The sequence below is a fragment of the Ruminococcus sp. 8Y-12 genome (assembly GCF_058119865.1).
Genome location: NZ_CM176623.1, coordinates 980,411 through 1,095,753 on the forward strand (window position 1 = coordinate 980,411; position 115,343 = coordinate 1,095,753).

Here is a 115,343-nt window from a genome sequence, read left to right on the forward strand (position 1 = left end):
ATAATGGACATATTATCGAACATCATTGATAAATGGGAGGAGATCCTTCAGATGGTCAAGCTTGAGCACGATCTGTCGGATGTCTCCTTTGACACTTGGCTAAAGCCGTTGGAGGTACATAATTACGAGGAAAGTGAAAATCGTGTCTACATCTTAGTTCCATCCGGCCAGATGGGGCTTAATTATGTCTCCAAAAAATATACCCTACCTATAAAAGTGGCACTGGGAGAAATCATGGGGCTAAACTGTGAGATTGAATATATCCTGCCGGAACAGGCCAAGGAGCACGCACCGAAGCCGGCGCCCAAAACTGCCCCCTCTGTTTCCAATGATATTATTGAAAAATCCAACCTGAACCCTAAATATACATTTGATACCTTTGTGGTGGGAGGAAACAACAATTTTGCACACGCCGCATCCCTGGCTGTTGCGGAGTCTCCGGGGGAGATTTACAATCCTCTTTTTATTTACGGAGGAGTGGGACTTGGAAAGACCCATCTTATGCATTCCATCGCACACTTTATATTAGAAAGAAATCCATCCACAAAAGTGCTGTACGTGACCAGTGAATCCTTCACCAATGAGCTGATTGAAGCCATCCGAAATGGAAATAATACGGCTATGACCAAATTTCGGGAAAAATATCGGAATATTGATGTGCTTCTTATTGATGATATTCAGTTCATTATAGGAAAAGAGTCTACCCAGGAAGAATTCTTCCACACCTTCAATGACCTGCACGGCGCTAAAAAGCAGATCATTATCTCCTCGGACAAGCCGCCCAAAGAGATTCAGACTCTGGAGGGCCGTCTGCGCTCCCGCTTTGAGTGGGGGCTGATCGCAGACATTTCCTCCCCTGACTATGAAACCAGGATGGCAATTCTCCGTAAAAAGGAAGAGATGGATGGTTACAGCATTGATGATGAAGTCATCAAATACATTGCCACAAATATCAAATCCAATATCCGTGAGCTGGAGGGTGCGCTGAATAAGCTGATGGCTTTCAGCAATCTGGAAAAGCGAGAGATCAATGTAGCTCTGGCGGAGGAAGCTTTAAAGGACATTATCTCCCCGGATGAAAAACGGGTGGTAACTCCGGAACTTATAATATCCATTGTTGCGGAGCATTTTCACATTTCAGAGACAGATATCAAGGGCACGAAACGGAATTCTGAGATCGTATTTCCACGGCAGATCGCCATGTACCTCTGCCGAGAGATGACCAATACTCCCTTAAAGTCCGTTGGAAAGTATCTGGGAGGGAAAGACCACTCTACTATTATCAACGGGTGTAAAAAAATTGTGTCGGAGATGGAATCCTCCGAGTCCGTCCGCAATACCATTGAGGTCATTAAGAAGAAAATCAGTCCAAGCTGATCCTTCCTCTCAGGCATCTTGGACTACATGAAACTCTATAAGATGAAATATCCACAGGTTCATGTTCATAGAGCATGGAAAATGTGTTTATAATTTGTGAATCGATTTTAAGGTGTTGATAAGCCATGCGTTTTCCAACCCCTTAAAATTTTTTCTCACACACTTAGAAATGGGCTTATCCCCATATTTTATGCCGTTTGGAGGAGTTATACACAAATCAACATCCCCTACGGCGGATACTACGGATTTTCTTTACATTTTATCTTTTAGCAAAACCAAAAGGAGTTATCAACAAATGAAAATTATCTGTTCCAAGAGCAATCTTTTAAAAAGCGTAAACATTGTAATGAAAGCAGTACCCGGAAAAACTACCATGCCTATCCTGGAGTGTATCCTCATGGATGCCTCCTCCAATGAGATAAAATTTACAACCAATGACATGGAGTTAGGTATTGAGACAAAGGTGGAAGGCGAGATTCTGGAAAAGGGTATCATTGCCATTGATGCTAAGATCTTTTCTGAAATTGTTCGAAAACTTCCTGATAATGATGTTACCATAACCACGGATGAAAAGATGCAGGCAGTCATCACCTGTGAAAAAGCAAAGTTTAATATCTCAGGGCAATCCGGGGAGGATTTTTCCTATCTTCCCTATGTGGAGAAGAATGATTCTATTACATTGTCACAGTTTACCTTAAAGGAAGTGGTTCGCCAGACCATTTTTTCCATTGCTGCCAATGAGAACAATAAAATGATGACAGGTGAATTGTTTGAAGTAGACGGAAATATTTTGAAAGTGGTTTCCTTGGACGGACACCGTATTTCTATACGAAAAATTGAATTGAAAGATTCTTATCCTCATAAGAAAGTTGTCGTTCCTGGAAAGACACTCATTGAGGTAAGCAAAATTCTTTCCGGCGAGACTGAGGATGAAATCAGCATATTCTTCACAGAAAACCATATTGTGTTTGAATTTGCAAATACAGTGGTTGTTTCCAGACTTATTGAAGGAGAATACTTCCGCATTGACCAGATGCTCTCCAGTGATTATGAGACAAAGGTGGAAATTAATAAAAGAGAGTTTTTGGACTGTATTGACCGCGCAACTCTTTTGGTGAAAGAGGGGGACAAAAAGCCCATCATTATTGCCATCGGGGAGGGGAGCATGGAGCTGAAGATCAATTCTCAGATCGGTTCCATGAATGAGCAGATTGATATTTCGAAAGAGGGAAAGGATATCCTCATAGGGTTTAATCCTAAGTTTTTGATTGACGCCCTGCGGGTCATTGATGATGAGACGATCACGATTTATCTGGTAAACCCCAAGGCTCCCTGCTTCATAAGGGATGAGAACCAGTCCTACATTTATCTGATACTTCCGGTAAATTTTACGGCGTAAGTGATATCACATTTTAATAGATGAGATCACTGCAATATGTGACTTTAAGTGATCTTTTCGGCAGCTCGCACTGTCAGGAGGGAAAGATGGAGAAAATTAAACTGAGAGACGAATACATTAAGCTGGGACAAGCTTTGAAAGCCGCGGGGCTGGTTGGCTCTGGAGTGGAAGCCAAGATGGTCATACAGGATGGCCTGGTAAAGGTCAACGGACAGGTGGAAACCCAGAGGGGGAAAAAGCTCCATGGCGGTGACCAGGTGACTTTTGGGGACGAGACCATTCAGATTACGGAATAGCGGTGCCGGGATGATTATTGAGTCGATTAAGCTGGACAATTTCAGAAACTACCAGACTCTGAAGCTGAAGTTTGACAATGGAACCAATATTTTTTATGGAGACAATGCCCAGGGAAAGACAAATATCCTGGAGGCCATTTACCTCTGCGGGACTACCAAATCCCACAAGGGGAGCAAGGACCGGGAGATTATAAGGTTTCATCAGGAGGAGTCCCATATACGTATGAGGCTGGTTAAGAATGACAGCCCCTACAAGATTGACATGCATTTAAAAAAGAACAGAACAAAAGGGATTGCCATAAACGGTGTTCCCATCCGCAAGGCCAGCGAGCTGTTTGGAATCGCCAATTTTGTGTTTTTTTCCCCGGAGGATTTGAATATCATTAAGAATGGGCCTGGGGAGCGGAGGCGTTTTATGGATTTGGAGCTCTGCCAATTAAGCCGTATCTATCTCCACAATCTCTCCAACTACAACAAAGTGGTGAATCAGAGGAATAAACTGCTCAAGGACATTGCTTTTCACCCGGAATACGGGGATGTTCTGGATGTATGGGATGAGCAGATGGTGTCCTATGGAAAAAAGATCATTGAGGAGCGGGAGAACTTTGTGTCCCGTCTGGGCCTCATTGTGGCAGAGATACATAGCAGGCTCACGGGCGGAAGGGAAGAGATTTCCATCCGCTATGAGAAGAATGTGGATGCCGCCTCCTTTGAGGAAGCTTTGAAGAGAGGCAGGGAGAAGGATCTGCGGTTTAAGATGACAGTGACGGGGCCTCACAGGGATGACCTGCAGTTTCTGGTGAAAGAGGTAGATATACGTAAATATGGCTCCCAGGGCCAGCAGAGGACGGCTGCACTGTCCCTGAAGCTGGCGGAGATTGAGCTGGTGAAGCAGGAAATCAGGGATACACCCGTGCTTTTACTTGATGATGTGCTGTCTGAACTGGACAGTAACAGGCAACACTATTTACTGGATAGTATACACGATATACAGACTCTCATCACATGCACAGGTCTGGACGATTTTGTGGAAAATAAGTTTCAGATCAACAAGGTATTTCATGTGGTGGAGGGAACGGTTTCATAGATTTTTGTATGTAGCTGTCAGGATATTGAGCAGTTACGATGGATATTAGTTTACGGCAGGCCTGCCGTTTGGGGCTTGTGTAGGAAAACAGGAGGTAACTATGGGTACAGAACAAACACAGGAGTATGGTGCAGATCAAATACAGATTTTGGAAGGACTAGAGGCGGTCAGAAAGAGGCCTGGAATGTACATTGGCAGCACATCTGTCAGAGGTCTTCATCACTTAGTGTATGAGATCGTGGACAATGCGGTGGACGAGGCGCTGGCGGGTTTTTGCGATACGATCCGGGTGTCGATCAACCAGGACAATTCCATCACTGTTATTGACAACGGGCGTGGCATTCCTGTGGGGATCAACCACAAGTCCGGGCTGCCTGCCGTGGAGGTGGTATTTACCATTCTGCATGCCGGGGGCAAGTTCGGCGGCGGGGGATACAAGGTATCCGGAGGACTCCACGGGGTAGGTGCATCTGTAGTAAACGCTCTCTCCGAGTGGCTGGAGGTTACAATTTACAGTGAGGGTAAGATCTACCGCCAGAGATACGAGAGGGGACAGGTTGTCTATAAGCTGAAGGTGATCGGAGACTGTCCTGAGGATAAGACTGGAACCATGGTTACCTTTCTGCCCGACAAAGAGATATTTGAGGAGACGGTATTTGAATATGATACCCTGAAGCAGAGACTGAGAGAGATGGCGTTTCTGACAAAAAATATAAGGATTATTCTAAGAGATGAGCGTCCGGAGGAGCCTGTGGAGAAGATTTTCCACTATGAGGGCGGAATAAAGGAGTTTGTGAATTACCTGAACAGGGGAAAGACGCCCATTTATCCGGAAGTGGTGTACTGCGAGGGGACAAAGGACAATGTCTATGTGGAAGTGGCCATGCAGCACAATGACGGGTACAATGAGGGGGCTTACAGTTTTGTGAACAACATCACAACCCCGGAGGGCGGAACACATCTGACTGGTTTTAAGAACGCTCTCACTAAGACCTTTAATGCTTATGCAAAGGCGAATAAGCTGATCAAGGATACGGAGAGCCTGTCCGGTGAGGATATCCGGGAGGGGCTCACTGCCATTATCAGCGTGAAAATAGAGGACCCCCAGTTTGAGGGACAGACGAAGCAGAAGCTGGGAAACAGTGAGGCCAGGGGAGCGGTGGACAGCGTGGTGTCGGAACAGCTGGGTATCTTTCTGGAACAGCATCCCCAGGTGGCTAAGGTAATCCTGGAAAAGTCTATCATGGCCCAGAGGGCCAGGGACGCGGCCAGGAAAGCCAGGGATCTGACAAGAAGGAAGTCTGCCCTGGACGGACTTTCCCTGCCGGGGAAGCTTGCGGACTGTTCGGATAAGGACCCTAAAAACTGTGAGATCTATATTGTGGAGGGAGATTCCGCCGGAGGTTCCGCTAAGACGGCCAGGAGCAGGGCTACTCAGGCGATCCTTCCTCTGAGAGGGAAGATCCTGAATGTGGAGAAGGCCAGGCTGGACAGAATCTACGGCAACGCGGAGATCAAGGCTATGATCACAGCGTTCGGTACAGGCATTCACGAGGATTTTGACCTCTCCAAGCTGCGCTACCACAAGATCATAATTATGACCGATGCAGATGTGGACGGCGCTCATATCAGTACGTTATTATTAACCTTTCTCTATCGTTTTATGCCGGATCTGATCCGGGAGGGGCATGTTTATCTGGCACAGCCGCCTCTGTACAAACTGGAAAAGAACAAGAAGGTCTGGTATGCCTACAGCGATGAGGAGCTGAACAACATTCTTGCGGAGGTGGGGCGCGATCAGAACAATAAGATACAGCGCTACAAAGGATTGGGAGAGATGGACGCGGAGCAGCTTTGGGAGACCACTATGGACCCTGAGAAACGGGTGCTTCTGCGGGTGACCATGGAGGATGACGCGGCATCGGAGCTGGATCTGACCTTTACGACTCTGATGGGCGATCAGGTGGAGCCCAGGCGTGAGTTTATTGAGGAGAATGCAAGATTTGTAGAGAATCTGGATATTTAGGAGGAGAAGTCGTTGGAAGACAATATTTTTGATAAAGTACATGAGGTTGACCTAAAGAAAACCATGGAAAAATCCTACATCGACTATGCCATGAGCGTAATTGCTTCCAGGGCACTTCCTGATGTAAGAGACGGTCTGAAGCCAGTGCAGAGAAGGGTGCTGTACTCCATGATCGAGCTGAACAACGGGCCGGATAAGCCCCACCGAAAATGTGCGCGTATCGTGGGTGATACCATGGGTAAATACCACCCCCACGGTGACAGCTCCATCTACGGGGCGCTGGTGAATATGGCCCAGGAGTGGTCCACCAGATATCCTCTGGTGGACGGACACGGCAACTTTGGTTCCGTGGACGGTGACGGGGCTGCAGCTATGCGTTACACGGAGGCGCGCCTGAGTAAGATCTCCATGGAGATGCTGGCGGACATCAATAAAAATACCGTGGACTTTGTGCCCAACTTTGATGAGACGGAGAAGGAACCCTCGGTGCTTCCCTCCAGATTTCCAAATCTGCTGGTAAACGGTACCACCGGTATTGCAGTGGGTATGGCTACCAATATTCCACCCCACAATTTAAGAGAGATCATAAGCGCAGTTGTGAAGATGATTGATAACCGCATCTTAGAGGACCGGGATACGGATATCGAGGAATTGCTGGAGATCGTCAAGGGACCAGACTTCCCTACAGGGGCTCAGATACTGGGAACCAGGGGCATCAATGAGGCTTACCGCACCGGACGGGGCAAGATCAGAGTGCGCGCAGTGACGGAGATCGAGGCAATGGCAAACGGCAAGAGCCGGATCATTGTCACAGAGCTTCCCTACATGGTGAACAAGGCCAGGCTGATTGAAAAGATGGCCGAGCTGGTGAGGGATAGGAAGATTGACGGAATCACAGCGATCACAGATGAGTCCAGCCGTGAGGGAATGCGCATCAATATTGAGCTGCGCAGGGATGTAAATGCGAATGTAGTATTGAACCAGCTTTATAAGCATACACAATTGCAGGACACGTTTGGCGTAATTATGCTGGGATTGGTAAACAATGAACCCAAGATTCTAAGCCTTTTGGAGATGCTGCACTATTACATCAAGCATCAGGAAGAGGTTGTGACCAGGAGGACCCAGTATGAGCTGAATAAGGCGGAGGAGCGGGCCCACATCTTACAGGGACTGCTGATTGCCCTGGATAACATTGATGAGGTGATCCGGATTATCCGCGCGTCCAAGACCACTCAGCTTGCGAAAGAGGGATTGATGGAACGGTTCCAGCTCTCAGAAGCCCAGGCTCAGGCCATTGTGGACATGAGGCTGAGGGCACTCACAGGATTAGAGCGGGAGAAGCTGGAGAATGAATACAAAGAGCTGATGGAAAAGATCAAAGAGTTAAAGGCGATTCTGGCTGACAGAAAGCTGCTTCTGGGTGTGATCAGGGAAGAGATCTCTGTGATCGGAGAGAAGTACGGGGATGACAGAAGGACCTCCATCGGATTTGATGAGTTTGATATCTCCATGGAGGATCTGATTCCAAAGGAAAATGTCGTGATTGCCATGACAAAGCTGGGCTATATCAAGCGTATGACCATTGACAATTTCAAGAGCCAGAACAGGGGCGGCAAGGGAATCAAGGGGATGCAGACTCTGGAGGATGATTATATTGAGGATCTGCTCATGACAAACACCCACCACTACCTGATGTTCTTTACCAATACGGGAAAGGTGTACCGGCTGAAGGGATATGAGATCCCGGAGTCCAGCAGAACCGCCAGGGGGACGGCTATCATCAACCTGCTTCAGCTGGCGCCGGAGGAGCGGATTACAGCCATGATCCCTATCAAGGAGTACAAGGAGGGCAGATACCTCTTTATGGCGACCCGGAACGGGATTGTGAAGAAGACGCCCATAACCGACTATGCCAATGTGCGCAAGACCGGTCTGGCTGCCATCACTCTGAGGGAGGATGATGAACTGATTGAGGTGAAGACCACAAACAGTAAGAAGGATATCTTCCTGGTAACCAAGTACGGACAGTGCATCCGTTTCCACGAGACGGATGTGAGAAGTACCGGACGTGTCTCCATGGGCGTGATTGGAATGAATCTGACCCACGGGGATGAGGTGATCGGAATGCAGTTGGATACCCAGGGTGAGTACCTGCTCATTGTTTCAGGAAATGGAATGGGTAAACTCACCCGCACAGAGGAATTTACTGCTCAGAACCGGGGCGGTAAAGGTGTGAAGTGCTACAAAATCATTGAGAAGACAGGAAATGTCATTGGTGTAAAAGCGGTGAATATGGATGATGAGGTAATGATGATCAGCACAGAGGGGATTGTGATTCGCATGATGTGCAGTGATATCTCCGTACTGGGGCGTGTGACCTCAGGAGTGAAGCTTATGAACCTGGATAAGGACATCTCCGTAGCCAGCATCGCTAAGGTAAGGGAATCCTCCAATAAGACAGAGGAGGACATGCTCAAGTCCCTGGAGAAGGATCTGGAGGAAGACGCAGATAAGACAGAAGAGGTTTCAGAGGGAAGTTCTGAGGAAATAAAAGAATAGCTAAGAGAGTGCAATCAGGCCTCGGAGGACCGGAAATGATGGGGAAACCTAAATGATTTCCGGCCTGCCGGGGCATACTTGAAACATTAAGAAGTTACTGCACAGAACGTGACAAGTAATTTGGAGTGAACAGTAACAGAAAGAAACTGGGGAATACAAATATGGGTATACGCAGAATTTTGGCTGTATGGACTGCAAAATTAGTAAAGGTGGCCTGCCAGGCCGCGGGAAAACAGGGAGTTACCCTTGCAGGGCAGATTGCCCTGAGAATTGATCCCAATATATTGCGTGAGCTGTCCTCACAGGTAAGGGAGAAGATCTTTGTCACCTGCGGGACAAACGGGAAGACAACCACTAATAACTTACTCTGTTCCGCCATAGAGGCGGAGGGAAAAAAGGTAGTCTGCAATCAGACAGGCTCAAATATGTTAAACGGTGTGGTATCGGCCTTTGTGTTGTCCGCAAGCCTTTTAGGGAGGCTGGATGCGGACTATGCCTGCATTGAGATCGATGAGGCCTCAACTGTGCGTATCTTCCCGCATTTCAAACCGGACTACATGGTGCTGACCAATCTGTTCCGGGATCAGTTGGACCGGTATGGAGAGATCGATATTACAATGAATCTGCTGAAAAAGGCCATGGGTATGGCTCCTAAAATGAAACTGGTGGTAAACGGGGATGATCCATTGTCCGCGTTTTTGGCCATGGACAGCGGAAATGAGTATGTGACTTTTGGCATCCGTGATCCCTACTTTAAGCAGGAGGAGTCCAGGGAGATCCGGGAGGGCCAGTTCTGTAAACAGTGCGGGGAAAAGTTGGATTATGCTTTTTACCACTACAGCCAGCTTGGGGATTATCACTGCCCTAAGTGCGGCTTTGAGCGTCCCACACTGGATTTTGGTGCAGAAAACATCAAGGCGGGTGGAAAACTGTCCTTTGATGTGGATAACATTCCGATTTCCGCCAACTACCGTGGATTTTATAATATCTATAACATTCTGGCAGCCTATGCTGCAGGAAAGAGCGCGGGGATTTCCATGAGTAACTATAATCAGGTGCTGGCTGACTATAACCCGCAGAACGGGCGTATGGAGTCCTTCCAGGTGGGGGATACGGAGATTATCCTGAATCTTGCCAAGAATCCGGCAGGATTTAACCAGAATATCTCAGCTGTCATGGAGGATAACCGGGAAAAGGACGTGATTGTGCTGATCAATGACAATAGCCAGGATGGCACAGACATCTCTTGGCTCTGGGATGTGGATTTTGACCGCTTCCGGGACATGAACGCTTCCTCCATCACGGTCAGCGGTATCCGCTGTCAGGACATGAGGCTGAGACTTAAGTACGTGGATATCCCCTCCACTTTGGAGCCGGATGTGGAGAAGGCCATCCGGGACCGTATCCGTGACGGAGTGGGGAATCTCTATGTGCTGGTGAACTATACAGCGCTTTACAGCACCCACAATATTTTGAAAAAGATAGAGGGGGAACAGGCATGAGCAGTGAGAGAAAGATTACCATAGGTCATCTCTATCCCGACCTCCTGAATCTCTACGGGGACAGGGGAAACATACAGTGTATGATGAAAAGATGCCAGTGGAGAGGAATCGGCGCAAAAACCATTGAGTTTAAGCTGGAGGATGAGATTGATTTCTCCCAGCTGGACATCGTGCTTCTGGGAGGCGGTTCGGACCGGGAGCAGATGCTGGTCTGTAATCGTCTTCAGGAGATTCAGCCGCAGTTCAAAGAATATGTGGAGGATTGGGGTGTGGTGCTGGCTGTGTGCGGAGGGTATCAGCTTTTGGGCAGTTACTATCAAACAGACCAGGGAAAGATACATGGACTGGATTTGGTGGATCTTTACACAGAGCAGAAGACTGGCAGGTTAATCGACAATATTGTACTTCAGAGTGAGCTGTTTGAAATGCCTGTTGTGGGATTTGAAAATCATGGAGGTCGAACGTACATTGGCGATAATAAACCCTTTGGGCGCGTGCTCTACGGTTCCGGGAATGATGGGGAATCGGGATATGAGGGAGTGGTGTACAAAAATGTCTTAGGCACTTACCTGCACGGTCCTCTGCTTCCAAAGAATCCTCAGGTGTGCGATTATCTGATCAAGAAAGCCCTGGAGCGCAGGTATGGAGAGACGGTGACGCTGGAGCCGTTGGATGATAGGGAGGAAAGGGAGGCAAATGCCTATATCGTAAACCGCTTTGTTAAAAAGTAACAGTTCAGACGGGTCAAGTTGGTTATTGGATTAGGCGGACGCTTCCACCGGCGCAGGTCTATGCTTCAGGGACGCGTGCAACATTCCGATGAACTCTCTGCTAACTACAACTAGGTCGCTCAGGAAAGCTTTCGCGTCCAAGTTTCCGTAACCAGAGGATTTCATCTACATTAAAAACGCACGCCAATTGTCCCCGAAGCATAGCCCTGCGCCGGTGGAAGCTGTTTCTATTAGGCGGAAGATCGTGCTACCCAGACGATTTTTAAACAAGCTTTAGAGAAGTTCTCGGTTGCAGAACACAGTCACCCGGGCGTTGACAGCTTTCTAAGCAAACAATTTACGTGCGTCTTTAGTTCCCCAGAGCGTTGCATGTGTTTGCGTGAGAACTGCCAACGCCCGGGTGACGTCCTGGTGGCAACGCACCTTCCCCATCTGAACTGTTACGTTAAAAAGTAGTCAAAACTGACTTTTTTCCTTTGGCGTATTGACATAAATTTCAATCACGGATATAATAATCTCGTCATGCGATATGAGTATTAACAGAATGTCCATGCAAATATTTTATCTGACCACCCCGAAACAGGGGTAAAGGCCATACGGACAGCCGGGTCAACTGCCGATTGGCGGCGAGCCGCCATTATTGATACGAAATGTAATAAGAATCTGCAAATGGCAGAGTCTTTACATTGGGGAATCGTACCCGTTTATAAGTTGGTTATTATATAACCAAAGTGCAATGAGGCACAACATCAACTTGTAAAAAGATCAATAAGAGTGGTAAAAGTAAGTATTTGCTAAATAGACTCTAAGAATCTCTCATTTATTGCAGACATATGGAAATAAACATGGAATATAACCGTCTTGCCGGAATATAAGTGATGATAGATGATCTTACAGGGGTGTGCGCTTTGCACACCCCTGTTTGTTTTTACATAAAAAGTCCTGTGACTCTCTATGCAAGAACAAACACTCCGCGAGGACCGCACTGCGGCGGAAATTTCCGTTCGCGGGATTCTTTTTTAGAAAACCGGCTGCCGGTAAAATGCCCCAGCCAAGGAGGAGATGTTCCATATGGGAGAAAAACTAAAACTGTATGGCTTTAATAACTTGACAAAATCGCTCAGTTTTAACATTTATGATGTATGTTATGCCAAGTCAGCCAGGGAGCAGAGGGATTACATTGCTTATATTGATGAACAGTACAATTCGGAACGGCTGACAAATATTCTAACCACGCTGACGGATATGGTGGGGGCCAAGGTGCTGAATATTGCCAGACAGGACTATGATCCACAGGGTGCTTCTGTAACCCTGCTTATTGCGGAGGAGATCTTGAGCCGGTCCGGGGAGACGCAGGTTGCCCATTTAGATAAGAGTCATGTGACAGTACATACCTACCCGGAATACCATCCGGAGACCTGCATTGCCACTTTCCGGGTGGATATTGATGTGGCCACCTGCGGAGAGATTACCCCTCTATCCACGCTGGATTATCTGATCGGTTCCTTTGATTCAGATATCATTACCATGGATTACCGGGTGAGGGGATTTACACATGATGTGACAGGAAAAAAACTGTTTTTAGACCACAAAATCACATCGATCCAGGACTATATCTCCACAGAGATACGCAGAAGATATGATGCGGTGGATATCAATGTGTATGAGGCAAATCTTTTTCACACAAAGATGATGGTCAAGGAGATTGAGCTTCAAAACTATTTGTTTAAGACAGATGTGTATGAATTGCCGCCCAGGGTCAGGCTGGAAATCATGAACAGCCTGCGACGGGAGATGATTGAAATCTTCAGCGGCAGAAATATCTACCTGGAATGAGAGGGGGATGCGGGATGGATTTTTCACAGGAGAGAGCGCCTATTTATGAGGCACTCCAGGAATTTAGAAAAAAACGGATTGTTCCCTTTGACGTTCCGGGACATAAGAGAGGGCGGGGAAACCCGGAACTGGCCGCCTTTTTGGGGGAGGGGTGTGTTGGTCTGGATGTGAACTCCATGAAGCCTCTGGACAATCTATGTCATCCCATCTCCGTCATTAGAGAGGCAGAGGAACTGGCCGCCGAAGCCTTTGGCGCAGCAAACAGTTTCCTCATGGTGGGTGGAACCACCTCCGCTGTGCAGGCTATGGTGCTCTCCGTAGTCAAGAGGGGAGAGAAGATCATACTGCCCAGGAATGTCCACAGGAGTGTAATGGGCGCTCTGGTGCTGTGCGGCGCCATCCCGGTTTATGTAGACCCTCTCTGTGACAACCGCCTTGGGATTCCACTGGGAATGCGTCTGGAGGATGTAAGGCGTGCCATGGATGAGAATCCGGATGCCAGGGCGATCCTGGTTAACAATCCCACCTACTATGGAGTCTGCTCAGATATACGCAGTATTGTTACAATGGCACACAGCAGGGGAATGCTCTGTCTGGCGGATGAGGCCCACGGTACCCATTTTTATTTTGGAAAGGGCCTGCCTGTGTCAGCTATGGATGCAGGAGCGGATATGGCATCGGTTTCCATGCACAAATCAGGGGGAAGCCTGACCCAGAGTTCCCTGCTATTGACAGGACCTGGGGTATCCCAGGGACATGTGCGCCAGATCATCAATCTGACTCAGACTACCAGCGCATCCTATCTTTTGCTCTCCAGCCTGGATATATCCAGGAGAAACCTGGCTCTTAGGGGCGAGGAGACCTTCCGTCAGGTGGTAAATATGGCGGAATACGCCAGAAATGAGATCAACCGCATCGGAGGATACTATGCCTTTTCAAGGGAAATGATCAATGATGAGAGTATCTTTGACTTTGATGTGACAAAGTTGTCTGTGCACACCCTGGATGTGGGGCTTGCGGGAATCGAAGTGTACGATCTCTTGAGAGATGAGTATGATATCCAGATCGAGTTTGGGGATCTGGGGAACATACTAGCCTACATATCCATAGGGGACCGGATGAGAGATATTGAGCGCCTTGTGAGCGCGTTGTCAGAGATTAGACGGCGTTTTGGCAGACAGCAGAGCGGACTGATGAGGCAGGAGTATATTGAGCCCCAGGTGGCGGCATCTCCTCAGCAGGCATTTTATGCAGACCGGGAATCTCTTCCCCTGGAACAGACAGAGAGCAGAGTCAGTGCGGAGTTCGTCATGTGCTATCCACCGGGGATTCCCATACTGGCTCCAGGGGAGCGTATCACTAACCGCATACTGGAGTATATCACCTATGCAAAAGAAAAGGGGTGCAGCCTGACGGGGTGTGAGGATCCCCATATCCGCTGTTTAAATGTTCTGAAAGGAGGAGTTTAGACTATGGAATTTTGGTTTTCAGAAGATCACACGCCAAACGCCAGGTTTTCCATCCGTGTAAACCGGCAGTTGTACAGTGGGCAGAGCCAATTTCAACGGATTGATGTCTTTGAGTCACCGGAATTTGGCCGGTTTCTGACCCTGGACGGATATATGATGCTTACAGAAAAAGATGAGTTCATTTACCATGAGATGATTACCCATGTGCCCATGGCCGTTCACCCAAGGGTTCGAAGAGTTCTGGTGATCGGGGCAGGGGACGGGGGCGTGATCCGTGAGTTGGTGAGATATCCTGAGATTGAACACATTGACATGGTTGAGATTGATCCTCTGGTTGTGGAGGTGTGCCGGACCTATCTGCCCCAGACAGCCTGCAGACTGGATGATTCCAGGGTTGAGATTCACTATGAGGACGGCCTCAGATTTGTGCGGTTCCATGAGAATGAATATGACCTCATCATTGTGGACTCCACGGACCCCTTTGGACCAGGGGAGGGACTATTTACTAAGGAATTTTATGGAAATTGTTTCAAGGCTTTAAAGGAGGACGGAATCCTGATCAACCAGCACGAGAGTCCCTTTTACCCAGAGGATGCAGCGGCCTGTCAGAGGGCACACAAAAATATCGTGGAATCCTTCCCAATAAGTCGTGTTTACCAGGCCCATATTCCCACCTACCCCTCGGGTCATTGGCTCTTTGGGTTTGCTTCCAAAAAATATCACCCCTTAAAAAACCTGGATGACACGCGCTGGAATATGAGAGGCTTGTCCTGCCGCTACTATACCACCACCCTGCACAAGGGGGCGTTCTATATTCCAGCTTACGTGGAGGAGATGCTGAAAAATGTTGAATAGAAATGTGGAAACCTTCCTGGCCTGCGACCGGGAATTTGACAATGCGGATACAGTGCTGTTTGGGGCCCCCTTTGACTCCACGACTTCATTCCGCCCGGGAACCCGCTTCGGCCCTGGTGCCATCAGAAGGGAATCTTATGGGCTGGAAACCTACAGTCCTTATCTGGACCTGGATCTGGAAGATATGTCTGTGATGGACAGCGGGGATATTGAGCTGTGTATCGGAAGCGCTGAGAGAGCGCTGGAACAGATTGAGGAGAGGACAGATAAGATACTGGCAGCGGGAAAGAGGCCGTTTATGCTGGGAGGAGAACATCTGGTGACTCTGGGGGCTGTGAGATCCATTGTAAATAGATATCCGGACGTGCACATCATTCATTTTGACGCCCATGCAGATCTGAGAGAGGATTATCTGGGAGTGAGACTGTCCCACGCCTGTGTGCTGCGCAGGTGCTGGGAGTTGACTGGGGACGGACGTATCCATCAGTTTGGCATCCGTTCCGGGGACCGGGAGGAGTTCAAGTGGGGAAAGGAACATGTGGAAACCCGGCTGTTTGATTTTGAGGGGCTAACTGAAAAACTGCGAAGCCTGAAGGGTGAGCCGGTATATTTTACCCTGGACTTGGATGTCCTGGACCCCAGTGTCTTTCCGGGAACCGGCACGCCGGAACCGGGAGGCGTATCCTTTGATGAGTTGAGGAGGGCGGCTGTGCTTGTGTGCCGGAATGCCCGGATTGTAGGATGTGATGTAAATGAACTGTGCCCCCACTATGATCAGAGTGGCGTGTCCACTGCTGTGGCCTGTAAGATTGTGAGGGAAATGCTTCTGGCTATGGGAAAAAAGGTTTACTGCTCAGACCTGAGTGAACAGTAATAAAAAAGGAGGATGAAAATGAGTAGAGTATTGATAATCGGCTGTGGAGGAGTGGCAAATGTGGCCATAAGAAAGTGCTGCCAGCACAGTGAGGTATTTCAGGAGATCTGTATTGCCAGCCGCACAAAGTCCAAATGTGATGATTTAAAAGTGCAGCTTCAGGGTAAGACAGAGACGAAAATTACAACCGAGCAGGTGGATGCAGACAAAAGAGAAGAGGTAACAGCCCTGATTAGGCGTGTACAGCCGGATCTTGTGATGAATATTGCACTGCCATATCAGGATCTGACCATAATGGAAGCCTGTCTGGAGTGCAAAGTCAATTATCTGGACACAGCGAACTATGAGCCTGAGGACATCACAGAGCCTGGGTGGAGGGAACTCTATGAGAAACGCTGTAAAGAGCTGGGCTTCTCCGCTTACTTTGACTATTCATGGCAGTGGGCATATAAGAAGAGATTTGAGGAGGCCGGGCTTACGGCCCTGCTGGGAACAGGATTTGATCCGGGGGTTACCCAGGCGTACTGCGCTTATGCGAAGAAGCATCTCTTTGACCGGATAGACACCATTGACATCCTGGACTGCAACGGAGGCGACCACGGTTACCCCTTTGCCACAAACTTTAACCCTGAGATCAATTTAAGGGAGGTCTCCGCTCCCGGGTCCTACTGGGAAGATGGACACTGGGTAGAGGTTCCACCCATGAGCATAAAAAGGGAATATAACTTTGACCAGGTAGGAAAAAAGGATATGTATTTGCTTCACCATGAGGAGATCGAGTCCCTGGCAAAGAATATCCCGGAGGTAAAACGTATCCGCTTTTTTATGACCTTTGGGGAGAGCTATCTGACGCATATGAGGTGTCTGGAAAATGTGGGTATGCTCTCCACAGAGCCTGTGGAATATGAGGGGCATCCAATTGTTCCCATCCAGTTTTTAAAGGAACTTCTCCCCGATCCCGCAACCCTGGGACCGCGCACTGTGGGTAAGACAAATATCGGCTGCATTTTTACCGGTGTCAAGGATGGAAAAGTTAAGACTGCTTATATCTACAATGTGTGTGACCATCAGGAGTGCTACCGGGAGGTGGGCTCCCAGGCAATCTCTTACACCACAGGGGTGCCGGCCATGGTGGGGGCTATGATGCTGCTCACTGGAAAATGGAAAAAGCCGGGAGTCTTTACCGTGGAGGAATTTGATCCTGATCCCTATATGGAGGCGCTGAATGAGTGTGGACTCCCCTGGAAGATCTCAGACTCCCCGGCTCTGGTGGAGTAGGGAGTATGGGAGAAAAGATTGCAACTCCTTACTTCTTGGTGGATGAGGAGCGAATTGTGCACAACCTGGAGATCCTCAAATCTGTTTCAGATGAGACGGGCTGCAGGATACTCCTGGCCCAGAAGGCATTTTCCATGTATGCCTGTTATCCCCTTCTTAGCAGATACTTAAGCGGGACAACTGCCAGCGGACTGTTTGAGGCGCGTCTGGGAGCGGAGGAGTTTGGAGGGGAGACCCATGTTTATTCCCCCGCTTACCGCCAGGAAGAGTTTGAGGAGATTCTAAAGTACGCGGACCACATCATCTTTAATTCCTGTTCCCAGCTGCAAAAATATGGGCCGAGGGCCAGGAACAGGGGAAAAGAGGTTGGGCTTCGGATAAATCCCCAGTGCTCTACACAGGAGGGGCATGGCATCTATGACCCCTGTTCGACTGGTTCCAGACTTGGGACTATTTTAGAGGAATTTGACGAAGAGCTTCTGCCTCTGATAGATGGGCTGCATTTCCACACACTGTGCGAGCAGGATTCGGATGATCTGGAGATCACAGTGAGGGCTGTGGAGGAGAAGTTTGGAAAATATTTAAAGAGGATGAAATGGGTAAATCTGGGTGGAGGACATCACATTACAAAAGAGGGATATGATATCCAAAGGCTGAAGCGGGTGATCCGTCATCTTCAGAATACTTATGAGGTTGATGTATATCTGGAGCCTGGGGAGGCTGTGGTTCTGAATGCCGGTGAGCTGGTCACCAGCGTTGTTGGTATAGTAAACAATGGGATGGAGATTGCCATATTGGATACCTCCGCTGCCTGCCATATGCCGGATGTGCTGGAGATGCCCTACAGGCCGCCCCTGAAAGGTTCAGGACTTCCGGGGGAAAAGAGGTTTACTTACCGTCTGGGGGGCCTCACCTGTCTGGCAGGGGACGTAATAGGTAATTACTCCTTTGACCAACCTTTAGAGGAAGGAGATATTTTGGTTTTTCAGGATATGGCCCTCTATACCATGGTAAAGACCAACACCTTCAACGGTATGAATCTGCCTTCCATTGTGTGTAGAAGAATTGACAAAAGCATGGAAATTGTTCGCTCTTTTTCCTATGAGGATTTTAAGGGGCGGCTTTCCTGAATGAAGGGATCGAGTTATATAATTGTAAATACGGAGGCTTTTTCATGACAATAGAGTTAAGAAAATTTACAAAACAAGACATTGCAGACGCTATACAAATATGGAATCAGGTGGTGGAAGACGGGGTTGCATTTCCACAGATGGATATGCTTGACGAGAAGACAGGGACAGAGTTTTTTGAGAGCCAAACATATACTGGAATTGCTTATGATGCTGAGAATGGAGAGATAGTAGGACTTTACATACTTCATCCCAACAATGTGGGCAGATGCGGGCATCTGTGCAATTGCAGCTATGCAGTGAAATCTGATTACAGGGGGCAGCATATTGGAGAAAAGCTGGTGAGACACTCCATAGAACAGGGAAAACGCTCCGGATTTAGAATTCTGCAGTTTAATGCTGTGGTGAAGTCAAATCTGTCTGCAATACATCTGTATGAAAAATTAGGGTTTATAAAATTAGGCGTGATACCTAAGGGATTTCTGATGAAGGATGGCAGTTATGAGGATATCATACCTCATTACCGAGTTCTATAGATGACTTTGCTATGGGGTGATTATGATTAAAGCGGTTAGAAAAAATGATATACCGGAATGTGTGGATTTCTTTCCATTTACCTGTGGGTATATGGAAAGAAATCTGTTGAATGGATAAATGAACTTGTATTCTTACGCAGATATAACCATGAATGAAAGTCAAGACAGGAAATTCATGTCCAGTATAAGTCTGCAATCCTCTTTTTTCCTGACCCTGAAAGTGATAGTCCACTCCCTTACTTCTGTGGAAGTGAAAAAGAGAGAGGAAAAAGCTAAATGGGTCTTTTTTTCATTTAAGGGAAGTTTACCCGCCAGAAAAATAGAGGTGGGCCCATTGCTGCCTCCGATTATAGAAATACTGGATGCACCTTTGGATTCCGAGTAGGAAGCAATGGGTACCGGCTGATCACCAGCGGAAACACTGCGGATAAAATAACTGCCCTCCTCAAGCTCTGGTGAGAGCGTATAGTGCAGTTCCTCATAGCATCTGGGATGGCGGAAGTGTTTTGGCATATGTGACAGGGTATGTTCCGGTATCTGTCTTGAAATTCGGGAGTGTATTTCTAAAGTGTGTGTCTTACCGGATTCCGGGTGGGTAAAGCACACAGTTTGAGGCAACTCCTTATTCAGTATAAAACATGGGCCGGGGACAGGAAGAGGCTGCTGGGAGAAAAGAAATTCCTCAGCCTGGACATCACATGCCCCCTCCTCATCGCACGGATACCATCCCATGCTGCAGGAGCCCTGATTTGGAAGAAGTTCTCCATCAGCGGTCAGTTCTGACACTAGGTGGAGAGAAGTCGGATTCTCTGCTTCCAGAAACCCTAACTCTTGGTCTGACAACTTTTCGGGATCTTTCTCCTTCCAGTTTTTTTGAAAGGCGTGGAGTGTTTCGGAATCAATTCTCTTACACAGGTCTACTACCAATCCCTCACTGCACTCATAGAGTGATAAGATCTTAAATTGTTCCCCATCCCATAAAAATTCACGGTTGACGGCTGTCTCTTTTCCAGGTCTGGCATACCGCTCATGTCCCCAGAAATTATTTCCATAGTATACCTTCCACTCGTTCATTGAAAATCCTCCAGTGTATTTGCGTTGATTTTATTATAACAGCAAATAGGAATCCACGGAAGGTGCAAATCATATCAGTCCGGATTTCCCTTTGGGAGCGTGTATTTTACTGCTTTGACAGAATAAGTGAGGACTCTTATACATCTATAGATGCAGCCGTATTCTTTGAAATTACAGAGCTTGAATTACTTTCTCATATTTTGTGCGGCAAATATACAGGTCTGTCTAAATATTAACGGCTACTGCACTTAAGCTAAGATTAGATTTATCCAATATGTATCTGAACCACTTAATCATCATTATTGTTTCTATTTTCCTCTGTGGGTATAGGGGAAAAACGCAGATTTTGCTGCAGTTAGCTGTCTGCATAGAACCATCAACACTTATTTCTTCAACTACGGTAAGTGGAATTACTTTGCTTTTGAGAGTCTTTTGAAAAGTGTTGTCATACAGGTCCTTTACCGGGAAGTTCAATACTTAGGGCAACCGGTTTTCTACATTTTGGATGATACAATCGTTTTGCATACCAGGCTTTCGTCACAGATTGTGCATCCAATTAAAGCAGTATATCTTCATTATTTCCACATAAAAGACTGTCAGGCTTATGGGCAGGGCATTAGGCTGTTTCTGTTATGCTTTCCTGCAATGGGATCATCTAAAATTAAGCTGTCATTCTGTATATTAAGTCGAAATTAAAGATAAACATAGTTTGGGAGATTGCAGAGGAATTTCCCATGACACCCATGGTTTTTTATTTCCTTTGTAACAATTGGTATACTTCTGCGAAAGGCAAGGACTGCTTTATTTAGAAAGAATTTTACATAATTGGTGTCCTAAAGACAAACCGGATCATCTATCATGTGGGATTCATCAAAAAGTCAGTGAATCTCCCCTTCATTTAAGCGAATTAGAGGTACTGGCTTGATCATGTCATTGAACCATTACGTGTTTGTATACATTTAGGAAATATTGCGCCGTTTTGGAAAAATATTAGTATTTTAAGAATTAAATCAAAACAGAACATTTCAATAATCTGCATCAGTTTATAAAAAGGGTACATCGCTCGAAGTTGTTTTGAAATTAGTAGGATAATTTTGTGAAATTTTTAATATTACTAAATTATAGTCCAATAATTAATGTTGACATAAATGATTATAAATGATATTCCGCTTTCAACACTTGATATGATTAACAAATCCGGAACCCCTTGAAAAATAAGGAAATTCCGGCTTTTTCTATGGCTAAAAATGTTGTATATTTTTTCTAACTTAAAAATTTTTTTAGCATTCTGTTTAAGTCCTTTGGCCTATAGTGGCGTCTGTCCAATGGCAGCATAGTCAATCGGGTCAACGCATCCAGGGTTTTGCTGCCTTTATATAACGCCATATAGTCAATATCATGTATGTTTGTGACGTTCATGTTCTTCAGTGTTGTCACCAGATTATCTGGCGTGACATGTGTTTTCTGCTCATCAAGCCGGGCTTCTAAAAGTCTGTATACAAGCAGTGCGGTATAACATATCAAAAAATGCGCTCTGATCCGTTCTGCCAGCCGATGGTTCACGGGGCGCCCGTCAAAGTTCGTTTTTATGATCCTAAAACAGTCTTCAATCTGGTATCTTTTCTGTGTTACTGCAAGGATGTCTTTTGCGGGATCCGCAAGATTCGTGGCAACGGCATAGTAACCATCGTATTTTTCATCCTCCGCAATCTTACTTTCATCAAGAGTGTATTCCACAACCGCTTTTTCACCGGATTTTGTTTTCGAGACGCGTTTCATGAAACGCCTTACATCGTTCGGACCTTTTTTGATTTCCTCCAGATCCTTCAGAGCCAGCAGTTTCTTTGCCCGTTCTATCTGCCGGTCCCTGACAGCCCTCTGGTATTCCATCATTTTTCTGGAAAAAGTGATGATAATGCGCTGATTTAAAACTCCTTTTGCCTTTCTCTGTACCGTCCGTCCATTTTTCAGAACCACATCTTCGTAAAGTCCCAGATCGAGTACTTTGTCAGCTGTAATGACTTTATATGCGGAGTCTTTATAGAGGGCAAGGTTATCTGGATCATGCCGGTCAAAATGTTTCATTTCTTCAATAGTGACGGGCGAATCGTCTGAAAGAAGTTTGTAATCATAGTCATTAAAAACGGCTTCTTTCAGTGTGTTGCTCAGTTTCTTGATGGACTGGGTGACAATGAACGCTCTGCCGCCCATGCTGTTGAACTTTCTGATGTTGTAGGATCCAAGCCCTGCATCGGCACAATAGATAAATTTTGAACCCGGAATCATTTTTAAGACTTCTTTTTCCAGAGGGACTGCCGTCAGCTGTTCACTGGTGTTTCCGGGATGCAGACAAATGGTGATGGGGATTCCTCTGCTGTCCATGAACAATCCCATTTCCACTATGGGATTTGGCCGATGCTCTTTACTGACACCATATTTTCGCAATCCGGTTATGATCTCTCCAGTGACTTCGTCCACGATCTCGTCATCCGCCTGCTCACATTCAAAGTAGAAGTTTGTACACTCATAATAAAGTACGGAGGAATCCCTTTTTACGATCGTGTCGCTTTGCCTGTAGAGCCATGCCAGATAATCATCGTAATGTTCTTCCAAAAGGTCCATAAAGCGCAGGATATGCTGATAGCTGAAGTCCGGTTTTTCATAATAGGAATCCAGCTTGTCCAGCATAGCATATTTAGAAAGCGGTTCCATGATCCTCGAATAAACAAGAAAACGATGGATGGTGTGGCAGTCAAATGTCAGTTTCCTTCCGGCGGTCTTTTCCTGGAAGAAATCCTTGAGCCGGAGGCCGCCCATCAAGTACTGCAGGAAAAAATATCCAATGTTCAATTCTGTGGATGCACAAGCCTCGTCATCTGTCTGTTCCACTCGTTCATTATAATTCGTTGAAATGGTATATTCCACCTTGCCGACACGGTATTCCTCGTTCATTTTCCGGATTTCTTCTTTCACATAGGAAAGCGGGTCATCGGTTATTTTTAGCAGTTCGGAGTGTTTCCCGAACCGTTTGACGTTTCTGGTCGTGACCTTTTTGCCGTTTCGGATTCCAACCTGAGCATAGTAGATTGGATCTTTGCTATTTTTGTTATAAAAGAGTTTCATTCTATCACCGCCCTATCAAATATGAATGCCAATATGGGTATACAACAGTATGTCAAGCAAAATTTGACAAAAAAATACCGCATTTCTGCGGCTTGTAGAACTTTTATTCAATTACAAGTGTTGAAAAACCCGGTAATACCCGCATTAATCTAAGTTAAACTTGGTATTATACTACAAAATATGAATTTTTTAAGGTGTTATAGAAATAGGGGCAAAGTTATTTATGGTTTTGACCCCAACAGCATTTTTTATCAGTTATTATCAAAACATACGTTCAATCTATTATTTTATAAATTATTATTTTATAATAAAAGATATCACACACATATATGTATATAGAAATAATTTTCACTTATTAATATTAATATTTTTAGATTCACCGATATCTTAACCATTAAAATGAATCGTTAGTATAATAAAATGTAAAGGACAGTCATCCTTCTGAATGATGCATCCAATGGTTAGGAACAGGATATAGTTCTCATATGTTGCGCAGCGATTTTAGTTTTCATTCACGTAGCCTAAACCCACCGTCTTTAGACGGTATACGATTTTAGCCATATCATTTATGGACATACTTAACCGAGAGTAGAAAATATGCCAGAGGAATACAGTAAAAACGGGCATGCAGACCACATCATATGGGTGACAAAATATCGCTACAAGATGCTGAAAAGAGAAATACCACTACGATTAAAAGAATTAATAAAGAAAGAGGAATGGTAACCGTACAAGAGAGTATGGGAGGTAACCATGTACATCTGCTGTTGTCATGTCCCCCAATACTAGCACCAAGTAAGATTGTACAGTACCTAAAAGGACGATCTTCAAGGTTGTTGCAGGAACAGTTTCCAGAGTTGAAGAAAAGGTACTGGATCAACATTTATAGGGAAGGGGATATTTCTGTGCGACCGTAGGAAGTGTAACAGAAGAAACCATTCATGGGTATATCGAAAATCAAGGAAACAAAGTGTTCAAGGTAGAAAATTGAGTTTCAGTCAGTTATTCCGGTTGCTTCAAGCGACAGTACATTTCAGAGGGATTAATCCCTTGTCTCCACTTTCAGTCGGAAGCACATTTATGTGCATACTCACCCGCTTTAGCGGGTGGTAGTTTAGTTCTTTTAACTTATATTTATATCTCTTGAACCATATGATAGCTCAAAAATTGTTTTCTCAACCGTTGCTATTTCCCCCTGATAGAAATATACTTTTAGGGAAACTTCCCTTTTATCTTTTGATTAAAGGAGGTTTTGTATGTCACCATAATAAGTCGAAATCATTTAAGTAGAAATTAGCAAAGACAGAGCCATAGCAGTTTTATACTTTGTTCTTATAATAAATATTTACTTATATGTGATAGATGACAGTATCATAATAGGAATGCATATTACCTTTGAAAGCCACTTGACATCAGTGGAGATGATTTTAATCTAAAGAAAAACGTTCTAAACAGCTTTAGTTTGGGCAGTAGTCATAAGCAGTTATCGAAAATTTATTGTTTTAAATAGTTTCTAGCATTATTTTTATGTTCTCCTGTAACAGTTTATCATCACTGAATGGAATGTTAAGCGGCCGGAATTTATTGTTCTTTTTTTATAAATACTCCTTAACCTTAAAGTATAAGTTGCTAAAGGTAAGACAATACGTTTTTAGATAAGAGATTTAAGAATAGCTGATAATGTTAATAGTAGTTGTAACGATAAATGATTTATAGACATTAAAGCTTCATTAGGATTCCTTGCTTTTCAATGTAGCTTTTTATAATTTATATTATACAGTGGAATAGAAGTTATGAATATTAATTACAACTAGTTCCGCCAACTTAAAGGCGGAGAAACGGAGATTATTTATGAAAAGAAAAATTATTACTATTTTTACTATTCTAGGTATTGTAATAATACCACCTATGATTACTAATGCTTCGACTAAATTAGATAACTTAGACAAATCAAAAATTTCTAGTCATCAGGAATCAATAAATACTGAAAATATTAAGCAGGTAAATTTCATATCAGGCATTAAATACAATTCGGAAAGCAACTTAAACAATATGGAGATAGTTTCAGACTATATAGATCAGATAGTTTGTAATGTAAAAGCTGAAGACGGAACAATTTATTCTATAGGTGTATTAAATAATACGAGCCAACTAAATTTATCGGAATACGATGAGCGTTTAAAAAAGCAGTTAATCACAGTAAATGAAGTTGCAAATTCTAAACTAAAATATCAAGATATAGAAATTAGTAAATTTATATTATCTAAAAAACAAATTCCACAACCGTTAGGAGCAGAGTCTGATAGTAATTTTGCTATTTCTATCTCAAATTTAGAAAATGTAGACTCCGTTTTGGATATAAATAACAATATATCAAAAACGCCGAAAGATTTAATATCAAACTTTGATTCTTTAAAATCTAGCAGTTCATATTGTTATCATGACTTTGACCCTAACTTTGGATACAAAACATGGTTTAATGCAATAACTAATAGCACTTCAGCATGTAAGGTGAGCCCAACAGAACCTCATATGGGAGATGGCAATGCAAGATATCTTGAAGGTAGATATTGGCATCCAGATTATCTTTCACCAAAGTTTAGGGAAGCTTTATTACCTAATGGCAATAAAGAAAGAATGATACTAGTTTCTTATGATTATGATTCTGATATTTCGCTTAACTGGGCAAATATAATGGTTACAGATGATAATGATTCATTAGAGATAGAAGCATTATTATATAATTATCCTAATGCTGAAGCAAGTGATAGAGGATATGCATTCTTCACATATGACGAGATTACGTCATGGAGTGGGACTGGTAAATCAGCATATTTAGATACTCCTTTTGCAGATGATCCAAATGGCCCTGTTGCTATGTGTGTTGGAGTTGGAAATGCAAGAGACCTTTTCAACGCTTATAATCTTTACTGGAGTATCCAAGCAGAAGTTCCATCAGATTATATATGTGACGGTTCTCATCCACAAGATGGGCGTTTTGTGTTGACTGCCCAAAGGGGATATTCTATTTTGGGAGATGGAAGCCCATTTACAGTTTTTCAAGAAGAGCATGAAGGTACTTTAAAGTTTGCACTACCCGAAGGAAAGAATTGGTACGCAGACAGCTATTTTGATCAATATAATGAGCAATCCTATATAAATACAGCCAATTGGTATTTTCATATAACAGAGGATAATCTACCCGTCAAAAATGAGCTATGGGATTAGAAATGAATCTATTTACAATATTAATCTGGCTACTATTTATTATACTACTGATACTAATCTCATCAATAATAACTTTAATGATACTATCAATTTTAAAAAAACTATTAACGAAAAAACAAATAATAAACAGTAAAAAGACATTCATATTAACTCTTATTATTATCTTATCTATTTCTTGTGGATATATAATATTTAAACGTAATAACTTTAAAATAATTTGCCCAAATGAATATCACTATTTATTAACAGATAAACAAATCGAAATATTTAAAAATCGAGTTAAAACAAAATATTACCTCCCTTGTATCCCGATGTACGTTTCTGTTGATTATCTTGATGAAAATGGTTATTATAGCCTTTTCGTTAATTATGGACTATACAATTATCAATTTGAACGTAATTCAGACGGACTTTACGAGTTTCGTAAATGAAAATCCTAATCCCCCAGATATGCTGGGGAGAATAGAGTAGTTGGAGACGATGAGGATAACAAAAAAATCCTCCTATGTTACAATTCTTAAGGAAAGTATCAGATTCAGAGCATCAAAAAAAGAACAGCCTATACAAAAGATAAACTGCTCTGAATGTGATTCTTTCCCATTGTACCAAGTCGCGGAACTTTAGCCGCAGACTGTATGGGGATAGTATCCTTTCCCGGAAGCTTAAAACAGGAAATTATGGTGGCCTGCAATGCAGAAAACAAGGGATCTTCAAGCTGATTTTTATTTTTGGGCATGCTTCATAGACCTTCCGGGGGGGAGGTGTCAAAAAAAGTATGAGAAACTGGTGTATCAGGAAGGATGGACATAGCACCTTCCAAGCTGTTTCATGGCAGACCGCCCACACTTTGGACACAGACAGACATCAAAATTCCAGACAGCCTTTAAAAGCTCTGCCATGCTCATTCCTGCGAAACGCTGCTTAAAGCGCTGACCGTTCTGAAGCATAAAAATAACCTTTAGATTTTTATGCTTCATCCGGTTGTTAAGGAAGCCATAGTAGCGTATTTTTTGAAAACCGGAAGGCAGCACATGCATCAGGTAACGGCGTATAAACTCTGTATGGTGCAGGGTAATCTGACGTTTCGGGTCACCCGGCTTTTTCCCTCTGGCTGAGAACGTGACCGTATCTTGCGTAAGGGAAAGGATCCGGTTGTTGGAAATAGCGACTTTGTGGGTGTAGCGTCCGAGGTATTCAATGGCATTGCCAAAGCCGTTAAAGGTTTCCTTAACGTAGGGACACCAGTCCATTTCATAAAGCTTATTTTTCCATTCCTTCCAGTGATAGGGATTGCATAGTTTTTCACAGGAAGATGAAAAGGTGAGGGAACCATTTTTATAAAGGATGGCAAGATGCGCCAGGTATTTTCCCTTAAATTTGTCCCGCAGGACAGCCACCGGAATAAAAAAATGATTGGAGGATTTACGGATGTTGCCATCCTTTGTAAGCCCGCCGCCGGAGACGATGCAGTGCATGTGCACATGGTAAGCCAACTCCTGATTCCAGGTGTGAAGAACCTGAATAATGCCGGGTACTGCGCCGAGCCGCTTCTTATCAGCAGATAATTCCAGAAGTGTTTCGGCGCAGCATTTGTGAAACAGTCCATACAGGAGCTTCTGGTTGCAGTAAATAAGCAGATTTAGTTCATGGGGAAGGGTAAACACCACATGAAAATAAGGCGAATCAATGACTTTAGCCCTGCGTTTATCCACCCAGATTTCCTTCTGTACAGCCTGACAGTTCGGACAGTTACGGTTGCGGCAGGAATTATTGTGGATTTCCATATGTCCGCAATCGGTACACTGACTTAAATTAAAGCCAAGTCTGCCGGATTTACAGTTTAAGATGGCTCTTGCAGCGATCCGCTGGATCTGCGGCTGATAAAATCGCTGTGTAGAATCGGCTTCATAGGAGCGTTCAAATATCTGCCGAATTTTGTAATCACGCATGGCAGGCACCTGCCAGGAGGTTAAAAGGGATGATGGCGCTGCGGATGGCCTTGCCGGAAAGATGGACATAAACGGTGGTGGAATGTAAGGATTTATGTCCCATAAGGGCTTTTATGGTAAGCAGGTCCGTTCCGTTTTCATACAAGTGTGTGCCAAAAGCATGTCGGAAAGAATGGCAGGTAAGCCTGCGCCTCCATCCGAGCCTGTCCTCATGTGCATGGACATGCCTTGAGAGGAAAAAGGTGTCAATGGGTCTGTCCTGCCCATTCTGTTTCGGAAAAAGAAAGCCCTTTGGCCGTCCGCATTCAAACCAGTACTGTGTCAGAAGGTCAAGAGCAGCCTGTGAAAGAATGGCATAACGGTCATTCCTGCTTTTGGAGTGTGTGATGTGCAGCCGCATATTTTTGCGGTCAACATCTTCATAACGGAGGCGGCAGACTTCCCCAATACGAAGCCCGGAGGAATACAGGAGGGTAACCATGGTCTTTTGTTTTAAATCGGGAATGGTGGAAATAAACTGCCAGGTTTCCTGTTTTGAGGGAACATAAGGAAGGTATTGGTTAAATCTGCGCATGGGAAGCTGCGTGTCATCCCATGCTTTATGTAACACATACAAGGTGAAGAAACGCAGCTGTGAAATGGCACAATTGATGGTGCGGTCAGAAAGGCCTCTGGATTTCTGTAGCCACCGGATGTAAGTACAGTAATTTTTGAGAGTATGTTCAGTAAGGCCACGAAGGGAGATCATTTCCCTGTAAAGTTTTAAATATTCGTCCATAAAGGAATCTCCTTAGAATTATGATTAAAAAGCTGCAATATTTCATAAAAAGGGGGTGGACGAATAAAAAATTTAAATATGTAGTTGTTGAATGCGAAAAAAAATGATAAATTAAACATAGCGGAATGTTGTTATATGTGTTTATTTTTGTCTTGTGGTGATTCAACAATAAAACATATAGGAACAAACCGCTACTTTTATTTTCAAAAAGATTAAAATATTTCAAGAAAGTGGCGAAAATATTGGAACTGGGGCCAGCCGTCGCGTTAGCGACTTGGTACAATAGTGAAAACGTACAAAAATGCAGGGAGGAAAAAAGAATATGTTCCGGGAAATGCGCAAAAAGGACAGAGAGTTGGCAGTGGAAGAGGCATTGCAGATTTTGAAGGCACAGACTTATGGGATATTATCTACCATGGGGGAGGACGGATATCCATATGGCGTGCCTGTAAACTATGTGGTAGATAAGGATAAAATTTATTTTCACTGTGCAAAGGATGCAGGGCATAAGGTGGAAAATATACGTTACTGCCCAAGGGTTTGTTTTACGGTAATGGGGGATTCGGAGGTGCTCCCATCAAAATTCAGTACCCGGTATGAAAGTGCTGTGGTATACGGAGAATGCAGGGAGGCGGATCATAAGCAAAAGGCACTGGAGAAGCTGATAGAAAAGTACAGTCCTGATTATAGAGAGTGTGGACTGAAATACATAAAAGAAGCTATGGATATAACAGGAGTTTATGAAATTACCATAGAGCAAGTTACCGGGAAAGCGTGCAGGTAGGATTGTATATTTACCGTACAGACAATAAACGGACATGTCCGCGACCTTAGACACAATATAAATGAAACAGAGGTATTTATAAATGGAAATAAAGATAAGGAAATTTACCGGAAATGACGTTTCAGACGCTGTTCAGATTTGGAATCAGGTGGTGGAGGATGGAATTGCTTTTCCCCAGATGGATATGCTGGATGAGAAAACCGGTCTTGATTTTTTTGAGAGTCAGACCTATACCGGAATTGCATATAACGCAGAGAATGGCAGTATAGTGGGACTCTACATACTCCACCCTAACAATGTGGGCAGATGCGGCCATCTCTGCAATAGCAGTTACGCAGTGAAGTCTGACTGCCGGGGCCATCATATCGGAGAAAAGCTGGTGAGACACTCCATAGAACAGGGGAAACGCTCGGGCTTTCGGATTCTGCAGTTTAATGCTGTAGTAAAATCAAATTTATCCGCGCTACATCTGTATGAAAAGCTAGGATTTGTAAAATTGGGCGTAATACCAGAGGGGTTTCTTATGAAAGATGGCAGTTATGAGGACATCATACCTCATTATCACATTCTATAGATACTTTTCCATATCCAGTGTAAGCCTGTATGCCTCTTTTTTTCTGACCATGAAAGTGATGGTCCATTCTCTTACTTCTGTGGGAGCAAAGTAGAGGGAGGAAAAAGCAGAATGGGTCATTTTTTCATTGGAGGGACATTTACCTGCTATGAAAATGGAGGTAGGACCATCGACTCCTCCAATGATAGAAATACTGGATGCATCCTTAGACTCCGAGCATGAAATAGATACCGGAGGATCACCAGGAGAAAAGCTGCGGATAAAATAACTGCCCTCTCTAAGCTCCGGAGAAAGAGTATAGTGCAGCTCCTCATAGTATCTGGGATAGCGAAAGCGCTTTGTTAACGGTGACAGTGTATGTTCCGGTACCTGTTTCGAGATGCGGGAGTGTATTTCTACTGTGTGTGTATTACCGGTTTCCGGATGGGTAAAACAAACGGCCTGGGGTAATTCCTGATCCAGTATAAAATGTGGGCCGGGGACAGGAACAGGCTGCTGGGAAAAAAGAAATTCCAGATGATGTAATTTAGGCTTTTTTGCTGATTGCCATGCAAAGCTGGTGCGCACCATGATCCAGGCATAGTTTGAGTCCAGTTTGTAATGCATAAGAAAATCCTCAGCCTGGGCATCACACGCGCCCTCCTCATCGCATGGGTACCACCCCATGCTGCAGGAACCCTGATTGGGAAGATGTTTTCCGTCAGCAGTCAGTTCTATCTCAAGGTGGAGAGAAGTCGGATTCTCCGCCTCCAGAAACTCTAATTCTTGGTCTGACAATTTTTCCGGGTCTCTCTCCTTCCAGCTTTTCAGAAAAGCATGGAGCGTGCTGGATTCGATTCTTTTACAGAGATCCACCACCAATCCCTTGCTGCACTCATAGAGTGATAGGAGCTTAAAGTATTCCCTATCCCATAGAAATTCACAATTTACAGTTATCTCTTTTCCAGGTCTGGCATACCGCTCATGTCCCCAGAAATTATTTCCATAGTATACCTTCCACTCGCTCATCGAAAATCCTCCAGTGTATTTGCGTTGGTTTAATTATAACAGTTAATAGGGATCCACGGAAGATGCAAATCGTATCAGTCCAGATTTATGTATCCCTCAATTACTTTTTCATCATTAAGCAGTAAATATACAGAGCTATCTAAAGCTTAACGGCTACTGCAAGTGATAATGTGGTATAAAAATGAATGATATTGACAGAAATATATGATGACATTATAATTTTATTATATATAAATAAATAACTAATTAATGTATCTGTAAAACTAATGTATACATTAAAAGAACTGATATCCTCCATTTGTATAAAGCAATACATAAATATCTATTACATTTATCGTGCTCCACAGAGGTGTCAGGTAAGAATTGAGAATAAAGAGAGGTAAAAATATGGAATTGACCAGAAACGAACTGGAAATTATGGAAGTGCTGTGGGAGGCCGACCGCCCGCTTACAGGTACGGATATCGTGCAAATGTCTGTAAAAAAGTCTTGGAAAGACAGCTCGATTCACATTTTAATAAACAGTCTGTTGAGAAAGGAGGCCATTCGGGAGGCAGGATTTATTCGCTCTGGCAAAGGCTATTCACGCACTTTTGAGCCTACGGAATCAGGTGAAAAATATTATGCGGATGTTCTCGCAAATATTGCAAATAAGACCAGCGTAGCCACTTTGTTTTCCGCTCTTTTTAAGAGTAATAGTTTGTCTAAAGATACCATACAGGAACTGGAGGAGATGTTAAGTAAGAAAAAGAAGGAGCTTAAGTAATATGCCAATTGTAGAGATAAGTGTGTATTCATTTGTAAGCGCTATCTTATTCTTTAGTATAGGACTGGTTATAATCAGGAAGCTGCGAAGCGATACTATTTTTCTTGTAAAGAACAGTACAACAGATTTAATCATATTGTTTATGCTGTCTATCTGTCGTATTTTATTGCCGCTGGATCTTTCCTATGCATTTATAATATCATCTGAATCAGTACTTCCTTTTATAGAGAGAACCTTAAACCATGATATCTGGAAACATACTACCATTGGTATGATTTTGATTGGTGTATGGATAACAGGAGCACTGGGTGTTATAGCTAAGGAAATATGGGATGTTGTAAGAGAAATTAAGGTAATAAGGGGTTACAGAATTGTACAGAGCGAGCAGGTTGAGCGGATTGTATCGAAGAGTTTTGCAAATAAAAATATAAATGTGGTGGTATCACCGGAGGTTGATGTTCCTAAGGCGATTGGATTTAGAAAAGCGTTTATCTATCTGCCGGTAATCTCTGTTACAGATCAGGAGATGGAATTTATTCTGAGGCATGAAGTGCAGCATATAAAGGGAGGGGATATTTTTGTAAAGATATTCTACTTGCTTTTAAAAGCAGTATTTTGGTGGAACCCCATTGTCTATATTTTCCAGAAAGAAGTAGAACATCTTCTGGAACTTAAATGTGATATGTCGGTTACCAAAAACATGAAGATGGAAGAGCGCTTGACGTATTTGGAAACCATCTTGAATGTTATGAAACAAGTAAGTTTGGAGTATAAAGATACTTCCTGCAGTTTATCACAATTGTTAAACGGTGATTTACAGGGAATTATGAAACAGAGATTTGAGGTGATTCTCAATAAACCGGTGGAGAATAGGAAAAAAAATAGAGTTTGCAGTAAGTTTATCATTATAATAGCGTTTTTGTGCTCATATTTAATTATCATACAACCTGCATATGATCCACCGGCTGAAGACATTGTGGAAAGTGTTACAATAACGGAAGATAATGCGTACATAGTTATAGATGAGGAGGGGGTTATTCAAATATTTGTTAATAACAAACCGTTTATGATTCTTTCAAATAAAGATTTGAATATGGAACCATTTAATAAGTTACCAATAAAACAAGAGGAGATAGAAAAAAATGAAGCGAATACTTAAAAAAAATAATTATTGGAATTGGCGCAATTGTTTGTATATTCATAACAATTCCGAGTCATGCAGCATCAGTAATAAATAAGGACATTCCAAATACAAATTCAAGTAAAATCTCACCAAGAAGTGACAAAATGGTATTATAGATTAAAGAACGGTGTAAATCAGAAAAGACTTTGGTCAGTAACATATGGTTATTGGAAGACAGATTGGATTAATTATTAAATGGAAAATCGCCGCAAGCTTAAGAAAGGTTCGAAGCTTGCGGCGATTTTCTGAGGTCTCATAAAGTATAGTAATTTACTCTCTTATATTTCTTTTTTCTAAATAGTTTTCATTTGCATTCTCATTATTGAATGGTATCTATTATAGTTTACATAAAACTTAAATGTGTAAAAAGATTCTGAATTTCTGATTTAAATATAATTAGATCAACCAAAATGATTTATATTGACATAAATTATTCTAAATGATATTATATATTTATGAAATAATTAAACTAAAAAAATGTTATAACACTGTAAAAATCAGCAAGTTTTACTATATAGCATAGTAAGGGGTGATGCCATTGCGTTAGTTGTTACATAGGACTTTACACAAAAAAGATGAAAAATCATACAATTAGGAAATTGTTAATTGTTTTTTTTTAAGTGTGGATAAAGATTCAGTATAAAAAACAGGCAATTATTCAGAAATATTTCTTAAGTGATACAGATGACTAGTGTAATAACACATTTATATTTAAACAAACTTCTTTCCTTATTATGGAAACCTGTGTTATGTTAAAAGAAAACGATTGGTGGTGTTTTCTATGGCTAGACCTAAAGTATATAAAATTCAGTTAACACAAGACGAAAGGGATCTTCTTGATAAAACTTCGTGATCTGAATGAAATTTATGGCGCTTCCCTCACTCACAGCCAGATTGCCCATACTTATGCTGTCTGTCTGGCAACTGTAGATAACACAGTCAGTGCTTATATAAATAAGGGCATCCATGAAATTACTACTTATCATATCAATCCTAATTCGGCCAACGCCCTGCGTAAATCAGATGGCAGGACAGAGGCCCAGATTATCCACCTTGCTTGTAGTGAGCCGCCACAAGGACATGCAAGGTGGACTCTTGAACTCTTGGAGGATAAAGCACGTATCGTTTTGGATACTCCTGTCAGCCGCGAAACGATTCGTAGAACTTTAAAAAAAATGAACTTAGACCTCACCGCAATGAATACTGATGCATTCCCCCAAAAGAAAATGCTGAATTTGTAGCGTGCATGGAAGACATTCTTGATATTTATGAACGTCCTTATAATACACAGTTACCAGTAGTATGCATGGATGAAAAGCCCTACCAGTTATTGGGAGAGGTACGTGATCCTTTACCCATGCGCCCGGGAACACCGTACTGCAAAGGACTGGGCAGAGGAAGTGCGTTATCTTACCGATATCATGTATCCAGATGTCGAATAGATTATTCTTGTATTTGTAAATATGAAAAAAAAATTATGATTTATTAAGGAGACCAGCTATGAAAAAATCATTTAAAAAATTTGTTTTATTGACAGCAAGTATTGTAGTGGCATTTTGCCTTCTCGTATTACCGGCAGCCGCTTCCAAATCAGCAAAACCTGCTATGAAAACCCGCATGACAATCCAAGTGGGAAGTATGAAGAGGTTAAGTGTAACCAATGCCAGCCAAAAAGTAAAATGGTCCATTAAAAATAAAGCCCTGGTTTCTGTGAAAAAAACAGATGATAACAGTATTGTCTTGACGGGGAAGAAAGCTGGATTCACAACGGTTTCCGCAAGGGTAGGAAATACCACTTTGGAATGCCGTGTAACGATCAAAAAAGTAGATTTTCGGAAACAGGTGCCGAAGGTGGAAGTAGAGACGGGAGTAAAACGTAAATATGGAGTAAAAGTAAGATGGAGTAAAATAAAAGGTGCGGATGGATATGAAGTTTACAAAGAGACAAAGGATGGCGGTAAAAAACTGATAAAGAAGTATGAAAAAGCAGTTACCAGCTACAATGATAAGAATGCTTCCGTACAAAAGCCAGGAAACTACTTTGTGCGGGCGTATAAAAAGCAAAAGGGAAGCAAAGTTCTTTATAGTTCTTTTAATAAGAAAACTTACGTGATTGAATAAAATAACATATTATAGAGTCACATTTTGTTGCAAGGAGGACATACTTATGATTGAAAAGAACTATACCATTAAAAGACACAGAATATATTGTGGTCTGGTTTTGGTAGTTATATTAGTATATGCAACAGCATGTGCGAGTTCTGAAAATAATAATAAATTAGAGTCAACAAATGATTTTGAAATTGATGATATTCTTGAAAACCCAGATCCTGAAATCGATTTCATATCTGGTATGGACTTGGACATTGTTGACGAGAAAGAGTACAATAATTTTTCCTTTGAATTATCAACTCAAGAATTTATTAAAAATAAGGATAATCAAATAGTATGCAAAATTATTAATAATAATGTTGGTAATGGTTTTTATTATTATCAAATTCCATATATAGAATTTAATAATAAAGGAGAGTGGCAGCGTTTAGCATACTATCCTCCTGAAGTATTTTATGAGGGGAATTGGTTTTACAGTGGGGTTGAAGGAAACAACACAGAGCCAAATACCGCAGAAGTATATTTTGAAAAAGAGTATTTAAACGATGAATTATACGAGGGAGAATATCGCTTAGTATTGTTTGTCGGGCCTAAAGTTTTTTATGCAAATTTTAAGGTAACTTAAATAAAACATTAGAAAGGAATGTATTGTATGAAGAAGAATTAAATTCTTATTGCAGCAAGTTTGATAGTGGTATTTTTAGGTGGAATAAAGGTACAAGCTAAAGAACCTGACTTAATAACATATGATTATATAACTCATAATACAATTATTGAAAAGTCGAATGAAGTAAGCCCTATGACACGAAGTGGAGTGCGGATTGAACCAGAATATAAAATCGGTTTACCCGAAATTATGCCTAAGGTAATTATTGGTGACACAGACAGTAGAAAAAAAGTAAATCCTAATAATGAACCATACTGTAGAGTTGTTTGCCTAAGACCGGGGTTTGATACAGACGGAGATAATAAAATAGATAAATGGAGTTATGGAACAGGTTTTATGACTGGTGATGATGTTATGGTAACAGCAGGACACGTTGTATGGCACACAAAAAATAAAATGCAGCCACAACAACTCAGGATATATCTGAAACAGACTGGCTCGAAACTTAATTCAACTTACTATTATCCTAAGAGATGGACACTGTCAACTGCCTTTACCAGTAATAATAATTCTAATTATGATTGGTGTGTTCTTGAATTGCAACAGGACTTGGGAAAACAGACAGGATACTTTGGATATGGAACAGGCCTTACAGGAAGTAAATCCGTTACGGTGTCGGGATATCCATCGAGTAAGAAATATAACCAGTACAAAGCGACTGGAAAAATGAAAGTAACATCCTCATTCAGGTTTTCACACGATGTGGATACAGAAGGTGGACAAAGTGGTTCTCCAGCATATTCTTCGAATGGAATTGTATGGGGAATACATACGTCTGGAAGTAAAACGTCAAAGATAAATAGTGGGTGCTTGTTAACTCAAAATGTATATGATTTGATATCAAAATATAAATATAATTAAAATATCAGTATTAATATGAATATTCTTGTGCGATGAAATCGCACTTCCGGAAATCTGGAAATCAGATGTCCGGGAAGTGGAAATCATCTTATATGAGTTTACTCGCGTAATGTTTTGTCTAAGCCATATACCTCTCGCATTGAGATGTCATGCTCGACATCTATGCTTGTATCATAGGAAAGTCCTTCGGAATTCCCTATGATGATTAGGGTGTCAAAAGCCACTTAAATAATAATCGATATTTACTTGTACCTTGAAAATTTAACACGAAATGGTTTTAGACAATAAAAGATGGTAGTTAGAGGTTACCTGATGAAGTATCTTCCTATGACTTTTTATACTACTTTTAATTTTGGGTCACAGTTAGCCAGGCTATTAGTGTAATTTAATAGCTTTTGAAAATTTAGTGCCGCTATTTTGAACCCAAAATGAAAACGGGTTCTGTACTTTCCATGCGTTGGTATTTTATCTACGTGGTATCTTCTCCTAAGAAGAGACGGAATTGCTTCTACACCATTGCGAAAGCGGGCATACTGGCTGAATTCTTCCGTTTTCATATACTGTAATTGTTTTGCTCTTCCAACCGATTTCCATGAGACCTCTTTCCGGACTCTTGTTTTTAAGAAGCGGGGCAGACATTTTTCTTTGTAGGGACATGAGTTGCAGGTCTCAATTTTAAAATATGCAACCGAACGATCCTTACTCGGATCGTATATGCATTCTTCTGGAGCACACTTATTTATACATTCTATCAAATACTGTCCGTCCTGCGTAAACTTGAATTCAGCATAGATTTCATCTGGTTTGCGTCCTGTAAAGTTTGTAGTTACAAGCTTAAGATTATGATCTTTTGCCAGCCTGGAATTCTCTTCACCACTGTAAGCACCATCAGCGACTATAAATGCTTCCTCTTCAAAAGTCTGCTGGTTGTGAAGATAATCTTTCATGAATTGATTGTCAGCATAGACATTTTTTTCATATGAATAATCAGTGATAAGACTGCCTGTTTCACCGACAGATTCTACTACGTTACCAACATACCCGAGATTTTTCCCACCAGCTTTATAGCGAAACGTCGCCTCTGGATCTGAAGGATTTAACAAAACTTCAGAAGTATTTTTAATCTCTTTTTTTTCAAGAAGGCGGCGGGAACCATCATCGTCGATAATCGTTCTTTCTTTTAGCAAGCGAATTAGAAGTTGGTACTCACTTGTATCATCAAAGTCACCTGTATTATCACACAGTTGAATAAGCACTTCGGCATCGTGCATTACAGCAATGGTTCTTTCTGCAGCATCCATATCCCTTTTATGGTAGATGCAACGATTATAATCATCTTTTTCGATGTAATGATGTTGTTTCTCAGGGATTTCTTTTTCACGTTGATTCATAATCTTTGCTAAATTTGCAACGCAAGTATAGAAAAGCTCCAGTAATGAAAGATTTCTAATATTAGCTGCAATCATAAGACTGTCCATTCGCTGCATATTTGGAGTGATTTTCATAAATTCTGACAGTTCCTTCGCCATTTTTACAGTGCATTCATGAATGAGGTCAACATCATGCTCTGTTTCATAAGCCAGCACACGTGCTCTGAACCGGCTGAGCGTTCTATCGCTAAGGGGCTGTTCCTCAAAACTTGTTGTATGAAGTGCATACTGATAACGAACATCAAACATAAGCGCTTCTACCAATTCATCATCCGTATCTCCAAGAGCTTCTTTTAGAATAAGAGCACCTACAATAACATTTACCGGAGTATTTGGACGTGACGCTTTACTGCTATACAATTCTGAAAAAATAGTTTCATCGATAGCAGGAAAAACATACTCAGCAAAAGCTTTTGCCCATGATTTTTCCAATACGCGTTTTTCTCTTTCAGTAAGATTGAAAGTACTATCCATTAAAGATAATTGTTGATTATTATTAGCAACAAAAGCCATTTCATCACCTCCATATTTGATAACTTAATTATAACAAATATCAGGTATTTACGATATATATCGTGTTAAATTTTCAAGGTACAAATTTATATCAAAGGTCACTGACCTTTTGACACCCTAATCCTATGATATAAAAAACCCTCCGGGCGGGATCGCACTGCGGCGGAGTGGGAGATGGCTGCCGGGGCAGCCCCGCCGCAGGCGGAGAATCCTGCGTGCAGGATTCTTTTTATAATTGTCACGGCAGACCTTCTTCCTCCTGAGTACAGATGGGCAGTACCAGCTCCACGCAGGCGCCTCCATCGTTGGAGAAATGCCACCGGAAGTCCCGGTAGAGATACTGGAGCTGCTCCAGGTAGCTGATGATGCCAAAATGGCTGCCGTCTGCGGCCCGGATGTCCTGCCCCGCATTCAGAGCCGCAAGCAGCTCCTGGCTGTATCCGGGGCCGTTGTCCCGGATGATAATTTTGATATAGGGATCGTAATCGATCTCCAGATACTGGGTTTCCAGGCGAATCAAGAGCGGGTGATCCGCGTTCATGGCGTATTTGATGGAATTTTCCACAAACTGGTGAATCAGGAGAGGCGGTATCATGGCTTCTCTGGTGAGGGAGTGGATCTCCTGTACAAAATCAAAATTCTTCATATAGCGCAGCTTCTGGATCTGTACGTAGGCATCAATGTGTTCAATCTCGTCGGCTACGGGGATCACATTGTCAGTAATCCTCATCATGAAACGAAAATACTTTATGGTACACAGGATCAGTGATTCGGCACTCTCCGTCTGTTGGGCGTACAGCAGGTTGTAGACCATATTTAGGGTATTGATAATAAAGTGGGGCTTTACCTGCAGTTGAAGGATATTTACCTTAAATCTCTGGGCCGTGAGCTGCTCCTCGTAGACCTTGATTTTCAAATTTTGGATTTCATTTACCATTTTATTGAAGGTCTGGTATAGAAGCTGGAACTCGGAGGTATCCGCCACCTTCTCAATCCGGTAATCCAGATCGCCTTCGCCCAGCCGCAGCATGGATTCATTCAGGTGAGTGATGGGCCGGATTACGATCCGGTGGATCAGCACCAAAAATAATAGAAAGGCCAGGATCAGCACCAGACAAAGAAGAACTGAGTAGCGGTTCACAAAGGACAGGTGAGCGCCCACCTTATCTGCCGGAAATTCATAGGACAGTGTAAAGTCGTAGGAGGAGGGAACGGAAATCTTCACCAAATCCTGGTTCATGATGGTCTCCTGTGAGAGGGTCTCTCCAGGCTGGAATATCAGACTGCCGTAATCCAGGTTCGGAAGTTCCAGAGTCTCCATGAGCTGATCTGTATCAATATAGCTTCCCGTAACGATATTTTCATTTAAAATCATTTGAAAAAGATAATAGTGGCCATCCAGATTGAGCAGCCTCCAGGGGTAGCTGCGGGTAAGGGAGGTGCTTTGACAGATCTCATCCTGAATATGCCCCTGTATGGTGGAGGAGAGTGCACTCTGATCTCCATCCGCACTTCGGCACAGATAAAAGTCCTGCTCAGGCAGGTAGATAAAGAGCGTTCCCAGGCAGCCGTATCGGGGCAGTTCATCATCAAACTCCTGGGAAAGGGCATACTGGGCGTGAATTCCCTCTGGGCTGACACTGGAGTGGGAGAGAATGCGGGGCTCTGTCCGGTTGAACGCCAGATCCATGGTATAGTAATTGATCTGGGAGAGCTGAGTTTCCAGCTCGGCCATATTTTTCTGCAGTACGGATTGATAAGCATTTACCAGAGCGGATATGGCCTGGTTGCGGGATCTTTGCATGTTGTACATGGAAATTAGCAGTATGGGCACCACAAAGCACACCAGACAGAGGAAAAACTGCGACACGGTGGAGTGAAAGAGTTTGTGAAATTTACGTTTCATGGCAGGCTCCTTCGGAAAGCTTGTACTTGTATTCTTTGGGAGAGATACCCACAATCCGGGTAAAGGTTTTCTGAAAACTGCTGTAGGACTGATAGCCCAGGTCCAGGGCGATCTCACCGATGGGCTTGCTGGTCTTCATATCCTGCATGGCCTGTTGCATTTTTTGCTCCTGGATATACTGGTGAATGGAACATCCTGTCTCTTTTTTAAAAACCCGGGCCAGGTAGCTGCTGTTCATATGGACATATTCGGAGATAGCGGATACGGTAAGGCTATCCCGGATATGTTTTTTGATGTACGATTTTATCTTATCCACAGGGGTCAGTTCACGCTGATGGCTGTGGATAGCAGACTCCAGCGTCCTGGTGCTGTACTTTACCCAGGAAAGCATCTGGTTCAGGGAGGCAGTGGCTTGGGAGGTGTAGGAGAGACATTCCTCAGGAGGCAGGATATAGGTAAGCAGCAGCTGGTGACGGTAGGCATAGGTCACAAGCAGCTGGTAGTATTCCAGTGAGAAATGCTCCAGAAAATCAGAGGTCATCTGGCGTTTAATCGAGGGTTGAAGAAGATAACTTGTGATGGCTTTTAAAAATCCCGAAAAATCATCGGATTCCAGCAGTTCACTCCACGCCTGCACCGGGGTATCCGGAGGTAGAGTCCTCAGATCCTGCGAATGGACAGAATAAATAAGCTGCTGCTCCAACACTACATTCTGATAGGCCAGGGTCTGTAAAGCTTCCATCTGTTCCGGCAGCTGACAAATATTTTCCGGCCATCCCAGATAGCAGTAATACCGCAGTTCCTCGTCATCTTTTATTTGGTTCAGGAAGGAACGGCAGATAGAATCTCCAGTTTCCGGCAGAGGACAATCGTCATCCGAAGATTCCAGGATAAGGAAATAGGAATCATCCGTCTGGGGGATCAAATAGCAGGTACAGGGGGCACTGCCGCAGATCTTTTCCAAAAGCCTCTGGTTCCTGGAGTGATGCTTCCGGGGAAAGCGGGAGGCGCTGCCGGATATGGCAGTGAGTAAAATGGCATAAAAATGGCTGTGGATGCCAATGTCCAGCTGCAGGTCATAAATCTGCTGTGATACAGAGGACTCATCCGGCGAGGTGGTGCCGTCCAAGAGCTCCATCCAGAACTGACGGTAAATAGCAGGGAGGCTCTGCTGCCAGGACCGGGTCTTAAGCTGCAAAGCCTGTGACTCCTCCTGGCGGGAGATTGCTTTGGCAATAGAGTCTTCCACCTCCTCCGGAATGATGGGTTTTAAAATATAATCAATACTTCCCAGCTTCAGGGCCTTCCTGGCATAGGAAAAGTCTGCATAGCAGGTGAGAAAAATGCACTGGGTGGGTATATTTTGGCTGCGAATCCAGGATACCAGATCGAAGCCGGTGCCGCCCGGCATCTCGATATCACAAAGAATGATTTCAATGGTTTCGGACAGCAGGAGAGAGCGGGCTTCTGTGATATTTTTAGCGGTAAAAATATGAGCAAATTGAAAGCGGCTCCAGTCCAGACGGGTTAAGAGGGCTTCCAGAGTCAAGTGTTCATCATCAACTAATAAAATATTCATTACAATCCCTCCGATTTTTGTAAGTACCTCAAACGTACCATAAATAGAAATAAAATGCAATGAACGAAGGAAGAAAAGTTGTTACCATTCATTCCCTGGCCAGCAATATGCATAAATCTACAGAACTGTTTGGACAGTTAATGAAAAGTCAAAAACAGTTCACAGATGAAGGAAGATCCGGTATACTGTTATTGTTCACACGTTCACAGTAACATGCATCTGAGTGAACAGTAATGGTATACGAATGGGTAGGATTGGTTTACAGGAGGAAGATAATGGATAAAAGAAATATAAGAAGATGGCTGACAGCGGGTTTATGCATAATTCTGATGTCTGTCAGCGTGGGATGCAGAAGACAGGAAACCCGGGCAGATGAGAGTGAACAGACACAGTATGATACTCTGCATCTGTATATGTATTCTCCTGTAAAGCCTCAGGACGAAGAACTGGTAGAGGAGGAGATCAGCAAAATTACCAGGGAGAAGCTGCAGATTAATGTGGATTTGGAAACCTTCACGAAAACAGATGCCAACGAGAGGCTTTTTCTGGCAGAACATGAAGAGGTAGACTTGTTTTCTTATCTGGGAAGCAGCCAGAGGTTTATCAGCATGATTTCCGGTAAAGAGATTCTGGCCCTGGATGATTTGTTGGCGGAACGGGGAGAGGGAATTCTGGACTATGAGGGGGAAATGCTGGATGCGGGAAAATGGAATGGGCAAATCTATGGCGTTCCCTCCAACAGGGAAAAGGGAGATGCTTACGGTGTTGTTCTTCTGAAGAGTCTTGTGGACAAGTATGAGATCGATGTGTCAGAAATCAGGACATGGGAGGATCTGGACCCTGTTTTTGCCATAATTAAAGAGAAGGAAAAAGATTTGACTGTACTTGTGACGGAGATAAATGATTGGAGCGTTGCGGGGCTCATGAATAGTATGGATACCCTGACGGATGCCAGATTTGCAGTGCTGAAGGAGGGGACTAAGGTTCCCCGGGTGACGAATTACTACGAGACGCAGGAGTGGAATCAGGCTGTAAGGAAAGCACATGAATGGTACAAAAAGGGGTATATAAAAAAGGATGTGCTTACTTCTCAGGAAGAAGGCAGAAAGCTGTTAGATGAGGGAAAAGCCTTTGCAAAAATGAGTTTGATGAATATCGACCGGAACGGGGAGATGGAGAAGCCGGAAAAGGTCTATATTCCGCTGACAAAGACATTGGCCACCACTACCTGTGCATCCAGGGACCTGTGGGTGATTCCTTCCGCCAGCAGTATGCCGGAAAAGGCCATGGAAATGCTGAATCTTATGTACACGGACCCGGATATTGTTAATTTGCTGCAGTACGGGATTGAGGGGGTACACTATACCATGCAGGAGGACGGTACCATGCTCCATGAGTATAATGCCACGGGAAAAAGCGGATATTACCGGGGGGCTGGTCAGGCGGGAAACCAGAGCCTTTTGCATGTGGCGTCCCTGTTGGGAACAGATTTTGAGGAGAGATGGAAGGAAAAAGAAGAAAATACAGAGATTTCGAGGGCCTTCGGTTTCCGCTTTGACCCGAGTCCGGTGCTGGTGGAGATTGAAGAGGTGGAGAAGGTCATTGATGAATATGCCAAGCCTCTGGAGAGCGGGGTCATCGATCCGGTCAGTGAGCTCCCGAAATTTAAAGAGAGGCTAAAGGAGGCTGGAATCTACCAGGTGATCAGGGAAAAGCAGCGCCAGTTGGATGAGTGGGCGGCAAAGCAGTCGGAGTAGCAAGACACTTATTATTCAGACAGTTCTGTGCATTTACTGCACAGAACGTGAGAAAGTGATTCAGGAGTGCATTAAAGTCAGATTCTTACCAGCGGAGGTCAGATTTGCGAATGGAACCATTGAAAAACCTTTGTTACAATAACAGTAACTACTCTACTGGCGGATATGGAAAACCCATTTCGGAGCAGAGGAGAAAGGAAGGAGAATGAGAAAAATGAAAAAACGAATGGTTGCAATGGTACTGAGTCTGGCGATGATCATGACATCCGTACCGGCTTATGCGGCGGGAGACCAAAGTGCAGCACCGGTGGATACCGGATTGGAGAAGAGTCCTGATTTTGAAGAGTATCTGGAGAGCAAGTATGTGGACCCTGATCGTGTGTACAGCTCTGACGTGCGCTGGTGGCTGGGACAGGCGTCCAACACAGACGAGGTTCTTCTCGATGAGATTCAGGCACTTTATGATGGTGGATTTCGAGGCGTGGAACTCTGTATGCAGACTGACACTACTGCTGCTGAAGAGGATTACGCATATGGTTCCGAAATGTGGGCACATAAATGGAATCTGATGATGAATAAACTGCTGGATCTGGGGATGGGTGTATACCTGACTTCTGGTACCAACTGGGCCACATCTAATGTTCCGGCGTCCAGTCTGGACCCGTCAAGTGAGGCGGCTCTGCAGGTTCTGGCTATTTCCGATGTGTCGAAAGCTATGATTGTAAAAGCTGGGGAGACCTTCTCCGGCGCTCTGGAGCTTCCGGCGTCACCAAAGAAGAATACAAAGCTGAACACTGTCTATGCCTATAAGGTCGCAAAAACCGATGACGGCACAGACAGGACTTCTATCGTTTTTGGATCAGCCATAAAGCTGTATGACAAGAGAGATACGAATCACGAATCTTATGTTACAAAAGGGGAAAGCGATACGGATTACACCGTAAACTGGAAAGCTCCCCAAGGAGAAGGAGAATACCAGATCATCGCAACCTGGAGCCAGGGCGCATATAACAGCTCTTCTCCTGGTATCGAAGAATGCTATACCACGAACTACTTTGATGAACGAGGCGTGGAGGCTTTGAAGAGTTTCTGGGAAGAGCACTACCTGAGTGACCCGGAGCTTGCAAAAAAGATCAAAAATGGTGATGTACAGTTGTTTATGGACTCCCTGGAGCTCACATACGGCGACGGTTTTACCTGGTGGAGCGAAGATGCTGTGGAGCAGTTCAAGGAAATCAAAGGCTATGATCCCATGCCCTACATTATCATGGTCAGCGGCATTGGTTCCGGATTTGAGTTTGCGCTCAATACATACTATGATATGAACGGTGTGAATGATTTTATCTTTGGTGCAAAGAACATGTCTACATTTATGCTTGAGGACAGCGAGGATTATGATTATTTGACACTTCGTGAGCAGCTTGTGAATGACTGGCAGGATGTCATGACACAGCTCTATGAGACCAGAATGCTGATGCCCCTGAAGAAATGGCTGAACAGTGTTGGTATCAAAACAAGGGCACAGATCTCCTACGGGAAAGCTATGGAGATCACAGAGCCGTCCGCTTACGTAGATTATCCGGAGGCAGAGAATCTTAACCAGTACAACCAGGTGGATATCCTTCGACTGCACACAGCTGGTGCAAAGCTGCAGAACAAGGTCCTTTCCACGGAAACAGGCGGTAACGAGGACAGATACGGCCAGTCCTACCAGAGACTGCTGGATGAAATTTACAGCCAGTATGCTGCAGGTTTCCAGCGTGTGGTGTGGCACATCTGGACTTCCAACTTTGGTTACGGCAATTGGGATTGGCCGGGTTATACCAGTGGTTCCAGCGGATTCTATCGCTGGGGAAACAGGGAACCATCCTACGTCAATTACGATGAGTTCAATGCCCATATCGCACGTATCCAGCAGCTTTTGCAGACAGGAAAGTCCCGTACGGATATCGGATTCATTCACAACAGCTGGGCGCAGGGTATGAGAACAAACGGTGAGGATGGTACTTTCTCACAGAAATCCAAAAACTGGCAGTATGCACATGAGGGTGTTCACTACCGTTCCACAGAACTTCAGGATCACGGTTATACATACGACTACTTAAGCCCTGACCTGCTGACCATTGACCGTACAGGCGACAGCGATTATGTAGCTATGCCGAATGAGGTTACAAAGGTTGTTTACAACAAAGAGACAGGTATCCTTGAGGGTGCAGGTTACAGAGCACTTGTTATTTATCAGGATTGGATGGACCCTGATGGAGCGGAGACGGTTCTTGATTTGGCAAAACAGGGTATGCCGGTAGTAATCCTTGAAAATGCTGCCAAGCTCAGCACATTCCAGAGCGATGTCAGCAACAAAGGCAACAAGCTTTCAGACATCATGAAAGAGATGAAAGCATTGCCGAATGTAAAAGAAGCAGCTGTCAATGATAAAGAAGTGAACTACAGAAAAGGCGAAACTGGTGCTTACGATGATGATGTTTATGAAAAACTGGTAGAACTGGGTGTTACACCTTACGCTGAATTTGAAAAAGAGAACCATCAGCTTCTGACACAGACACGTGTGGATGAAGGTGGCAATATGTATCTCTATGCGTACAACTACTGCCCGAATGATTACCATCAGCACAGTTCTAAGAAAGATGTACAAACTGAAAATCATGGTACCAATATCAAGACAAACATCAAGATGGATGGTCTTTATATCCCGTACATGATTGACTCCTATACGGGCGAAGTTACCGAGCTGGCCCAGTACACCTATGAAGATGGCAAGACAGTATTCCCAATCGATCTGGATTACACCAACATTGCTCTGTATGCATTTGAAAAAGTAGATGCACAGAAAGCGGATACCATTAAATCCACAACCGCAGCTTCTTCTTACATGAGTAAAGACGGTTCCGTTATCCGGGTGACAAAGAAGGGTGTTTATGCAACAGAGCTGAATAATGGAAAGACAGTCATCACGAAAGTGGATAACATGGCGTCAGCTTCAGATATTAAGAACTGGAATCTTGATGTCACATCCTGGACAAAAGGTGATGAGGTACTGACCTCCACAGAGAAAATCGGGGACCTGACAACAGTAAATAAACTCACAGCCACGAAGAAGACGGTTATTAAGGACATTAAACTTGATACACTGACCACATGGGATAAGATTGCACAGATTGGCAAGAACGTTTCCGGTACAGGTGTTTATACAGCAGAGTTTGACTGGGATACCGCAAAAGCGGACGGCGCGTACATTGACTTTGGTGATAAGCTTGACCAGAGTATGACAGTAGAAATCAACGGCGTTAAAGTTGGCGGCGCAGAAAGCCAGAATCCCACAAAGGCTGTAGCAAAAGTTACCGGTAAGGTCTTTGATGAAAATGGTAAGGAAGTTGACTACAAGGGTGCGGACGAAAGAAGCCAGTACACAGGTGGTGTGAGCTGGGATAAACCAATCGCAGACGTAGGACAGTATCTGAAGAATGGGAAGAATACTATAAAGATCGTTTACAATTCCAGTATTACAAACGCTGCCATTGCCGCAGGAATTGTCAAAGAGCGGGATATGGTAGGCAGTGCATGGTACGGTGCGAAATCTATCTGGTGGGGAACTGACATAACATACAGATCCAATGGACCAGCTCAGGCTAAGCTTGTGCCATACAAGGATGTTAACTTAACTGCTCAGGCGGCCAACGATGAGGCAGCAGTCAAAGAGGCCAAGAAACAGCTGGAAGAGGCCAAGAAACAGCTGGAAGAGTTGAAAAAGCAGGCAGACGCCAGTGAAAAGGCCCTGAAGCAGGCACTGGAAGAGGTAAAAGCAGCTAAGAAACAGCTGGAGAAGGTGACCTTTATTAACCGGAAAGTGAGTGTTAAGGTAAAGGCAACCGGCAAGAAGCGCATGAAGGTGACCGTTAAAAAGGTCTCCGGAGCCCAGGGCTACCAGATTCAGTACGCCATGAAATCAAATATGAAGGGCAAAAAGGTTGTGAATGCCAAAGGAACCAATAAGGTTATCAAAAAATTAAAGAAAGGCAAGACCTACTTTGTGCGTGCACGAGCTTACAAAACCATTGATGGAAAGAAGGTCTATACAGGCTTTAGTGTGAAGAAGAGAGTAAAAATAAAATAATGTAATGCGAGTTTTGCCGGGGGCGAATCCAAAAATCGGGATTCGCTCCCGGTTTCTTTTGTTAACAACGGGGCTGGTGTTACTGTTCACACGTTAACAGTAACGAGCTGGTTCACCGTCCGCTCAGGTCTGAGTAAGCCCGTGAGAAGATGATTCAGGCGTTAGCTCCTGAGGGATGTGGCTGCTTCCGGTACTGAAGAGGGGACACTCCGGTTATTTTTTTGAAAATTCTGTGGAAATGGGTAGTATTTGAATAGCCCACATACCTGGAAATATCCTCCACATTCATTGAGGTGTGGAGCAGCTTATCCTGGGCCACAGAGATCCGTATCATCTGCTGAATCTGCATGAAAGTTTTCCCGGTATTTTTCTTGAGCAGCTGAGGCACATAAGTTGGGTGATAGTGGAAGGTTTCCGCTATGGAGTCAATATCCGCGGTCCGGAAATTATCAGTGATATATTGGATAATCTGCTCAATGCTGTCATTGGGCGCTTTTTTTCTGCCGGATACCGTGTTTTTCCTGCCTGTCATATAGGTTCTGGTCAGCTCCAGACAGAAGAGCTGAAGGCTGTATTCCATGGCTTTCTGGCACTGGGGTTTCTGGACAATACTCTCGGTGATAATATTGTGCAGAAAAGAGAGGGAATCCTCAGTGCTGTAGATATCTCCCTTAAAAAGTATATGTGTATTTTTTGTTTGCCCGTAAAGGCAGCTGGAAAAGAAGTTAAACACAATATTATCAGTGGAAGAGATCAGGGCAATGGCGTTGGAGAGCATCTCTTTGTGGATCAGAATATTAAAAATAATGGTGTCATCGTCTATCTCGGATAAGTGGTGGATGGTATTGGGATTGATAATACAGATATCCTTTGGATACAGGGTAAACTCCTCATCTCCTATGTAATGATGAACATGGCCATCGTAAACATAGATCAGTTCAAAAAAATCGTGACAGTGGGGAGCAACAGCCATGGGAAAAGTTAGGTGCATGACGGTCTGTATTTTTTCAAGTTCCGAAAAAAAGGTGTCTGCCCCAAGCAAAAAGTACCCTTTTTCCTGAATCTGCTGATTGATGCCCGGAGGCAGCAGCCTGATATTGCTGTTTAGCTTATTTTTCATTCGGCTGTGGTAATCTCTGACAAGCTGGTCCGTTCTCAGATCATTCATACTTATTCCTCCTGTAATTCTCACCATAGGCTGCAAAGGTTAAAAGCTTTCGCTGTTCCTCAAGGTATGCACAGGAAATGCGCACACCAGCCTGAACTGTTTCCATACAACATCATAATATAAGAACGACCACAGAAAGAAAAGAGGAAGATTCTTGGATAGCAGGTAAATTTTTGTGCAAAATTTTGTCATCCTTCTGGATATAAGAAAAGGTAAAGAAAATATAAGGAATGAATGTTGTACAAAAAAAGAACTGCTGTTAGGATTTTTATATGCAAAGTAACGAAGATCGTGTGAGGGATAGGATCTTTAGCAAAGAAAATGTAGGAGGAAGAGAAATGAAGAGAAGAAACCGATTTGTGGCGGCTATGATGTCGGGTGCATTGATGGTCAGCACTATATTAGCAGCAGCGCCCATGACAGCTTTGGCCAGAGAAACCACCAGTATCCACAGCCTGACTGTAAATTACCAGGAACAGGCAGCAGGGGTGGAGACAGACCAGGTGATCCGTTTTGGCTGGAAAATGTCATCAGAGGAACAGGGAAAGGAACAAGTCTCCTATAAGATCAATGTCTACCAGGACAGTGAAAAGGGGAAACTGGTCTGGACAAGTGGGGAGGTAAAGAGCGGTAAGTCAGCCGGGATCGCATATCAGGCGGATGAAATGAATCTGGAGGATGAGACAAAATATACCTGGGTGGTTACCGTAACCTCTCAGGACGGCGGAACGTATCAATCAGATGCAGGCAGCTTTATCACAGGTACAGATATGAATGATGCTTCCTGGATTATTCCGGAGCAGAATGAAAATGCAGTTTCCCTTTTAAGAACAGAGCAGGAGCTGAAGGGCCAGGTGGAAAGTGCTTATCTGTATATTTCTTCACTGGGAATCTATACCGCTTACATTGACGGACAGGAGGTGAAGGTAAACAGCTCTTGTGACGATATTTTCAACCCGGGATGGACAGATTATAAATACTATACTAATTATCAGACCTATGATGTAACGGACTATATCCAGGACTCCACAGTGACTGTGGGCGTGGAGCTTGGAAAGGGCTGGTATGCGGGCAGAATCGGAGAAACCGGAAGCTATGGAGCTGTATTTGGACCGGATGATGAGAAATGCGAAATGGGACTCATTGCAAAGCTGGTGGTAAATTACAGCGATGGAACCAGACAGTACATTCGTACGAATCAGGACGACTGGAAATCCAGTGCCTACAGCCCGGTCACGGAAAATGATTTCTTTGATGGGGAGACCTATGATGCCAGAATTGCGGATGAGATCCGGGGATGGAATGATGACGGATATCTGGCCGCTTCTGCAGAAGATATTAACAATGCCTGGGCAGGGGTTACGGAAGGTTCTTACAAAGGTGACCTGCGCTCCGGGACCGGCGCCGCAGCCAGGATTGCGGATGAGTATGACCGGTATCCTGTCAGAGCCTACACTTACAAAGAGGAAGAAATGATCTCGGCAGAGGATGCTGGAAATGACTACGGAACTGTGAGAGAACATGAGGAAGACACAGACAGGGCGATCAGTCTGAAAAAGGGTGAGAATCTGATTATTGACTTTGGTCAAAATGGAAGCGGTGCGGTAGAGTTGACTGTGGAGGGAAAAGAGGGAACTGCGGTGACCATTGATCACTCTGAGATGCTCAATGACGGACGTAGGAATACCACCCTGGAGAGCGGCGGCAGCGATGGGCCCAGTGGAACACTTTACAAAAAGGCCATCACAAATGCCAATGTGACTGACAAGTATATTCTTTCCGGAAAGGGAACGGAAACATTTCTGCCTAAGTTTACCTTCCGGGGCTTCCAGTATGCAGAGATTACAGCAGACCAGGATATCCGGATAAAGGGGGTCAAAGCCAAAGTATACACCAGTGTGGGGGAACAGACCGGGACTATAGAGACAAATAACAGCGACATCAATAAGCTGTTTTCTAATACCCTGTGGAGTCAGAAATCCAACTATCTGTCCATTCCCACAGACTGTCCCCAGAGAGGTGAGAGGGCAGGATGGACCGGGGATGCCCAGCTCTTTGCAGCAACGGGTGTGTATAATTATGATGTATATTCATTTTTGGAGAACTACAATGATATCATGCAGGAGCATGCGAAAAACAATGGAGATGCATATGGGGCTATCATGCCCACCAGCTTTGTTGGGTTCTTCGCCACGATGATATCCAGTGGGTGGAGTGATGCGGGAATCATTATTCCATGGGTACTGTATCAGCAGACAGGTGACACCACTTTGATTGAAGAATATTATGGCCAGATGGATGCGTATATGAGCGTGGTAAATCAGAAGGGGTATGGCCCCATGTTTGGGGACTGGCTGGCATTTTCAGGGGCCTCCACTCCGTATTTGAATGCAGTGTATCAGATCTATTGTACCAGTCTGATGGAGAAAATGGCGGATGTGCTGGGCAGAGATGCGGATGCGTCCAAATACAGAGACCGATACTCTGTGCTGAAGAAGGCATTTATGGAAAAATATGTGGATGAAGATGGTAATGTGCTCTCATCCACAGCAGATGATGTGACCGTATCCAACCACGGCTATCCTGTAGTGGACAATGCGCAGACAGCTCTTCTGTGGGCTCTGAAACTGGGGCTTTACAGGGACAATGCCCAGAGGGATATCATGATCGCAAGTCTGCTCAAAAACGTGAAAAATGAGGGTGGGTCTGTACGCCCGGATTATGAAGAAAATACCCTGAGCGTGGGATTTTTGGGAGTCAATGTAATCCTTCCGGTACTGACCGAAATCGGTGCTGCGGATGTGGCCTATGACTTATTGCTGCAGGATGCACTTCCATCCTGGCTCTACAGCGTAAAGAACGGGGCAACCACAATTTGGGAGAGGTGGAATTCCTACTCTACGGAGAACAGCTTTGGCGATTCTGGTATGAACTCCTTTAACCATTACTCCTACGGGGCGTGCGTGGAGTGGATGTTTAAGTATATGGGCGGTATTACTATGGATGAGGAGAATCCGGGATTCCAGGACATCATTCTTCAGCCCACAGTGGATGAATCAGGCAGGATTACTTTTGTAAACAGCTCTTATAATTCTGTGTATGGAAACATTGTATCCAACTGGCAGGCAGAGAGCGGTAAAATGTCTGTTTATCATGCTGAGATACCGGCAAACACCAGGGCAGTTCTGTATCTGGAAGTCAGCGAGGGAGTTGCCCGGAAACTGGCGGGAACACAGGGAGTTACCTTTGTTGGAATGACCACACGCAATGAGAAACAGACCGCTCAGTTTGAACTGGTTTCCGGTTCCTATGACTTCCGGGATTTTAAAGAAAATCAGGTACAAGAACAGGATGTAAAAGTAAGCCAGGTTAGCTTGAATAAGGCAAGCCACAGACTGTTTATAAAGGATACGATGCAGCTTAGCGTATCTGTCAATCCGGCCAATGCGTCAGACAAGTCTGTGGCGTGGTCCAGCAGCAATGCAGCTGTGGCTAAAGTGGATGGCAATGGAAAAGTAATGGCAATGAAGGCAGGGACAGCAATTATTACAGCAGCGGCGAAGGATGGAAGTGGTAAGAAGGCAGAATGTAAGGTCACGGTGGTGAAGCCCACGGTAAAATTGAATGTGAAATCCGCCAGGCTTCAGGTGAAGAAAACCACAAAAGCCATCAAGGCCAGTGGATTAAAGAGCGGGGATTCCATCAGTAAGTGGACAAGTTCTAAAAAATCAGTGGCAACTGTGGATAAGAGCGGGAAGATCAGGGCGAAAAAGGCAGGAACCACTACCATTAAGGTTATCACCAAAAAGGGTGCAGCTGCATCCATGAGGCTGACAGTCACGAAGAAGGCAGTAAAAACCACCGGCATCAGAGCTAGTGTGAAAAAAGTAACCATGAGGAAGGGGAAAACTTATCAGCTTGTAGTGACCAGAAAACCTGTTACAGCTACAGAAAAGATTACTTACAAGTCATCTAAGAATTCAGTGGCAACGGTGACAGGTAAAGGAATGATTCGGGGCAGGAAAAAAGGAAGGGCTACAATCACGGTTAAGACATCTAATGGGAAGAAGTGTATGGTGAAGGTTATAGTTAAGTAGAAACTGTTTTAAGAGTTTGGGAGTGATGGGCGTAAATGGGAGGGGGACGCCAGAGGGATCGGAAGATATCCTGCGGCTGCTGTACCGTGTCGCCGGAAACTTCTAAAGGGCCGAGTGCTGCTCGAAACGCAAAAAGCGTTCGGCAACTCGGCCCGTTTGCTGGATGCAAACGCGCCTCAGACAATGCCTCTCTCGGGTCCGGGGACCCGTTTTTGCTCACCGCAGCAATCGCCCCTTAAGAAGTTCCAGGGCTCACTATATGCAGCCGCAGGATATCTCCCGCTCCCTCTGGCTGGCTTCTGCGTTTGCGGGGGCTGTTTCTGGCATAATGTTCTCGGCAGATGGGTTAGAATAGTTTTACAATTTACTGTAATTTGGTTTAGCTTATATTGTTTTTATGTTTGTATTGCTTTTGGAGGAATTTGTTTTATAATGTAAGTATACTTGATGGATTTTTTACATAGATACTGAGTGAATGTGTTTTTGCACGCTGGTTAAGCGGAGTTCTGATTCAACAAGAATAAATGAAGATTCTTACACTGACATGAAGGCAATCAACGCATCTGAAGATGTGGTCGTACTCTGTTAAATTATCGGGCAGAAGCAACTGTGGAGATGGATAAGGAGGAATCAGGATGGCTGTTTTAGACGGATGTGAATCAAAATTCAGAACACCGGAACCGGAGGAACGTGTTTGTCCTAAGTGCGGGAAGGCGGTGGAGGTGTTTACGATCAGGGGGAAAGTTATTGAGGAGGTAAAGTGTGACTGCGGCTATGTGTTTGAGGCCCAGGAACCGGATTCTCCTAAGGTTGAGAAAAAAGGTTAAGCATAGCGGAAGATCACTAAATGATAGAGCGCAGTAAGAAGGGAATGATCACCTCTCTTACTGCGCTTTTTTCTGGATATATTCCGCGTCAGATCTGCTTATTTTTTTACTTCATATATTACTTCTAGACCATCATCTGGATGATAGGACCAGCTTACTTCTAAACCATCATATTCAGAAGACTGAATCCCATCGAGTGCGCGTGTAGAAGACATCTTTTCAATTAACGAATCGGGTAAATCAAGTGCTTCGTTAATGTAAAAGATCGCCGAAATTGCATCATCTTCGGTATGATTTTTAATATCATTTGGATTTGTGTCAATTGATAAATAGGAACCATCATCAGCCAATGTTGCAAAAGATGATTTACAATATTTAATATAAACAGAATATAAATCTGGACCATTAGGTATAACCGTTAATTTACATGAAGATTCTTTACCATTATCTGACGTTATTGTAATGGTGCAGGTACCTTCTTTATATCCGGTAAGATTGCCTTCCTGGTCAACTCTACAAACACTTGGGTCTGAGGACTTCCATGTTACATGTTTATTTCCTGCGTTATTTGGTTCAATTGTGTAACTAATATACCCGACTGTTCCTAATTTATGTGTTGCCGATGTGAATTCCAATGTAATTGATTCTACTTGTGGTGTTATATTGACTTTGCAGGTGGCATCCTTTCCATTGGACGTTGTTGCTGTTATGAAGCAATTTCCAACCCCAATTGCAGAGATTTCTCCTTCTTCATCAACAGTTGCTATTTTCTCGTCAGAAGAAGTCCATTTGACCTTTTTGTTTTTCGCGTCGCTTGGTTCTATTACATAGGATAACTTTTTAGTCGTATCTTGATCAATAGTCACATTTGTCTCAGTAATCATTATTGATTCTGGCTGTTTACCACGGATAATGAAGAACAAGACAATTACAAGTAAAATAGAACAGGCACCCGCTATAACTTTATATTTAGGCTTAATAGAGGACTTTGACTTGTAAGAAATGTCTTTCTGTGTATTTTCAGCTCCTTCATAAACAGTAACCTTGCCGTTATTTTCAAAATCAGGAGCTCTGTAATTAATATCATTATCTAAAGATGTTTCACTATCTTCTATTATTATTTCGTTTTCTGTAAATATTTCTTCGGTAGCATTTTGTGTCTCTTGTAAAGGATCTTCGACTTCCATAGCCGTATGTCCCGTTTGTTGTGTTATTGTCTTTGCCGCTTCATTTTCAGACCACTTATTTTCTGCTTTTCTTTGCAGCTTCTCTTCGGCCAACAGCTTTTTATTCTGTTCTTCTTTTAGTTTTTCTTCCGCGATTCGGATCTTTTCTTCCGCTAACCGGGCTTCTTCCTTAGCTTTTGCAATCTGATCAGCTAAATCATCTCTTATTCTGTCATTATCTTCAAATGGATATCCACACACATTGCATACTTCTAACCCTTCGTCTAAAATCTCCCCACATTCAGGGCAAATTTTTACTTCAACAGAAACTTCTGTTTTATCAAATGGATATCCACAATTTGTACATTCTTCCGATCCCAATTCATTAAACTTTCCACACTCTGGACATTTTATTCTTTTCATACTCTGCTCCATCCTCTCCTTAAGATTTGTATAAATTAACACCTGACAGGACAATGTATTGACCATCGGAAAGTGTTAAATATTTTTGATCATCTGGAGTAAGCAGTACTTTTACCGCATCTTCGGTAGAATCAAGAGAATTCAGTATGGAATACCCAGAAAAGCCATGAAATCCGTCTGCTCCGTGTGATCCTGACTTTGCCTTATATTCTCCAGCGTCAATATCCTTACCTACAGTAAAAATTCCATATTTCGTTAAATCGTTTTGATCTAGTTCATCAAATGGGACAAGTGCCCCCCAATCTACAATATCTATATATTGCCCCTCTTCTAAATCTATGCACTCAAAAACGCTACTATAAAACATTGCCCCATCTGTAGTATTAGGATCAGTTCTTACCATAGTATTGGAGCATCCTTTTATTCCAAGCATAATATATTTACCAGGTTTAATTTCGTTTCCACATTTGTAGCTACCTTTTTCTAAGATATTCTCAAAAAGATCAGTCGGACAATATGCGAACCCAAGTGTTGCATCAGACGCAACCGAGTTCGATTCATTTGTATCAGCGGATTTTTTATTAGTCTTATCTTGTTTCATGGTTTCTATATCGTCTGAGTTATAACTTTGTATAATCTGATCAGATTCACCGTTATTTTGTGATACTATTTTTGCCTTTCCACCAGGCGCAGCTAGAAAACCAATAGTTGCTCCAGCTATCAAACAAATTCCGCACAATACTATTGTTAACCCTATTGATATACCACTTTTTTTATGTTTTTTATCTTTATTAATACTATTATTATCTTCCAGATGCGCCCCACATTTTGGACATTTTACAGCTTTATCTGAAATCATTTCTCCACAATGTTTACACTTTATTAAAGGCATCGTAATTCCCCCTCTCAATATAAAAACAGACTTTTAACTGTTTTTCCTATTTATTTATATATACATTTAGTATAGACGAAATATGGTAATAATGCAATATTATTCGTCATAGCTCTTGTCGAAATATGAAATATCTTTATCAGGAAACGCTCCCAGTACTTGGGCAATTCTTTAATAGCTGCTGTATGGCAACATAAAAAACCTCTGATAGCAGACAAGAGGTTCATGAAAATGTTTGCTATCAGGGGTTTTCACTTTTTATCCGATTTAACAGGACTATACGCCATAATATTTCTGAATAGTATATGCAACATATTCGGAACAACCTTTTCCAAATTGGGTATCTGTTGCTTCCGCAAGAAAGGGTGGTAGGCTTTTCTGTCACCATATAATCGCCAAAGCTGGATTCATAGAATCCATGCCCCAACCTCCAAAAGAGTGAAGGGTGAGGTAAAGGAATATTCTATTCTATCATGGTCCATGGAAAATTTCACAGGTTTTTCATTCAGTTCCTCAATATTCCTGATTTTAGGCATTTTAAGGGTACAGTTCGCAGGAGGGAGATCTCCCCAAACCGGCATTACAGAAATCTTTGTTTCCTCTCCGGCAGGTATCCGCATTTCACAGGAATGTACCAGGATTCCTACCCGGTAAGTTCCCTCATTATGCTCCTCAATTTCTCCGACATAATGAGGGATATTCAGCCAGCTGTTTCTCCATTATCATCCAAATCTTCAGGGTGGATGAAAAAAGCATCTCTGTCTAATAGAATTGTTTTATGGTTTCCTGAACCACCGGCGGCATTCTAAAATTTTTTAATACCCATAATGCCTTCTCTACTCTATCACAAAAATAATTATACTCATATTATACCAAGCCGCTAGCGCGGCGGCTAGCCCTAAGTACGTGAAACCACCACTTTTTTCAAAAAAGTAGCAGTTTTCTGAAAATTTTTACCGTCCGCCTCCTGAGGCAGGGTACTTTTTTGTTTCCTGCCATCATTTTTCACTATGGAGGTTTCATTATGGACAATTATTTAAAACAGTTTTGGGAGATGATCTCCCTCCGTGGCCTTACCGGCCATACAATCAAGTCTTATTCCACTTACATCCGCGCTTACCTGGTTTACCTTTCCAACGTCCTCGGTAAACTCCCGGAGGATGTTTCCTGGGAGGAGCTCATGGATTACATACGATGGCTCTAGAAAGAGCGTTCCCTCTCTGACCGTACCATCAACCACTGTATTTCACAGCTCCATTTTTTTACCATCTATGTTTTACACAAGCCCTGGGACCATACATAGCTCCCCTTGCGCAGATTTGACCACTATCTTCCCTATGTCCCCTCATAGAAAGAGGTCTGGCACTTTATCTCCACTATGCCGGACCTGAAGCAGAAGAACATGACGGAATTCCTGTACTCTGCCGGTTTGCGTATCGGTGAGGTCTGTCAGCTCCGATACGAAGATATCGACCGTAAAAATATGCGGATACATATCTGTCATTCCAAGAGCCGGCAGGACCGCTATGCCATCCTTTCCAAAACAGCTCTTGATCTGCTCACTCAGTACTGGTTTGCCTATGGCAAGCCTCTTGGCTGGCTCTTCCCTAAACAATCCGGCGCTGACAGGCCGATCGACACGTTCTATCTTTCCCGGCACATCCACGCCCATGAGCGCAGGCTTGGCTGGGAAGAACGTCTCACCTGCCACACCTTCCGACATGCGTTTGGCACCCATCTTTATGAAAACGGCACCGACCTGTTCAAGATCAGGTCCCTTCTTGGACATAAGTCTCTAGAATCCACAACCATCTATGTCCATCCTTCCCGTAATGCTGCCGGCAATGCGGTCAGTCCTTTCGACCGGATGGGAGGTGGACCCCGTGTGTAACCTGAAGATCCGACGGATATGGGAACTCTCCTATGGGGAATACAAGGCTTCCGGGCACATTCAGTCCCATGTTCAGCAGAAAGCCTCCCATGCCATCATGGACTGTAAATCCGGAAGGCTCGGAGCCAATCTCTCTCAGTGCCCAGACTGCGAACATCTGGAATTCCATAATAATTCCTGCCGCAGCCGCAACTGCCAGGCAGTCCAGAAGGAGGTCTGGGTGGATAAGCGCAGGGCAGAGGTCATTGATGCACCTTACTTCCATGTGGTATTCACACTCCCCCATGAACTTAATCCCCTGATCTACTATAACCAGCAGCTTCTTTGTGGTTTCCTGCACAGGTGCTGCGCACAGACACTGTTGGAACTCTCTCCGGCAGAAAGTATCCCGGCGTAACTCCCGGGATCATTCAGGTGCTCCATACCTGGGATCAGGAGATTGGCTACCCTGTGCATATGCACTGCATCCTTTCCGGCGGCGGCCTGACCCCTGACCACAAAATACGCAAAACAAAGAAGAACTTTTTTATCCCCGTCAGGGTACTCCGGGATAAGTTCAAGGGGAAATATATTGCCGGCCTTGATCGATTTTATAAAAATGGACAACTGGAGTTTTCTGCATCCTGCGAAAAACTCCGGAATTCTTATCAATGGGCTGGATTCCGCAACGGTCTTTACAAAAAAGACTGGTGCCCTTATAACAAAGAGACGTTTAACGGATTTGGCAATGCCATTGAATATCTGGGAAGATATACCCACAAGACTGCCATAGCAAACAGCCGCATCCTCTCCGCGGATAAACAACAGGTGACCTTTTCAGCCAGGAGCAGGAACCCTGGAGGACCTCGTAGAACAGTCACTCTTGAGAATACCGAATTTATCCGGCGTTACCTGATGCATGTACTCCCACCAGGATTTCAGAAGATCGGGTACTATGGGTTCCTGAACAATCGGGGGAAGAGCAAGAACCTGAAACTCATCTTTACGCTCCAGGGACATCAGCGTTTCCGCAGCAGATATCCGGGGCTTTCCATGGCGGAGCTCTTAAAAGCCATATGGGATACAGACATCCATATCTGCCCGAAATGTGGCTGCCACGGGATGCAGAGCATTGGAAGAATCCGCTGGCCTTCCTGACAATGCAGTCCCTTCACTGAATATTGTTTTTAAGACTTCCGCAAGAAGGTCTGCGGAGCATGCCCTTTTGCAAAAAATCCCCGCGGATATCTGTATATAGTGCTTTTCAGGCAGTGAAACATCCGGTATCACTCTGTCATTTTGACGAAATACGGACAATACTATCCCCATACACATCTGGCTGAACGTCCGCATCCTGGTACAATTAGAAAGAATTGTAAAATAAATTCTTACAAAAGCAATATAGATTTAAAACAATGTATGCGAAATCATCCTAACTCACCGTAACGGACTTTACAGAAATTATATATTTGGAAAATGAAGTTCTTACATTAATATGCTAAATTTCTTTTACTTAAACTATTTACAGATGAAGGAGGAAATTTTGTGAAAAAATGGATTGTAAGTCTTTTGAGTAAAGGATTGGCGGCATCTATCTTGCTGAGTGCTGTACCTGTGCCAGTTTTGGCGGCTTACGGAAAAAGGGAGACGCCTGCCGGCGAAGGAATGCCCTCTGTTGTGGCTGACTGGAAACTGGGTGAGGCATTTGCAGCGGAGGGGACTGGTATTGCGGATGGATCTCTGCGCATGGTGGATCAGTCAGGTAATGGAAATGACCTTGTGATGCAGTTTTATGAGGGGAAAAAGGTGACGGATGCGGTGCCGGAGGAGGATGTGCTTTTGCAGAATCTGAGCTTTTCGGATGAAACCATGAACGGCAGCAGTGACGGCAGTATGGTGTTTGACGGGGACAGTGACAGCGGTGCGGGGGTTGACCTGGTCACTGTGGATGGAGCGCCTATTAACAGTGATAAGTTTGAAAATGGATATACGATTGAGTTTCTATATAAATTTCCGGTGGACTGGACAAAGTCTGATGAGTGGATGGGACTGATGGCACGCCAGACCAGCTATACCAGGGAGGGGGATCGCTATACGTTTCCGGTAAACTCCATGGATGAACCACAGCTTGGGAGTATGTCTATAGCAGTTTCCAACTGTAAGGAGGTACAGTTTTTGACAGCCCCGGCAGAGGATAACCATCAGATGGGCAGCGCCGCCTGGTCAGTTTCGATGGACAAGGGGGATGAGTGGTATCACATTGCCGTTGTATCCGATGGAGATGTGATCCGAACCTACATAAACGGATGTGAGGCTTTTCGCAATTATGAGAGCGCAGATATGGATGGTCTCTTTGCGGATAAAGGGGACGGCAGATTCCGAATCGGTTCCTCCTGGTATGTGGAAAAAAAGGAAAATTGGGGGAATAAAGAGCTGGATAAGTTTCTTCAGGGAAATCTTCAGGAGGTCCGCATATCAGAGGGGGCGCTTACACAGGAGAATTGGCTGATTCCCAATCCTACGGACTTTGCCGGGGAGTATGGGAGCAATGATGCGTACACGCTGAAAAGTGAGGATAACTACAATTTCGTCCTGATTCCTGACACACAGAACACGGTGAAGTTTAAAGGTGCTGTGATGGATAAGGCGGTCAGGGAACTGGTAAGCACTGCAGATGAACTGAATGTCAAGGGTGTGATTCACCTGGGCGACGTGGTGGAGGACAACAATGACGGGATTCAGTATGACACTGCAAGACAGGTGTTCTATCAGATACCGGATGCGGGAATCCGTTTCCTGGTACAGCCCGGCAATCACGACGGCTGGGCCGGCGGGACCACCAATTACTGGAATAGCTTTGGGGAGGACAGCAAGGTATTTGCTGACCGGACGTCCTGGTATCTGACAAACAAGGGATACAGTTCATATATGCTGGTGGATGCGGGGAGCTATACTTACCTGGTGATTTCTCTGGCATGTACTGGAAGTGATCCCGGAAGGAACAACAATACCTCCTGGGATTCCTCCCATGAGGCCTGGCTGAGAGAGGTTCTGGAACAGTATCCCAACTGTCCCACCATTGTAACCACCCATGATGTACAGAACTGCTCGGACACAAAGCCCAGTGCCGTTAAGCTCAGTGCCAATGGGCAGAAATTGTGGAATCTGGTGAGAGGTTATGATCAGGTTTTTATGATGGCAGGAGGACACAGCCACGGTTCCGGTCTGGAAACCTTGATCAATGACAGCGGGAAAGAGGTAATCTCTATTCTGACAGACTATCAGTTTGCCTACAACGGGGGAAATGGTATCTTCCGGTATCTGGAGTTTGACGAGAGTCAGAACAAGATTTACTATTCCGCCTACTCCCCCTATGCAGCGTCCTTGAAGGAGGAGGAAAAAAGCTTTTTTGATGTGAATTTTTTAAACGGAGAGGGCAATGAGGGGAGTGTGAACCTGAATTTTTCCAAGCGCTTTGAGGGAATGGAAAAGAAAACCCCACCCGCTGCCCAGGCTAAGTGGATGAGCGGTGAGTATCATACCCACACCGGGCAATCCAAGGATGCCACAGAAAGTTTTATGTCTCTGTCCAATGTGCTGGGTGCGGCTTTCAGAGACAAGGAGGTATTGGAGGAAAATCAGGGCAGCGCCACAAAGACAGACAACATTTTGAGCGGGGCCGGATTTGATTTCCTTTCCATTGCCGATCATCTGCGCAAATCCTACAATGGGGTGGACGGGCAGGGAAATGGTAACTATACCACGCCATTTTATGTGGCTGTACAAACACAGCAGAGAGAGATCGAAAAGCTGCAGGCACAGGGGAAATATGCGGATAAATTGATTTATTCCGCTGCGGAGTGGGATATGCCGGGTCTGGATCATGCAACCGTAGGGCTGATGGGTACGGACAGCAATACGGTTCCCTACAGTGGAATCCATGAGTTTGAATGGAAGTATGCCAGCGCTAAGGAGGGAGATGACCCCACATCTATGTTTACAGGTACGGGAAACAATTACAGCGGGGATTTTGATGAAGAGGCAAAATGGGGGAAACGGAAGAACCAGGACAATCCGTCCGCAGACGTGGCTGTGGAGGCGGTAGAATGGGTAAAGGAGAATTTTCCGGACAGCTATGTGTTACCAAATCATCCCTCACGCCACAACGACGGTGACGATGAACCGGACTACGGTGAGGTGACGATTGAGACGCTGCGAAGGCTGAATGATGCAGCTCCGGATGTGGTCTTTGGCATGGAGGGGATGCCGGGAAATCAGATGGACCCGGCCTGCGAGCTGCCAGCCTCAGATATCCGGGCAGGGGCGGATGAAATGATTTCCGTCACCGGAGGGGTGTGGGATGCAATGCTTTCCGAGGGCAGAAGATTTTACAATTTCGCAAACTCCGATTTTCATTTTAAAATCAGCAGCAACGAGAATTATTCCAGTGGATACTGGGCAAGTGAGTTCTCACGCAATTACACATGGGTTGAACCCGGGGAGGATGGGACATTTTCCTTTGCGGATGTAGTGAATGGCATGCGCTCCGGAAACAGCTATTCTGTAAACGGGGAGTTGATTTCTGATCTGAGTTTTACTGTCTCGGACAAACGGGGCAGTGCGGGAATGGGAAGTGAATTAAACACGGAAAAAGGGAATGAGATACTGGTTACGGTACGATTCCGGGTACCTGAGACGAATAATTATGAAAGTCTGTACAATACCAATACGGGAATTGATGTGGACAACACGCCGGAAGTAGACCATGTGGATTTGATTGCCGGTCATGTGACAGGGAAAGTGGATGAAACTGCTTACAACAGCACGGAAAATTCGGATGCCAAGATAGTAAAGACATTTACAAAGGAGGAGCTGGAGCAGGCTAAGGGGGAAGATGGATATTACACATTGACCTATACCATGGAGGCGGACAGAGATATGTATTTCCGTCTGAGGGGTACCTCCACAGATGAGGTGGACCGCAATGGAGATCCGGTTTCACACGAGCGGTCCATTCCGGATGAGAAACCTGCGCGGTTTGACTATATAAATGACTACAATTACAGTCATCTCTCCTTTTACGCAAATCCGATTTTTGTGTCCGTGGAAGATCACACCCATGCCATGATTTTGGAACCTGACAGGAAAGCCGACTGCGGCAATGATGGCAATAAAGCTTACTATGTATGCCAGAGCTGCGGAAAATGGTTTGAGGATGAGGCCGGGGCAAAGGAAATCACGGACAAAACCAGTGTCAGGATTCCTGCAGACGGTATCCACACCTATGGAGAGTGGAGGGTAACTAAAGAGCCCACTACCATGGAAACAGGCAGGAAGGAACGGGAGTGTTCCGTGTGTGGGTATCAGGAAATGGCAGATATTGAAAAAATATCCCCTGAGAGAATGCTGCTGGCTGCTGTATATAAAGTGTATTCCTCTATAAATACCACAGCCTATACAAAGGAGAGTACAGGGAGACTAAAAGAGGCAGTTGAGAAAGGAGCTGAAGTGCTTAAAAAAGAGGATGCTTCTTTAGAGGAACTTCAGGAAGCAGCGGAACAGATTCTTATGACAGCATCTTCCCTGGTATTGGATACATCTGATCTGGAAACAGCGCAGGCAGCACAAAAAGAGGCGAAGGAGGCCAGAGAAGAAGCGCTACAGGCGTTAAAAAAAGCGGAGAGCCTGGAGAAAAAAGTGGATTTCCAAGGCAGAAAGGTGACCTTAAAGAGTGCAAAGAGTATGAAAGCTGGGAAACTTCAGGTGAAATGGAAGAAAGTGAAAGGAGCTTTAGGATATCAGATCCGTTACTCTGTCAGTTCTAAATCTGGCAGAACAAAGACCAGAATGCTCACTGTAAAAAAACCCAAGACAACTGCAAAGATGCTATCAAGCCTGTCTAAAGGAAAAAAATATGTTATCCGGGTACGTGCTTATAGGAAAATCGATGGGGATATGGTTTATACAGGCTGGTCATCAAAAAAGACAGTTAGGGTAAAATAATTCATTAAATATTTGGCACATTGCATAAAAAGGTAAAAAATATCCAACAAAAAAGTCACAAATCAACAAGAATCCTCCGAAGGATAGTGATAAAGTAAGGGTACTATTTAAGGATGGAGGAATTTATATGAGAAAGAGAAATGCAAGAGTCCTGGCCGGAGTCCTGACTGCGGCATTGGCGGCAAATTCATTTGGCTTGTTCAGTCCTGGGGCAGCTGCGGTGGAGGCAGCTTCAAGATCAGCCATTGACACAGAGGAATTTGCAACCCCCGGTAAGACTTATCAGCCGGGCGTGAGATGGTGGTGGTCAGGCGGAGCTGTGGAGAAGGAGGAGTTAATCCGGGAACTGGAATACTTAGCGGATCAGAACATCGGCTATGTGGAGATCAATCCTTTTGGAAAAATTGATGTGGAGGAAAAAGACAAAGAGAAGTTATCCTCTGTTTACACTCCGGAATTTTATGAGCTTTTGGATACCGCTGTTACGAAGGCAGAGGAACTGGGAATCACCGTTGATCTGAATATGGGTTCCGGATGGAATGCCAACAGTCAGTTCGTAAAGCAGGAAGATTCTATGGGAAATATGGCTCTTGGAAGAGCCACAATTTCTGCAAAAGAGATGAACCTGGCCTCTGTTGCTATACCGGATGTGGAGAAGAGCAGCTTCTATTACGGAGCATCCCAGAAAGGGGTTTGGGATGATGCAAAAATAAAACTCCAGGGCGTACTGGTTGCAGAGAGGACGGGGGAAAAGGGTGAGGACTTTACCCCGAAATTTTCCTGGGCAACCGGAATGACCTCTGCCTATAATGAATTTACAACCAGCCAGGGAACACAGACAAGCAAAACATATGCATCCCAGATAGAGATTAACGCCCATAACAGTGTTTATGTGGACGCCTCTGATATGAAAGGGGACACCATAAATCTGGAGGGAACAGGGCTTACTGTAACCGATGGCAAAGAGTATGAGGTCATCGCGCTCTATTACCTTCCCAGCGGTGCAAAGGGAATCGACTCCGCAGCAGATTGGTATGTGGTAGACCATATGGATGGGGAAAAGGCAGCAGAATATATCAATCAGTGGCTGGGTGAGGCTTACATGAACCAGATCCTGAATAGACACGGAAATATCCGTGCCCTCTTCAATGACAGCTATGAGTTCTACTCTGATGTCTATTACACAGAAGATCTGTATACACTGGCGAAAGACAGCGATAACAACGGCATCGGATATGATTTTTCAAGCTATCTGCCCACTATCTACAAGGAATACAGCGCAGCGCCCTTCTATATGGGACTGGGAACAGCAGATACCTTCCTTACGTACACAATGGACGCGGGTGAAAAGAGCAGGATCACCTATGATTACAACACCCTGGTGGGTGCAAAGTTCGCAGAGGGTATGGAGGGATTCCAGAGCGCTGCCAATGACTTCGGGCTGCTCTACCGTCAGGAGGCCTATAATCCTCCTATCGACACACTTGCCTCTGCAAAGTATGTGGATATACCGGAAGGTGAGCAGGGAAATGAAATGTCCCTGATCCGCGTCTCTTCAGGAGCACATCTCTACGACAAAAACCTGGTAACCTGCGAACAGTACACACTGGGCTGTACACCGTTTAAGAACACTCTGGAGCAGGTGAAGATCGGGTATGATAATATGGCTACCAGCGGTGTAAACAATTTTTTCTATCATGGGTTTAATTATCACTACGGTGTAGGTTCCGAAATCTACGGGGAAAACGGATGGTCACCAATGTCCGGCACAGGTATCAATGTAACAGAGATGAACACCTTATCCCCCTACTTTGTAGACATGAACCTTTATGCTGCAAGAGTAAACTATATGATGCAGCAGGGGGATGCCAGCAAAGACGTAGCACTTTACATGCCGTTCAACGGAAGTCTGTCTGAGACAGACGGTGTAAAAGCCATGAACTACAACGGTATTGCATGGGATGCCATTAATGATGACAGTATTCAGGCAGACAATACCAAATATCAGGGTGGAAAAATTTCTGTCAATGGCGGAAATATGGAATACGATGCCATTCTGGTAGAGACTACATCTCTTCCTGTGGCAACGATGGAGAAACTGAAAGCCATGGCGAAAGCGGGCGCAAACATTATTTTCTATGGGGAAATGCCTTCCTCACAGCCTGGATTTGCAGACGGGAACTATGAGAAAGAGGATGCGAAAGTGGCAGCCATCTCCAAAGAAATGGCCGGTTTGTCAAGTGTTTCTCATGCAGATAATATGGATACACTGGAGAGCGCGCTGACCAAAGCGGTTGATCCAAAAGTAAGCTATGAGAGAAATGAAAATGTAAGATTTGCAAGGCGTACCTTAAGCGATGGAGGAGAGCTGGTATATATCCGCAACATCTCCAGTGAGGAAAATACCATCACTGTAAATGCAGACAGCAAGTATGAGAACTTCTACTGGCTGGATCAGAACACTGGTAAAATCTACGAGGCACAGGATAACAACGGAACCATCACATTCAACATGGATGCGGGAACAGATACCTACTCCAATAAGTACAGCATGGCGCTGGCTCTGCTCTGTGAGCCGGAAGGGGCAGAAGTAAAAGCATCCGCAATCACAGAAGGAACTCCCTCTTCCATTGATGAGGTGGAGACAGAGGAGAAGGCAGAACTGACGGTTAATTCCTTAACCGTAACGGCAGACAACCTGGATGGCGTGATCGGCGGAGAAGAGAAGACAGTAACCTTTACAGAAAATGTATTGGGCAAATGGAATGATGAAAGTTTCCACGACGGAATGCTCCAGACCGTAGTAGCTGACGGCATTTATAAGACTTCCTACGAACTTCCTGTAGGAGAAAAGGCAGATAAGGCGGTCCTGAAGCTGAATAACGTCTACACAGCGGCAAGTGTAAAAGTAAACGGAAAAGATGCAGGTAACGTGATGTATGCCCCGTATGAACTGGATATCACTTCCCTGTTGACTGAGGGAACGAACGATATTGAGATTACCGTCACACCTCGCAAGATGAACCGCTACTATAATATTACGGATGGACAGTACAGTTCCAAAGAGCTCATTGACACTGGCATGGAAGGCCCGGTTGTATTGGGGATCACCAAATCCCTGACACAGGCCGGAAAAGAACTGGCAGATGCCAATGCAAAGCTGGAAGCAGCCAAAAAAGAACTGGAAAAAGCCAAAAAAGATCAGGAGGCAGCACTCGCAGCAGCCAAGGCGGAAGCTGAGAAGGCTGTGAAAGAAGCAGAAGCAAAGGTGGCAGCCGCTGAGGCAAAACTTGCGAAGGTTCAGTTCTCAAATACAAAAACCTCTATCAAGGCGGTAAAGAGCACGAAGAAAAAACAGGTGAAAGTATCCTGGAAGAAAGTAAGCGGGGCCGATGGATATGTGATCCAGTACGCATCCAACTCTAAATTAAAAGGCGCAAAGAAAGTCACTGTAAAGAAGGGCACAGCCACTGTTCAGACAATTAAGAGATTAAAGAGCAGAAAGAAATATACCTTCCGTGTGAGAGCTTATAAGATGATTGACGGTAAGAAGGTTTACGCGAAGTATAGTGGTAAGAAGAGCGTTAGAGTGAAATAAGAGAGAAAATAGTTACAAAATTGGCAGAAATAAGGATACAGCCCCGGCGATTTGCAGAGGTGCGCAAATGTATTATGTCATGCAAAGCATGACGTGCGCCTCAAAGCAAGAACGCCGGGGCGTTCTTATATATTCAATAGGTGTTCACCGAATTTAAACAATTTCCCCTTATTTTGATCACAAATTTACTACATTTTAAACACAGATTCAGGATATCATGGAAACATGAAAACAAATGAAACAAACAAAAAATTCTGAAGAAGGAATTGATGTATATAAAAATGAAGGAGGACTTGGATATGTCAGATTATTATGATTTTCATTCAGAGGAACACTATGAAGAGAGCAGGATGAGTGGTTGCCCGGTTTTGCCAGAGGGGATTGCTCCCACACCGGACCCTGAAAACCGCAATTTTAGACACAAGAAGAATAGGAAAAACAGCCTTGGAAAGAGGATAGCATCCCTGACATTAAGTGCAGTGCTCTTTGGAGCCATAGCTGCCGGGACTTTCCAGTCCATAAATTATTTCTCTGATGGAGCGGTGAATGCAAAATCATCCTCAGAAAATCAGGAAGCAGCTTCTGCCGGAACTTCCGGAACCGATACGGGGCTGCTGAAAAATACTTCAGCTTCAGGGGAGGGAACCAGTAACAAGGGAAGCCTGGATGTGACGGATATTGCAAAGGAGGCCATGCCATCTATTGTGGCAATCACAAGCAGATCGGTACAGGAAGTGGAGAGCTTTTTCAGCCAGTATGGGTACGGAGGAGGATATTTTGGTGAGCCGCAGACGCAGGAGACGGAGAGCAGCGGTTCCGGTATTATCATTGGGAAAAATGAATCAGAGCTTTTGATTGTGACAAACAACCATGTGATTCAAGGAGCAGATACCTTATCTGTAAGCTTTGTGGATAATGAGGTTTACGAGGCAAATGTAAAGGGAACCGATGCGGATCTGGACCTTGCGGTAATTGCAGTTCCCCTTGAGAGTATCTCAGAGGATACGAGTTCAAAGATTACTGTGGCGACTATAGGCGATTCGGATGCCCTTCAGGTTGGAGAGCAGGTGGTGGCCATTGGAAATGCGCTGGGATACGGGCAGTCCGTTACCACAGGTATTGTAAGCGCCATAAACCGCACTATTACAGAATCAGGATATCCGGAGGAAGAAAGCCAGGAAGATGTTTCAGGAGCAAACACCTACATTCAGACCGATGCAGCCATCAATCCTGGTAACAGCGGAGGAGCACTTCTAAATATGGATGGAGAGGTGATCGGCATCAACTCCGCAAAGCTGGCCTCCACAGAGGTAGAGGGAATGGGATATGCCATCCCGGTATCTAAGGTGTCGGATATCATTGAAAATCTGATGAATCAGACCACCCGGTCCAAAGCTTCTGAGGGTGAGCAGGGTGCGCTGGGTATCCAGGGAACAGATATCACCACAGAAGCCCAGGAAGTATACGGATTTCCACAGGGTGTGTACATCTCAGAGGTGACAGCCGGCGGCGCGGCAGAGTCAGCGGGCATTGCCTCCGGAAATATTCTGACCTCCTTTGACGGACAGGAGATTACCAGCATCAGCCAACTCAAGGATCTGCTCCAGTACTACAAAGCCGGGGAGGGCGTGCAAGTCACACTTCAGGTGCCGGGCGGGAATGGATATGAAGAGAAAACCGTTTCGGTTATACTGGGAAATAGTGCAGACACCCAGAGCCAGGAACAGATTGTAGATGAAGACAGTCTGTTTAGAAGATAAGAGAGCACAAGCATTTTGCCAAATGCAAGTAGGGGACAGGGCCTGTCCGGAACATTGAAATGTGTCCGGGCAGGTTTTGCTGTGTTTTTATATTTACATTTCCCTTTTGACACAGTATGATAGAGATTACGGAAAATAGACAAACAGAAGGAGTTATATAAAATGAGTATTTTAAGTGTGGAGCATCTGTCCCACGGATTTGGGGACCGGGCGATTTTTAAGGATGTGACCTTTCATTTGCTGAAGGGGGAACACATTGGTCTTATCGGGGCCAACGGAGAGGGTAAATCCACCTTTTTAAACATTGTCACCGGTCATCTCATGCCGGATGATGGGACTGTGGAGTGGGCAAAAAATGTGCGGGTGGGATACCTGGACCAACATGCAGTTTTGAAAAAGGGTATGACCATCAGGGATGTGCTGAAATCGGCCTTTTCCTATTTATATGAATTGGAAGAGAGAATGAATGAGATCTGTGAAAAGCTGGGGGAAGCCGATGAGGAGACAATGAATGCCTTGATGGAGGAGCTGGGAACCATTCAGGATACCCTGACCCTTCAGGATTTCTATGTCATTGATGTAAAGGTGGAGGAGGTTGCCAGAGCTTTAGGATTTCTGGACATTGGACTGGACAAAGACGTGACGGATTTGAGCGGCGGCCAGAGGACCAGAATCCTGCTGGGAAAGCTGCTCTTGGAAAAGCCGGATATCCTTCTTTTGGACGAGCCTACCAATTATCTGGATGAGACCCATATCAACTGGCTGAAGAGATATCTCACCGAATATGAGAATGCCTTTGTGCTCATATCCCATGACCTGGCCTTTTTGGACGAGGTGGTGAACATTATCTACCATGTGGAAAACCAGGAGTTGACCCGCTATGTGGGCAATTATGAAGAATTTCAAAACGCCTGCCAGGTAAAAAAAGCGCAGCTGGAAGCAGCGTATAAAAAGCAGCAGCAGGAAATCAACCAGCTAAAGGATTTTGTGGCCAGAAATAAGGCCCGGGTAGCCACAAGGAATATGGCTATGTCCCGCCAGAAAAAGCTGGACAAGATGGATGTGATCGAGCTGGCCGCGGAGCGGCCCAAGCCTCAGTTTCATTTCAGGCAGGGGCGCACCCCGGGTAAATATATTTTTGAAACAGAGAAGCTGGTCATCGGATATGGGGAACCGCTCTCCAGACCCCTGGACCTGATCCTTGAGAGGGGGAGCAAAATTGCACTCACTGGGGCCAATGGTATTGGAAAGACAACCTTAATCCGCAGTCTTATGGGACTGGTGCCTCCTGTCTCAGGAAGCTGCACACAGGGGGAGAACCTGGCTATTGGCTATTTTGAGCAGGAGACTTCCCCCGAGAACCGGAACACCTGTATTGAGGAGATCTGGAAGGAGTTTCCCTCCTATACACAGTACGAGGTGCGCTCCGCCCTGGCAAAATGCGGGCTGACAACAAAGCATATCGAGAGCCAGATGCGGGTGCTCAGCGGAGGGGAACAGGCAAAGGTGCGCCTTTGCAAGCTTCTAAACCGGGAGACCAATGTACTGATGCTGGACGAGCCCACCAACCACCTGGATGTGGACGCCAAAGAAGAGCTGAAGCGGGCTTTGAACGAATACCGGGGAACCCTTTTGCTGATCTGCCATGAGCCCGAGTTTTACCGGGATATCGTCTCCCAGGTATGGGATTGTTCCAAGTGGACCACAAGAATTGTATAACGGATGTAAAGGACTGTGAGCAAGCGGGACTGCCGCATCTTTGATTATTTAATAAAGGATGTGGCAGCCTCGTTAATTTTAACAACTATTTTTGATCAATTTCCTGTCACGTTCTTCTTTACCTTTTTGTAACCCTTCCTCCAACCCTTCCAGCAGTCCTTCTTTTAACCCTTCCTCCCGGGCTTCCTGTTTGGCGTAATATTTCTCTTCCCATTCCTGCAGTTCTTTTTCTGTTTCACTTTTTGTCAGCAGGGGAATATCATGGCCAAAAATAATGCTGAGGGCATCCTGCAGAGCCAGAGGATCTTCCATGACCTGAGAAAAAAGGAAACGGTCTGTAAGGTTTAGATCTCTTAATGGTATCATTTTCACATTATTGTTCATATATCTCTCCTTTATTGTAACACGACTCATTGTATATGAATAGGTAGGAAATTTACTTCAATTCAAGCTCGGTAATCTGACGGAGTACAATTACATGTTTAGAGGCGGCTATGTAGAGATTTACTTTTTTAGGGATTGAGTATAAAATGTGTTAAAAGGCAGGAACATCTGTATTTCAGAAAGATAGAGGTTACTGCTCAGACCGTGAGAAAATGATTCAGGGATGCGCAAATCCCATCGCTGAAGGCGATTTTGCATGGATTTATGCATGTTACTGTGAACAGTAACAGATAGAGGACAGAGAGTCAGAGAAATATAAAAACAGGTCAGAAAATACTGAGCTGCCTATGGTATTCTGTAATTATATAAATGAAGAAGTCGGAGACTTGGCTTTAAGGGGGAACCAGGGAGGATTTAATGAAAAAAAGAGGAAAGGTTTGGAAGATATTATTAGCTGCACTGTCCATATGGGGAAGCCTGCTCTTAGCGTCAGGCTGCCAATCAAAGGAGGAGGAACGGGGTCATGCAGATCGGGAGTCTCTTCCGTTGATCCGCATGGTCACCCTTCGCACCACAGAGAGCGTAAAGGATGAGAAAGAGGTGGAACGGGCGGCAAGCGCTTATCTTGAGCAGCAGCTGGGCTGCAGGCTGGAAATCGAGACAACAGTGATGGGAAGCTATACACAAAAACGGAACCAGATATTTGACTCTGAGGAGCAGGTGGACCTTTTGGTAATTTATGGACAGTCACTGCATGAACTTGTGGAAGAGGGTCAGGTAAGCCCTCTGGATAAACTGTTGAGCACCGCAGGATCAGGGATTGAAAAGGTACTGAACCGGAATTATCTGACAGGCGGCCGGGTAGATGGAGTACGCTATGGGATACCCACAGTAAAGGATTATGCCAAACAGACGGCCTTTGAGTACCGAAGCGATATAGCGGATAGATACGGCCTGGATATGGGAAGTGTGGACAGTATTGAAAGTCTGGAGTCTGTATTTTTAAAGCTTATGGGCCAGACAGATCATGTGATTCCGGTGGGTTTACAGTACAGTTTCCAGCCCCGCATAGCAGCAGATGCTTTCGGAAATTCTTTTGGAGCGCTGATGAATTATGGGCAGGATAAGCGGGTGGTAAATCCTTTTGAGACAGAGGAATTTGAGTCTTGGGTTCGGCGGATGTATGACTGGCAAAAGAGAGGGTGGATTGCGGATGATTTTGCGGACAATTTAAACAACATTCACTATCTTCGATCCGGTCTGGTGCTCGGCTGTTTTTCTACCACCTGCCCGGGATTTGACGTACAGGAGACCCGACAGACAGGCTATCCCATTAAGACTGTGGTATTGGATCAGGCATATATCACGTCCGAGGCCAATACCGTGTTTTGGACAATTCCGGAAAAGAGCCGGCAAAAGGAGCTGGCTATGGAAGTATTGAACCTGCTCTATACAGACTGCCGTCTGCAGAATCTGCTGACTTATGGAATTGAGGGAAAACATTATGAGATCAGGGAAAACGGAGACATTGGTTATCCCTTCGGAATCAATGCCAAAACCAGTGGCTATGCCCAGTTTCTTGGATGGATGTATGGAAATGAATATATCACCTACCAGTGGGAGGGAAATGAGCCGGGGCTGTGGGAGAGACTGGAGTCTTTTAACGACCAGGCTCTTCTGTCCAATGCCTTTGGAATCGATTACGATGACAGCCTCGTACAGGAGGAGATAAAGGCATGCCAAAGCGTATACAACCAGTATTATAATGGACTGGTGTGCGGGCAGCTGGCTCCTGATATTTATCTGCCCAGATTTCAGGAAGAACTGAAAAATTCGGGGATTGAGAAAATTATTGAGGATAAGCAGAGGCAGTTAGACCAATATTTGAGCAACGGGCACTGGCATGAGCAAACAGGGATGGAGAGAAGACGTACCCTGGCAGGAGGTATGAGTTGAGGGGAAAGAGAGAACAGAGCCGCTGGTCCATACGGAATTTGTGGAAGGGATTTTATCTGATCACTATGGTGGTGGTAATCAGTGTACTGATTGCAGCCTTTATGTTGTCCAACCGTGCTCTGCAGCTGGAGGCTGCCCAGAACAGCCGTACCATGTTGGACGGATATATCAGCCAGCTGGATCAGCAGCTTATCTTCGCAGAGTCTCAGTTGTATCAGCTGGCAGTGGTTATGGCAGATAATCAGGAACTTATCCGGATAACAGAACCCAATGAACAGTATTTTCTCCGGCGTCAGATGAAAGAAAATATGCAAGAGGTACTGGCAGTTAACCAAGTGGTAAATGGGATATGGTATTACAGGCCAAAGGGTCCGGGAATTACTTATCTGGAGACCAGTTCAAATCTGACAGACTATGCGGAGGCAGTAGGGATAAAGAAATCCGTGGAGTCCCTGAATCTGGAAAGCATCCCTTCGGAGTGGTTTTTCAGGGAGATTCGGGGAAAAGAGTACCTGTTTCGCATGATGAGAAGAAATGACTCCTACCTTGGCATGTGGATTCAGGCGGATGTAATTCTGGACACACTTACGAACTTTAACACAGAGGAGGGAAATGCTCTGTTTCTCTGCGATCAGTCAGGAAAACTGGTGGAGGGAAACGACAATTCCATAATGGAAGAGATGAGAGTGATCTCCCGCGAGGAAGAAAACCAGGTGCAGACGGTGAACGGGGAAAAATATATTCAGGTGAGCGCCCAGTCTGATCCGGGAAAATTTTGGGTGGCCTCCGTGATTCCTATGAAAACAGTTTTGAAAAATGTGTCCATTGTGAAATCCCTCATGTACGCTCTTGTGGTGCTGCTGGTGATTCTGTTTGCGGGAAGTATTCTGCTTACAGAGCAGCTTTTCTACAAACCTTTCCGGATTCTGCTTGGCCATATCGGAAGGATGCGGACAGGAGATTTAAATACGCACATACAGGAGACAGGAAACAGCAGAGAGTTCGTGGAGATTTTTGTGAATATTAACCGGATGCAGGACGATATCCGTAAACTGAAAATTGATAATTATGAACGACAGATACAGGAAGAAAAGACGAAGAGGCAGTTTTTGCAGATGCAGATCAAATCTCACTTTTTTATGAACTGTCTGAACATCATATACTCACTGGCAGAGCTTCAGAACTATTCCCTGATTCAGAAGATGGATATGTGTATGGTAAACTATCTGCGTTATCTGGCCAGAAAGGAGGATGAGCCTGTAAATATAGAGCAGGAACTGGAGCATATCCGCAACTATATGGAGATACAGGAACTGCGCTATCCGGACCGTTTTTCCTATGAGATCCAGGTGCCGGAGGAAATGATGTGCATCCCTATTTATCCACTGGTGATCCATACTTTTGTGGAAAACTCTATGAAATATGCCATGGATACTGGAAAAGAGAACGAGATTGCCATCTCCATCGACAGGAGTGGGGGATGGGTAAAGATTTGCATCACAGATAATGGGCCTGGATTTTCAGAAGATATACTTTCTGTATTAAACAGCGGATGCAGACAGATGAAGCTATACGGATTGACAGGTGTGGGGATCGCCAATATAAAAAACAGGATGGAGATTTACTATCAAGGGAAGGCTGTGATACGATTTTCCAACAGGGAACCATGCGGGGCAAGTGTGGTCATAGAATATCCTGTGGCAGTTGATAAGGGGGAAATTTCCGTTTGAATAGACAACAGAAAGGATGGGAATAATGGCGGAAGTGCTTTTAGTGGATGACGAGTATCTGGCAGTATGCGGAATACAAAAAGGGGTAAATTGGGAAAAGTGCCAGGTGTCCAAGGTACATACAGCATTCAATGCGGTGCAAGCCAGAAAGATAATTGAAGAAAATTCCATTGATGTGCTGGTCTGTGATATTGAAATGCCCGGGGATTCGGGGATACATCTCTATGAATGGATCAAGGAAAACAGCCCAGATGTAATATGTATCTTTCTCTCCTGCCATGCGGAGTTTGACTATGCCAGGGATGCAGTGGAACTGGGGGTATTCCGGTATCTGCTAAAGCCAATTCCCTACCCTGATCTGGAGAGGACGATTCAGGAAGCGCTGGAATACGGCAGGAAACAGAAAATAAGCCGGGAGCTTTATGAGAATATCCAGATACAGGGACAGGACGCCGAGGGATCTCTTGTGCGCAAAGTGCAGCAGTATATATTAGAGCACCTGGATTCCGAGTGCAGCCGGGAGCATATTGCGGAAGCGGTGTTTATCAACCCGGATTATCTCTCGCGTATGTTTAAGAAAAATACGGGAATGGGTCTGAACGATTACATACTCAGACAGAGGATTTCTCTGGCAAAACAGATGCTGGCCAACACGGAGGAATCCATAGGAAGGATTTCAGAGAAAACAGGATTCAGTTATGTAGCTTATTTTTCCAAGGTATTTAAGCGGGAGACTGGGTTGACACCCATGGCATACAGGAATCAGAATAGAACAAGTCAATAGATTATAAATCAGCAGCAGAAAATTCATATTTTTTGCTGCTGATTTTTTTTACAATAGGGATATGAAAAAGAAAGAGAAGGAGGAAATTACATGAACAAGAAAAGACTCACAGCCCTGGGGATGGCAGCAGTGATACTTATGAGTGCTGCGGTTCCCGGGACAACCCATGCAGAGAAGAAAGCATCACAGTCTGCCATTGTCAGCATGGAAACCAATCGGTTGGAAAGCCCTTTGGGAATAGAAGCGGAAGAATCCCCTGTTTTTGGATGGGCCATACGGTCAGAGGCCATTGGCGTAAAGCAGGGGTCATATCAGATCGTGGTGAGAGAGGGAAGCTTGGAAGGCCCTGTGGTATGGGACAGCGGGAAGGTGACAGGAGATGACACCCAGGATATTACATATGAGGGAAAAGCGCTGAAACCGGAGACGGCCTATTACTGGCAGGTAACCTCCTGGGATACGTCGGGCAGAGAAATCGCCAGCAGCCAGGACAGCTTTGAGACAGGTGTGGACAAAGAGTCCGGATGGGACGGGGCTAAGTGGATTGCTCTGGATGAAGACAAGGTGGATTACGAAGTGGATTCCTATACGGTTTCCGGCAAGCTTCGCTTTGACAGCAAAGTTTCCCATTCTTACGCCAGCCTGGTGTACAGCTATCAGGACGTGAATCACTATTACTATATGAAGTTTATTCAAAATGCGGACGGGACCATCTCCTACGCTCCCTGTGTGGAGACGGGAACCACACAGGAGAGTTTCCGGGATACTGCTCTGATGATTGTTGATGAGACAGATACAGATTTTGATCCTTCAAAGATACCGTCTAATGTGACAGAAGATGCAGCTATGTATCAGGTTCTGGACGGCATTCAGGTGGGAGATGAGATGGAGGTTGAGGTTCATGCAGACCTGAAATCCGGAAAGGTTACTACCAGCGTTAATGGAAAAGAGGTGGGAAGCTTCTCCAAGCCCAAGTACTACTATAATTCGGCAAAACTAAAGTATTATCCATCCTGGAATTATACGCAGTTTACAAAGGGATTTGTACTGGATGCCAAAGATGTGGAATTAATGCCCCTCCAGTACGGTAGAGTTGGCATGAAGCAGAATGCGAACTCAGATTTGAAGGTAGCCTACGACAATATCAAAGTAGAGGCAGTCAGGAAAGGCAGTGACACCCCGGTGGTGACCTATTCCAAAGATTTTGAGGATGGGGTAAATGCATTCAATTTTGGAACAGTTATTGAGAACGGGAACAATCAGGAGCTTTTGATCCAGTCCCACCCGGGAGATTATGATCTGCTGGTTACCCAGGAGGATTTTGAGGGCCAGAGTGCACCGATGCTGCGAAAGAAGTTTTCACCGAAAAAGGAGATCGCCACTGCCAGAATCTATTCTACGGCCCTGGGATTGTATGACCTTTATCTGAACGGGGAAAGAGTAGGCGTACAGGATGATGAGACCGGGGAAACCGTCTACGACGAGATGAAACCAGATTGGACGGTATACGGGGAGAAGGTAACGTACAATTCCTATGATGTGACAGATTATTTGAAGACAGGCGAAAATACGCTGGGGGTATATCTGGGAACAGGATGGTACCAGGGACGTATTTCCAGAAACACCTATAAGTCAGACGACCTGGAGTTTCTGGCAAAGATGGTTGTTACCTATACGGATGGCAGCCAGGACACGATTGTTACGGATGAGAGCTGGCAGTGCTATAACAAGGGGCCCATCACATCCAATGATATCTGGGACGGTGAACGCTACGATGCAGCTAAAGAAGTGGCCTGGGATGATGATACTGTGGACTGGGCTCCGGTGGACGATAGTTTTCGATTTACAGGGGAAATTATCCCTCAGATCGGTGAGACTGTGAGAAAAGTGGATGAGCTGACGGATGTGGAACTGTTGGACAGCAGCGGGGATAATACCTATTTCCTGTACGATTTCAAACAAAATTTTGCTGGATGGGAGAATATGGAAGTTGAAGCAGCTCCGGGTACCCGAATTGAAATTCGTCACGGGGAGATGTTAAATGATCCGGCCAGCGTAGAGAATGGCAAGGGCGATGGGGAAGTAGGTACTCTTTATACTGCAAATCTTCGGTCAGCAAAGGCGAAGGAAGTCTATGTGGTGGGAGACAGCGGAAAGGTAAATGTGAAAGCTAAATTCACGTTCTTTGGATTCCGCTATCTGGATATTCACGCATCCGCGCCCATCACTGTGAAATCTATTAAGGGGGAAGTGATCGCCTCTAACCTTGACAAGACCATGGAAATGACTACAAATGATGAGAAAGTCAACCAACTGATCCGCAATATTTACTGGAGCCAGGTGAGCAATTATTTAAGCGTACCTACGGACTGCCCCCAGAGAGATGAGAGATGGGGATACTCAGGGGATGCCAATGTATTTGCCGGAACCAGTGTCTACAATATGGACGTTCAGAACTTCATGAAGCGTTACAGCACCAATAGCTACGATGCCGCCCTGATATGGGATGGCCTGATTCCCGCAGTGGTACCTGAGGTGGGGAGCAATGACGGATACTGGCTCTGGTCGGATTCTGCCATCATCGTGCCCTGGAAATGTTACATGCAGTATGAATCCCTGTCCTATCTGGAGGATTCCTATAAGACTATGAAGGGATACATGGACTACATGGAAAAAACGTTTTTCCATGGGGATGGATCTGTGGAAGGTTCCACATTGGGTGATCACTTGGCTCCGGGCATGAGCGGCGGTGACTACGGAAATGAATTTGCGGGCACAGTGACCAGTACAGATGTGCTCCGCCATCTGATTGCTGCCTACGATATATCTATTATGGAGCAGACCTGCCGGCTTCTGGGATATAAGGAAGAGGCGGAAAAGTATCAGGCAACTTATGAGAAGCTGAAAAATTACTTTAAAAAGACTTTTGTAAAAGAAGACGGAACACTGACAGACAATACACAGGGTGCCTATGCACTGGCTATATCCCTAGGCATGATTGACGGGGATCAGATCGGCAGCGCGGCAGATGCACTGCAGACATGTATAGAAGCGGTGAATGACAGAATCACCACTGGATTTATCTCCACAAATTGGCTGATGCCTGCCCTCTCTCAAAGCGGAAAGACAGACAAGGCCTACGACCTGCTTCTTCAGACCATGGCCCCCTCCTGGCTTTATGAGGTAGAGCAGGGAGCTACCACCATCTGGGAGCGCTGGAATGCTTACAGTGCAGAGGGAGGATTTGGTGATGTATCCATGAACAGCTTTAACCATTATTCCCTGGGATCTGTGGGAGAGTGGATGTACGGTTACATGGCAGGCATTATCTCCGGAGATACACCGGGCTATCAGGAGTTTGTACTTCAGCCAATCATAGATGACCAGGGCCGTATTGATTATGTAGATGGAAGTTACCGGTCTGATTACGGAACCGTTCGCAGCAGTTGGCGGTCCGCAGAGGGAGCCATCACTTCCTACAAAGCGGAGGTGCCGGCAAATACTACGGCAACTTTATATCTCCCGATTACTGCAAAACAGGCCAAATACCTGGACGTCCCAGAAGGTATGACCTATGTGGGAATGGAAAAACACAACGAGATGATGTGTGCGCGGTATGAGCTGGTATCCGGTGTATATGACCTGACAATTTTGAGCGGGGAAGAGTATATGGACCAGGCCATGGATAAGCTCACTCAGCAGCTGGAACAGAGCAGACAGGAGGCAGCGGAAGCGGACAGAAAGGCGGAGGAAGCATGGAAGGCAGCAGAAGCAGTAAAGAAACAGGCCGGCGAGAACAGTAAGAAGGCTCAGGAAGCTTTAGAGGAAGCCAGGATGGCCCAAAAAACGGCAGAGCAAGCCCAGGCCAGACTGGAAAAAATAGAATTTACCTCCAGGAAACCTGATATAAAGGCTGTAAAGAGCACAAAGAAAAGGCAGTTAAAAATTTCCTGGAAAAAAGTAAGCGGTGCAGAGGGATATGTACTCCAGTACGCCACAAAGCCAAACTTTAAGGGAAAGAAAGCCGTCACGGTAAAGAAGGGAAGCACCCTTGGCAAATCCATCAGGAAGTTAAGGAGCGGTAAAAACTATTATGTGCGTATGAAGGCCTACAGAATAATTAGCGGAAAAAAAGTGTATACGGGCTATAGCGGAAAGAAAGTGGTTCGTGTGAAATAAGAAATAAAAATACGGGGCTGTTGCATAAGCACCCGGGCAACGCCCGGGTGTTGAAAAAGAACCTGAAGTGGTCTTAGAGCCTATTATCCTCACGATACATCTTCCTATAGACATTCGGAGACATCTGATATTTTTTCTTAAAGAGTTTCCGGAAATAGCTCAGGTCAGAGTAACCTACCATATCTGAAATTTCGGTTACGGTATAATTGGAGAATTTCAGGTGAGTGGCAGCATTCTGCATCCGGATATCAAAGACAATCTCGTTGAAGGAGCACCCGGTATACTTCTTTACGAAACGGCTGAGATAACCCTCTGAAAAGTTCAAAAGCTTTGCGGCCTCATGGAGCGTTGCTGTGGCGTAATGTTCCCGGATGTAGAGAAAAACCCGGTGAAGCTCCACCGGATAAGTGTGGGAAGCGCTGGGGGTGAGCAGCTGGCGGCCGAAGAGTGTGAAAAGCTTTAAGAGGTCTGCCTTGATCAACTCCTGACTCATGGGGAGATCGGAATAGAACTCATGGAGAATCTCATGGATCAGGAACTCAGTCTCCGGTGTATTCGTGAAAACGCTGTAGGGAAGCAGCGGTGATAAGTTCAAACCACTGGAAAACAGCAGATTATGCACTCCAAAGGGGGAGGAGGGAGAAAACTCCCTGCGGATCATGATATTGAACAAAAGAGTATCCTCTGAACAAACCTTGGCGTAGTGCCAGGCATAGGGACTCATCAGGAGGATTTTGGAGGAATCCTGTTTGATACAGGTGTCCAGCATATAATTTTGTGCACTCCCCCGGCAGATCACATTTAACTCATAAAAGTCATGGTCGTGAAGATTGTGGGGCGTATAGCGCCTCTGCGTTCTCTCCCTGTCATAGATTGTCTCATCGGTGTGAAGAAACACGGTTACATCCTTGTCTTTTGTAAAGTGAAACAGGTCAAACTTTATATGCTGAGGAAATAAAGAGACAGCGCTGCGGGGAGTTTTCGGCTTGTGAGTCCGAAAATAGGCGGAAATGTTTTCTAAATTAATTCGTGCACAGTCCTCATAGGAGAGCAGGATTTTTTTAGCATTCCCAGTGCTGCTGGGGCTGTTAACCTCTTGCCTATCAATGTGGGTATACTCAGCCATGACGAACGCTCCTCTCTTACACAAAAAAATGTGGTAATGATGCACAAAAAACCGAGCTGATATTTATAGAATATACCATATTGCGACGGTGAGAGCAACAGATAAAAGGAAAAGAAGTCATAAAGTTACCCTATTCAAGTAAAATTACTCCCCGCTTTTAATCAGAAAAAGGTGATAAGATACTGAACAGATACGAACCCGGCATAGACAAAAAATCGTGAGATCATGCAGAGGAAGCCAGGGACGTAATCAAAGAGAGAGGAGAAATACAACATGAGGAAGGGAAAACAGTATCTAAAAAGAACATTGGCCGCTGCGTTAGTGCCGGCATTGGTGTTTTCCACAGGGAGTGGCGCAGCATCCGCTTATGTACAGGCAGCGCCCGCAGCAGCAGAATCTGCTGCAGACAGCATAGGGAACCTGAAGGTGGACTATCAGAGCAATCCTCTGGGAATCGATTCCGGCGATGTAAAATTCAGCTGGAATATGACGTCCGGCCGGACCGGGGCAGCTCAGAAGGCATATGAGATCACGGTTACGGATGAAAAAGGTAAGGTTGTGTGGAACAAAAAGGCAGACAGCGGTATCTCTACCGGTATAGCCTATGGAGGAGAGGAACTGAAGCTTCAGACGCGCTATATCTGGAATGTGAAGGTCACGGCAGAGAACGGGGAGGTCTATATCTCAGAGGATGCTTTCTTTGAAACAGGTACAGACTTTAGCGATGCCCAGTGGATTAAACAGACTGTGGAGAGCCAGGCAGCGCCTCTGTTCCGTACAGAAGCAACCCTGGACAACAAGGAAATTGCATCCGCAAGGCTTTATATGACTTCCATGGGAATCTATGAGGCATATATCAATGGTCAGGAAGTGGTGTCAGATGTGGATGACATCTTCAATCCAGGCTGGGTGGAGTACAATGACTATGTAAATTATCAGACATACGACGTCACTTCCTACGTTAAAGCGGGGGAAAACTGCATTGGGGCTGTAGTGGGAAATGGCTGGTATAAAGGACGTATCAGCGGCAGCGCAGACTACAAAAATGCCTTTGGTGACACCGGGGATGCGGCAGCCAAGGAGCTGGCGCTTCTGGGCAAGCTGGTAGTTACCTATGCGGACGGAAGCACGGATGTGGTGACCACGGACGAGGACACCTGGACCTACTCCAACCAAAGCCCTTATCTGGTGAACGATTTCTATGACGGAGAAACCTTTGACGCAAATGTGGCAAAAGCAATTGATGGCTGGAATGAAGTGGGATATGAACCACAGACAGAATGGGCCAAGCCAGAGGCGGACGAGTACTACGGCGAAGTTAAGGCAAACGCCAAAGCTACCGCCCGCATTGCCAAAGAATATACGCAGGTGCCCATAGCTGCCTATACCTACAACGAGTCGGAAAACAGAGCTCCGGATGCAGACCTGGTCTATGGCTCTGTGGTGGAACATCCAGTAAATGTGACACAGCCGGTCACCCTGAGGGCCGGGGACAAGCTGATCGTGGATATGGGACAGAACATGGTAGGAGTATCCCGGATGGTGGTGTCCGGTGACAAGGATACCAAGGTTAAACAGCGCTTTGCCGAGATGCTCAACGACGGAAAAGATCCGGACGGAGAGGGAACCTGCGGCAGCGACGGACCCAAGGGAACCATTTATACAGCGTCTCTGATCAACGGCGGTCTGGGAAATGCACTCTGCGAGGACACCTATATCCTTTCAGGAGAAGGCCAGGAAAGTTACCGTGCATCCCTCACCTATCACGGATTCCGCTATATTGAGATCAGTACCACCAAAGACGTGATCATCCACGGAATCGACGGAAAGGTCATAACGGGAGTCGGCGATCAGACAGGATTTATAGAGACCTCGGATGCAAACGTCAACAAACTTTTTAAAAATGCACTTTGGGGACAGATCGGAAACTATCTCTCGGTTCCCACAGACTGTCCGCAGCGCGCAGAGCGTTATGGCTGGACAGGTGACGCACAGCTCTTTGCACAGACAGGCGCCATGAACTTTGAGGTAAACGCATTTTTGGAGAACTATATCCAGATTATGAACAGCTACCTGAATCTGTATGCAGACTCTCAGGGCGCTTTCTACGGGCCGGTTATCCCCAACGGATATTTCTTCCCCGCGCTGGGATGCGGCTGGAGTGATGCCGGAGTCCTTATTCCGTGGGTGCTGTACCAGCAGAACGGTGACCTCTCCATGATCAGGCAGTATTATCCGGAGATGGACCGCTATATGAACTATGTATATGAGAATGGTTACAGCACATTCCTGTTTGGCGACTGGCTGGCATTCACCGCAGCCTCCACACAGTGTATCAACATGGAATACCAGTACTACACCTCCCAGCTGATGGCTAAGATGGCCGGACTTCTGGGAAAAACGGAGGACGTTCAGAAATATGAGAAACGCAGTGAGGAAGTGAAGGAGGCGTTTCTTGCAAAGTATGTGGACGAGAACGGAAATCTCCTCTCCGGCTCCGCAGACGGGTTCCCAACCGTAGGATTTTCAGGGGCACCCACACAGGATAATGCACAGACAGGTCTATTGTGGGCTTTGAAGCTGGGGCTCTATGACAGCCAGCAGACCAGAAATACCATGGTAAGAAACCTGGTAAAAAATATCAGGAATAAGAACCAGTCCATGCGGGAAGGACAGCCGGAAAATACGCTTTCAGTAGGATTCCTGGGTGTCAATGTCATCCTTCCGGTACTGACCTCCATCGGTGAGCCAGACGTTGCCTACGATCTGTTATTCCAGGATGCGTGCCCGTCATGGCTGTATGCAGTAAAGAACGGTGCCACTACCATCTGGGAGAGATGGAACTCCTACTCCCAGGAGGACAGCTTTGGGGATTATGGGATGAACTCTTTCAATCACTACTCCTACGGGGCATGTGTTGAGTGGATGTATAACTATATGAGCGGTATCAAGGCAGATGAAAACGCACCGGGTTACAAGAAGTTCATCCTGCAGCCATCCGTAGATGCAGCCGGAAGACTGGACTATGTAAATGGTTCCTATGAATCCGTATATGGAACCATCCAATCCAACTGGACCGCAGAGGATGGGAAGATGACCTCCTACACAGCAGTTGTTCCGGCCAACACCACAGCCACCCTGTATCTGCCAATCAAGGAAATCCAGGCGAAAGCCATGGCTGTACCGGAAGGCGTGGAGTATGCCGGAATGGAAGAGCACAATGGCATGAAAACTGCAAAGTACAACTTGCAGGCAGGAAGTTATCAGTTTGCCGTCTCAGACGAAGAGGATGCTGCAAATGCAGCTATTGAGGAAGCCAACAGACTGGCGGAGGAAGCAAACAAGAGGGCAGAGGAAGCCGATAAGAGGGCAGAGGAGGCTAAAGCTTTGGCAGGTGCAAACAGCCAGGCCGCCAAGGAGGCCTTAGAGGCAGCCGCGAAGGCCCGGAAACTGGCAGAGGAAGCACAGTTAAAAGTTGAAAAACTGGAATTTAAGGCCCAGAAGCCATCCATAAAGGCGGCTAAGAGCACAAACAAGAAGCAGGCAAAAATATCCTGGAAGAAGATTACGGGGGCAGACGGCTATACCGTCCAGTACTCCACAAAGGCAAACTTCAAGGGAGCAAAAAAGGTAACGCTGAAGCAAAACACTGTAACCAGGACTCTCAAAAAGCTGAAGAGCAGTAAAAAATATTACGTGAGGGTAAGAGCTTACAAAACCATTGGCAAAAAGAAAGTATACACAAATTATAGTAATAGAAAGAGCATGCGTGTGAAATAAAACGGTTATTGCACTGCATAGCTGCAAGGTATTTCCCGGGTAAAAGAGAGGGCTGCATCACTGAGAATAGTGGGCAGCTCTCTCTTGGCGCAAATTAGTCTACATTTCTTTTTCATATTTAAAGCGGTAGTAAACGCCATAACCGATGACCAGGAGATAGGAAAATACCAGCAGCAGAACTGCCGTGATATCCACGCCCATCAGGGCAAAGGAAAGCATAAGTGCGCCAAAGACGAATATCATCAGGTCATAGGATTTGGCCTTTGACCGGTTTGAGATCGCGATATTGCGTTCATCCCTTTGGTCTATAGCAATCTGCCTTTGAATATCCGGGCTGTTTTTTATAGCCTGGCGGCCAATTACATTCCCCATACCATGACCAAATATACCGCTGCCCACGCCAATACATACATAGGGGAGGGCGTTCATGAACCCCTGGGGGTCAGAGAAGGTTTTTAGCAGTACAAACCCCAATCCCAGCACCAAGAGTCCTATGATAACTAAAAAATAATCAACTACGTTTTTTTTCATTTTAGATCCTCCTCATAAATAAAAATATCTTCGATTTTCATATCAAAATAACGTGCGATTTTAAAAGCCAGGATAATGGATGGGTTGTATCTTCCATTTTCCAACGAACCGATTGTCTGCCTTGATACCTCGAGGGCAAAGGCCAAATCCTCCTGCTTGATTCCCCTGCCTTTTCGTATTTCTTCCAGACGGTTTTTCAAAAAATCCCTCCTTTCCATGGAAAGCATACTTTCCATAACTTTATTATAACACTATACGCTCGTATGTCAAGTTAACTTTCCATAGATAAGAAAAAGTCCGTTTGACCTGAGATTTGTATACCAAAAAAGTGGCAATAAGTTACTCTCTTTCATTTATGATAGAAATATCTCGAAAGGAGGAGAATTAATTTATGGAGAGAAAAAGATTATGGAAACAGGGAATGGCAGTTCTGATGACAGGTGCCATAATCGTCGGGAGTCTCAGCCCGGCAATGCCGTCAATAGCAGCGGCTGGTTCAGTGACAAAAAGTATTACAGCACTGAAAACCAACGGAAGGGTGAACCCTCTTGGCATTGACAGTGAAGTGCCGGTATTTGGCTGGCAGATGCAGTCGGAAACCATTGGAGCAAAGCAAACGGCTTACAGGATCGTGGTTAACGACCTGGGCGGCAACGTGATGTGGGACAGCGGAAAGGTGAATGACAGCGTATCCGCCAATATAACATATGAGGGAAAAGCACTGCAGGCAAAGACAATGTATCAGTGGAAGGTAACCGTAACTGATGAGACCGGAAAAGAGTATACGTCTGAGACAAATACCTTTGAGACATCTCTGATGGACACCACCTACGCGTCCTGGGATGGGGCAGAGTGGATTGGATCTGAGGATCTGAACTTTGATTCCACATCTGCTGCCTATTTTGATATGGACATGACACTTCAGATTCCTGAGGGCAGTACCAGAGCGGCAGTGATTCTGGGAGCTGGTGATTTCCGCCTGAAAAACTCAGCCATGAATATCTGGGGCTCCCAGACAGAAAACAGTTATTTTAAATACGAAGTAGATATTGCAAACCCGGCGAAACCGGTCTTGAATATTTATGTGGTGGGCATGCCCGCAAATGGACAGACAGCAGAAAATGACGAGGACGTTCCCGACTATACGGTAGATATCCCGGCAGAAGTGTTCAAAGAAGCAGGAGTTCATGGCACCATTGCTATGAAACTGGCTACACTTTCCAATATCAACAAAGTCAGCTGTATTTTAAATGGTGTAACAGTGGATAACGCCCGCCAACTGAATCCCCTGGGAGCAAGCCATGACTATAACAGCTTTCCGAACCTGAACTCCATCGGTTTTGCAGTTCCGGCCGGAGAGACGGCTGCTTACAGCAATATTCAGATTAACTATCCCGGAGACAATGTAGAGGGTATCTTCTTCAGCGCAAAGGAGGGCGCCACCTATGAAATTTTCAAAGGCTTGGATGGAGTCACAGTAGGTGCGGACAATATTATAACGGTTAAGGGCGGTTCGGATGGTGTATTGGCCTATGCAGATCCCTCCCATGGTTCTTCCCCTATGGTGAGAACTGAGTTTAAGGCAGAAGACAAAGAAATCGCCAGTGCCAGACTCTACGTGACGGCTCAGGGTATCTATGAAATATTCTTAAACGGCGAGCAGGTAGGTGATGGATGGTTTAACCCTGGAAGCGCTGAGTATGCCAGCACCATGCCTTACCAGGTATACGATGTGACAGATCTGCTGAAGGCAGGCGACAATGCCATTGGTGCCCAGATGGGAAGCGGCTGGTGGAGCGGCTACCAGACATACACAGCATCCAATTACAATTATTACGGAGCAAAGCAGGCGCTTCTCGCAAAAATGGACATCACCTATGGGGACGGGACGACCCAGACAGTGGTGACGGACAAAGACACCTGGAAGGTGTCCACAGAGGGACCGGTTGAGTATGATTCCTTCTATCAGGGAGAACGCTACAACGGGCAAACAGCAGAAGAATACAAGGGTTGGTCCACAACGGCATACAGTGATGCAGACTGGGAGGAACCGGCAGTACTGGAACCGAGATTTAATGATTTTGACTTTGTAACCAGATATGACGACCAGGCAGGAATCGTTAAAGAGCTGGATGCAGTGGAGGCTCTGGGAGAAGCACAGCCGGGGACAGGCTCCTACATCTATGATATGGGTGAGAATGTAATCGGTATCCCAAAGATTACCATTCCCGCAGAGTATGTGGATGAAGGGGACGAAGTGACCGTCCGCTACGCAGAGATTCTCTATCCGAATCTCCCCGAGTATGAGGAAGCCGGACTGGTTGGGTCCATGATGGTGGAAAACCTGCGCGCAGCCCTGTGCACCGATTTTTACACGGCAACTGCAGGGGATCAGGTATTTGAGCCTCACTTTACCTTCCATGGATATCGTTATATTGAAATTACGGGGCTTAAAAAAGAGCTTCCAAAGGAAAATATCAAGACAGAGGTGCTCTCATCCGTGGAGATGACAGCAGATTACAACAGCTCCAATGATCTGGTGAACCGGCTGTTTAAGAATGTGCAGAACTCCCAGACGAGCAACTTTTTGTCACTGCCCACAGACTGCCCCCAGAGAAATGAGAGAATGGGATGGACCGGCGACGCACAGGTATTTTCCCTGGCAGCATCCTACAACACAGACGTGTACAATTTCTACCGGAACTGGCTGGTATCCCTGAGAGACTGCCAGAACAGGGATGGCTCCCTCCCGGTAACAGCGCCTACCTTTACACCTGTGAGGGATACCATGGCACCTGGCTTTATGGGCGTATCCTGGGATGCAGCTCTGACGGTGATCCCATACAATATGTATAAGCAGTCCGGAAACACACAGATTATTGAAGAAAATATAGAGGCAATTGATAAGTACCTGGAATATCTGAATACAAACAAGCTGAGCGATGAGTATCCAAACCTGACAACACAGACCGGCATCCTGGCAGACTGGCTGTCTGTGGATTCTACCAGCGCCGATTTGATCAACAATGCCGTTTACGTGTATCTGATGGGCCTGGCAAGAGATATGGCAGGAGTGATCGGCAGAACGGACCTGCAGCAGAAATATGCGGAAAGGTATACTCTTGGCAAAGAGCAGTGGAATGCGAAGTACATCAATCCGGATGACGGTAAACCGTATCCGATCACCTCTTCAGGGTGGGGTGGAGTTACCACCACAGTGAATGATACCGAGGCAGCTTACGCCACACCGCTCCGCTATGGAATTTTTAACGAAGAGAATGAACCAAAGGCAGTGAAAAATTATGTGGAAGCAGTAAAAAAGGCAGGCTACACTATTACCTCCGGTTTCTCGGGAACACCAAACTTGGTACCGGTCCTGACCAAGTATGGCTATATTAAAGAGGCATATAAGCTCTTTGAACAGACTGAGTACGCATCATGGCTGTATCCCGTTACCCAGGGTGCGACCTCTGTGTGGGAACGCTGGAACTCCTACACTGTAGAGGGAGGATTCAATGGAAATAACTCCATGAACTCCTTCAACCACTTCTCGCTGGGTGCGATCTCTGAATGGATGATGTCCTATCAGCTGGGTATCACAACAGATGAAGGAAAAGCGGGATACCAGGATTTTGTACTGCAGCCTACAGTTGGAGGAACCTTCACTTATGCCAACGGAAGTTATGATTCCAACTATGGCACCATTTACAGCGGATGGACTGCCGAGGAAGGTGAAATCACTTCCTACCAGGCAGCTGTGCCAGCAAATACCACAGCAACCTTATATCTTCCCATCAATGAGACCCAGTTAGATTTCATGAGTATACCCCAGGGGGCATCCTATGCGGGAAGAGAAAAACGCAATGGACAGGACTGCGCAAAGTTTGCTTTAGTATCCGGATCATATTCTTTTGACATTGCCACAAGACTGGAGGCATCCAACCTTTCCAGCCAGAAGCTGAAAGCAGAGCTGGAAGCAGCCAAGAAAGAGCTGGCAGAAGCCGAGAAGGCGGCAGAGGAAGCAAAGAAACTGGCCGGAGAGAACAGCGCAAAGGCACAGGAAGCGCTGGAAGCGGCAAAAGAAGCACAGCTGCGGGTAGACAGACTGGAGTTCTCCGCAAAGAAAATGGCTGTCAAAGCGGTTAAGAGCAAAAAGAAAAAAGCAGCTGTTGTGACCTGGAAAAAAGTGAGTGGGGCAGAGGGATACGTGATTCAGTACTCCAGAAAGTCCAACCTGACTGGTGGAAAGAAGCTGACCATCAAGAAGGGTAGTACAGTAAGCAGGACTATCAAGAAACTGCAGTCAGGTAAGAAATACTACTTCCGTGTCAGAGCTTATAAGACCATCGGCGGTAAAAAAGTGTACACCAGCTACAGTTCTAAAAAGAGTGTGCGTATAAAATAAGCTAAATAGAAAAATACGGTAGCTTCTCATAAAACAGTATCAACTAACCAACTGAAATAGGGTAGCTGCCATACAGGGTGCAGAAAAAGTACTGATACAAGCGGCTTTGCGGGCGCGTTTCCCACGTGGCAAGGGATTTATACCTTTTCCCTCAAAAACGCCTTCCTACTGCGTAACATACCTATCCCAAAATCAGCAGTTTTATAAAGCGGTTGGATTAGACGATTCTTGAGTACCGTATAGTTTCCAGTGTTGGATTATCCGACATCGGATAATCCAACGCAATTAAATAAAGATATAAATAACTAAAGAAAAATCAGATACGGATTTACCCAATTACCATTCCCTTCCTATCCTTTCCCTAACCCCTCACCTTTGGGGTAAGACAAAGCGGCAGAGCCGCCGGAACAGAAAAGAATGGAATGGGAGAAGTGGCAGTACAAAGAAATATCGTTTGCTATGTTACGCAATAGAACGCCATTTTTAAGGGTAGGAGTATAAAACCTTATCCCTGCCCCTATCACCGCTGTAATGCCGCTTAAATCAAGCGAGAAACGCACTCTATCGTGTTACATTCCATAATGGATTGAGAGCGTAAGCGGTTTATCCTATTGCGCTCTCATTGCTACTTCCTACCTGTCAAAACGAAATTGCAGGATAGCTTTGATAAGCTGTGCTTTCAGACGGTCTTGAATATCGTCGTTGATATGTCCCCGATAGGTAGACAGATATTTGATGTGTCCGGCATAGTGCCGCAATACCGCGTCTATGATTTCCGGTTCTCCGGCGACAGCTTTTTCAATGAATTTAAAGGGTATCAGCTTCTTGTTCCTCATCTTTTGACTTTAACCATTCCTTTCTCAACTGCTTCAATGTCGCATGCTTCCAGTAATTCACTGTGCTTCTGCTTCTTCCATACTCGTTCCCGATTTTTCTTTCACTATAACCGAGGACGAAATACATCAGCAGGACAGTGCGCCTTTGCTCCGACAATTTGACTAATGCGTCGGCTAACCGGGGCTATTACAACAAACGCTCATGCAGAATAAAACCGCATGAGTGTTTGAGTAATAAGAATTATCAAGGTATGCTAAATGATATGTGTGTTCATATTCATAGCCGGAATACTTCGTTGCAGTAAGCATGATTTTTTTAATAATCTATTATCCATGACACTTGCAATTGGCATGACGGCTACCTCCCGAAGCCGCCATAAAAATAAAACAGCGGCTTTATCTAAGCCGCCGCTTTAAGCGCGTAAGGGTATGTCTGCTGTGCGACGGCTTTTTTCTTTTGCCGTCCGTCCGGCAGATTTATGTTGAAATTAAATTGCTTAACCAAAAGGAGATTTCCTCAAATGCTTCCTTGTTCAATCTGTATTTTTTATATCGCCCTAACCTTTCAACCGTAATGAGGTTACTTAGTTCTAACTTTTTCAGAGTATCATTAGCAAGAGCATGAAATTGTTTATTCAAGCAATCGCGAGTCCTAATCATTTTATACTCACTGTTCAAAGCTGCTTTTTATTGAAAAGCCGAATTGCAATAAGTAATCCCAAAAGGGATAAAATGACGGAAATAAAAGCGGGTATCATAAATTCTGCCGGAATGGCTTCGCCGGAAATCAAATCTACATTTTTTAAGGTTAAGATAAATGGGTTGAATTTAGCAATCGGCTCAATCATTCCAAGCAAAGATATAAGGGCAACAATGCCGCCCGTAAAGAGTATACTTGTAAAAGTCTGCTTGAATATCACGCACCCAGTCATCAGAATACTCAAATACAGAAAACCAACTATCCAAAGAGAAACTGCGGCTAAGGCAACATTTGAAAGGTTGTTGTCAATCCATAAAAGGGCTGTATAACCGTATGTCGCAGCATACCCAATCCAATAGCTGATTGTCATAAGTGCGGCGGCTACCGTATATTTTGCAAGGATAACAGCTTTACGGGACAACCCCTTTGTAACCATTAAAACTAAGGTTCCTTTGGAATATTCATTTGACATACAGCTTCCAAACAAAATGATAAATGCGCTGAACCCAACGCCGGAAATGTTTTTGTAAAATTGTTTCCATGCGTCCAAAGCGACTGGTTCAGAAGTCATTTCCATATCTGCGGCTAAAGCCGATAAAATCTCCGGCGTAAATTTTGCAAGAAATGCGCTCATAATACCGAAAATCAGAAAAACCGCGAATAGGATAAGAAAACGATAATTCTTCATATTTTCCGTAAATTCTTTTTTTACAAAAGCAATATATCCACTCATTTCACTACCTCCAAAAACAGGCTTTCAAGGGACGGCTCCATAAGTTCTATTTTTACGGGGCAAATCCCTGTTTCCGCAAGTACACGAAACAAAGATTTTTGCACACTTACCATATCGCGGCTATGTAAAATAAGTTCCCTGTTATTTTCTTCGGAATAAAATAACAATGGCTCTATGGATTTTTGCTTCTTGAATAGCTGCAAATCTTTATCTGCCGAAAATTCTAAAAGCAAGCTATCGTGTCCATGCAAAGCCTTAATTTCTGCAAGTGTTCCGGTGACAGTAATTTTTCCCTCGTTCAAAAAAGCGGCATGGTCGCAAATACGCTCTACATCAGAAAGAATGTGAGTGGAAAATAACACCGTTGTCGTTCCACTGATTTTATAGAGAATATCCAAAATCTCTTTTCTTCCTACGGGGTCAAGCGCACTTGTCGGTTCATCACAAATCAGTAATTTGGGCTGTGTGAGCAATGCTTGTGCAATTCCCAACCGTTGCTTCATACCACGAGAAAATCCACCGATTTGTTTTGTTGCACCGTTTAGGCCGACAAGGGAGAGCAGTTCTTCACTTCTTTTGGATATTTCGGCTTTTGATAGACCAATGACTTCTCCGCATAGTTTTAGATACTGTATGGGTGTCATATAGTTATAAAATTCTGGGACGTCCGGCAAATATCCGATATATTGATTTGTCCTTGTCTGCCCAAAGCAAACAGGCTCATTGCAGACAGCGATTTTTCCGTTGTCGGGCTGTAATAGCCCCAACACCATTTTCATGGTCGTTGTTTTGCCGGCTCCGTTTTTCCCTATGAAACCAAAGACACTTCCCTCCGGTACAGACAGATTAAGATTGTCAATGATTTTCTGCTTTCCAAAACTTTTAGATAAGCTTTGTATTGTGAGGATGTTCATTCGTTCTCCCCCTTTCCAAAGACAAAATAAATGATCGGTCCAAAGAGCAAGAGCACTACAGCAATCACAAGCCACATGGCTCTGTTTCCAAAGCGATTGCGTGGGTGTCGCAGAATATGTCTTACTGCCGCTACTGCAAGAGCAATATCTACAAACAGAACGGGAATCAGCAAGGGCAGAATTTCAAATAGAATGTTCAATGTTTTTACCTCCTATATATTGTCGTTTTAATAATATTATCATAATGATAATATAAAGTCAATAGGAAACCGCCCCTACATGGGACGGTCATTTTATTTGTCTGTATTTTCTGCTGGAGACACAATTACACCTATCGTCCGTAACTTACGTTTTGAGTTAGGTTCATTATTTTTTACTGCGCTGATTATCTGAGAAATGCTTGTTACAAGAGAAGTCAATTCATCATCAGAGAGATAGAGTGGGGAAAGAGAAAATCCCGTCATATCTTTTTTGATATTGATATTCGGAGATTGACAGTATTCTTGAAACTGCTTTGCAAATCCAAAGATATACTGCATGAAATACTGCATATAAAGTTCGCCGGAATTTTCCTCAACCATAGTTTCCATATTGCTGTTGATGTCGTATGCGAGTGCATAGGTTTTTTCTACTGTACCGCGTACCTGTGTTTCTTCTACCACTTGCAAAATGCCGTCGCTCAACATTTTCTTGATGTGCCGGTATAGGGTAGCTTGAGGAATATCGATATAAGTATCGGCTAAATGCTTCGCTGTTGCTTTCCCTTTTGAATATATTTCAAGCAGCAATTTACATTTCACTGGATTTGTAATGCAATCCATAAGTTTATCTGTCATCTTTTTCCCTCCTGCTTTGATATATGAAAATATTATCATTTTGATACTAAAAAGTCAATTGGCACTTTGACATACCATAATTAAAAATTTGAAGCATTTTTTCAGTGTATGTTTGGCATTTTTGAAAATCCCTCGCAGTAGGTAGTGAAAGAAAAATTATCACAAAGCGGGTAGAAAAACCGCTTGAAAACGTCTTGTTAGAGAAAGGGGGATACTCATGGAAAACAGGAAACGAAACGTGCAAATCATTATTCGGGTAACAGAGGAAGAACGGGCGTTAATTGAAGAAAAAATGCAGCAGATACCGACGCTCAATCTCTCTGCCTATGCTCGGAAAATACTCATTGACGGGTACATCATCACGCTTGATTTGCAGGAAGTCAAAAGGCATACGGCGCAGCTTCAGAAAATCGGCGTGAATGTCAATCAGATTGCAAACCTTTCATAAAATTCAATTTGCGTATTTAGGATGACGTAAAAAATGGCTGTTTTGCTGACAAATTATGTTAACAGGTTTATAATGAAAACAAAAAGTATGGGAGGAATGGGTATTGTATGAAAAGAAAAGATTGGATTTTAAAGATTGGTATTTTTATCATGTTTTTTGCATTTATTCTTGCAACACCGGTGCTGCAGGCTCAGGCAAAGGGAAAACTTCATGCATTGGCAATCAGCGGATGGCCTGAGAGAGCAAAAAATAGCCAAGAATTAATGTATTCCAGGTTGTGTGAGAATAAGTTAGACAATTATGTCACCTCACAGAAAAATATACATGCCTACAGTTATGATTATAAAGAGGGGGTATCCAGAACAAGCATAAATCAAATTTTAGACCATTCGTTTGGCTCTAGCCAAGGGGATGATCTGAACATTTTTTATTATGCAGGCCATTCCACTGCACGTTTAGAGGAAAATAAAGTTCTGGAGGCTTACGGGATTACACTTTCTTCAAGCGATTATTACGAATATGAAGATTTGACAAGGCAGTTGGCAAAGTATAAAGGGCAGATAGTTGTTATATTGGACACTTGCTGTGCAGAAGCTTTTTATAATTTGGGAGTTTCAAAGCTTCCAGATAAAGATAAAAAAAGATTTACCTGTATCTTGTCCTGTGGGTATGAAGAGGAGAGTCAATTTGGATCCTTATTAGAATTGCCATACACATGGTTTGGGGGATATTCCTATGGGAAATTTACCTTTGCCATGGGGAAGGGGTTAGGCTTTTGGGATGACAATGTAAAAGCTGATGCGAATAAAGATGGCAAAGTTACCGTGAGGGAACTGTTCAATTATACTTCAAAAAATACCAAGCCCATGTTTGAAAAAATGACTGTTAAAATGTATTCTTCTAATCCAGATTTGGTTATTTTTAGCTTTCCTCCAGAGCTGACAGTAGATAAGACTTCAATCACACTTACCAAGGGAACGTCAGTACAAATAACAGCAGAGAAAAAGAATACATCTGCCAAAATTAAATGGTCCAGTACCAATAAGAAAGTCGCTGCGGTTACCAATTCAGGAAGGGTAAAGGCCGAGGGAAAAGGTACATGTAAAATCAAAGCTTCCGTATCTGGAAAAACAGTGTATGTTAAAGTTAAAGTAACAAATCCATCCATAAAATTAAATAAAAAGAAAGTGACATTATATACAACAGGTAAAAGTACGGTACAATTAAATGCTGTCCTTAATGGAAAAAAGAACAAAGTTTCCTGGAAATCCAGTAATACCTCTGTTGCATCCGTTAATTCCAAGGGTAAAGTCACTGCAAAGAGGGCCGGAAAAGTAACCATTACTGCAAAAGCCAATGGCGTTACTGCTAAATGCGAGATTACAGTTATAAAAAAGAAGAATTCAACCATCAAGGATTTAAGAGGCAGATATTTTAAATCAATAGGTGATGATAAGGTTACGTTATACTTTGCGGAAGAGAAGAATCAGTTGTATGATATTTCGGTAACGATAACAATGGGATGGAACTCGACCAAAGTTTTCTTTAAAAATAGGCCGGATAGGAAAGGAAACTATGAAACAGTATCCACTTATGCCACCGGATACTATTATAACTTAACTCCATTCTGGATAAAATGTACCAGGATTTCTGAAAAGAAAATCAAATTCAATGTAACGTTGGCAACTGGACAGAATATTGTCGCTGGCGATTTTGTTGAAACGGATTTTCGGGGAAAGATTAAATAGGTCAGTCATTACACTTATGGCCAAGTGATTATAAAAAGAGCACCAAATAGGGGGTTTCGGGGGTCAGGTCTGTCTTGCCTCCCGGAATTTTTTATATCATAGGATTAGGGTGTCAAAAGGTCAATGACCTTTGATATAAATTTGTACCTTGAAAACTTAACACGAAATAGCAAAAATGCCGAATATTTGGTATAATTACATTATCAAATACCGAGGTGATGAAATGGCTTTTGTTGCAAATGAAAATCAACAATTATCGTTAAACGATAGCACTTTTAATCTTACAGAAAGAGAAAAAAGAGTATTAGAAAAATCTTGGGCAAAAGTGTTTGCCGAAAAAGTTTTTCCGGCTATTGATGAAACTATTTTTTCTGCTTTGTACAGCACCAAGGCATCCCGTCCAAACACTCCAATTAATGTCATTGTTGGCGCGCTGATTCTAAAGGAAGCTTTGGGCGATACGGATGACGAACTGGTAGAGGCTCTTATGTTTGATATTCGTTACCAGTATGCTCTTCATACTACAAGTTTTGAAGAACAGCCTCTTAGTGATAGAAGTCTAAGCAGATTTAGAGCACGTGTGCTTGCTTATGAAACAGAGCATGACGTTGACTTGATTCACGAATGTACCGTTAAGATGGCTAAGGAAATCTCAGAGTTTATGAAGATTTCCCCAAGCATGCAGCGTATGGATAGTCTTATGATTGCTGCAAATATCAGGAATCTTTCTTTACTGGAATTGTTCTATACCTGCGTGGTAAATCTTGCAAAAATCATGGATCAGCGGGGTCATACAATTCCAGAAGAACAACATCATTATATTGAGAAAGATGATTTCAACCGCTGTATCTATCATAAAAGGGATTTAGATGCCACAGAAAGAACCATTGTTGTAATGCACGATGCTGAGATACTCATTCAGCAGTGTGGAAGCACCGGTGAATTTGATGATACAAGCGAGTATCAGCTTCTGATTCGTCTGCTAAAAGAAAGAACCATTATGGATGATGATGGAAAACGGCGCCTTCGAAAAAAAGAAGAAGTCGAAAATTCATCGGAGGTCCTTCTAAATCCATCTGATCCGGAGGCTACTTTCCGTTACAAAGCCGGAGGCAAAAATCTTGGCTATGTGGGAAACGTGGTAGAGTCTGTTAGTGAACATGGAAGTCTCATAACCGATTATGCATATGAGAAAAATATATATGCGGATAATCAGTTAATGAAAGACTACTTGAGTAAACAACCGCGTTTGAGTGATGAGGTTCTTTTAGTTGCAGACGGTGCATACAGCGGAGAAGAAAATTTGCGGATGGCAAATGACCATAACATCAAACTTGTCACAACGAACTTTACCGGACGTAAACCCGATGAACTCTACGCTGAATTTAAGTTTACGGAAGACGGACATTATCTGATTGAATGTATAAATGGATGTTCACCTGAAGAATGTAAATACGATTCAGGGAACGAGCGATCCGTTGCGTATTTCAAAAAGGAAACCTGCAGTTGCTGCCCATATAAAGAAAAATGCAAGCCACGATTTTTACAAACCAGAGTCAGAAAAGAAGTATCCTGGAAGTCTGTAGGAAGAGCAAAACAATTGCAATATATGAAAACAGAAGAATTCAGTAAGCATGCCCGTTTTCGTAATGGAGTAGAAGCAATACCGTCGCTTCTCAGGAGACGGTATCATATAGATAAGATACCAACACACGGAAAGAAAAGAACCCGTCTATATTTTGGCTTTAAAATCGCAGCATTAAATTTTCAAAAGCTACTAGATTATGCTGGTAGTCTGGATTCCTTTGCGCTTAAATCAAAAGCGGTATAAAAATCTGATAAAAAACCAATCGACTGACGATAACTAACTATGACATTTCACAGTTCAAAACCACTTCGTGTTAAATTTTCAAGGTACAAATAAATACTAATTAATGTTTTCATGTCTTTTGACACCCTAATCTACATAGGAAAGCGCTCCGGACTTCCCTATGTAAGAAAAGGAATGCACACAATGTGCAGAGGAAAGCTGCTTCGCAGCTGCACATTGGCGCGCAAAGTGTACAAGTCCCTCATGAGTGAGGGATTTAGGGAGTTGACGTGGACTCGTCCACTTTGTTCTACTTTAATGAATATAGTATCTCTATTGGGGCGCCCTAGCTGCGCCATAAATTACTGGAGGCCACAAGTGATAGATCTTTTGACAACAGAAATCAGGAGCTACAGCATTTAAATTATTTGTAAAAACACTTGACAATTAGTAAAACGAGTGTATTATATGCTTATAAAGTAAAAGGAATTTACTAAATAACCCCAAGAAAGTAACAGGAAGAGGAGGATTACTATGTTTAGCAATTTCGAGTACTACACACCAACAAAAGTTATTTTTGGAAAAAACACAGAGGAACAGACAGGTACTCTTGTAAAAGCGGAGAACTGTAAAAAAGTTTTGATTCATTATGGCGGAAAAAGTGCAGTGCGTTCCGGATTAATTGACAGGATCAAAGCATCTTTAGAACAGGTCCATGTTTCGTATGTGACTCTGGGAGGCGTAGTACCCAACCCACATTTGTCTTTGGTCTATGAAGGCATAGAACTGTGCAAAAAAGAGAATGTGGATTTCATTCTCGCTGTAGGGGGAGGAAGTGTCATTGACTCTGCAAAGGCAATTGGCTATGGAGTGGCAAACGAGGGGGATGTCTGGGATTTCTTTGAAAGAAAGCGTGAGGCGGGTGCCTGCCTTCCAATAGGCGTTGTGCTGACAATTGCAGCGGCAGGGAGTGAGATGAGCAATGGCTGTGTGATTACCAATGAAAAAGAAGGCCTAAAGCGGGCTTATGATACAGATTTGTGCCGCCCCAGATTCGCAGTGATGAATCCACAACTTACCATGACGCTTCCTGCTTATCAGACGGCCAGCGGCGTAGTTGACATTCTCATGCATACCATGGAGCGGTATTTCAATCAGAGCGACAATATGGAAATCACAGACTCCATCAGTGAGGCATTGATGAAAACGGTTATGAAATATGCCCGGGTGCTGACAGACAATCCATCTGATTACAAAGCAAGAGCAGAAATCATGTGGGCAGGCAGTTTAGCGCACAATGGCCTTACCGGGTGCGGGACAGACGGCGGAGACTGGGCAAGCCACAACATGGAGCATGAGCTTGGAGGGATGTTTGATGTGGCACATGGAGCCGGACTTGCAGCGATATGGGGGAGCTGGGCGCGATATGTGAGTCATGCTGCAATGCAGCGGTTTGTAAAGTTTGCTGTAAATGTGCAGGGGGTGACGCCTGGGGATTCCGATGAAGAGACCGTTGAGAGAGGAATAACAGCAATGGAAGATTTCTATCGTTCCATAGATATGCCCACATCTTTGAGGGAATTAGGGGTGGAACCCACTGAACAGCAGATCAGTCGGATGGCGGCAAGCTGTGAACAGGCCACGGGCGGAGCAAATGGCTGTGTGGTTCCGCTAAAGAAGGAAGATATGATTCAAATATACCAGATGGCAAAATGAGCGGTGTACGGGAATTAGTACTGAGGATAAAAATCCTTACTATATCCTTTTATGTGCTGCAAACAAAAGCGTCCTATGGTTTCAGCGGCGGGGGAAGGATTCGGGTATGACGAAAATAGGATTGAACAATACTTCATTGAAACAACAGAACAGAGGTCTGGTATTGAAGCTGGTTGTGACAGGGGAATGTACTTCCAGGATTGAGCTGTCAAAAAAAACTGGCCTCTCCAAAATGGCAGTATCCAACATCGTGGGTGAATTCCTGGAAGATGGCCTGATAGAGGAAAATGAGACCATGCAGAAGAGAGGCAAGGGGCGTAATCCTGTGCAGCTCTGCATACCTGCAAAAGCACCAAAGCTAATAGGGATCAATCTTTATAGAGAGAGATGCAGCATTGTATTGTGTAACCTGAAGCTGGATATTCTGCAAAAGGCCAGCTTTGGCCTAAATGAAAAAAACAGTAGTAAACTTCTGACCCAAATGTATAGAGCTATAGATCGCATTTTAGCTGAAAACAGAGAAGAAAAGATCTTTGGAATCGGAATAGGCGCAATAGGTCCGGTAAATTATAAGCAGGGGCAAATTTTAACCCCGCCAAATTTTTACGGTATTCATGATCTCAATTTGCAGGAAAAAATCGAGCAAAAATATAAGTTGCCGGTATATTTTGACGGGGAAAGCAACTGCGCTGCCATAGCTGAGAAATATTTTGGAAGCGGGAGGGCGTGTGAAGACTTCATCTATGTTGATCTTGCCAATGGAATCGGAACAGGGGTGATCACCAATGGAAAGCTATATAGCAATAGCAGCGGCATGGTGTGTGAACTGGGGCATACCAGTATTGACTGGCAGGGAAACCTCTGCAGCTGTGGAAATAAAGGATGTCTGGAAACCTATACATCCAGCAATGTGATAGCCAGGCAGCTCCAGGAAGCTACAGGTGAAAAAAAATCATTTCGGGAATTCTGCCTGGAAATGGAGGAGCTCCTTTTAAAAAGAGCGAAAGCCGAAGACAGCCTCTCGGAAAAAGCTGGGAGGATGGATGCAGTATTTCTGGATATGATGGAAAAGCTTGCCTGTGGAATGATAAGCCTTGTAAATGGTTTCAATCCTCAAAAAATTATTATCGGGCATGAGGGATTCTGGATACCTGACCATTATCTCAAAGTACTTGAGGAAAAGGTAAATGAAAGACATATAGCAAGGAAGTATCGGAATGTGCAGGTGACAAAATCTCACTTTGAAGCAGATGCAGCCTTGCGCGGATGTGCAAGCAGTCTTCTGACTGCTATTTTTGAAGGACAGCTGTTCTATCAGTAGAAGAATGAAAGGAAAGGTAAAAAATATGAGAAAAGTAAAATGGGGTGTTTTAGGAACGGCATTTATCTGTGAGAGAAGTACATTTCCGGGAATGCTTTCGGCAGATAACTGTGAGATGTTCGCTATTGCGGGCAGAAATATGGAGAAGGCAGAAGACTTTCAGAAAAAATATGGATTTGCAAAGGCATATGGAAGTTATGAAGAACTGCTGGCAGACCCGGAGGTGGAGGCAGTATATATCCCACTGCCAAACACCCTGCATTATGAGTGGACCATAAAAGCGCTTCAGAGTAAAAAGCATGTTCTCTGTGAAAAGCCCATTGCGCCCACAGCAAAGCAGGCACAGGAGATGTTCGAGACTGCAGATGAGAATCAGGTCTGTCTGATGGAGGCTTTTGCCTACCAGCACAGCCCATACATAGCGGCCTTGAAATCAGAAATTGAAAAAGGGATAATTGGAGAGATCCGATACATGGAATCTGCCTATATCACCTCAGATTATGACCTGAAGAATATCCGCATGCGAAAAGAGACGCTGGGAGGCTCTACCTATGATCTTGGCGTATACAATACCAGTCTGATTCAGCGTATATTTGATAAAGAACCTGCGGGAATCCAGGCAGTCAGCACCTTTTCTGAGGAGGGCATTGACACGTATACTTCCGTACTCATGGAATACCAGGATGGAAGCAAAGCGGCTTTTTCCTGCGGAATGGTGCTGGAGACCAATCTGGACAGACATAGCGAACGTTTCGAGATTCATGGGACAAAGGGAAGCATCAAAGGTGCCAATTTTGAATTCAACGGAGATGGGGATCTCAGCTACACGGTTACCACATTCGATGGCAGGGAGGAAACAAAGACTGTTCCCACGCCCCAGAATTATAAGCTGGAGGTGGAGCAGCTTGGAAGATGCATTGAGGATGGAGAAATGCCTGCGGTTTCAGCAGAATTTTCGATGGCAAACGCGAGAACCATTGATAGAATATTAGAGCAGATCGGATATTAGACATCCCAGAATAGTATAGGCGTGGAGCAGGAAACTTTTTATACTGAGTCGTTCTCTGTCCGAAATGCTGCTCAATGAACAGACAGTTAAAAGAAGTTTCATATAAATTTGATCATTACCCTGAAATAAGTTTAGCCTTATCTGAGAAGAGGATAGTATCTCTTGGATAAGGCTTTTTTTATATCATAAGAAAGTCCTTCGGAATTCCCTATGATATAAAAAGCCCTCCGGGCGGGATTCTTTTTCATTAAAAATTTCATGTATGAATATTTTGCATAAATATTTACACGATTGTTTTAGCGGCCTGCCAAAACACAGCTTTTCAGTGTTTTACAGTTACATCAAGAACAAAATATGATTACAAAAAAGTATGAATATGCAATTTTAAAGCAGAATGGATATATTTTTAGATAAATTTCTTTGCTAAAATTATATTACGTAAATGTTTATATAATGTTTTCGTTTCTTGCTTTAACATCAATAAGTACTCTGTGCGAAAATGGGAGGGGGAAGTTAGTTAGGTTATCGATACCTATTCTACAGGCCTGCGCATTTACTGCGCTGACCGCGTCTAATGCCGGTCATCACACTGGCGGAGATATCAGATACCCGAATGCTGAGGCAGTGGAGAATTTGACAGATACACAGAAATCTTATATTAAAAATCAAGTGACAAACGATGATGGCTCTGTCACCGTAACCTTTGAACAGAGGAGATGGACCGGTTTCAGGTGGCTGGACTACTACCTTGAAAAATATGCGGAAGTCTACGACAATCTGAAAGTGCATGATCCATCCTATCCAACACCTGAATACCTTAAAAGTGTTACAAAGCACGGCAACATCAAGGTGGTAGGGGATTTACAGGAGATTACCGAAGGATCTGAATATATCAAAAAAACCATCCTTGAAAATCCGGACGGCGAAGAGCTGTACATTCAGCATTGGGGCGGAATGAATACCACTGCCAGGGCTCTCAAGAGCATCAAAGAGGAGTATGAGGGTACGGAAGATTGGGACAGAATTTTGAATAAGATCAACAACGAAGTCACCCTTTACATGATATGGGACAACCAGGCACCTACATATGGTTCCTACGTGGCGCCAAATTGGCCTGGAATCCGGGTTATTGTAAGCCAAGACTGCTTCTTCAATTTCTACGCAACCTGGACACAGCCCCAGAGACATATGATCGAAGCACAGGAAACATGGTTCTGCAAAGCATGGACTGATACAATCGTCAATATAGGCAGCCCACTTACCAGCGAGTCCTTGATTCGGGTTCCATTTGATCTGTCCAATGCTTATTTGCAAGATCCTACCCATAAATTTTACACGGAGCCGGTTTATACCCCACCACATACAGAAGCAGATAATTTTCCGTTCTCTGATTGGGGCGACAGCGGAAGCCGCAACAGGAGCGAGAATGGATATTTCTACGCGGAGGGCGATACTCCGTCATACCTCTGCCTGGTTGACAACGGACTGAGAAGCAGTGAGGACCCGTCCTGGGGAGGCTGGGGAGGCCGGTTTGAAAAAGCAAATCCGGACAGGCCGAACGAGTACAGAGATGTAATCGGTTCAGGTAACCAGATGAACGGCGGATCAGCATACACAGCCGTAGCAGTTGACGTTCCGCCGGAAGGTTCCACAGTCCTGCCTAAGAACTGGACGTTCTCCCGCTGGGCGCCTGATTTTCAGGCTGATTATTCGGCACATGCAAAGTGGTCGGTTACAGACAAATATGAAGACGCAAACCACCATCCCAAGGCCGGTGTTATGAACGGACTTGATCTCACGGTTACCCCTGGGGAAATCATTGATTTCAATGGCGCTGCTTATGACCCGGACGGCGATGAGCTGACCTATAAATGGTGGCGCTATGCGGACGCAGATACCCATGCGGATACTGGAACCATTGAATTATCCGATACAAAAGACGTTACATTCACAGTTCCTGAGGATGCCAAGGTGGGCGATACCATCCACCTGATATTTGAAGTTTCCGATTCTAAGAGCAATGATCTTTATACAAGCTTAAAGAATTATAAGCGTGTTGTGCTGACCGTAGGTGTTGGCGTTGAGTTAAACAAGGCAGAACTCTCCTTAGAAAAAGGAACTGACGAAACATTATTTGCCAACTTCAATCCAGTTACTTCTATCGAGAATATTACTTGGACTTCCAGCGATGAGGGTGTTGCCACTGTGAGTGAGTATGGCAATGTAACAGCTGTGGGGGTTGGAACCGCTACGATCACAGCCACACTTTCCAATGGACTCTTTGCAACCTGTGAAGTAGCCGTAACGGAAAAAGTTCCTGATAAGGTGACGCTGCAGAAGTTTATAGACTATGCCCAGGAGGCAGTACAGGCGGACGATTACAAGCAAGTAGTAAAATCCGTGAGAGAGAAGCTTGAGGCAGCTTTGTTTGAGGCAAGAATGCTCAACAATGATCCCAATGCCACAAGTGACCAGGTTGACGCGGCGAAAAATGAACTGTTGAAATGGATTCAGGCTTTGGATATGAAAGAGGGCAATAAAGCCCTGCTTCTGGATGCAATTACCACAGCGGAATCTCACAATTTGACCGATTATGTAGCTAAGGGACGGGCCAGATTTAAGAGAGCTCTGGAGAATGCAAAAGAGCTGTTTGACAATGTAATGACTTCCCAGGAAGAAATCAATGAAGCCACAGATGAATTAAACAACGCTATGCTGGCTTTGAGATATAAAGCAAACACCGGATTACTGGAAGATCTTTTTAATAAGGTGAAACTGCTTAATACAAAAGTATTTAAGGAAGATAGCGTTACAGCTCTGCTGTCATCCATGAAGACTGCGGAGACTGTTTTAAATGCAGACTTGACACGAAATGAGCAGTCAGTAGTGGACGAGGCGTTCAATAACCTGTTAGACGCTATCAATGAGCTGGCACTGCGCGATAACACCTGTAAGTGTCCCACAACAGTAACATCTCCAAAGGCTGTACAGTTGAAAAAACCGGTAGGTCTAAAGCTCACCGCCAAAAAAGCAAGGTGGAAAAAAGTAGCGAACAATAATGGCTACACCCTGAAAATCAGACGAGGTAAGAAAGTTATAAAGACAGTACAGATTAAGAAGGGCAGAACGAGTTATACCATTCCTAAGAAATTACTCAAAAAAGGAAAGAAATATAACTTTTCACTTGTAGCAAAAGGAACAGGCAAATACAAAAATTCCGCAGCTGCGGTGAGTAAGTCCATCAAAGTGAAATGAGAGATTACAGAGAAGTATGCCCAGGAAAGACTAAGATAACGGTACAGGCTGGAACAAAAAAATATGTAGCCACAGTTCATGTGAAATAAACATTAAAGTGTAAAGAGAAAATTTATATTCACAAAGCGAATCCCTTAGAGCTGCTGCTCTCGGGGATTCTTTTTGGATAGCTGTCATTTTATTTTTGTCTAACCATTTGCATATGTAGTAGCTCACTACATATGCCCCAACAGAGACAACAAAAGATTCACCTTCCTCCTGGTGGAAAGAGCTGGCAGCAATTATATTATAAAACATAAAAATCAGAATGCAAACATTAAAAACAATTAGAGATGTAATTCTGCTTGTAGTATACGGGCATGGTATAAATAGTTCACGAAGTAGTAACTGCAATTAATACTGGGGAGGAGTCCTATATTAGTTATTCAAATTTGTTGTTGACAAAGCGACATAAATGACGCATAATTAAAAAAGAAACACATATGTCGCAAAAGGAGGCGCAATGGGAGAAAAGGGAGAAAAGACAAAAAAGAGGATATGTATGGCTGCATATAAACTGTTTGCTGAAAAAGGATACAAGGATGTGACAATGAAGGACATCTGCGAGCAGACCGGACTCAGCCGGGGAGGTCTGTACCGCCACTATACGGGCACGGAGCAGATTTTTTTAGAAATCGTGACAGCGCTCATGGACAATCAGGAGAATGAGTTTAAAGAGAAGATAGGGAGGCACATTCCGGCGGCAAAGATTCTGGAGGATGTCCTTTCCAGGTATGAGGGGGAAATGATTGACAGCAGCCATTCCCTCAGCCTGGCAATCTATGAGTTCTTTAGCAATGGGAGCATCTCTGCGAGTGAAAACTCCATATCCAGGCAGTATCAGAAGTCCAGGGATATGTGGGTGGAGCTCATTGATTATGGAATTAAGACAAAAGAGTTTCAAGAAACGGACCCGGAGGCGGTGTTTGACCTCATCGTTTTTTCCTACCAGGGAGTTCGGATGTACAGCAAGCTTATGCCAATCGATGAAAAGATACCGAAGAGGATAGTTGACACTGTGAAACATTTATTATTGATAGAGCAGAAAGGAGAATAAACATGAATACAATCTTTTATAAATCAAGGCAGGATGCTTTAGCCTTTATCAATCCCACGGATGTCACAAAGCCTGTGGAGCAGTTTCCTGATATCTGCATATCCACCTTCTCCAAACAGATTATTGATAAGTTTGCAGCCATGGAAGGAGTGGAGAGGATTGCAGAACTGTACAGTGCCAATGGAATCAACCCTGTATACAAAATCCGGTATGGAGGGCGGGAGATTGCATTTTACCTCTCTTTGGTGGGTGCACCTGCATGTGCGTGCGGACTTGAGGAAATGATTGCAATGGGAGGCAGAAAGTTTGTTTTTTTCGGCTGCTGCGGGGTGCTGGATGAACGCAAGGTGGGAGACCGTTTTATTATTCCCACAGGAACTGTCAGGGAAGAGGGTACCAGCTATCACTATTTGGCGCCGGAGGAGGAGCTAGAGCCGGATCAGGAGGTGACATCCATTGTAAAAAGATGTCTGAGAACCCATGGCTATCCTTCTGTATCCGGGAGGATATGGACCACAGATGCCATTTACCGGGAGACCAAAGAGGCTATCATGGAATACAAAGAGATGGGCTGTCTGGGAGTGGACATGGAATACTCCGCGCTGCTGGCTGTTGCAAAATACAGAAGGGTGAAGTTGGGGCAGTTTTTTTATGGTGCAGATAATCTGGACAGCCAAGTATGGGAGCCCAGGGATCTGACGGACTATGGATTCACCAATGCCCAAAAGTATATGCTGCTGGCCTTCGAGTGCGGTCTGGCACTGTAAAGATATCAGGTCTGTTACAGGCTGCGCCGGGTGGTAGCGCCAGTAACAGACCTGACCCGTCTGAATGGTTACGCTTACTTGTGAACAAGTTGTATAAAAAATAAAATACCTATTGACAACTGTTGTGTAATGTGTATAATGTAATTATATTGAAACGATTCAAAAAAGGGAAGAGGAATGAATGGCTACTATAAAAGATGTTGCTATAGAAGCAAAAGTATCAGTGGGTACAGTATCAAATGTCCTCAATAAGAAAAACCATGTAAAAAAGGAAAAAGAGGAAAGAGTTTTAGCGGCAATGGAAAAGCTGGGGTTCCACTATAATCTGACTGCCAAAACTCTGAGGACGCAGAAGTCAAATGATATAGGCTTGATCCTGCCCAATATTACAAACCCCTACTATCCCGAGGTGGCCAGGGGAGTCGAGGATGCGGCGCAGAAACAGGGATTTTCCACTTTTTTGTGCAATACGGACAGAAGTGAGGATAAGGAAAGAGGTTACATAAAATCACTTCTTGCGAAAAACGTCAGGGGACTCATTATCATGAAGCATCAGCTTAGGGAGGAGGAGCTTTTACAGCTTTGCAAGAGTGTCCCAGTGGTGCTTGTGGATGAAGATCCCACCAAGGGAGATGCAAGCGGCATTATGTACATAAACAACAGCGATTATGAGGGAATACGCAGTGCCGTAGAATATCTGAGAAGCAATGGACATAAAAGAATCGGTTTTATCCATGGGCTGAATGATTCCTATTCCAGTTTCTGCAGATACCAGGGGTTTATTGACTATTGCCAGGAGCATAATCTGGAGCTTTACGCAGATTATATTTCAAATGGAAACTACAGTATGGAGGGCGGATATCTGGCCACTGAAAGAATGCTGGGATGCCCTAAGCTTCCCACAGCAATTTTGGCAGCCAATGATTTGATGGCCATAGGCTCCATGAAGGCAATCCAGAAAAAGGGATGTAAGGTGCCGGATGATATCTCTGTGATGGGATACGATGATATAAGCTTTGCAGATATCGTCACACCGGCATTGACAACTATCCACCAACCCACCTATGAGTTGGGGATGGAGAGTGTGGCTCTCTTGCTGGGGCAGGCGCCCCCGGGGAAGAGAAAAGCAAAGCTTGGTGATAACAGATTAATTGTACGGGACAGTGTCAGAGAGAGGATCAGGTAGACACAGACAAGGAGGTGAGCCATGAAAATCATCATTGGCAACGACCACGGCGGATATGGTCTGAAATTAGACATCCTAAAGTATCTGCAGGAAAGAGAGATTGAATATCAGGATGTGGGCAGCCATTCCAATGATATAGTCCGCTACCCCTATTATGCCGTGGAGGTGGCGGAGGCTGTTCGAAACGATGAGGATGCAAGAGGCATACTAATCTGCTCTACCGGGATTGGAATGAGCATTGCGGCCAACCGGTTCAAGGGGATAAGAGCTGCCCTCTGCACAGATTCTTATATGGCAGAGATGACGCGGAGACATAATGATTCTAACATCCTGTGTCTGGGAGGCAAAATTACTGCTGTCCGGGAAGCCTTAGAGATCGTAGAGATATGGCTGAATACGGATTATGAGGGTGGAAGACACGATATCTCTTTGGACCTGATTTCCAAGCTGGAGATGAAAACCAGCAGGGATCTGGAAAGATCTGAGTTCCAGGAATTTATAGAACAAAAGTCAGGAGGTCAATAAGAGTGAAAACGTCTATCGCAATTGCGGACATCAGTGCAGCGCCGGAGGCCTTTGTGGTTTGGAGAGGGTTTGAAGAATCTATAAAAAAGGCCGCAGCGCTGGGATACGATGGGGTTGAGCTGGCCCTGAAAGGCGCGGACGAGATCCAGCCCCAGTGGCTGTCCAAATACTTAAAAACATATAATCTGCAAGTCAGCGCAATTACCACCGGTCGTATTTTTGCAGAAGAAAACTTGTATATGACAACTAAAGATGAGGAAAAGAAAACAAGGCTACTGGAAGAATTTTTTAAATTGATTAAGGCGTTAAGCCCTTTTACCGATAAAATCAACATTGGCAGATGCAGAGGGCAGATTGAGCCGTGGGATACCAGAGGGGAGACGGAGCGAAGGTTTGTTAACACCATGGGAATGATTTGCGACTATGCGAAAAGATATGGGATGCGCATACTGATCGAGCCGGTGAACCGTTATGAATGTAATTTTATCAATACTATAGCAGAGGCATCGGACCTTATAGGAGAAATTGGCAGGGATAATTGCGGAATCCATGCAGATCTATTCCATATGAATATAGAAGAAAAAAGCATGGAAGAAAGCCTTATAAAATATAAGAGACAGATTGAATATATTCATGTGGCAGATTCTAACAGATATGCTCCGGGTATGGGGCATATAAATTTTAGGAAAATATTTGAAACGATTCAAAAAATTGGGTATACGGGGTGGCTGTCTGTTGAAATACTGCCGGTACTGGAGCCGGATGAGATGGCCAGGAAATCCATAGAATTTTTGAAGAACTGTCAGATGGAGTTTCAATAAGTATACCATTTCTGGTATACCGCAACTTATGGCGCAGCAAGTGCGCCCCTAATAGGATACTCATCCAGCATTCCAGTAATATGGAAATGGGAGGTTTTAGATACTAATATTTCAATACACAGGAAAGGGGGAAGTATAAGACAAAGGATGAGTGAACAATACAGGTAGCTGTCACGCAGGTCTGTAGGGTACTGCACAGTTACCCAAATAGGAACTATATGCAAAAACTGATGAATGTAAAGAGAGGGAAAAACATGAAAAGAAGAATAGTTGCATTGGTAGTATGTACCGCAATGTTAATGGCTGGATGTGGTGCAAAGGCAACGCCGGAGGAGAGCGCTCAGAGCGGCAGCACTAAAGATGAAAAAGTCACTTTGAAAATTTTAACATGTGATGAAGCGGTAGACGAAGAAATGATTCAGGCATTTAAGGATGAGAACCCAAATATTGATGTAGACCTAACATTTGTGCCGAGCGGTGATTATGCAGGTAAATTCTCCGCGCTGGCATCCTCAAATGACATTCCGGATGTACTGTGGACTCAGGCGGGATATTACGCGGACCAGGTTGGGGAAGGTTTACTTATGGATTTGTCCAAGGAACTGGATGGAAAGTCCTATGAAGGGGACAGAACCTGGAGAGAGTCTTTTGAACCCGCCCTTCTGGAAAACTGTGAAAGCATCATAAAACAGGCGCATCCGAATGAGACATCCTTTGACTACGCAGTTCCGTTTTCCATGGTATCCGTAGCTGTGTTATATGATAAAAATGTGTATGAGAAACTGGGCCTCTCCGTGCCGGAGACGTGGGAGGACTTCTTGGGCAACTGCGAAGCGCTTAAAAATGAAGGACTGATTCCTATTTCTGTTCAGTCCCCCACCACTATCGATTGGATGCCGCGCTTGTTCTGGGATCAGTTCTGCAGAAAGGAATTGGACGAGGAAGGCAAAAAATTTGAAGACGGCACCATGACATTCCAGACAGAATCTGTGAAGAAGAGCCTGGAGGAATGCAAGGCGCTGTGGGATAAAGGATATATTACAGATAACATGCTGACGGCTGATATTGAGACAGTACAGCAGATGTTTATCCAGGGTAAACTGGGGCATTTACTGATTGCACCGGACAAGCTGGAGTATCTGATGAACAATGCACCGGATACCATGGAGCTCGGGACCTGCGTGCTTCCGGGTATCGCGGGTCTCCCCTCCAGATCCATGGGAGGTTCAGGCATTATCTTTGCGGCCAGCGCAAATACAGAGCACCCCGAAGAGGCTGTGACATTCCTGAAATATCTGACATCCAAAACCAACTTTGAGACAGACCCGGGGCTGAAGTACCGCAACGCAGGCGTAAAAGGCATTACAAAGGATGACGCTGAACTAAATGAGCTGCTGGCCGGATTCAATAAAGCGGCTGAAAACGGATTCTGTCCGGAGCTGTATGTTCCGGTTACAGTAACAACAGAGATTAAGACTGCATTTTTAACGGACCTCTATCCCAATTATTTGATGGGCAATTATGAACTGGATGATATCTGTGATAAGCTTCAGACCATGTACGAGGAATACCGGGCAAAATAAGGCATTACAACATTATGCAGGATGTCAAATCCTGCATAATGATCTTACAGAAAGCAGGTGGGTAACATTAAACTCAAAAAGTTTTTCACGGATATCAAAGAAAGCATACCCGCATATTGTCTGATTGCGCCAACGATTGCAGTATTTGTTATCTTCCTTTATATTCCGCTTTCCAACGCATTTCGGATAAGTTTATTTGAATATAAAGGGTACGGCAGCATGGATAAGTTCGTGGGACTTGAGAATTACTTAGAGGTTATTGGAGATAAAGCCTTTTGGAATTCTGTGTGGCATACGCTTACTTTAATCGGTTTTGATTTGCTGGTATCCATTACCATTGGATTCTTGCTGGCATATGTGTTATTCAGAGGAATTAAGGGAAAAAAGTTTTTCAATGTGGCGTTTTTTATTCCATATTTGATTTCAATGGTGGTTGTGGGATGTATATGGAAAATCATTTATGACCCCACCCTGGGTCCATTGAACCAGCTTTTGGATATATTGGGGCTGGGAGCCCTAAAGCACTCCTGGTTAGCGGATCAAGGGACAGCCCTTGGATCCATCATTGTTACCTGGATATGGAGAACCATCCCCTTTAATATGCTGATCTTATACGCCAATATCATGTCTCTGCCTACAGACTATCTGGAGGCGGCTGAATTGGACGGGGCGAATGCGTTCCAGAGAATCCGATATGTCATTCTCCCATATCTGACCCCCACATTTATTACCTTGATGATCCTGACGATCACCAACGATTTGAGGGCCTTTGATATGGTCTGGACTATGACAAAGGGAGGTCCGGGAGGAGCGACCGAGGTGATCACATCCTATATATACCGGGCGGCATTCTCCAGCCAGAAATTCGGCACAGCGTCCACGGCATCTATTATTATGATGGTAATGATGGTGGTGGTCACATTGATTTCCCAGCTGACAAAAAGGAGAGAAAAGGCATGAATAGAAAAAAGATATTAAGATTTCTGACTTTTTTATTACTTGTTATTTGGGCCGTGATCTCTCTCTATCCCTTGCTGTGGGTGATCTTCCAGGCTTTTAAAACAGAATCGGAATTTCTCTCCAGCATCTGGACACTGCCCTCAGGGCTTAACTTTGATAACTTTATAGTGGCGTTTGAGAAAGGGCATTTGGGCGTTTATCTAAAAAATACGGTTAGGAACACTCTTGTAACAGTGGCCGTGGATCTGGCGTTCATTACCTTAGCCGGGTATGCATTCACGAAGATGAAAATGAAGTTTCGAAAGTTCTTTTACTATTTCATTTTGTTAAACATGCTGATCCCCACACCTATCATTCTGCTGCCCATGTACATGCAGGTGGTGAATCTGGGAATCCAGAATACTCTGCCCGCAATCGTCTTTCCTTATTATCAGGGGTTTGCACCCCTTGGGTTGCTGCTGATTACGAACTATATGAAAGAAATTCCGGAGGAGATCACCGAAGCGGCCCGCATTGACGGGTGCGGAACTCTGGGAATCCTGTGGCGGATAATGGTTCCGCTGGTGAAACCCATGCTTGTAACCTTGGGTATCTTAGGCGGTATGAGCGCATGGAATGAATTCCTGTGGGCCCTTGTGTCAATCAGCGATACGAATCAGACTACTTTGTCGGTGGGAATCGCATCCCTCAGAGATCAGACCACAAACTTGGGTAACACCCCGGTCTTTGCGGCACTGACCGTAGCGGCAATGGTGTTTGTTATCCTATACCTGTGTACACAGAAGGTGTTTGTACGCTCCATTACCGCGGGGGCGGTGAAGGGTTAAGTACACCCTTACACCTACATATTTAAAAGGAGAAGAATACGATATGGAAAATCATTTAGAGATCTTAGAGAAAGAGTTTCAGACTCCGCCCTCTGAATATAGGGGCGCCCCCTTCTGGGCATGGAATATGAAACTGGATAAAGAAAGATCTGTAAAGCAGGTTCAGCAGTTTGCGGATATGGGAATGGGCGGTTTCTATATGCACAGCCGTGTGGGGATGGCGACACCCTACCTGGGGCCTGAATTTATGGAATGCGTGAAGGCTTGTGTAGAGGAGGCAAAAGAGAAGGGCCTGCTTGCCCGCCTGTACGATGAGGACCGGTGGCCCTCGGGATATGGGGGAGGTTATGTGACTTCAGAGGAAGAACTCAGAAGCAAGTACCTGGTAATCACACCGTTTAAAAATGGAACAGCAGATTATCCTGAGCCTATTTTTGATTCACGGGCAGTGGTATCCCCAAAGGGAGACGGAAGATTTCTGACCGCCTTTTATGTGAAGATCGGGGAGAGGGGAGAGCTGGAGGATTACCATACCTGTGTGGAGGACGCACCCCATAAGGAGGGATACAAAAAATGGTACGTGTACCTGGAGACCGGGATTGATAACCCTTGGTTTAACAATAAATCCTATGCAGATACTCTGAATAAAAAGGCTGCGGACAAATTTTTAGATGTGACCTATGAAGCCTATTACAAAAATCTGTCCGGGGATTTTGGAAAGAATATCCCCGCAATTTTTACAGATGAACCCCAATTTGTGGCGAAACAGAACCTGGGCAGCGCAAATTCCCTGAATGCGGTAATCCTGCCCTTCACCGGGGATTTTGACGAGACATTCCAGGAAAAGTATCACAGCAGTATACTGGCACATATACCGGAAGTTCTCTGGGATTTACCGGGAAAAGAGATTTCCAGATACCGCTACTGGTACCATCTGCATGTGACAGACAGGTTCTATGAGGACTTTGTCAAGCGAATCAGCAATTGGTGTGATGAGCACGATATCCTGCTGACCGGCCATCTTATGGAGGAGCCAACACTCCATACACAGACATGCGCGGAAGGGGATATCATGAAAGGACTAAGCGGCTTTGGAATCCCCGGAGTCGACATGCTCTGTGACTTCAGAGAGTATACAACCGTAAAGCAGGCGCAGAGCGTGGCGCATCAGTATGGAAGAAAATGGGTTGCCAGCGAGCTGTACGGAGTTACAAACTGGGACTTTGATTTCAGGAGGCATAAGCTGCAGGGAGACTGGCAGGCTGCGCTGGGAGTGAACCACAGAATCCATCACCTGACCTGGATGAGTATGGTGGGGGAAGCGAAAAGAGATTACCCGGCCTCCATTGGATTTCAATCCCCATGGTACAAAAAGTATGCCCTGATTGAAGACTATTTTTCCAGAATCAATGTGATCATGACGCAGGGAAATCCTCTGGTAAAGGTGGCTGTGATTCATCCCATAGAATCCTA

Annotated in this window: 76 protein-coding genes and 3 pseudogenes (1 of these 79 cut by a window edge); 58 read left to right on the plus strand and 21 right to left on the minus strand. The window is 44.5% G+C overall.

Features of this window, described 5'->3' with window-relative positions:
• The first annotated feature begins 3 nt into the window (after positions 1-3).
• From dnaA to AC0THY_RS03555, 15 genes are all read left to right on the plus strand, one after another.
• Entirely contained in the window at positions 4-1,377 is a 1,374-nt protein-coding gene (gene dnaA / locus AC0THY_RS03485) for a chromosomal replication initiator protein DnaA (RefSeq protein WP_489993083.1), read from the plus strand.
• A 295-nt stretch (positions 1,378-1,672) separates the two neighbouring features.
• A complete protein-coding gene (gene dnaN / locus AC0THY_RS03490) occupies positions 1,673-2,776 on the plus strand; it encodes a DNA polymerase III subunit beta (protein WP_489993084.1) in 1,104 nt (367 codons plus the stop codon).
• Between the two features lie 86 nt (positions 2,777-2,862).
• The gene (locus tag AC0THY_RS03495) at positions 2,863-3,072 is read left to right on the plus strand and encodes an RNA-binding S4 domain-containing protein (RefSeq protein ID WP_489993085.1); all 210 of its coding nucleotides are present in this window, start codon (positions 2,863-2,865) and stop codon (positions 3,070-3,072) included.
• A 10-nt stretch (positions 3,073-3,082) separates the two neighbouring features.
• Entirely contained in the window at positions 3,083-4,159 is a 1,077-nt protein-coding gene (recF, locus tag AC0THY_RS03500) for a DNA replication/repair protein RecF (RefSeq protein WP_489993086.1), read from the plus strand.
• A gap of 100 nt (positions 4,160-4,259) precedes the next feature.
• Positions 4,260-6,185: a DNA topoisomerase (ATP-hydrolyzing) subunit B gene (gene gyrB, locus AC0THY_RS03505; RefSeq protein ID WP_489993087.1), complete on the plus strand. Its 1,926-nt coding sequence runs from the start codon at positions 4,260-4,262 to the stop codon at positions 6,183-6,185.
• Between the two features lie 12 nt (positions 6,186-6,197).
• Positions 6,198-8,747, plus strand: coding sequence for a DNA gyrase subunit A (gene gyrA / locus AC0THY_RS03510; protein ID WP_489993088.1), 2,550 nt, complete (start codon positions 6,198-6,200; stop codon positions 8,745-8,747).
• Between the two features lie 161 nt (positions 8,748-8,908).
• Complete coding sequence (locus tag AC0THY_RS03515; RefSeq protein ID WP_489993089.1) at positions 8,909-10,249, plus strand: MurT ligase domain-containing protein; 1,341 nt, start codon at positions 8,909-8,911, stop codon at positions 10,247-10,249.
• A complete protein-coding gene (locus tag AC0THY_RS03520; RefSeq protein WP_489993090.1) occupies positions 10,246-10,980 on the plus strand; it encodes a type 1 glutamine amidotransferase in 735 nt (244 codons plus the stop codon). The genes AC0THY_RS03515 and AC0THY_RS03520 overlap by 4 nt, the downstream gene beginning before the upstream one ends.
• Before the next feature lie 1,062 nt (positions 10,981-12,042).
• Positions 12,043-12,816: an adenosylmethionine decarboxylase gene (speD, locus tag AC0THY_RS03525; protein WP_489993091.1), complete on the plus strand. Its 774-nt coding sequence runs from the start codon at positions 12,043-12,045 to the stop codon at positions 12,814-12,816.
• A gap of 14 nt (positions 12,817-12,830) precedes the next feature.
• Positions 12,831-14,285 carry an aminotransferase class I/II-fold pyridoxal phosphate-dependent enzyme gene (locus AC0THY_RS03530; RefSeq protein WP_489993092.1) on the plus strand — a complete coding sequence of 485 codons (1,455 nt, stop codon included), beginning with the start codon at positions 12,831-12,833 and terminating at the stop codon, positions 14,283-14,285.
• 3 nt (positions 14,286-14,288) lie between these two features.
• Positions 14,289-15,140: a polyamine aminopropyltransferase gene (gene speE, locus AC0THY_RS03535; RefSeq protein WP_489993093.1), complete on the plus strand. Its 852-nt coding sequence runs from the start codon at positions 14,289-14,291 to the stop codon at positions 15,138-15,140.
• Complete coding sequence (gene speB / locus AC0THY_RS03540) at positions 15,130-16,014, plus strand: agmatinase (protein WP_489993094.1); 885 nt, start codon at positions 15,130-15,132, stop codon at positions 16,012-16,014. The genes speE and speB overlap by 11 nt, the downstream gene beginning before the upstream one ends.
• Positions 16,015-16,032: 18 nt before the next feature.
• Positions 16,033-17,292: a saccharopine dehydrogenase family protein gene (locus AC0THY_RS03545; protein ID WP_489993095.1), complete on the plus strand. Its 1,260-nt coding sequence runs from the start codon at positions 16,033-16,035 to the stop codon at positions 17,290-17,292.
• Positions 17,293-17,297: 5 nt separating this feature from the next.
• The gene (gene nspC / locus AC0THY_RS03550; RefSeq protein WP_489993096.1) at positions 17,298-18,422 is read left to right on the plus strand and encodes a carboxynorspermidine decarboxylase; all 1,125 of its coding nucleotides are present in this window, start codon (positions 17,298-17,300) and stop codon (positions 18,420-18,422) included.
• A gap of 44 nt (positions 18,423-18,466) precedes the next feature.
• Positions 18,467-18,958: a GNAT family N-acetyltransferase gene (locus AC0THY_RS03555; protein ID WP_489993097.1), complete on the plus strand. Its 492-nt coding sequence runs from the start codon at positions 18,467-18,469 to the stop codon at positions 18,956-18,958.
• Between the two features lie 159 nt (positions 18,959-19,117).
• On the opposite strand, the gene AC0THY_RS03560 is transcribed toward AC0THY_RS03555, so the two are convergent.
• Positions 19,118-20,032: a hypothetical protein gene (locus tag AC0THY_RS03560; protein WP_489993098.1), complete on the minus strand. Its 915-nt coding sequence runs from the start codon at positions 20,030-20,032 to the stop codon at positions 19,118-19,120.
• 1,263 nt (positions 20,033-21,295) lie between these two features.
• Complete coding sequence (locus tag AC0THY_RS03565) at positions 21,296-23,155, minus strand: IS1634 family transposase (protein WP_489993099.1); 1,860 nt, start codon at positions 23,153-23,155, stop codon at positions 21,296-21,298.
• A 641-nt stretch (positions 23,156-23,796) separates the two neighbouring features.
• Between AC0THY_RS03565 and tnpA the strand changes: the two genes are divergently transcribed.
• Together tnpA and AC0THY_RS03575 are read left to right on the plus strand one after the other, a co-directional pair.
• Positions 23,797-24,072: an IS200/IS605 family transposase gene (gene tnpA, locus AC0THY_RS03570; RefSeq protein ID WP_489993100.1), complete on the plus strand. Its 276-nt coding sequence runs from the start codon at positions 23,797-23,799 to the stop codon at positions 24,070-24,072.
• Between the two features lie 934 nt (positions 24,073-25,006).
• On the plus strand, positions 25,007-26,383 hold the full coding sequence (locus AC0THY_RS03575) for a hypothetical protein (protein ID WP_489993101.1): 1,377 nt from the start codon (positions 25,007-25,009) through the stop codon (positions 26,381-26,383).
• Positions 26,384-27,174: 791 nt separating this feature from the next.
• On the opposite strand, the gene AC0THY_RS03580 is transcribed toward AC0THY_RS03575, so the two are convergent.
• Positions 27,175-28,332, minus strand: coding sequence for an IS91 family transposase (locus AC0THY_RS03580; protein ID WP_489993102.1), 1,158 nt, complete (start codon positions 28,330-28,332; stop codon positions 27,175-27,177).
• Positions 28,325-29,110 (minus strand): tyrosine-type recombinase/integrase, encoded by a 786-nt coding sequence (locus AC0THY_RS03585; RefSeq protein WP_489993103.1) that lies wholly within the window; start codon positions 29,108-29,110, stop codon positions 28,325-28,327. The genes AC0THY_RS03580 and AC0THY_RS03585 overlap by 8 nt, the downstream gene beginning before the upstream one ends.
• A 322-nt stretch (positions 29,111-29,432) precedes the next feature.
• On the opposite strand from AC0THY_RS03585, the gene AC0THY_RS03590 reads away from it, so the two are divergent.
• Entirely contained in the window at positions 29,433-29,894 is a 462-nt protein-coding gene (locus AC0THY_RS03590) for a pyridoxamine 5'-phosphate oxidase family protein (RefSeq protein WP_489993104.1), read from the plus strand.
• Between the two features lie 82 nt (positions 29,895-29,976).
• Positions 29,977-30,468: a GNAT family N-acetyltransferase gene (locus AC0THY_RS03595; RefSeq protein WP_489993105.1), complete on the plus strand. Its 492-nt coding sequence runs from the start codon at positions 29,977-29,979 to the stop codon at positions 30,466-30,468.
• Here AC0THY_RS03595 and AC0THY_RS03600 read toward each other — a convergent pair.
• Positions 30,463-31,476: a hypothetical protein gene (locus AC0THY_RS03600; RefSeq protein ID WP_489993106.1), complete on the minus strand. Its 1,014-nt coding sequence runs from the start codon at positions 31,474-31,476 to the stop codon at positions 30,463-30,465. The two genes, AC0THY_RS03595 and AC0THY_RS03600, sit on opposite strands and share 6 nt — an antisense overlap.
• Positions 31,477-31,863: 387 nt before the next feature.
• On the opposite strand from AC0THY_RS03600, the gene AC0THY_RS03605 reads away from it, so the two are divergent.
• From AC0THY_RS03605 to AC0THY_RS03630, 6 genes are all read left to right on the plus strand, one after another.
• Positions 31,864-32,241 (plus strand): BlaI/MecI/CopY family transcriptional regulator, encoded by a 378-nt coding sequence (locus tag AC0THY_RS03605; RefSeq protein WP_489993107.1) that lies wholly within the window; start codon positions 31,864-31,866, stop codon positions 32,239-32,241.
• A 1-nt stretch (position 32,242) separates the two neighbouring features.
• The gene (locus AC0THY_RS03610; protein ID WP_489993108.1) at positions 32,243-33,400 is read left to right on the plus strand and encodes a M56 family metallopeptidase; all 1,158 of its coding nucleotides are present in this window, start codon (positions 32,243-32,245) and stop codon (positions 33,398-33,400) included.
• Positions 33,401-34,260: 860 nt separating this feature from the next.
• Positions 34,261-34,665, plus strand: coding sequence for a hypothetical protein (locus AC0THY_RS03615; protein ID WP_489993109.1), 405 nt, complete (start codon positions 34,261-34,263; stop codon positions 34,663-34,665).
• A gap of 259 nt (positions 34,666-34,924) precedes the next feature.
• Positions 34,925-35,545: an Ig-like domain-containing protein gene (locus AC0THY_RS03620; RefSeq protein ID WP_489993110.1), complete on the plus strand. Its 621-nt coding sequence runs from the start codon at positions 34,925-34,927 to the stop codon at positions 35,543-35,545.
• 46 nt (positions 35,546-35,591) lie between these two features.
• Positions 35,592-36,161 (plus strand): hypothetical protein, encoded by a 570-nt coding sequence (locus AC0THY_RS03625; protein WP_489993111.1) that lies wholly within the window; start codon positions 35,592-35,594, stop codon positions 36,159-36,161.
• Between the two features lie 66 nt (positions 36,162-36,227).
• Positions 36,228-37,064 carry a trypsin-like serine peptidase gene (locus AC0THY_RS03630; protein ID WP_489993112.1) on the plus strand — a complete coding sequence of 279 codons (837 nt, stop codon included), beginning with the start codon at positions 36,228-36,230 and terminating at the stop codon, positions 37,062-37,064.
• A gap of 335 nt (positions 37,065-37,399) precedes the next feature.
• Here AC0THY_RS03630 and AC0THY_RS03635 read toward each other — a convergent pair whose 3' ends face one another.
• The 3 genes from AC0THY_RS03635 to AC0THY_RS03645 form a co-directional block, all read right to left on the minus strand.
• The gene (locus AC0THY_RS03635) at positions 37,400-39,007 is read right to left on the minus strand and encodes a transposase (RefSeq protein WP_489993113.1); all 1,608 of its coding nucleotides are present in this window, start codon (positions 39,005-39,007) and stop codon (positions 37,400-37,402) included.
• A gap of 238 nt (positions 39,008-39,245) precedes the next feature.
• A complete protein-coding gene (locus tag AC0THY_RS03640; protein WP_489993114.1) occupies positions 39,246-40,913 on the minus strand; it encodes a sensor histidine kinase in 1,668 nt (555 codons plus the stop codon).
• A complete protein-coding gene (locus AC0THY_RS03645) occupies positions 40,903-42,492 on the minus strand; it encodes a response regulator transcription factor (protein ID WP_489993115.1) in 1,590 nt (529 codons plus the stop codon). Before AC0THY_RS03645 ends, AC0THY_RS03640 begins: the two co-directional genes overlap by 11 nt.
• Before the next feature lie 275 nt (positions 42,493-42,767).
• On the opposite strand from AC0THY_RS03645, the gene AC0THY_RS03650 reads away from it, so the two are divergent.
• The gene (locus tag AC0THY_RS03650; RefSeq protein WP_489993116.1) at positions 42,768-44,249 is read left to right on the plus strand and encodes an ABC transporter substrate-binding protein; all 1,482 of its coding nucleotides are present in this window, start codon (positions 42,768-42,770) and stop codon (positions 44,247-44,249) included.
• Positions 44,250-44,463: 214 nt separating this feature from the next.
• A complete protein-coding gene (locus tag AC0THY_RS03655) occupies positions 44,464-48,381 on the plus strand; it encodes a hypothetical protein (RefSeq protein WP_489993117.1) in 3,918 nt (1,305 codons plus the stop codon).
• Positions 48,382-48,535: 154 nt separating this feature from the next.
• Here AC0THY_RS03655 and AC0THY_RS03660 read toward each other — a convergent pair whose 3' ends face one another.
• Positions 48,536-49,549, minus strand: coding sequence for an AraC family transcriptional regulator (locus AC0THY_RS03660; RefSeq protein ID WP_489993118.1), 1,014 nt, complete (start codon positions 49,547-49,549; stop codon positions 48,536-48,538).
• A gap of 338 nt (positions 49,550-49,887) precedes the next feature.
• Between AC0THY_RS03660 and AC0THY_RS03665 the strand changes: the two genes are divergently transcribed.
• Together AC0THY_RS03665 and AC0THY_RS03670 are read left to right on the plus strand one after the other, a co-directional pair.
• Complete coding sequence (locus AC0THY_RS03665; RefSeq protein WP_489993119.1) at positions 49,888-53,646, plus strand: family 78 glycoside hydrolase catalytic domain; 3,759 nt, start codon at positions 49,888-49,890, stop codon at positions 53,644-53,646.
• Between the two features lie 635 nt (positions 53,647-54,281).
• Positions 54,282-54,473, plus strand: a complete 192-nt coding sequence (locus tag AC0THY_RS03670; protein ID WP_489993120.1) for a hypothetical protein — start codon at positions 54,282-54,284, stop codon at positions 54,471-54,473.
• Positions 54,474-54,571: 98 nt separating this feature from the next.
• Here AC0THY_RS03670 and AC0THY_RS03675 read toward each other — a convergent pair whose 3' ends face one another.
• Entirely contained in the window at positions 54,572-56,062 is a 1,491-nt protein-coding gene (locus AC0THY_RS03675; protein ID WP_489993121.1) for an Ig-like domain-containing protein, read from the minus strand.
• 19 nt (positions 56,063-56,081) lie between these two features.
• Positions 56,082-56,954: a zinc ribbon domain-containing protein gene (locus AC0THY_RS03680; protein ID WP_489993122.1), complete on the minus strand. Its 873-nt coding sequence runs from the start codon at positions 56,952-56,954 to the stop codon at positions 56,082-56,084.
• 1,024 nt (positions 56,955-57,978) lie between these two features.
• On the opposite strand from AC0THY_RS03680, the gene AC0THY_RS03685 reads away from it, so the two are divergent.
• The 7 genes and pseudogenes from AC0THY_RS03685 to abc-f all read left to right on the plus strand — a co-directional run bounded on the left by AC0THY_RS03685 (position 57,979) and on the right by abc-f (position 71,904).
• A complete protein-coding gene (locus AC0THY_RS03685) occupies positions 57,979-58,158 on the plus strand; it encodes a hypothetical protein (RefSeq protein ID WP_489993123.1) in 180 nt (59 codons plus the stop codon).
• Positions 58,159-58,356: 198 nt separating this feature from the next.
• Entirely contained in the window at positions 58,357-58,845 is a 489-nt protein-coding gene (locus AC0THY_RS03690; RefSeq protein ID WP_489993124.1) for a tyrosine-type recombinase/integrase, read from the plus strand.
• Positions 58,838-59,982, plus strand: a pseudogene (locus AC0THY_RS03695) (IS91 family transposase). Before AC0THY_RS03690 ends, AC0THY_RS03695 begins: the two are co-directional and overlap by 8 nt.
• 387 nt (positions 59,983-60,369) lie before the next feature.
• Complete coding sequence (locus AC0THY_RS03700; RefSeq protein ID WP_489993125.1) at positions 60,370-64,827, plus strand: LamG-like jellyroll fold domain-containing protein; 4,458 nt, start codon at positions 60,370-60,372, stop codon at positions 64,825-64,827.
• A 127-nt stretch (positions 64,828-64,954) separates the two neighbouring features.
• Entirely contained in the window at positions 64,955-68,425 is a 3,471-nt protein-coding gene (locus AC0THY_RS03705) for a glycosyl hydrolase (RefSeq protein WP_489993126.1), read from the plus strand.
• A 299-nt stretch (positions 68,426-68,724) separates the two neighbouring features.
• Positions 68,725-70,185: a S1C family serine protease gene (locus tag AC0THY_RS03710; protein WP_489993127.1), complete on the plus strand. Its 1,461-nt coding sequence runs from the start codon at positions 68,725-68,727 to the stop codon at positions 70,183-70,185.
• A 162-nt stretch (positions 70,186-70,347) separates the two neighbouring features.
• Positions 70,348-71,904 carry a ribosomal protection-like ABC-F family protein gene (abc-f, locus tag AC0THY_RS03715; protein ID WP_489993128.1) on the plus strand — a complete coding sequence of 519 codons (1,557 nt, stop codon included), beginning with the start codon at positions 70,348-70,350 and terminating at the stop codon, positions 71,902-71,904.
• 78 nt (positions 71,905-71,982) lie between these two features.
• On the opposite strand, the gene AC0THY_RS03720 is transcribed toward abc-f, so the two are convergent.
• A complete protein-coding gene (locus AC0THY_RS03720; RefSeq protein WP_489993129.1) occupies positions 71,983-72,288 on the minus strand; it encodes a hypothetical protein in 306 nt (101 codons plus the stop codon).
• A 417-nt stretch (positions 72,289-72,705) separates the two neighbouring features.
• On the opposite strand from AC0THY_RS03720, the gene AC0THY_RS03725 reads away from it, so the two are divergent.
• From AC0THY_RS03725 to AC0THY_RS03740, 4 genes are all read left to right on the plus strand, one after another.
• Positions 72,706-74,244, plus strand: coding sequence for an ABC transporter substrate-binding protein (locus AC0THY_RS03725; RefSeq protein WP_489993130.1), 1,539 nt, complete (start codon positions 72,706-72,708; stop codon positions 74,242-74,244).
• On the plus strand, positions 74,241-75,974 hold the full coding sequence (locus AC0THY_RS03730) for a sensor histidine kinase (RefSeq protein ID WP_489993131.1): 1,734 nt from the start codon (positions 74,241-74,243) through the stop codon (positions 75,972-75,974). The genes AC0THY_RS03725 and AC0THY_RS03730 overlap by 4 nt, the downstream gene beginning before the upstream one ends.
• Positions 75,975-75,999: 25 nt before the next feature.
• Positions 76,000-76,758, plus strand: a complete 759-nt coding sequence (locus tag AC0THY_RS03735; protein WP_489993132.1) for a response regulator transcription factor — start codon at positions 76,000-76,002, stop codon at positions 76,756-76,758.
• Positions 76,759-76,848: 90 nt separating this feature from the next.
• Complete coding sequence (locus AC0THY_RS03740) at positions 76,849-80,937, plus strand: family 78 glycoside hydrolase catalytic domain (protein ID WP_489993133.1); 4,089 nt, start codon at positions 76,849-76,851, stop codon at positions 80,935-80,937.
• A 73-nt stretch (positions 80,938-81,010) separates the two neighbouring features.
• Here AC0THY_RS03740 and AC0THY_RS03745 read toward each other — a convergent pair whose 3' ends face one another.
• A complete protein-coding gene (locus AC0THY_RS03745; protein ID WP_489993134.1) occupies positions 81,011-82,063 on the minus strand; it encodes an AraC family transcriptional regulator in 1,053 nt (350 codons plus the stop codon).
• Between the two features lie 273 nt (positions 82,064-82,336).
• Here AC0THY_RS03745 and AC0THY_RS03750 point away from each other — a divergent pair, with 273 nt between their 5' ends.
• Positions 82,337-85,843 (plus strand): family 78 glycoside hydrolase catalytic domain, encoded by a 3,507-nt coding sequence (locus AC0THY_RS03750; RefSeq protein WP_489993135.1) that lies wholly within the window; start codon positions 82,337-82,339, stop codon positions 85,841-85,843.
• Positions 85,844-85,942: 99 nt separating this feature from the next.
• On the opposite strand, the gene AC0THY_RS03755 is transcribed toward AC0THY_RS03750, so the two are convergent.
• Both AC0THY_RS03755 and AC0THY_RS03760 read right to left on the minus strand, forming a co-directional pair.
• Positions 85,943-86,374 carry a DUF6442 family protein gene (locus AC0THY_RS03755; RefSeq protein ID WP_489993136.1) on the minus strand — a complete coding sequence of 144 codons (432 nt, stop codon included), beginning with the start codon at positions 86,372-86,374 and terminating at the stop codon, positions 85,943-85,945.
• Positions 86,371-86,574 (minus strand): helix-turn-helix transcriptional regulator, encoded by a 204-nt coding sequence (locus AC0THY_RS03760; RefSeq protein ID WP_489993137.1) that lies wholly within the window; start codon positions 86,572-86,574, stop codon positions 86,371-86,373. Before AC0THY_RS03760 ends, AC0THY_RS03755 begins: the two co-directional genes overlap by 4 nt.
• Positions 86,575-86,765: 191 nt before the next feature.
• Between AC0THY_RS03760 and AC0THY_RS03765 the strand changes: the two genes are divergently transcribed.
• The gene (locus AC0THY_RS03765) at positions 86,766-90,779 is read left to right on the plus strand and encodes a family 78 glycoside hydrolase catalytic domain (RefSeq protein WP_489993138.1); all 4,014 of its coding nucleotides are present in this window, start codon (positions 86,766-86,768) and stop codon (positions 90,777-90,779) included.
• Positions 90,780-91,411: 632 nt separating this feature from the next.
• On the opposite strand, the gene AC0THY_RS03770 is transcribed toward AC0THY_RS03765, so the two are convergent.
• The 6 genes and pseudogenes from AC0THY_RS03770 to AC0THY_RS03795 all read right to left on the minus strand — a co-directional run bounded on the left by AC0THY_RS03770 (position 91,412) and on the right by AC0THY_RS03795 (position 94,798).
• The gene (locus AC0THY_RS03770) at positions 91,412-91,615 is read right to left on the minus strand and encodes a helix-turn-helix domain-containing protein (RefSeq protein WP_489993139.1); all 204 of its coding nucleotides are present in this window, start codon (positions 91,613-91,615) and stop codon (positions 91,412-91,414) included.
• Positions 91,587-91,781, minus strand: a pseudogene (locus AC0THY_RS03775) (sigma factor-like helix-turn-helix DNA-binding protein); the annotation flags it as partial. The pseudogene AC0THY_RS03775 and the gene AC0THY_RS03770, both read right to left, overlap by 29 nt.
• Positions 91,782-92,289: 508 nt before the next feature.
• Positions 92,290-93,048: an ABC transporter permease gene (locus AC0THY_RS03780; RefSeq protein WP_489993140.1), complete on the minus strand. Its 759-nt coding sequence runs from the start codon at positions 93,046-93,048 to the stop codon at positions 92,290-92,292.
• Complete coding sequence (locus AC0THY_RS03785) at positions 93,045-93,962, minus strand: ABC transporter ATP-binding protein (RefSeq protein ID WP_489993141.1); 918 nt, start codon at positions 93,960-93,962, stop codon at positions 93,045-93,047. The genes AC0THY_RS03780 and AC0THY_RS03785 overlap by 4 nt, the downstream gene beginning before the upstream one ends.
• The gene (locus tag AC0THY_RS03790) at positions 93,959-94,162 is read right to left on the minus strand and encodes a PLDc N-terminal domain-containing protein (protein ID WP_489993142.1); all 204 of its coding nucleotides are present in this window, start codon (positions 94,160-94,162) and stop codon (positions 93,959-93,961) included. The genes AC0THY_RS03785 and AC0THY_RS03790 overlap by 4 nt, the downstream gene beginning before the upstream one ends.
• Positions 94,163-94,255: 93 nt before the next feature.
• On the minus strand, positions 94,256-94,798 hold the full coding sequence (locus AC0THY_RS03795; protein ID WP_489993143.1) for a helix-turn-helix domain-containing protein: 543 nt from the start codon (positions 94,796-94,798) through the stop codon (positions 94,256-94,258).
• 217 nt (positions 94,799-95,015) lie between these two features.
• Here AC0THY_RS03795 and AC0THY_RS03800 point away from each other — a divergent pair.
• From AC0THY_RS03800 to AC0THY_RS03875, 16 genes and pseudogenes are all read left to right on the plus strand, one after another.
• Positions 95,016-95,234 (plus strand): annotated as a pseudogene (locus tag AC0THY_RS03800) (plasmid mobilization protein); the annotation flags it as partial.
• Positions 95,235-95,353: 119 nt separating this feature from the next.
• Positions 95,354-96,994 (plus strand): Ig-like domain-containing protein, encoded by a 1,641-nt coding sequence (locus AC0THY_RS03805; protein ID WP_489993144.1) that lies wholly within the window; start codon positions 95,354-95,356, stop codon positions 96,992-96,994.
• A 223-nt stretch (positions 96,995-97,217) separates the two neighbouring features.
• Positions 97,218-98,825: a transposase gene (locus tag AC0THY_RS03810; protein WP_489993145.1), complete on the plus strand. Its 1,608-nt coding sequence runs from the start codon at positions 97,218-97,220 to the stop codon at positions 98,823-98,825.
• Positions 98,826-99,338: 513 nt separating this feature from the next.
• Positions 99,339-100,520: an iron-containing alcohol dehydrogenase gene (locus AC0THY_RS03815; RefSeq protein WP_489993146.1), complete on the plus strand. Its 1,182-nt coding sequence runs from the start codon at positions 99,339-99,341 to the stop codon at positions 100,518-100,520.
• A gap of 106 nt (positions 100,521-100,626) precedes the next feature.
• Positions 100,627-101,841: an ROK family transcriptional regulator gene (locus AC0THY_RS03820; RefSeq protein ID WP_489993147.1), complete on the plus strand. Its 1,215-nt coding sequence runs from the start codon at positions 100,627-100,629 to the stop codon at positions 101,839-101,841.
• A gap of 25 nt (positions 101,842-101,866) precedes the next feature.
• Positions 101,867-102,850, plus strand: a complete 984-nt coding sequence (locus tag AC0THY_RS03825; protein ID WP_489993148.1) for a Gfo/Idh/MocA family protein — start codon at positions 101,867-101,869, stop codon at positions 102,848-102,850.
• A gap of 453 nt (positions 102,851-103,303) precedes the next feature.
• Positions 103,304-106,105 carry a nucleoside hydrolase-like domain-containing protein gene (locus AC0THY_RS03830; protein WP_489993149.1) on the plus strand — a complete coding sequence of 934 codons (2,802 nt, stop codon included), beginning with the start codon at positions 103,304-103,306 and terminating at the stop codon, positions 106,103-106,105.
• 502 nt (positions 106,106-106,607) lie between these two features.
• Complete coding sequence (locus AC0THY_RS03835; protein WP_489993150.1) at positions 106,608-107,201, plus strand: TetR/AcrR family transcriptional regulator; 594 nt, start codon at positions 106,608-106,610, stop codon at positions 107,199-107,201.
• A gap of 2 nt (positions 107,202-107,203) precedes the next feature.
• Positions 107,204-107,968, plus strand: a complete 765-nt coding sequence (locus AC0THY_RS03840) for a nucleoside phosphorylase (RefSeq protein WP_489993151.1) — start codon at positions 107,204-107,206, stop codon at positions 107,966-107,968.
• Between the two features lie 181 nt (positions 107,969-108,149).
• On the plus strand, positions 108,150-109,154 hold the full coding sequence (locus tag AC0THY_RS03845; RefSeq protein WP_489993152.1) for a LacI family DNA-binding transcriptional regulator: 1,005 nt from the start codon (positions 108,150-108,152) through the stop codon (positions 109,152-109,154).
• Positions 109,155-109,175: 21 nt separating this feature from the next.
• Entirely contained in the window at positions 109,176-109,679 is a 504-nt protein-coding gene (gene rpiB / locus AC0THY_RS03850; RefSeq protein ID WP_489993153.1) for a ribose 5-phosphate isomerase B, read from the plus strand.
• A gap of 2 nt (positions 109,680-109,681) precedes the next feature.
• Positions 109,682-110,500 carry a TIM barrel protein gene (locus AC0THY_RS03855; RefSeq protein ID WP_489993154.1) on the plus strand — a complete coding sequence of 273 codons (819 nt, stop codon included), beginning with the start codon at positions 109,682-109,684 and terminating at the stop codon, positions 110,498-110,500.
• Positions 110,501-110,754: 254 nt separating this feature from the next.
• Positions 110,755-112,083 (plus strand): ABC transporter substrate-binding protein, encoded by a 1,329-nt coding sequence (locus tag AC0THY_RS03860; RefSeq protein WP_489993155.1) that lies wholly within the window; start codon positions 110,755-110,757, stop codon positions 112,081-112,083.
• Between the two features lie 219 nt (positions 112,084-112,302).
• Positions 112,303-113,043 carry a carbohydrate ABC transporter permease gene (locus AC0THY_RS03865; RefSeq protein WP_489993156.1) on the plus strand — a complete coding sequence of 247 codons (741 nt, stop codon included), beginning with the start codon at positions 112,303-112,305 and terminating at the stop codon, positions 113,041-113,043.
• The gene (locus AC0THY_RS03870) at positions 113,040-113,870 is read left to right on the plus strand and encodes a carbohydrate ABC transporter permease (RefSeq protein ID WP_489993157.1); all 831 of its coding nucleotides are present in this window, start codon (positions 113,040-113,042) and stop codon (positions 113,868-113,870) included. The genes AC0THY_RS03865 and AC0THY_RS03870 overlap by 4 nt, the downstream gene beginning before the upstream one ends.
• 43 nt (positions 113,871-113,913) lie before the next feature.
• Positions 113,914-115,343: the start of a glycosyl hydrolase gene (locus AC0THY_RS03875; protein ID WP_489993158.1), read on the plus strand. 1,702 nt of this gene lie beyond the right edge of the window; only the first 1,430 of its 3,132 coding nucleotides appear in the window; the start codon lies at positions 113,914-113,916; the stop codon falls past the right edge of the window.

Excerpts from the sequence above, each read along its gene's own strand:
- AC0THY_RS03580 (WP_489993102.1), bottom strand. The coding sequence starts at position 28,332 with ATGCGTGATTACAAAATTCGGCAGATATTTGAACGCTCCTATGAAGCC.
- speD (WP_489993091.1), top strand. The coding sequence starts at position 12,043 with ATGTTCCATATGGGAGAAAAACTAAAACTGTATGGCTTTAATAACTTG.
- dnaN (WP_489993084.1), top strand. The coding sequence starts at position 1,673 with ATGAAAATTATCTGTTCCAAGAGCAATCTTTTAAAAAGCGTAAACATT.
- AC0THY_RS03585 (WP_489993103.1), bottom strand. The coding sequence starts at position 29,110 with ATGGACGAATATTTAAAACTTTACAGGGAAATGATCTCCCTTCGTGGC.
- AC0THY_RS03635 (WP_489993113.1), bottom strand. The coding sequence starts at position 39,007 with ATGGCTTTTGTTGCTAATAATAATCAACAATTATCTTTAATGGATAGT.
- AC0THY_RS03560 (WP_489993098.1), bottom strand. The coding sequence starts at position 20,032 with ATGAACGAGTGGAAGGTATACTATGGAAATAATTTCTGGGGACATGAG.
- AC0THY_RS03865 (WP_489993156.1), top strand. The coding sequence starts at position 112,303 with ATGGATAAGTTCGTGGGACTTGAGAATTACTTAGAGGTTATTGGAGAT.
- AC0THY_RS03495 (WP_489993085.1), top strand. The coding sequence starts at position 2,863 with ATGGAGAAAATTAAACTGAGAGACGAATACATTAAGCTGGGACAAGCT.
- AC0THY_RS03770 (WP_489993139.1), bottom strand. The coding sequence starts at position 91,615 with ATGAGGAACAAGAAGCTGATACCCTTTAAATTCATTGAAAAAGCTGTC.
- AC0THY_RS03860 (WP_489993155.1), top strand. The coding sequence starts at position 110,755 with ATGAAAAGAAGAATAGTTGCATTGGTAGTATGTACCGCAATGTTAATG.
- AC0THY_RS03720 (WP_489993129.1), bottom strand. The coding sequence starts at position 72,288 with ATGAACAATAATGTGAAAATGATACCATTAAGAGATCTAAACCTTACA.
- AC0THY_RS03705 (WP_489993126.1), top strand. The coding sequence starts at position 64,955 with ATGAGAAAGAGAAATGCAAGAGTCCTGGCCGGAGTCCTGACTGCGGCA.
- AC0THY_RS03740 (WP_489993133.1), top strand. The coding sequence starts at position 76,849 with ATGAACAAGAAAAGACTCACAGCCCTGGGGATGGCAGCAGTGATACTT.
- AC0THY_RS03515 (WP_489993089.1), top strand. The coding sequence starts at position 8,909 with ATGGGTATACGCAGAATTTTGGCTGTATGGACTGCAAAATTAGTAAAG.
- AC0THY_RS03605 (WP_489993107.1), top strand. The coding sequence starts at position 31,864 with ATGGAATTGACCAGAAACGAACTGGAAATTATGGAAGTGCTGTGGGAG.
- AC0THY_RS03815 (WP_489993146.1), top strand. The coding sequence starts at position 99,339 with ATGTTTAGCAATTTCGAGTACTACACACCAACAAAAGTTATTTTTGGA.
- AC0THY_RS03810 (WP_489993145.1), top strand. The coding sequence starts at position 97,218 with ATGGCTTTTGTTGCAAATGAAAATCAACAATTATCGTTAAACGATAGC.
- AC0THY_RS03835 (WP_489993150.1), top strand. The coding sequence starts at position 106,608 with ATGGGAGAAAAGGGAGAAAAGACAAAAAAGAGGATATGTATGGCTGCA.
- AC0THY_RS03665 (WP_489993119.1), top strand. The coding sequence starts at position 49,888 with ATGAAGAGAAGAAACCGATTTGTGGCGGCTATGATGTCGGGTGCATTG.
- speB (WP_489993094.1), top strand. The coding sequence starts at position 15,130 with ATGTTGAATAGAAATGTGGAAACCTTCCTGGCCTGCGACCGGGAATTT.
- AC0THY_RS03595 (WP_489993105.1), top strand. The coding sequence starts at position 29,977 with ATGGAAATAAAGATAAGGAAATTTACCGGAAATGACGTTTCAGACGCT.
- AC0THY_RS03690 (WP_489993124.1), top strand. The coding sequence starts at position 58,357 with ATGACGGAATTCCTGTACTCTGCCGGTTTGCGTATCGGTGAGGTCTGT.
- AC0THY_RS03660 (WP_489993118.1), bottom strand. The coding sequence starts at position 49,549 with ATGAATGATCTGAGAACGGACCAGCTTGTCAGAGATTACCACAGCCGA.
- AC0THY_RS03680 (WP_489993122.1), bottom strand. The coding sequence starts at position 56,954 with ATGCCTTTAATAAAGTGTAAACATTGTGGAGAAATGATTTCAGATAAA.
- AC0THY_RS03620 (WP_489993110.1), top strand. The coding sequence starts at position 34,925 with ATGAAAAAATCATTTAAAAAATTTGTTTTATTGACAGCAAGTATTGTA.
- AC0THY_RS03545 (WP_489993095.1), top strand. The coding sequence starts at position 16,033 with ATGAGTAGAGTATTGATAATCGGCTGTGGAGGAGTGGCAAATGTGGCC.
- AC0THY_RS03820 (WP_489993147.1), top strand. The coding sequence starts at position 100,627 with ATGACGAAAATAGGATTGAACAATACTTCATTGAAACAACAGAACAGA.
- AC0THY_RS03565 (WP_489993099.1), bottom strand. The coding sequence starts at position 23,155 with ATGAAACTCTTTTATAACAAAAATAGCAAAGATCCAATCTACTATGCT.
- speE (WP_489993093.1), top strand. The coding sequence starts at position 14,289 with ATGGAATTTTGGTTTTCAGAAGATCACACGCCAAACGCCAGGTTTTCC.
- AC0THY_RS03590 (WP_489993104.1), top strand. The coding sequence starts at position 29,433 with ATGTTCCGGGAAATGCGCAAAAAGGACAGAGAGTTGGCAGTGGAAGAG.
- dnaA (WP_489993083.1), top strand. The coding sequence starts at position 4 with ATGGACATATTATCGAACATCATTGATAAATGGGAGGAGATCCTTCAG.
- AC0THY_RS03575 (WP_489993101.1), top strand. The coding sequence starts at position 25,007 with ATGAAAAGAAAAATTATTACTATTTTTACTATTCTAGGTATTGTAATA.
- AC0THY_RS03755 (WP_489993136.1), bottom strand. The coding sequence starts at position 86,374 with ATGAAAAAAAACGTAGTTGATTATTTTTTAGTTATCATAGGACTCTTG.
- abc-f (WP_489993128.1), top strand. The coding sequence starts at position 70,348 with ATGAGTATTTTAAGTGTGGAGCATCTGTCCCACGGATTTGGGGACCGG.
- AC0THY_RS03530 (WP_489993092.1), top strand. The coding sequence starts at position 12,831 with ATGGATTTTTCACAGGAGAGAGCGCCTATTTATGAGGCACTCCAGGAA.
- AC0THY_RS03670 (WP_489993120.1), top strand. The coding sequence starts at position 54,282 with ATGGCTGTTTTAGACGGATGTGAATCAAAATTCAGAACACCGGAACCG.
- AC0THY_RS03625 (WP_489993111.1), top strand. The coding sequence starts at position 35,592 with ATGATTGAAAAGAACTATACCATTAAAAGACACAGAATATATTGTGGT.
- tnpA (WP_489993100.1), top strand. The coding sequence starts at position 23,797 with ATGGGTGACAAAATATCGCTACAAGATGCTGAAAAGAGAAATACCACT.
- AC0THY_RS03655 (WP_489993117.1), top strand. The coding sequence starts at position 44,464 with ATGAAAAAACGAATGGTTGCAATGGTACTGAGTCTGGCGATGATCATG.
- AC0THY_RS03675 (WP_489993121.1), bottom strand. The coding sequence starts at position 56,062 with ATGAAAAGAATAAAATGTCCAGAGTGTGGAAAGTTTAATGAATTGGGA.
- recF (WP_489993086.1), top strand. The coding sequence starts at position 3,083 with ATGATTATTGAGTCGATTAAGCTGGACAATTTCAGAAACTACCAGACT.
- AC0THY_RS03840 (WP_489993151.1), top strand. The coding sequence starts at position 107,204 with ATGAATACAATCTTTTATAAATCAAGGCAGGATGCTTTAGCCTTTATC.
- AC0THY_RS03610 (WP_489993108.1), top strand. The coding sequence starts at position 32,243 with ATGCCAATTGTAGAGATAAGTGTGTATTCATTTGTAAGCGCTATCTTA.
- AC0THY_RS03825 (WP_489993148.1), top strand. The coding sequence starts at position 101,867 with ATGAGAAAAGTAAAATGGGGTGTTTTAGGAACGGCATTTATCTGTGAG.
- AC0THY_RS03520 (WP_489993090.1), top strand. The coding sequence starts at position 10,246 with ATGAGCAGTGAGAGAAAGATTACCATAGGTCATCTCTATCCCGACCTC.
- AC0THY_RS03750 (WP_489993135.1), top strand. The coding sequence starts at position 82,337 with ATGAGGAAGGGAAAACAGTATCTAAAAAGAACATTGGCCGCTGCGTTA.
- nspC (WP_489993096.1), top strand. The coding sequence starts at position 17,298 with ATGGGAGAAAAGATTGCAACTCCTTACTTCTTGGTGGATGAGGAGCGA.
- AC0THY_RS03765 (WP_489993138.1), top strand. The coding sequence starts at position 86,766 with ATGGAGAGAAAAAGATTATGGAAACAGGGAATGGCAGTTCTGATGACA.
- AC0THY_RS03845 (WP_489993152.1), top strand. The coding sequence starts at position 108,150 with ATGGCTACTATAAAAGATGTTGCTATAGAAGCAAAAGTATCAGTGGGT.
- AC0THY_RS03795 (WP_489993143.1), bottom strand. The coding sequence starts at position 94,798 with ATGACAGATAAACTTATGGATTGCATTACAAATCCAGTGAAATGTAAA.
- AC0THY_RS03640 (WP_489993114.1), bottom strand. The coding sequence starts at position 40,913 with ATGAAACGTAAATTTCACAAACTCTTTCACTCCACCGTGTCGCAGTTT.
- AC0THY_RS03830 (WP_489993149.1), top strand. The coding sequence starts at position 103,304 with ATGTTTTCGTTTCTTGCTTTAACATCAATAAGTACTCTGTGCGAAAAT.
- AC0THY_RS03645 (WP_489993115.1), bottom strand. The coding sequence starts at position 42,492 with ATGAATATTTTATTAGTTGATGATGAACACTTGACTCTGGAAGCCCTC.
- AC0THY_RS03650 (WP_489993116.1), top strand. The coding sequence starts at position 42,768 with ATGGATAAAAGAAATATAAGAAGATGGCTGACAGCGGGTTTATGCATA.
- AC0THY_RS03710 (WP_489993127.1), top strand. The coding sequence starts at position 68,725 with ATGTCAGATTATTATGATTTTCATTCAGAGGAACACTATGAAGAGAGC.
- AC0THY_RS03685 (WP_489993123.1), top strand. The coding sequence starts at position 57,979 with ATGGACAATTATTTAAAACAGTTTTGGGAGATGATCTCCCTCCGTGGC.
- AC0THY_RS03600 (WP_489993106.1), bottom strand. The coding sequence starts at position 31,476 with ATGAGCGAGTGGAAGGTATACTATGGAAATAATTTCTGGGGACATGAG.
- AC0THY_RS03555 (WP_489993097.1), top strand. The coding sequence starts at position 18,467 with ATGACAATAGAGTTAAGAAAATTTACAAAACAAGACATTGCAGACGCT.
- rpiB (WP_489993153.1), top strand. The coding sequence starts at position 109,176 with ATGAAAATCATCATTGGCAACGACCACGGCGGATATGGTCTGAAATTA.
- AC0THY_RS03745 (WP_489993134.1), bottom strand. The coding sequence starts at position 82,063 with ATGGCTGAGTATACCCACATTGATAGGCAAGAGGTTAACAGCCCCAGC.
- AC0THY_RS03870 (WP_489993157.1), top strand. The coding sequence starts at position 113,040 with ATGAATAGAAAAAAGATATTAAGATTTCTGACTTTTTTATTACTTGTT.
- AC0THY_RS03780 (WP_489993140.1), bottom strand. The coding sequence starts at position 93,048 with ATGAGTGGATATATTGCTTTTGTAAAAAAAGAATTTACGGAAAATATG.
- AC0THY_RS03805 (WP_489993144.1), top strand. The coding sequence starts at position 95,354 with ATGAAAAGAAAAGATTGGATTTTAAAGATTGGTATTTTTATCATGTTT.
- AC0THY_RS03735 (WP_489993132.1), top strand. The coding sequence starts at position 76,000 with ATGGCGGAAGTGCTTTTAGTGGATGACGAGTATCTGGCAGTATGCGGA.
- gyrB (WP_489993087.1), top strand. The coding sequence starts at position 4,260 with ATGGGTACAGAACAAACACAGGAGTATGGTGCAGATCAAATACAGATT.
- AC0THY_RS03785 (WP_489993141.1), bottom strand. The coding sequence starts at position 93,962 with ATGAACATCCTCACAATACAAAGCTTATCTAAAAGTTTTGGAAAGCAG.
- AC0THY_RS03725 (WP_489993130.1), top strand. The coding sequence starts at position 72,706 with ATGAAAAAAAGAGGAAAGGTTTGGAAGATATTATTAGCTGCACTGTCC.